General features: G+C 56.9%; 103 protein-coding genes, 2 tRNA genes, 3 other RNA genes, 2 pseudogenes and 1 other annotated feature (1 of these 111 running past the window's edge). Of the genes and pseudogenes, 38 read left to right on the top strand and 72 right to left on the bottom strand.

Translation table 11 applies throughout. The annotated features are described in order from the left end of the window. Both menI and N438_RS00530 read right to left on the bottom strand, forming a co-directional pair. Positions 1-289: the 5' portion of a 1,4-dihydroxy-2-naphthoyl-CoA hydrolase gene (gene menI, locus N438_RS00535; protein ID WP_008804450.1), read on the bottom strand. 122 nt of this gene lie to the left of the window's left edge; 289 of the gene's 411 nt are visible here — the first part of the coding sequence; its start codon is at positions 287-289; its stop codon lies beyond the left edge, outside the window. Beyond that, positions 286-3342: an FAD-binding and (Fe-S)-binding domain-containing protein gene (locus N438_RS00530; protein ID WP_012541378.1), complete on the bottom strand. Its 3057-nt coding sequence runs from the start codon at positions 3340-3342 to the stop codon at positions 286-288. Before N438_RS00530 ends, menI begins: the two co-directional genes overlap by 4 nt. Before the next feature lie 218 nt (positions 3343-3560). On the opposite strand from N438_RS00530, the gene ydiK reads away from it, so the two are divergent. Both ydiK and rprA read left to right on the top strand, forming a co-directional pair. After that, positions 3561-4673 carry an AI-2E family transporter YdiK gene (gene ydiK / locus N438_RS00525; protein WP_023322844.1) on the top strand — a complete coding sequence of 371 codons (1113 nt, stop codon included), beginning with the start codon at positions 3561-3563 and terminating at the stop codon, positions 4671-4673. Between the two features lie 189 nt (positions 4674-4862). After that, positions 4863-4970, top strand: an RNA gene (gene rprA / locus N438_RS00520) — antisense sRNA RprA. Positions 4971-5056: 86 nt separating this feature from the next. Here rprA and ppsA read toward each other — a convergent pair. Continuing rightward, positions 5057-7435, bottom strand: coding sequence for a phosphoenolpyruvate synthase (gene ppsA, locus N438_RS00515; RefSeq protein ID WP_012541376.1), 2379 nt, complete (start codon positions 7433-7435; stop codon positions 5057-5059). 75 nt (positions 7436-7510) lie between these two features. Here ppsA and N438_RS27670 point away from each other — a divergent pair, with 75 nt between their 5' ends. The 4 genes from N438_RS27670 to hemP all read left to right on the top strand — a co-directional run bounded on the left by N438_RS27670 (position 7511) and on the right by hemP (position 10144). After that, positions 7511-7630 (top strand): hypothetical protein, encoded by a 120-nt coding sequence (locus tag N438_RS27670; protein WP_046878723.1) that lies wholly within the window; start codon positions 7511-7513, stop codon positions 7628-7630. Between the two features lie 144 nt (positions 7631-7774). Further along, positions 7775-8608: a pyruvate, water dikinase regulatory protein gene (locus N438_RS00510; RefSeq protein ID WP_002909061.1), complete on the top strand. Its 834-nt coding sequence runs from the start codon at positions 7775-7777 to the stop codon at positions 8606-8608. A 154-nt stretch (positions 8609-8762) separates the two neighbouring features. Continuing rightward, positions 8763-9809, top strand: a complete 1047-nt coding sequence (gene aroH, locus N438_RS00505) for a 3-deoxy-7-phosphoheptulonate synthase AroH (RefSeq protein WP_023322845.1) — start codon at positions 8763-8765, stop codon at positions 9807-9809. Positions 9810-9964: 155 nt separating this feature from the next. After that, on the top strand, positions 9965-10144 hold the full coding sequence (gene hemP, locus N438_RS00500; protein WP_012967843.1) for a hemin uptake protein HemP: 180 nt from the start codon (positions 9965-9967) through the stop codon (positions 10142-10144). A gap of 29 nt (positions 10145-10173) precedes the next feature. Here the strand turns inward: hemP and selO are convergent, their stop codons facing one another. From selO to N438_RS00480, 4 genes are all read right to left on the bottom strand, one after another. Further along, complete coding sequence (gene selO, locus N438_RS00495) at positions 10174-11616, bottom strand: protein adenylyltransferase SelO (RefSeq protein WP_116696012.1); 1443 nt, start codon at positions 11614-11616, stop codon at positions 10174-10176. Positions 11617-11729: 113 nt separating this feature from the next. Then, a complete protein-coding gene (locus N438_RS00490) occupies positions 11730-12194 on the bottom strand; it encodes an NlpC/P60 family protein (protein ID WP_002909082.1) in 465 nt (154 codons plus the stop codon). 81 nt (positions 12195-12275) lie between these two features. After that, a complete protein-coding gene (gene btuD / locus N438_RS00485) occupies positions 12276-13025 on the bottom strand; it encodes a vitamin B12 ABC transporter ATP-binding protein BtuD (RefSeq protein ID WP_116696011.1) in 750 nt (249 codons plus the stop codon). Continuing rightward, positions 13025-13576, bottom strand: coding sequence for a glutathione peroxidase (locus tag N438_RS00480; RefSeq protein ID WP_008804442.1), 552 nt, complete (start codon positions 13574-13576; stop codon positions 13025-13027). The genes btuD and N438_RS00480 overlap by 1 nt, the downstream gene beginning before the upstream one ends. 236 nt (positions 13577-13812) lie before the next feature. Between N438_RS00480 and N438_RS00475 the strand changes: the two genes are divergently transcribed. Beyond that, positions 13813-14613 (top strand): MetQ/NlpA family lipoprotein, encoded by an 801-nt coding sequence (locus N438_RS00475; protein WP_022065338.1) that lies wholly within the window; start codon positions 13813-13815, stop codon positions 14611-14613. 36 nt (positions 14614-14649) lie between these two features. Here N438_RS00475 and btuC read toward each other — a convergent pair whose 3' ends face one another. Beyond that, positions 14650-15636, bottom strand: coding sequence for a vitamin B12 ABC transporter permease BtuC (gene btuC, locus N438_RS00470; protein ID WP_016161309.1), 987 nt, complete (start codon positions 15634-15636; stop codon positions 14650-14652). Positions 15637-15759: 123 nt separating this feature from the next. Then, positions 15760-17193 (bottom strand): gluconate:proton symporter, encoded by a 1434-nt coding sequence (locus tag N438_RS00465; protein WP_008804440.1) that lies wholly within the window; start codon positions 17191-17193, stop codon positions 15760-15762. Between the two features lie 277 nt (positions 17194-17470). Here N438_RS00465 and N438_RS00460 point away from each other — a divergent pair, with 277 nt between their 5' ends. Genes N438_RS00460 through N438_RS00450 form a run of 3 tightly spaced genes read left to right on the top strand, consistent with a single transcriptional unit; the run spans position 17471 to position 20038 of the window. Continuing rightward, a complete protein-coding gene (locus N438_RS00460; RefSeq protein WP_116696010.1) occupies positions 17471-18385 on the top strand; it encodes a LysR family transcriptional regulator in 915 nt (304 codons plus the stop codon). Positions 18386-18434: 49 nt separating this feature from the next. Continuing rightward, positions 18435-19688 (top strand): D-amino acid dehydrogenase, encoded by a 1254-nt coding sequence (locus tag N438_RS00455; protein ID WP_116696009.1) that lies wholly within the window; start codon positions 18435-18437, stop codon positions 19686-19688. Continuing rightward, a complete protein-coding gene (locus N438_RS00450; RefSeq protein ID WP_008804437.1) occupies positions 19685-20038 on the top strand; it encodes a RidA family protein in 354 nt (117 codons plus the stop codon). The genes N438_RS00455 and N438_RS00450 overlap by 4 nt, the downstream gene beginning before the upstream one ends. A gap of 52 nt (positions 20039-20090) precedes the next feature. On the opposite strand, the gene ihfA is transcribed toward N438_RS00450, so the two are convergent. From ihfA to N438_RS00405, 10 genes are all read right to left on the bottom strand, one after another. Beyond that, positions 20091-20390 (bottom strand): integration host factor subunit alpha, encoded by a 300-nt coding sequence (ihfA, locus tag N438_RS00445; RefSeq protein ID WP_002909098.1) that lies wholly within the window; start codon positions 20388-20390, stop codon positions 20091-20093. A 4-nt stretch (positions 20391-20394) separates the two neighbouring features. Beyond that, positions 20395-22782: a phenylalanine--tRNA ligase subunit beta gene (pheT, locus tag N438_RS00440; protein ID WP_012967834.1), complete on the bottom strand. Its 2388-nt coding sequence runs from the start codon at positions 22780-22782 to the stop codon at positions 20395-20397. A 15-nt stretch (positions 22783-22797) separates the two neighbouring features. After that, positions 22798-23781, bottom strand: coding sequence for a phenylalanine--tRNA ligase subunit alpha (gene pheS, locus N438_RS00435; protein ID WP_008804435.1), 984 nt, complete (start codon positions 23779-23781; stop codon positions 22798-22800). Between the two features lie 63 nt (positions 23782-23844). After that, positions 23845-23969 (bottom strand) — a sequence feature (Phe leader region). Beyond that, complete coding sequence (pheM, locus tag N438_RS27665; RefSeq protein ID WP_001386830.1) at positions 23920-23964, bottom strand: pheST operon leader peptide PheM; 45 nt, start codon at positions 23962-23964, stop codon at positions 23920-23922. Its footprint overlaps the feature before it by 45 nt. A 118-nt stretch (positions 23970-24087) precedes the next feature. Then, positions 24088-24444, bottom strand: coding sequence for a 50S ribosomal protein L20 (rplT, locus tag N438_RS00430; RefSeq protein WP_000124850.1), 357 nt, complete (start codon positions 24442-24444; stop codon positions 24088-24090). A gap of 50 nt (positions 24445-24494) precedes the next feature. Then, entirely contained in the window at positions 24495-24692 is a 198-nt protein-coding gene (gene rpmI, locus N438_RS00425) for a 50S ribosomal protein L35 (RefSeq protein ID WP_001124225.1), read from the bottom strand. 96 nt (positions 24693-24788) lie between these two features. Then, positions 24789-25331 carry a translation initiation factor IF-3 gene (gene infC, locus N438_RS00420; protein WP_012967832.1) on the bottom strand — a complete coding sequence of 181 codons (543 nt, stop codon included), beginning with the start codon at positions 25329-25331 and terminating at the stop codon, positions 24789-24791. A 3-nt stretch (positions 25332-25334) separates the two neighbouring features. Continuing rightward, positions 25335-27263 (bottom strand): threonine--tRNA ligase, encoded by a 1929-nt coding sequence (gene thrS / locus N438_RS00415; RefSeq protein WP_008804433.1) that lies wholly within the window; start codon positions 27261-27263, stop codon positions 25335-25337. Between the two features lie 432 nt (positions 27264-27695). Next, the gene (locus N438_RS00410; RefSeq protein ID WP_012541368.1) at positions 27696-27929 is read right to left on the bottom strand and encodes a hypothetical protein; all 234 of its coding nucleotides are present in this window, start codon (positions 27927-27929) and stop codon (positions 27696-27698) included. 270 nt (positions 27930-28199) lie between these two features. Then, positions 28200-28958 carry a YdiY family protein gene (locus N438_RS00405; RefSeq protein WP_008804431.1) on the bottom strand — a complete coding sequence of 253 codons (759 nt, stop codon included), beginning with the start codon at positions 28956-28958 and terminating at the stop codon, positions 28200-28202. A gap of 354 nt (positions 28959-29312) precedes the next feature. On the opposite strand from N438_RS00405, the gene pfkB reads away from it, so the two are divergent. From pfkB to N438_RS00390, 3 genes are all read left to right on the top strand, one after another. Beyond that, positions 29313-30245, top strand: coding sequence for a 6-phosphofructokinase II (gene pfkB, locus N438_RS00400; RefSeq protein ID WP_008804430.1), 933 nt, complete (start codon positions 29313-29315; stop codon positions 30243-30245). Between the two features lie 92 nt (positions 30246-30337). Beyond that, positions 30338-30622, top strand: a complete 285-nt coding sequence (gene ghoS, locus N438_RS00395; RefSeq protein ID WP_008804429.1) for a type V toxin-antitoxin system endoribonuclease antitoxin GhoS — start codon at positions 30338-30340, stop codon at positions 30620-30622. Positions 30623-30727: 105 nt separating this feature from the next. Next, entirely contained in the window at positions 30728-31600 is an 873-nt protein-coding gene (locus N438_RS00390) for a fructosamine kinase family protein (RefSeq protein ID WP_012541366.1), read from the top strand. 42 nt (positions 31601-31642) lie between these two features. Here N438_RS00390 and tonB read toward each other — a convergent pair whose 3' ends face one another. Next, complete coding sequence (tonB, locus tag N438_RS00385; RefSeq protein WP_022065331.1) at positions 31643-32389, bottom strand: TonB system transport protein TonB; 747 nt, start codon at positions 32387-32389, stop codon at positions 31643-31645. A gap of 210 nt (positions 32390-32599) precedes the next feature. Here tonB and N438_RS00380 point away from each other — a divergent pair, with 210 nt between their 5' ends. Further along, positions 32600-32896 (top strand): YciI family protein, encoded by a 297-nt coding sequence (locus N438_RS00380; RefSeq protein WP_008804420.1) that lies wholly within the window; start codon positions 32600-32602, stop codon positions 32894-32896. Positions 32897-33172: 276 nt separating this feature from the next. Here the strand turns inward: N438_RS00380 and N438_RS00375 are convergent, their stop codons facing one another. After that, complete coding sequence (locus N438_RS00375) at positions 33173-35602, bottom strand: glucose/quinate/shikimate family membrane-bound PQQ-dependent dehydrogenase (protein ID WP_116696008.1); 2430 nt, start codon at positions 35600-35602, stop codon at positions 33173-33175. Between the two features lie 781 nt (positions 35603-36383). On the opposite strand from N438_RS00375, the gene N438_RS00370 reads away from it, so the two are divergent. Next, positions 36384-36962 (top strand): YceI family protein, encoded by a 579-nt coding sequence (locus N438_RS00370; RefSeq protein ID WP_016161315.1) that lies wholly within the window; start codon positions 36384-36386, stop codon positions 36960-36962. Between the two features lie 468 nt (positions 36963-37430). Here N438_RS00370 and N438_RS27430 read toward each other — a convergent pair whose 3' ends face one another. Further along, positions 37431-37604 carry a YciY family protein gene (locus N438_RS27430; protein ID WP_023290120.1) on the bottom strand — a complete coding sequence of 58 codons (174 nt, stop codon included), beginning with the start codon at positions 37602-37604 and terminating at the stop codon, positions 37431-37433. A gap of 143 nt (positions 37605-37747) precedes the next feature. On the opposite strand from N438_RS27430, the gene cls reads away from it, so the two are divergent. Continuing rightward, a complete protein-coding gene (gene cls / locus N438_RS00360; protein WP_008804416.1) occupies positions 37748-39208 on the top strand; it encodes a cardiolipin synthase in 1461 nt (486 codons plus the stop codon). A gap of 34 nt (positions 39209-39242) precedes the next feature. Beyond that, positions 39243-39572, top strand: a complete 330-nt coding sequence (locus N438_RS00355; protein WP_002910079.1) for an HI1450 family dsDNA-mimic protein — start codon at positions 39243-39245, stop codon at positions 39570-39572. Positions 39573-39635: 63 nt separating this feature from the next. On the opposite strand, the gene N438_RS00350 is transcribed toward N438_RS00355, so the two are convergent. The 8 genes from N438_RS00350 to N438_RS00315 form a co-directional block, all read right to left on the bottom strand. Next, a complete protein-coding gene (locus N438_RS00350; RefSeq protein ID WP_032730668.1) occupies positions 39636-40463 on the bottom strand; it encodes an ion transporter in 828 nt (275 codons plus the stop codon). A 54-nt stretch (positions 40464-40517) separates the two neighbouring features. Further along, a complete protein-coding gene (gene oppF / locus N438_RS00345; protein WP_008804414.1) occupies positions 40518-41522 on the bottom strand; it encodes a murein tripeptide/oligopeptide ABC transporter ATP-binding protein OppF in 1005 nt (334 codons plus the stop codon). Continuing rightward, a complete protein-coding gene (locus N438_RS00340; protein ID WP_004151853.1) occupies positions 41519-42532 on the bottom strand; it encodes an ABC transporter ATP-binding protein in 1014 nt (337 codons plus the stop codon). Before N438_RS00340 ends, oppF begins: the two co-directional genes overlap by 4 nt. 11 nt (positions 42533-42543) lie before the next feature. Then, on the bottom strand, positions 42544-43452 hold the full coding sequence (gene oppC / locus N438_RS00335) for an oligopeptide ABC transporter permease OppC (protein ID WP_004145396.1): 909 nt from the start codon (positions 43450-43452) through the stop codon (positions 42544-42546). A 14-nt stretch (positions 43453-43466) separates the two neighbouring features. Continuing rightward, the gene (gene oppB, locus N438_RS00330; RefSeq protein WP_002910089.1) at positions 43467-44387 is read right to left on the bottom strand and encodes an oligopeptide ABC transporter permease OppB; all 921 of its coding nucleotides are present in this window, start codon (positions 44385-44387) and stop codon (positions 43467-43469) included. Between the two features lie 85 nt (positions 44388-44472). Beyond that, positions 44473-46107 carry an oligopeptide ABC transporter substrate-binding protein OppA gene (gene oppA / locus N438_RS00325; RefSeq protein ID WP_008804413.1) on the bottom strand — a complete coding sequence of 545 codons (1635 nt, stop codon included), beginning with the start codon at positions 46105-46107 and terminating at the stop codon, positions 44473-44475. Between the two features lie 746 nt (positions 46108-46853). Then, positions 46854-47501, bottom strand: a complete 648-nt coding sequence (locus tag N438_RS00320) for a YchE family NAAT transporter (protein ID WP_008804412.1) — start codon at positions 47499-47501, stop codon at positions 46854-46856. A gap of 183 nt (positions 47502-47684) precedes the next feature. Beyond that, positions 47685-47900, bottom strand: a complete 216-nt coding sequence (locus N438_RS00315) for a hypothetical protein (RefSeq protein ID WP_012541357.1) — start codon at positions 47898-47900, stop codon at positions 47685-47687. A 77-nt stretch (positions 47901-47977) separates the two neighbouring features. Between N438_RS00315 and adhE the strand changes: the two genes are divergently transcribed. Beyond that, a complete protein-coding gene (adhE, locus tag N438_RS00310) occupies positions 47978-50653 on the top strand; it encodes a bifunctional acetaldehyde-CoA/alcohol dehydrogenase (RefSeq protein ID WP_008804411.1) in 2676 nt (891 codons plus the stop codon). Positions 50654-50790: 137 nt separating this feature from the next. Here the strand turns inward: adhE and tdk are convergent, their stop codons facing one another. Beyond that, complete coding sequence (gene tdk, locus N438_RS00305; RefSeq protein WP_008804410.1) at positions 50791-51408, bottom strand: thymidine kinase; 618 nt, start codon at positions 51406-51408, stop codon at positions 50791-50793. A gap of 7 nt (positions 51409-51415) precedes the next feature. Here tdk and N438_RS27660 point away from each other — a divergent pair, with 7 nt between their 5' ends. Then, the gene (locus N438_RS27660) at positions 51416-51547 is read left to right on the top strand and encodes a hypothetical protein (protein WP_048271801.1); all 132 of its coding nucleotides are present in this window, start codon (positions 51416-51418) and stop codon (positions 51545-51547) included. 421 nt (positions 51548-51968) lie between these two features. Further along, entirely contained in the window at positions 51969-52376 is a 408-nt protein-coding gene (gene hns, locus N438_RS00300) for a histone-like nucleoid-structuring protein H-NS (protein WP_002910103.1), read from the top strand. Positions 52377-52498: 122 nt separating this feature from the next. On the opposite strand, the gene galU is transcribed toward hns, so the two are convergent. The 3 genes from galU to rssA all read right to left on the bottom strand — a co-directional run bounded on the left by galU (position 52499) and on the right by rssA (position 55604). Continuing rightward, a complete protein-coding gene (galU, locus tag N438_RS00295; protein ID WP_008804409.1) occupies positions 52499-53401 on the bottom strand; it encodes a UTP--glucose-1-phosphate uridylyltransferase GalU in 903 nt (300 codons plus the stop codon). Positions 53402-53598: 197 nt separating this feature from the next. Beyond that, entirely contained in the window at positions 53599-54612 is a 1014-nt protein-coding gene (rssB, locus tag N438_RS00290; protein WP_008804408.1) for a two-component system response regulator RssB, read from the bottom strand. An 89-nt stretch (positions 54613-54701) separates the two neighbouring features. Further along, positions 54702-55604 carry a patatin-like phospholipase RssA gene (rssA, locus tag N438_RS00285; protein ID WP_012541356.1) on the bottom strand — a complete coding sequence of 301 codons (903 nt, stop codon included), beginning with the start codon at positions 55602-55604 and terminating at the stop codon, positions 54702-54704. A gap of 112 nt (positions 55605-55716) precedes the next feature. Here rssA and N438_RS00280 point away from each other — a divergent pair, with 112 nt between their 5' ends. The 6 genes from N438_RS00280 to N438_RS00255 all read left to right on the top strand — a co-directional run bounded on the left by N438_RS00280 (position 55717) and on the right by N438_RS00255 (position 57780). Further along, a complete protein-coding gene (locus N438_RS00280; protein ID WP_008804406.1) occupies positions 55717-56175 on the top strand; it encodes a YchJ family protein in 459 nt (152 codons plus the stop codon). Between the two features lie 42 nt (positions 56176-56217). Then, positions 56218-57060 (top strand): formyltetrahydrofolate deformylase, encoded by an 843-nt coding sequence (purU, locus tag N438_RS00275; RefSeq protein ID WP_004203178.1) that lies wholly within the window; start codon positions 56218-56220, stop codon positions 57058-57060. 159 nt (positions 57061-57219) lie between these two features. Beyond that, a tRNA-Tyr gene (locus N438_RS00270) sits at positions 57220-57304 on the top strand. Between the two features lie 43 nt (positions 57305-57347). Beyond that, positions 57348-57479: non-coding RNA, RtT sRNA (locus N438_RS00265), on the top strand. A gap of 39 nt (positions 57480-57518) precedes the next feature. Next, a tRNA-Tyr gene (locus N438_RS00260) sits at positions 57519-57603 on the top strand. 44 nt (positions 57604-57647) lie between these two features. Next, positions 57648-57780: non-coding RNA, RtT sRNA (locus N438_RS00255), on the top strand. A gap of 165 nt (positions 57781-57945) precedes the next feature. On the opposite strand, the gene N438_RS00250 is transcribed toward N438_RS00255, so the two are convergent. After that, entirely contained in the window at positions 57946-58389 is a 444-nt protein-coding gene (locus tag N438_RS00250; protein WP_004152249.1) for an Lrp/AsnC family transcriptional regulator, read from the bottom strand. A 107-nt stretch (positions 58390-58496) separates the two neighbouring features. Here N438_RS00250 and N438_RS00245 point away from each other — a divergent pair, with 107 nt between their 5' ends. Then, positions 58497-59393 carry a DMT family transporter gene (locus N438_RS00245; protein ID WP_012541354.1) on the top strand — a complete coding sequence of 299 codons (897 nt, stop codon included), beginning with the start codon at positions 58497-58499 and terminating at the stop codon, positions 59391-59393. On the opposite strand, the gene narI is transcribed toward N438_RS00245, so the two are convergent. From narI to N438_RS00220, 5 genes are all read right to left on the bottom strand, one after another. Beyond that, the gene (gene narI, locus N438_RS00240; RefSeq protein ID WP_116696007.1) at positions 59390-60067 is read right to left on the bottom strand and encodes a respiratory nitrate reductase subunit gamma; all 678 of its coding nucleotides are present in this window, start codon (positions 60065-60067) and stop codon (positions 59390-59392) included. The two genes, N438_RS00245 and narI, sit on opposite strands and share 4 nt — an antisense overlap. Next, complete coding sequence (gene narJ / locus N438_RS00235) at positions 60067-60777, bottom strand: nitrate reductase molybdenum cofactor assembly chaperone (protein ID WP_008804404.1); 711 nt, start codon at positions 60775-60777, stop codon at positions 60067-60069. Before narJ ends, narI begins: the two co-directional genes overlap by 1 nt. Continuing rightward, positions 60774-62309, bottom strand: coding sequence for a nitrate reductase subunit beta (narH, locus tag N438_RS00230; protein ID WP_002910193.1), 1536 nt, complete (start codon positions 62307-62309; stop codon positions 60774-60776). Before narH ends, narJ begins: the two co-directional genes overlap by 4 nt. Further along, the gene (locus tag N438_RS00225) at positions 62306-66049 is read right to left on the bottom strand and encodes a nitrate reductase subunit alpha (protein WP_032733223.1); all 3744 of its coding nucleotides are present in this window, start codon (positions 66047-66049) and stop codon (positions 62306-62308) included. Before N438_RS00225 ends, narH begins: the two co-directional genes overlap by 4 nt. A 405-nt stretch (positions 66050-66454) precedes the next feature. Beyond that, positions 66455-67843, bottom strand: coding sequence for a NarK family nitrate/nitrite MFS transporter (locus tag N438_RS00220; RefSeq protein ID WP_032733224.1), 1389 nt, complete (start codon positions 67841-67843; stop codon positions 66455-66457). Positions 67844-68154: 311 nt separating this feature from the next. Here N438_RS00220 and narX point away from each other — a divergent pair, with 311 nt between their 5' ends. Next, positions 68155-69933 (top strand): nitrate/nitrite two-component system sensor histidine kinase NarX, encoded by a 1779-nt coding sequence (gene narX, locus N438_RS00215; protein WP_032733225.1) that lies wholly within the window; start codon positions 68155-68157, stop codon positions 69931-69933. Between the two features lie 10 nt (positions 69934-69943). Then, a complete protein-coding gene (gene narL, locus N438_RS00210) occupies positions 69944-70594 on the top strand; it encodes a two-component system response regulator NarL (protein ID WP_002910198.1) in 651 nt (216 codons plus the stop codon). Here the strand turns inward: narL and N438_RS00205 are convergent. From N438_RS00205 to nasR, 7 genes are all read right to left on the bottom strand, one after another. Further along, positions 70591-71973 carry a YchO/YchP family invasin gene (locus N438_RS00205; RefSeq protein ID WP_012967816.1) on the bottom strand — a complete coding sequence of 461 codons (1383 nt, stop codon included), beginning with the start codon at positions 71971-71973 and terminating at the stop codon, positions 70591-70593. The genes narL and N438_RS00205 overlap by 4 nt on opposite strands. Before the next feature lie 151 nt (positions 71974-72124). Continuing rightward, positions 72125-74731, bottom strand: coding sequence for a nitrate reductase (locus N438_RS00200; protein ID WP_110242343.1), 2607 nt, complete (start codon positions 74729-74731; stop codon positions 72125-72127). Then, on the bottom strand, positions 74731-78798 hold the full coding sequence (gene nirB, locus N438_RS00195; protein WP_116696006.1) for a nitrite reductase large subunit NirB: 4068 nt from the start codon (positions 78796-78798) through the stop codon (positions 74731-74733). Before nirB ends, N438_RS00200 begins: the two co-directional genes overlap by 1 nt. Positions 78799-78808: 10 nt before the next feature. Next, a complete protein-coding gene (locus tag N438_RS00190; RefSeq protein ID WP_004145418.1) occupies positions 78809-79597 on the bottom strand; it encodes an ABC transporter ATP-binding protein in 789 nt (262 codons plus the stop codon). Positions 79598-79606: 9 nt separating this feature from the next. Continuing rightward, positions 79607-80491 carry a nitrate ABC transporter permease gene (ntrB, locus tag N438_RS00185; protein WP_008804396.1) on the bottom strand — a complete coding sequence of 295 codons (885 nt, stop codon included), beginning with the start codon at positions 80489-80491 and terminating at the stop codon, positions 79607-79609. Between the two features lies 1 nt (position 80492). Further along, on the bottom strand, positions 80493-81749 hold the full coding sequence (locus N438_RS00180; protein WP_032731017.1) for a CmpA/NrtA family ABC transporter substrate-binding protein: 1257 nt from the start codon (positions 81747-81749) through the stop codon (positions 80493-80495). A gap of 242 nt (positions 81750-81991) precedes the next feature. Next, the gene (gene nasR, locus N438_RS00175; protein ID WP_008804394.1) at positions 81992-83173 is read right to left on the bottom strand and encodes a nitrate regulatory protein NasR; all 1182 of its coding nucleotides are present in this window, start codon (positions 83171-83173) and stop codon (positions 81992-81994) included. Positions 83174-83241: 68 nt separating this feature from the next. Between nasR and N438_RS00170 the strand changes: the two genes are divergently transcribed. Continuing rightward, on the top strand, positions 83242-83595 hold the full coding sequence (locus tag N438_RS00170; protein WP_008804393.1) for a DsrE/DsrF/TusD sulfur relay family protein: 354 nt from the start codon (positions 83242-83244) through the stop codon (positions 83593-83595). A 238-nt stretch (positions 83596-83833) separates the two neighbouring features. Continuing rightward, positions 83834-84076 (top strand): DUF1883 domain-containing protein, encoded by a 243-nt coding sequence (locus tag N438_RS00165; protein ID WP_002910387.1) that lies wholly within the window; start codon positions 83834-83836, stop codon positions 84074-84076. A gap of 218 nt (positions 84077-84294) precedes the next feature. Here N438_RS00165 and N438_RS00160 read toward each other — a convergent pair whose 3' ends face one another. Both N438_RS00160 and chaB read right to left on the bottom strand, forming a co-directional pair. Continuing rightward, the gene (locus tag N438_RS00160; protein WP_004203203.1) at positions 84295-84975 is read right to left on the bottom strand and encodes a gamma-glutamylcyclotransferase; all 681 of its coding nucleotides are present in this window, start codon (positions 84973-84975) and stop codon (positions 84295-84297) included. Between the two features lie 136 nt (positions 84976-85111). Beyond that, entirely contained in the window at positions 85112-85342 is a 231-nt protein-coding gene (chaB, locus tag N438_RS00155) for a putative cation transport regulator ChaB (protein ID WP_008804392.1), read from the bottom strand. Positions 85343-85605: 263 nt separating this feature from the next. Here chaB and chaA point away from each other — a divergent pair, with 263 nt between their 5' ends. Then, complete coding sequence (gene chaA, locus N438_RS00150; RefSeq protein WP_008804391.1) at positions 85606-86706, top strand: sodium-potassium/proton antiporter ChaA; 1101 nt, start codon at positions 85606-85608, stop codon at positions 86704-86706. Between the two features lie 87 nt (positions 86707-86793). Here chaA and kdsA read toward each other — a convergent pair whose 3' ends face one another. The 6 genes from kdsA to hemA are packed head-to-tail and all read right to left on the bottom strand — an operon-like array spanning position 86794 to position 92125. Continuing rightward, positions 86794-87648, bottom strand: coding sequence for a 3-deoxy-8-phosphooctulonate synthase (kdsA, locus tag N438_RS00145; protein WP_002910393.1), 855 nt, complete (start codon positions 87646-87648; stop codon positions 86794-86796). A 39-nt stretch (positions 87649-87687) separates the two neighbouring features. Then, complete coding sequence (sirB1, locus tag N438_RS00140) at positions 87688-88500, bottom strand: invasion regulator SirB1 (RefSeq protein ID WP_008804390.1); 813 nt, start codon at positions 88498-88500, stop codon at positions 87688-87690. 3 nt (positions 88501-88503) lie between these two features. Beyond that, positions 88504-88896 (bottom strand): invasion regulator SirB2, encoded by a 393-nt coding sequence (gene sirB2 / locus N438_RS00135; RefSeq protein ID WP_008804389.1) that lies wholly within the window; start codon positions 88894-88896, stop codon positions 88504-88506. Continuing rightward, positions 88896-89744: a peptide chain release factor N(5)-glutamine methyltransferase gene (gene prmC, locus N438_RS00130; RefSeq protein WP_116696005.1), complete on the bottom strand. Its 849-nt coding sequence runs from the start codon at positions 89742-89744 to the stop codon at positions 88896-88898. The genes sirB2 and prmC overlap by 1 nt, the downstream gene beginning before the upstream one ends. After that, positions 89744-90826: a peptide chain release factor 1 gene (gene prfA, locus N438_RS00125; protein WP_008804387.1), complete on the bottom strand. Its 1083-nt coding sequence runs from the start codon at positions 90824-90826 to the stop codon at positions 89744-89746. The genes prmC and prfA overlap by 1 nt, the downstream gene beginning before the upstream one ends. 42 nt (positions 90827-90868) lie before the next feature. Then, complete coding sequence (hemA, locus tag N438_RS00120; protein WP_012541339.1) at positions 90869-92125, bottom strand: glutamyl-tRNA reductase; 1257 nt, start codon at positions 92123-92125, stop codon at positions 90869-90871. A 271-nt stretch (positions 92126-92396) separates the two neighbouring features. Here hemA and lolB point away from each other — a divergent pair, with 271 nt between their 5' ends. From lolB to dauA, 4 genes are all read left to right on the top strand, one after another. After that, on the top strand, positions 92397-93008 hold the full coding sequence (gene lolB, locus N438_RS00115) for a lipoprotein insertase outer membrane protein LolB (protein ID WP_008804385.1): 612 nt from the start codon (positions 92397-92399) through the stop codon (positions 93006-93008). Continuing rightward, positions 93008-93856, top strand: a complete 849-nt coding sequence (gene ispE, locus N438_RS00110; RefSeq protein ID WP_012541338.1) for a 4-(cytidine 5'-diphospho)-2-C-methyl-D-erythritol kinase — start codon at positions 93008-93010, stop codon at positions 93854-93856. Before lolB ends, ispE begins: the two co-directional genes overlap by 1 nt. A 183-nt stretch (positions 93857-94039) precedes the next feature. Further along, entirely contained in the window at positions 94040-94987 is a 948-nt protein-coding gene (gene prs, locus N438_RS00100) for a ribose-phosphate diphosphokinase (RefSeq protein WP_002910407.1), read from the top strand. 250 nt (positions 94988-95237) lie between these two features. Then, positions 95238-96917 (top strand): C4-dicarboxylic acid transporter DauA, encoded by a 1680-nt coding sequence (gene dauA / locus N438_RS00095; RefSeq protein ID WP_071787626.1) that lies wholly within the window; start codon positions 95238-95240, stop codon positions 96915-96917. On the opposite strand, the gene N438_RS00090 is transcribed toward dauA, so the two are convergent. Together N438_RS00090 and ychH are read right to left on the bottom strand one after the other, a co-directional pair. Beyond that, positions 96918-97964: a MerR family transcriptional regulator gene (locus N438_RS00090; RefSeq protein WP_012541336.1), complete on the bottom strand. Its 1047-nt coding sequence runs from the start codon at positions 97962-97964 to the stop codon at positions 96918-96920. 220 nt (positions 97965-98184) lie between these two features. After that, positions 98185-98460, bottom strand: coding sequence for a stress-induced protein YchH (ychH, locus tag N438_RS00085; RefSeq protein WP_002910437.1), 276 nt, complete (start codon positions 98458-98460; stop codon positions 98185-98187). Between the two features lie 272 nt (positions 98461-98732). On the opposite strand from ychH, the gene pth reads away from it, so the two are divergent. Together pth and ychF are read left to right on the top strand one after the other, a co-directional pair. After that, positions 98733-99317, top strand: coding sequence for an aminoacyl-tRNA hydrolase (gene pth, locus N438_RS00080; protein WP_004180389.1), 585 nt, complete (start codon positions 98733-98735; stop codon positions 99315-99317). Between the two features lie 117 nt (positions 99318-99434). Beyond that, positions 99435-100529 (top strand): redox-regulated ATPase YchF, encoded by a 1095-nt coding sequence (gene ychF, locus N438_RS00075; RefSeq protein WP_008804380.1) that lies wholly within the window; start codon positions 99435-99437, stop codon positions 100527-100529. Between the two features lie 81 nt (positions 100530-100610). On the opposite strand, the gene N438_RS00070 is transcribed toward ychF, so the two are convergent. The 15 genes and pseudogenes from N438_RS00070 to N438_RS00005 form a co-directional block, all read right to left on the bottom strand. After that, the gene (locus tag N438_RS00070) at positions 100611-100940 is read right to left on the bottom strand and encodes a DUF1869 domain-containing protein (protein WP_008804379.1); all 330 of its coding nucleotides are present in this window, start codon (positions 100938-100940) and stop codon (positions 100611-100613) included. Positions 100941-101023: 83 nt separating this feature from the next. Continuing rightward, positions 101024-101938 carry a sugar ABC transporter substrate-binding protein gene (locus tag N438_RS00065; protein ID WP_012541334.1) on the bottom strand — a complete coding sequence of 305 codons (915 nt, stop codon included), beginning with the start codon at positions 101936-101938 and terminating at the stop codon, positions 101024-101026. A 131-nt stretch (positions 101939-102069) separates the two neighbouring features. Further along, a pseudogene (locus N438_RS00060) lies at positions 102070-103353 on the bottom strand (VasL domain-containing protein). A gap of 19 nt (positions 103354-103372) precedes the next feature. Continuing rightward, positions 103373-103816 (bottom strand): type VI secretion system baseplate subunit TssE, encoded by a 444-nt coding sequence (gene tssE, locus N438_RS00055; RefSeq protein WP_004152261.1) that lies wholly within the window; start codon positions 103814-103816, stop codon positions 103373-103375. A 2-nt stretch (positions 103817-103818) separates the two neighbouring features. Continuing rightward, entirely contained in the window at positions 103819-104355 is a 537-nt protein-coding gene (gene tssJ, locus N438_RS00050; protein WP_077263621.1) for a type VI secretion system lipoprotein TssJ, read from the bottom strand. Beyond that, positions 104336-105352, bottom strand: coding sequence for a type VI secretion system baseplate subunit TssG (tssG, locus tag N438_RS00045; RefSeq protein ID WP_165818779.1), 1017 nt, complete (start codon positions 105350-105352; stop codon positions 104336-104338). Before tssG ends, tssJ begins: the two co-directional genes overlap by 20 nt. Before the next feature lie 29 nt (positions 105353-105381). Further along, positions 105382-107145, bottom strand: coding sequence for a type VI secretion system baseplate subunit TssF (tssF, locus tag N438_RS00040; RefSeq protein WP_116696004.1), 1764 nt, complete (start codon positions 107143-107145; stop codon positions 105382-105384). A 134-nt stretch (positions 107146-107279) separates the two neighbouring features. Then, a complete protein-coding gene (locus tag N438_RS00035; protein ID WP_116696003.1) occupies positions 107280-110687 on the bottom strand; it encodes an ImcF-related family protein in 3408 nt (1135 codons plus the stop codon). Continuing rightward, entirely contained in the window at positions 110671-111828 is a 1158-nt protein-coding gene (locus N438_RS00030; protein ID WP_060619675.1) for a hypothetical protein, read from the bottom strand. The genes N438_RS00035 and N438_RS00030 overlap by 17 nt, the downstream gene beginning before the upstream one ends. 3 nt (positions 111829-111831) lie before the next feature. Further along, entirely contained in the window at positions 111832-112098 is a 267-nt protein-coding gene (locus tag N438_RS00025; protein ID WP_004175522.1) for a PAAR domain-containing protein, read from the bottom strand. A 296-nt stretch (positions 112099-112394) separates the two neighbouring features. Continuing rightward, positions 112395-112843: pseudogene (locus N438_RS28645) on the bottom strand (DUF6392 family protein). Between the two features lie 114 nt (positions 112844-112957). Continuing rightward, a complete protein-coding gene (locus tag N438_RS00015) occupies positions 112958-113185 on the bottom strand; it encodes a DUF6392 family protein (protein WP_008804367.1) in 228 nt (75 codons plus the stop codon). 132 nt (positions 113186-113317) lie between these two features. Beyond that, positions 113318-114211: an SUMF1/EgtB/PvdO family nonheme iron enzyme gene (locus tag N438_RS00010; protein WP_116696002.1), complete on the bottom strand. Its 894-nt coding sequence runs from the start codon at positions 114209-114211 to the stop codon at positions 113318-113320. A 21-nt stretch (positions 114212-114232) separates the two neighbouring features. Further along, complete coding sequence (locus N438_RS27645) at positions 114233-114334, bottom strand: hypothetical protein (RefSeq protein WP_071787070.1); 102 nt, start codon at positions 114332-114334, stop codon at positions 114233-114235. A 52-nt stretch (positions 114335-114386) separates the two neighbouring features. After that, positions 114387-115280 carry an SUMF1/EgtB/PvdO family nonheme iron enzyme gene (locus N438_RS00005; protein ID WP_116696001.1) on the bottom strand — a complete coding sequence of 298 codons (894 nt, stop codon included), beginning with the start codon at positions 115278-115280 and terminating at the stop codon, positions 114387-114389. Between the last annotated feature and the right edge of the window lie 63 nt (positions 115281-115343).

Below are 115343 nucleotides of genomic sequence, written 5' to 3'. Positions count from 1 at the left end.
GGCCCCCGCGCGCCGAACGAATGTGGTTGGCGTTAACCTCCAGCCCCACCACCTTCTGTTCGCCTTCGCTGCACAGATAACCCGCTACCGACCCCAGGGTCTCCGCCAGCACCACCGAGGCCCCGCCGTGCAGCAGGCCAAACGGCTGCTGCGTACGGCTATCCACCGGCATCGTGGCCTCCAGCGTATCGTCGGTAAAGGTCTCAAAGCGAATATCGAGCAGCCCTACCATGTTTCCCTCACCGAGCCGGTTGAGCTGCTCCAGCGTAGCCTGACGTTTCCAAATCATCCTATTATCTCCAGTAACGCCTGCAGCGGATGGCGAACGCCGCTGCCTTCAATGCGCTTCACCTGACTGCGGCAGGAGTAGCCCGTCACCAGACAGCGGTTACGCGGCAGCCGCTGCATCGCCTGCTGCCAGGAGAGCGCGTAAATGGCCAGCGAGTTGGCATGGTTTTTCACTTCATGGCCATAGGTCCCTGCCATCCCGCAACACCCAACGCTGACGTTTTCCAGTTTCGCGCCAAAGTGGGCAAAAATCTCTGCCCACTGTTTTGTCGCCGCCGGTAGCGCGGTCACTTCCGTACAGTGACCGAACAGGTACCAGGGCTCGCCTCCCTGTTCGGGACGGGCGGCGGTCGTCAACGCCTTCGGCAACCACTCATGGACTAACAGCACCTGGAAATCGCCGCGCTTATCGCCAAGGGTTTGCTTATACTCATCGCGGTAGCAGAGCACCAGCGCCGGATCGACGCCGACCAGCGGCATGCCAAGCTGCGCCACGCGATTGAGGAAGTCAGCCGTCTTCTGCGCGGTGCGAGCAAAGCGGGTGAGGAACCCTTTGATATGCTGCGCTTTGCCGTTCGGCGAGAATGGCAGCAGCACCGGCTGATAGCCTAGCGCTTCGACGAGGCGAATAAAGTCAGCCACCACCTGGGCGTCGTAGTAGCTGGTGAACGGATCCTGCACCACCAGCACCATCTTCGCTTTCTGCTCAGCGCTCAGCGCTTCGAGCTGCTCCAGCGTCATGTTGGCAGAGCGGTGGCCGGCCATCTGCTGCTTCAGCGACGGCGCCGAAAGCAGCGGCAGATCGACCATCCCGATGTGCTTCTCCGACAGCTTTTTCAGCCACGGCTGGTTAATAAAAAAGTTAAAGGTCTTCGGCGCCTGCGCCATCAGCGGCGCATAGGATTCGACCGAGGCCACCAGATGGTCGCGTACCGGGCGCAGGTAGCGGCTGTGATACAGCTGCAGGAAGCGCGAACGGAACTCGGGCACATCGATTTTGATCGGGCACTGGGTCGAACAGGCTTTGCAGGCCAGACAGCCGGACATCGCCTCTTTGACCTCGTGCGAGAAGTCATATTCCCCTTTACGCGCATGCCAGCTGTTCCGCGTGCGCGCCACCAGCGAACGCAGGCTGACGCCCTGCTCCGGCAGCGCCTTCTCCAGCTGGTTGGGATCGACGCCGCGGTCGGCCAGCAGGCGCAGCCATTCACGCACCAGCGTCGCGCGCCCTTTCGGCGAGTGGATGCGCTGGTTGCTGACTTTCATCGACGGACACATCGGACTCTTGACGTCAAAGTTGAAGCACAACCCGTTGCCATTACACTCCATCGCCCCGCGCCAGCTGCTGCGCACCGCGATGGGGATCTGCCGATCCCAGGTGCCGCGCTTCACCGCATCGACTTTCATCATCGGCGCGTCGACCCCTTCCGGAGGACAGATTTTCCCTGGGTTCAGGCGGTTATCGGGATCGAAGACCGCTTTGATCTTCCTGAGTTCGCCGTACAGCGCCTCGCCAAAGAAGGCCGGGCTGTACTCCGCGCGGAAGCCTTTGCCGTGTTCGCCCCACAGCAGGCCGCCATACTTCGCCGTCAGCGCCACCACGTCATCGGAGATCTGCTTCATCAGCACCTCCTGCTGCGGATCGCACATATCCAGCGCCGGGCGCACGTGCAGCACCCCGGCATCAACGTGGCCAAACATGCCGTAGCTCAGGCCGTGGCTGTCGAGCAGCGCGCGGAACTCGACGATGTAATCCGCCAGATGCTCAGGCGGTACGCAAGTGTCTTCAGCGAAAGGAATAGGCTTGGCGGCGCCTTTGGCATTGCCCAACAGGCCGACGGCCTTCTTGCGCATGGCGTAGATCCGCTCTACGCCATCGAGATCGTGACAGACCTGCCAGCCGATGACGCCCGCCTCGCTGCCGGCCATCAGCTCATCCAGCCGCTGGCACAGGGTAGTGACTTGCTGGTCAATCAGCGTAGCGTCATCCCCGGCGAATTCGACGATATTGAGCCCGAGCATCTCTTTATCCGGCACGTCGGTGATCAGTTCGCTTACCGAGTGCCAGACGATATCCTCGCGCGCCAGATTCAGTACCTTGGAGTCGACAGTCTCCACCGACAGCGCTTTCGCCTGCACCATAAAGGGCGCATTACGCAACGCGGAGTCAAAGGAGTCATATTTAACGTTGACCAGACGGCGCACCTTCGGCAGGCGGGTGATATCCAGCCGCGCTTCGGTAATAAACGCCAGCGTGCCTTCCGAACCGGTTAAAATACGGGTCAGATCGAACTCGCTCATCTCATCGTTAAAGACATGGCGCAGATCGTACCCGGTGAGGAAGCGGTTAAGTTTAGGAAACTTATCAATGATCAGTTCACGCTGCGTCTTGCAGCGCTGGTAGACCGTGTTATAGATCCGGCCAATCGTCGATGGGGTGTTGCCCAGCGTCTCCGCCAGCGCTACTGGCACCGCCTGGGTGTCGAGGATATCGCCGCCCATCAGCACCGCTCGCAGACCGAGCACGTGATCCGACGTTTTACCGTACACCAGCGATCCCTGTCCGGACGCGTCGGTGTTTATCATCCCGCCCAGCGTGGCGCGGTTGCTGGTGGAAAGCTCAGGTGCAAAGAAGTAACCATAGGGTTTAAGAAACTGGTTCAGCTGATCTTTGATGACCCCGGCTTCAACGCGCACCCAGCCCTCTTCGGGGTTAATCTCAATGATGCGATTCATATAGCGGGACATATCGACAATAATCCCGCCGTTCAGCGCCTGGCCGTTGGTGCCGGTGCCGCCGCCGCGCGGCGTGAAGACCAGCGATGTAAAGCGCGGTTCGGCGGCGACGCGCGCCAGCAAGGCCACGTCCGCCGTAGAACGCGGGAAAAGGACCGCATCCGGCAGCAGCTGATAGACGCTGTTGTCGGTGGCCATCGTCAGCCTGTCGGCATAGCTGGTGGCGGTATCGCCGGTAAAACCCTGTTGCTCCAGTACCTGCAAAAAATTCAGCACCAGCTGAACTACCCCTGGTGCCTGAGAAATTTGTGGGATCATCACACTTGACCCTGCCTGACTATGTTGTGTTTGAAAATATTGTGTTGGTGCTAACTAAACGTTTGCGTAGCGCATTCAACTTTTTATCACATTTTTTTCATATGCGCCCACGTGTTTTCTGTGCAAAATCAGCCCGGCAATATTATTGATATTATTATCAGTACATGGATTTACGCGGCGCCAGCTTTTTGGCGCGACTGGAAAGGTAAAATTTCTCTATGATAAACCCCCATCAGCCTCGGGACATTCCGCAAATACTGCTGTCGGTGCTGTTCCTGGCCCTGATTATCATATCCTGCCTGTGGGTTGTGCAGCCGTTTATTCTGTCCTTCGCCTGGGCCGGTACGGTGGTGATCGCCACCTGGCCGGTGCTGCTGCGTCTGCAGCGCGTGCTGTTTGGCAAACGACTGCTGGCGGTGCTTGCGATGACCCTGCTGCTGTTTTTGTTATTCGTTATTCCTATCGCTCTGCTGGTCAACAGCCTGGTGGATAACAGCGTCCCGCTGATCAAACTTATCAGCAGTGGAAATGTGACGCTGCCGGATTTCGCCTGGCTGAACAGCGTGCCGCTGGTCGGCGATAAGCTGTATTCCGCCTGGCATGGTCTGCTGGATATGGGCGGCTCGGCGATTATGGCCAAGGTTCGCCCCTATATTGGCACTACCACCAGCTGGTTTGTCGGGCAAGCGGCGCACATCGGCAAGCTGCTGGTCTACTGCGGTCTGATGCTGTTGTTCAGCGCGCTGCTCTACTGGCGCGGCGAGCAGGTGGCCTATGGTTTCCGCTACTTCGCTACACGCCTCGCAGCCAAACGCGGCGATGCGGCGGTGCTGCTGGCCGGCCAGGCCGTGCGCGCCGTGGCGCTGGGCGTGGTGGTGACGGCCCTTACTCAGGCGGTGCTGGGCGGGATCGGCCTTGCCATCTCCGGCGTGCCCTACGCCGCTCTGCTGACCGTGGTGATGATCTTTACCTGTCTGGTCCAGCTCGGCCCTTTGCTGGTTCTGGTGCCGTCGATTATCTGGCTTTACTGGAGCGGGGACACCACCTGGGGCACCGTGCTGCTGGTGTGGAGCTGCGTGGTTGGCACCATGGACAACGTCATTCGTCCGGTGCTTATCCGTATGGGCGCCGACCTGCCGATGATCCTCATCCTTACCGGCGTCATTGGCGGACTGATCGCCTTCGGCATGATCGGTCTGTTTATCGGTCCAGTGCTGCTGGCCGTCTCCTGGCGTCTGTATGACGCCTGGGTACACGAAGTGCCGCCGCCGCCGAAAGACCCCGATGTCGTCCTCGAAGAGCTTAGCGAGCTGGAGGCTGGGCGCAAGTAATGCCCTGGCAGGCGGGGAGACCCGCCTGTTTCCTTGCCCGCCTATTGTTAAGCAAAATTTATTGATCGCCGGCAAAGCGCTGGCCCTGAGCGCCATTCCCCTCGCTTTCCTCCCCCGGTCCTTCACAACAATTTAACTATTGAGAGGAATCTGATCGACGGCAAAGGCCCCGCTGCCTACTATTAGCTCACGGTTATAAATCAACACCTTGATTTATAAGCATGGAAATCCCCTGAGTGAAACAACGAATTGCTGTGTGTAGTCTTTGCCCATCTCCCACGATGGGCTTTTTTTTGTCCTGCGCATCGCCACAGCGGACAGCCTGCAACAGGCAAAAAAAATCCCCGGCATCGCTGCCGGGGATCGGTGCTGTCAGGGCGAACTTATTTTTTCAGTTCCGCCAGACCTAACCAGGTTTGCACCACGGTATCCGGGTTGAGGGACAGACTGTCGATCCCTTCTTCCATCAGCCAGGCGGCAAAATCTTCATGGTCAGACGGCCCCTGGCCGCAGATGCCGACGTATTTGCCCTGTTTTTTCGCTGCGCGGATCGCCATCGACAGCAGGGCTTTCACCGCGTCGTTGCGCTCATCAAACAGCTCAGAGACCACGCCGGAGTCGCGATCCAGACCGAGCGCCAGCTGGGTCATGTCGTTCGAACCGATGGAGAAGCCGTCGAAGTACTCGAGGAACTGCTCGGCCAGCAAGGCGTTCGATGGGATCTCACACATCATAATGATCTTCAGCCCGTTCTCGCCGCGCTTCAGCCCCTGACGCTCCAGCTCTTCGACCACCGCTTTCGCCTGGGCGACGGTACGCACAAACGGCACCATCACTTCAACGTTGGTCAGCCCCATGTCGTTACGCACGCGCTTCATCGCTTCACACTCCAGCGCGAAGCAGTCGCGGAAGCTTTCGGAAACGTAGCGTCCGGCGCCACGGAAGCCGAGCATCGGGTTCTCTTCTTCCGGCTCATAACGCTCGCCGCCCACCAGGTTGGCATATTCGTTCGACTTGAAGTCCGACAAACGCACGATGACGCGTTTCGGGTAGAAGGCGGCGCCAAGGGTAGCGATCCCTTCGGTCAGACGGCCGACGTAGAACTCTCTCGGCGAATCGTAGCCTTTCATCAGCTCGCGGATTTCGTTCTGCAGGCCCGGCTCCTGGTCGTCAAACTCCAGCAGCGCGCGCGGGTGAACGCCAATCATGCGGTTGATGATAAATTCCAGCCGCGCCAGCCCCACACCTTCGTTCGGCAGGCAGGCAAAGTCAAACGCACGATCCGGGTTGCCGACGTTCATCATCACCTTCAGCGGCAGATCCGGCATCTCGCCAACGCTGGAGCTCTTGACGCTGAAGTCCAGCAGCTCGGCGTAAACGTAGCCGGTGTCGCCTTCGGCGCAGGAGACGGTCACGTTCTGGTTTTCCTGAATGCGATCGGTGGCATCGCCGCAACCGACCACCGCCGGGATCCCCAGCTCACGGGCGATAATCGCCGCGTGGCAGGTACGTCCGCCGCGGTTGGTGACGATCGCCGAGGCTTTCTTCATGATCGGTTCCCAGTCCGGGTCGGTCATGTCGGTGACCAGCACGTCGCCAGGTTCGATGCGGTTCATCTCGCTGATATCGTGGATCACCTTCACCGGGCCGGCGCCAATGCGGTGGCCGATGGCGCGCCCTTCGGCGATGATCTGCCCCTGAGCGTGGAGGGTATAACGCTCCATCACCTGGCCGCGGGAACGCACGGTTTCCGGACGCGCCTGGACGATAAACAGCTTACCGGTGTGGCCATCTTTCGCCCACTCGATATCCATCGGACGGCCGTAGTGCTTCTCGATCTGCACCGCCTGCTTCGCCAGCTCCTGCACCTCCTCGTTAGTTAACGAGAAAACATCGCGCTGCGCCTGCGGCACATCTTCGATACGCACCTGCTTGCCGTGCTCCTGAGTCGGCGCGTATACCATGCGGATCTTTTTCGACCCCATGGTGCGGCGCACGATGGCCGGGCGGCCAGCGGCCAGCGTCGGCTTGTGGACGTAGAATTCATCCGGGTTCACCGCGCCCTGCACCACCATCTCGCCGAGGCCCCACGCCGAGGTGATAAACACCACCTGGTCAAAACCGGACTCGGTATCGATAGAGAACATGACGCCGGAGGAGGCCAGATCGGAGCGGACCATCCTCTGCACCCCGGCGGAAAGCGCCACGCCGCGGTGATCGTAACCCTGATGCACGCGATAGGAGATCGCGCGATCGTTAAACAGTGAGGCAAACACGTGCTTCACGGCAACGAGCACGGCGTCAAAGCCCTGCACGTTGAGGAATGTCTCTTGCTGCCCGGCGAAGGAGGCGTCCGGCATATCTTCCGCAGTAGCGGAAGAGCGCACGGCAAATGACGCCTCGGCGTCATCGGCGGACAGCAGGTCATAAGCATCGCGAATCGCGTTTTCCAGTTCGCTCTGGAAAGGGGTGTCGATGATCCACTGACGGATCTGCGCGCCCGCTTTCGCTAATGCGGAAACGTCGTCAATGTCGGTTTCATCCAGCAGTGCATAAATGCGCTGGTTAACACCGCTTTGGTCCAGGAACTGATCAAAAGCATCAGCGGTGGTGGCAAACCCGTTAGGCACGGAAACACCCATACCGGACAGGTTTGTAATCATTTCACCAAGGGAGGCATTTTTGCCCCCAACTCTGTCTACATCATTCATGCCGAGTTGGTTATACCAAAGCACCAGCGGTGACGAGCCATTGTTGGACATCGAGACAATCCTTTTGTGATTTAATACCAGTGAAAAAAATTTCACGATCGACTGCAGGATTATCCTGACATATTTATGGGGCTGAAAAAAACGGTGAATCGTTCAAGCAAATTATTTTTTCAATTTTCGGACTGTTCCCGCGATATAGTTAACTTAATGATTTTTAGGAATTATGCCGAAAAACGCTGGAAATAACGGCAAAAAGAAGAAAATGAACCACCCTTTTCATAAAAAACAAAAATAGCGTTTCAATTTTAACAAGAGACAAATCAAACAGGGATATGCTTAAATTTAATATCCGTATTCAGGCAATTAAACTCATTATACCGGATGGTCAAAATGGAAAGTGCTGTAGATCGCCACGTATTTTATATTTCTGACGGTACCGCCATTACGGCAGAAGTACTGGGGCATGCCGTGATGTCGCAATTCCCGGTTGCCATCAGCAGCGTGACTCTGCCGTTTGTCGAAAACATCAGCCGCGCGCGGGCGGTAAAGGAGCAGATCGACGCCATCTATCAGCAAACGGGTATTCGCCCGCTGGTGTTCTATTCCATCGTCATCCCGGAAATCCGCGACATTATTCTGCAAAGTGAAGGTTTTTGTCAGGACATCGTGCAGGCGCTGGTGGCCCCGCTGCAGCAGGAGCTCAACCTCGACCCGACGCCAGTGGCCCACCGTACTCACGGCCTGAACCCCGGGAACCTGATCAAATACGATGCGCGTATCGCCGCCATCGATTACACCCTCGCCCACGACGATGGCATCTCCCTGCGTAACCTCGATCAGGCCCAGGTGATCCTCCTCGGTGTGTCGCGCTGCGGCAAGACGCCCACCAGTCTGTACCTCGCCATGCAGTACGGCATTCGCGCCGCCAATTATCCGTTTATCGCCGACGATATGGACAATCTGGTGCTGCCGGCGTCGCTGAAGCCCCTGCAACATAAGATGTTCGGCCTGACCATCAACCCCGAACGGCTGGCGGCCATCCGCGAAGAGCGTCGGGAAAACAGCCGCTACGCCTCTCTGCGTCAGTGTCGGATGGAGGTGACCGAAGTGGAGGCCCTGTATCGCAAAAATAAAATCCCGTGCCTGAACAGTACCAATTATTCTGTTGAGGAAATTGCGACAAAAATCATGGACATCATGGGGCTGAATCGCAGAATGTACTAATACACTAGTACATTATTAAAAATTTGTTTATGCTATCACCCGTGGCCTATACAGGATCATGCCCTGCTCTTGCAATAAGCAGGGATTGGTTTATCGTGATGCGCATCACTTCCCGGCATTTTCGCCGCGGAAGAAACAGATTTTTGAGACCCCAATGAATAAAACAGACGAATTGCGTACCGCGCGCATTGAAAGCCTGGTAACGCCCGCGGAACTGGCCCAGCGCCATCCCGTCACGGCCGACGTGGCCGCCCACGTTTCGGCCTCCCGCCGCCGAATTGAAAAAATCCTCAACGGCGAAGACCGCCGCCTGCTGGTGATTATCGGCCCCTGCTCCATTCACGATACCGACGCGGCGCTGGAGTATGCCCGCCTCCTGCAGGGCATGCGCGAGCGCTACCAGCCGCAGCTGGAGATCGTGATGCGCACCTACTTTGAAAAACCGCGTACCGTGGTGGGCTGGAAAGGCTTAATCTCCGATCCGGACCTCAACGGCAGCTACCGGGTCAACCACGGAATTGAGCTGGCGCGGCGCCTGCTGCTGCAGGTTAATGAGCTGGGGGTACCGACGGCCACCGAGTTTCTCGATATGGTGACCGGTCAGTTTATCGCCGATCTCATCAGCTGGGGTGCCATCGGGGCGCGCACCACAGAAAGCCAGATCCACCGTGAGATGGCCTCAGCGCTCTCCTGCCCGGTCGGGTTTAAAAACGGCACCGATGGCAATACGCGCATCGCGGTGGACGCCATCCGCGCCTCCCGCGCCAGCCATATGTTCCTCTCCCCGGACAAGCAGGGGCAGATGACGATTTACCAGACCAGCGGCAACCCGTACGGGCATATCATTATGCGCGGCGGCAAACAGCCAAACTATCATGCCGAGGATATCGCTGCCGCCGGCGAGGCGCTGCGTGAATTCGATCTGCCGGAACAGCTGGTCGTTGATTTCAGCCATGGCAACTGCCAGAAGCAGCACCGCCGTCAGCTGGAGGTGTGCGCCGATATCTGTCAGCAAATTCGCGCGGGCTCCACCGCCATCGCCGGGATTATGGCAGAGAGCTTCCTGCAGGAAGGCACCCAGAAAGTGGTCCCCGGCCAGCCGCTGACCTGGGGCCAGTCGATCACCGACCCCTGCCTGAGCTGGGATGACAGCGAAAGGTTATTGAGCGAGCTGGCCGCCGCCACCGCTACCCGTCTGTAACCGCTCCGCCCGTCGCGCCTGCGGCGGGCTATTTCCTTCGGTGACTCCCCTACCAAATCCGGTAACACGATAAATAACGCTTGCCGTCAAAAACAACATTATTGATAATGATTATCATTGTTGCTTTGATTTTTATTTTGAGAGCTATGACGCGTATGGATAACACTGCCACAGCTGAAAAACCAAAAGACAATGCCCCTTATCCCGTGGCGACGGACAGGCAGATTAGCAGTCGGGTGCTGTTAGGTAGCGAAGGACGGGTAGTCATTGAACATGGCGGCCAGCGCTATCTGCTGCGCCAGACCAACGCCGGGAAGTTAATTCTGACCAAGTAAGCGCCCCGCTGAGCGCGGGGCGAGGCGAGTTAGCTCGAACAGCTGACTTCCAGACGTTTCCCCCAGTCCGGAGGGCGGCGGACGTAGTCGTCCTCGCGATCGGTAAAGGGGTCTGCCAGCGCGGCATGCAGGCGCTCCAGCTCGCCCATATCGCCCGCCTCGGCCTGCTCTATCGCCCGCTGCGCCAGCCAGTTGCGTAACACCAGCGCCGGATTTACGCCCTGCATCCGCTGCTGGCGCTGCGCGTCATCCACCTGTTCATCACGCAGGCGCGCACGATACCCGGCAAACCAGCTGTCGAAAGCCGCCCGATCGATAAACTCGTCGCGCAGCGGCGAGGCGGCGCTGAGCTGTTCGCTGTGGCTCAGCAGGCGGAACGTTCGGGTATAGTCGCTCTTCTCACGGATCATCAGGGCAAACAGCCCGTCCAGCAGGTCGTTATCCCCTTTCTGCTGGCTGAACAGGCCGAGTTTATCGCGCATCCGCTGGCCATAAGCGGTCAGCAAGGCGTGCTGATAATCATCCAGCGCCGCGTTCAGCGCCTCGGCGCTGATAAACGGCGACAGCGACTGGGCCAGACGCTGCAGATTCCACAGCCCCACCGCCGGCTGGTTTTCAAAACTGTAGCGCCCCTGATAATCGGAGTGGTTGCAGATGAAGTCCGGTTGAAAATCGTCAAGGAAGCCATACGGGCCGTAGTCGATGGTCAGACCGAGAATCGACATGTTGTCGGTATTCATCACCCCATGGGCAAAGCCCACGGTTTGCCAGCTGGCGATGGTCTGCGCGGTGCGCGTGACAACGTCACGGAACCATGACAGATACTTGTCTGCCTCATCCTGCAGCTGCGGCCAGTGGTGGCGAATGACATAGTCGGCCAGTTGCTGGACCTTCTGCGGCTCACGGCGATAGTAAAAATGTTCGAAATGGCCGAAGCGGACATGACTCTCGGCCACCCGCATCAGCATCGCGCCAGGCTCCACGTGCTCGCGGTAGATCGGGGTATCGCTGGTCACCATCGCCAGGGCGCGCGTCGTCGGGATCCCCAGGGCGTGCATCGCCTCCGACGCCAGACTTTCCCGGATCGTCGAGCGCAGTACAGCGCGCCCGTCCCCCATCCGCGAATAGGGGGTCAGGCCGGCGCCTTTCAGATGCCAGTCGTAACGGCGACCATCCGCAAGCTGCTGCTCACCGAGCAGGATCCCGCGTCCGTCGCCCAGCTGGCCGGCCCAGGCACCAAACTGATGGCCGCTGTATACTTGCGCCAGCGGCGACATGCCCGGAAGCAGCGCTTCGCCGCCCCAGACACCGGCTCCATTTTCAGGCGCGAACAGGGCGTCGGGCACCCCCAACTGTTGCGCCAGCGGGGCGTTACGCCAGATGAGTCGGGCGTTATCCAGCGGCGTCGGTAACAGGGAAGTGTAAAAATCCGGCAGTTCATCCCGCCAGTGGGTGGTAAAAGAAAGGGTCATGGTTCCTCCTTCCTTCAGTGTAGTGCCTCAAACAGCGGATTAACACGGGCGGAGTGCAGGGTTATCGGCATAAAAAAGGGAAGCGCTCGCTTCCCTCTTGCTTCTGAATGACGTCAGATACGCCGCGCCTGCCAGAACTTTTTGTTCCAGTAGACGTTATCCAGCGAGGAACGGGTGACGCCCTGGCTGGTGGAGGCATGGATAAACTGGTTGTCGGTATCGTAGATGCCAACGTGCAAACCGCTCTCCCCTGAGCCGGTTTTGAAGAACACCAGATCGCCGGGCAGCAGATCGCGCTTATCGATGCGGGTGCCGATTTCCGCCTGCTCGCGGGTTTCACGCGGCAGCTGGAGGGCAAATTTATCGCGAAACGTGCGCACCACGAAGCCGGAGCAGTCGACGCCGCGCGGCGTCATGCCGCCGTAGCGATACGGTGCGCCACGCCAGCTACGCAACTGCTCGTTCAGATTCGCCACCACCGTGATGGAGTCAGCCAGCCGTGGATTCGGCGGCGGTGCCCGATGGCTGCTGCAGCCGGCTAAAATTAACGCCGCCGCCAACATGAACCAGAAGCGCATTTCAGATGATCCCTCTGTCCCTAGTCTCTTTATCGCAATAATTTAGCTTGTTTATCAATATAGTGACAAGATAACTGCGTGCTACTGTGACGCGATGAGCATAATATGACCGGCCACCTCCACGCGCTGGAACGGGATCGCATAGGCAGCGGTTAAATTTTCCTCATTCAGCACCTCGGCGGTCTCTCCGCAGGCGATGGCTTCCCCCTGGCAGAGCAGCCAGCTTTGTCCGGCATGGCGCAGGGTATGGTTGAGATCGTGGCTGCTCATCACCACCGCAATCCCCGCCGCGCTCAGCTCACGTAACAGCCGATCCAGCGCCGCCTGCTGGGCCACATCCAGACTGTTCATCGGCTCATCCAGCAGCAGCAGTTGACCCGTGGGATGACTCAAGGGATCGATCTGCAGGATCACTGCCGCCAGCCGCACGCGCTGCCACTCACCGCCCGAAAGCTGATTAACCTGACGGTCCAGCTTATTGTCAAGACCAAGCCTGGCCGCGATATCGCTCAGACGGCCGCTATCGCCCTGCTGCTGCATATGCAGCGTCAGGTAGTGCCACACCGGCATGGCGAACGGCGGGGTCTGGTGTTGACATAGATATCCGCGACGGCGCGCCAGCTCCGCCGCCGGCCACTCGTCAAGCCGCCGTTCGTTAAAATGAACCGTGCCGGGGCCGTCGGACAGCCCCGCCATGCGGGCCAGCAGCGTGCTCTTCCCTGCGCCGTTCGGCCCCACCAGGTGGACAATCTCCCCGGCGCGAAAGGCCGCAGAAAACGGGGCCAGACGCCCCGCCGCTTCTACATCCTGTAGCTGCATCAGAAACGCCATTATTTCGCCAGCGCTCCTTTAATCGCCGCCACCAGCTGCGGATCGTCCGGCGTCATATCCGGAGAGAAGCGCTCAATGACGTTGCCCTGGCGATCGACGAGGAATTTTTCGAAATTCCACAGAATGTCGTCCACATACAGCGGCGCCCGGCCTTTGCTGGCCATCCGCTCATAAAAACCGCTGCCTTCCGGGGCCACCGCTTTCGGCGCGGCGGCAATCAGTTTTTGATACAGCGGCGCGCGATGTTCACCGTTGACGTCAATTTTGCTGAACAGCGGGAAGGTGACGCCGTAGGTGGTGCTGCAGAAGGTCTTAATCTCTTCTTCACTGCCCGGCTCCTGGCCGAGGAACTGGTTGCAGGGGAACCCCAGCACGCTAAAGCCCTCCCCGGCAAACTGCTTTTGCAGATCCTCGAGTTGCTCATACTGCGGCGTCAGGCCGCATTTCGAGGCCACATTGACGATCAACAGCACCTTGCCGGCAAAGGATGCCAGGGTGGTTTTCTCGCCATCAATGGTCGTCACTTCGGTATTCAGAATGTCATGTTGCATAGCCTGTCCTCAATGGATAAACCGGTTTCCGGTGAAGGTGATCCCTATCTACTGTAGCGGATTCAGCGGCCGCCATTCTACTGCCAATCCCCCCGAGTTGTCGCATGATGTAACAGCGCTTCGCTGGCCGCCAGCAACATGAAATCCTCTCAATTGGGCAGTCGACCATTTCCGTGTACAGTGTCCCGGTAATGTAATATGGTTTCGTTACTTGTTAATTTAAGAGAGTTTTATTGATGAAGAAGTTGTTTAGCCTGGCGTTAATCGCCACCTCTGTCGCCCTGCTGAGCGCCTGCTCTCCGGATGAAGATAATAAAGTGAAAGTCGCTATCAATACCGGGCCGGACGAAGCCATCTGGAAAGTGGTGGAGCAGGTGGCGAAGGATAAATATCATCTCGACGTCGAAGTGGTCTCCTTCAATGATTATGTGCTGCCCAACGAAGCACTGAACAACAAAGATGTGGATGCCAACGCCTTCCAGACCCTGCCGTACCTTGAGGCGCAGTCGAAAGAGCGCGGCTATAAATTTGCGGTGGTCGGTAAAACTTTTGTCTTCCCTATCGCCGCCTATTCTCACCGGATCAAAAACATCAGCGAACTGCCCGAAGGGGCGACGGTGACCATTTCTAATGAAACCACCACCCTGGGCCGCAGCCTGCTGCTGCTCCAGGCGCAGGGGTTACTCAAGCTGAAACCGGGCGTCGGCTATTTACCCACCACGCTGGATATCATCGACAACCCGAAACAGCTGAAAATTGTTGAAGTGGATACCCCACAGCTGACCCGTACCCTTGATGATCCGAACGTTAGCTTGTCAATCATTAACACCAACTTCTCCGCCCAGGCGGGCCTGTCGGCCGCCCGCGACGGTCTGTTTATGGAGGGGCCGGATTCTCCTTACGTGAATGCGATTGTCGCCCGCGATGATAATAAGGACAGCAAGAAAATTCAGGAGCTGAAAGCCGCCTTCCAGACCAGCGAAGTCGCGGAAAAAGCGAAGGAAGTCTACAAAGGCGACGCGATCAAAGGCTGGTAAGCCTGAACCGGCGCCGTCCCTGCCGACGGCGCCGCGCTATCCCCGCCCCCGCGAACGCAGCAGCAACCAGATAAAGACCGGCGCGCCCAGCGTCGCCGTCACCACGCCAATCGGCAGCTCTGCGGCGGAAAGCGCCAGTCGGGCAATGATATCCGCCCCCAGCAAGGCGCTCGCCCCGGCCAGCATGCAGGCAGGGAGCAACACCCGGTGATCGCTTAAACCGCATAGCCGCAGAATGTGCGGGATCACCAGGCCGATAAAGCCAATGGCTCCCGCCAGCGCGACGCTAACGCCGACCAACCAGCCGGTCGCCACCACCAGCAGCTTGCGCCATAGCCACAGCGGCAGCCCAAGCTGACGAGCGGAGACTTCGCCCAGCGCCAGTAAATTCAGGGGTTGCGACTGCAGACAAACCCAGCAAAGCACCGGCAGGAGGGCTAACATCAGCCACAGCTGCTGCCAATCGACGCCGCCAAACCCGCCCATCATCCAGTACATCAGCTGACGCAGGTCAAAAGAGGTGGAGAAGTAGACCGCCCAGGTCATCAGGGCGCTGCAGATGATCCCCAGCGCCACCCCCGCCAGCAGCAGACGGCTGGTAGAGAGATGGCGGCGGGCAAAACGCAGCAAAATAAAGGTGATCAGCAGCGCGCCGAGGATCGCGCACAGCCCGAGCGCCCAGCCGGGCAAGACTCCTTTGCCCAGCAGGACGGCGGCAATCAGCCCGACGCCCGCCCCGTTGGAGACGCCCAGCAGACCCGGCTCCGCCAGCGGATTTTCAAACAGCGCCTGCATAATCGCCCCGGAGAGCGCCAGCGCCGCCCCCACCAGCACCACCGCCAGGGTTCGCGGCAGGCGGATCTGCCAGATGAACAACTGGCCTTTCGCGCTCAGCCATTCCCCAGGCGGGATCCATTGATCGCCCGCGCACAGGCTGACCAGCAGGGTGACCAGGAGCAACAGCGTTAATCCGAAGAGCCAACGCCGGCTGCGGCGCTGTTGAAGATGGGCGAGAGTCAGCATAGATTCCATTACGCAGTGGGAACAAGAGGCTGATTTTACGGTGGGTGTCGCGGTGAGAAAAGGAAAACCTCGCGGCCGTTCGTCGACGCGGAGGAAGACCTCCCCCGCGTCTGCGTTCGTTCGTTACACCAGGATCTGAAACAGTAGCGCAAAGAGAATGATATTCGCCACCACAATTGCCCAGCCGTTATAGAGCATATATTTCAGATGCGTGGACTGCGCCAGCCCCATCTGGCCGAACATGTCCGATGAGGGAAACGGACCGAACCAGTCCACCTGAGAAGAGGCGAGCAGCACCGCGGTGGTCCCCTGCGGCGGCACGCCGGCGGCCATCAGCATCGGGCCAAAGATTTTATGGGTAAACGTCATTTGCGCCACCGCCGCACCGGGCACATGGCCGATAATATTGAACGCGAAGATGCTAAAGCACAGCCAGGCCGGGGAGATCCCCTCGAGCAGCGGTTGGGTATACTCCAGCAGCCCCTGATAGGCATGCAGACCATCCATCAGTTCAAGGATTGGGTTATACAGCCAGTAGAGGATAAACATCCACACCAGACGGCCGCAGCCGTGATACAGCGCCTGCAGGATCTGCGTCGGTCGCAGGCCGCCTACCAGCCCGGTCATCAGCGCCACCAGCAGCATCACGATAATCGCAAAGCTGAAGCCAGCTTTGATCACCACGCCAACGACCGCCATCACAATGATCGTCGCGGCGAAGGCCAGCGCGCTTAATTTACGCCGACGCTGCTGCGCGGCGCTGAGATCGTCTTTTGGCTTCTCCGAAAGATCGACGTCATAGCGCAGTTTGCCTTCAGTCATCTTCTGGATCCGCCCCGCCATTATCCAGCCGGCCAGCAGCGTCACCGCACTCATCGGCAGACCGACGTACAGCAGATAATCCGGATAGCTCAACCCGCCGAGGCTGAGGATTGTCACGGTGCTGGGGGTGAAGGGCCCGGTAAAGAGCCCAACGGAGCCGGCGGTCATCATCAGCGCGGCGACCGTCGGCGGCGTTAAGCGTACCGCTGCCGCCACCGGAATGATCACGGCCACGATAATGGCGTTACCACCGGCCATGGTGCCCAGCGAACCACAAATTAAAATCGATGACACCACAATGCCGAACTTAACCCGCGTCTGGCTCGACAGCCCAATACGATGAACCACGAATTTCACCAGCTCAACCGCTGCGCCGGTGCGGGTGGCCACTTCCCCCACGCCGGCGCCGAGCATAATGATAAGCCCTACGGTGGCGATAAATGACCCGGTGGATTTCGCCAGCATCGTGCCCATTTCCGGCAGGCCGGTCGAGGTCATTATCATGGCGATAATAATCGAGGAGATCACCGCCAGCACAATATCAACGCCGATCAGCGATAATATCGCTAGTGCCACCAGCGGCGTAAATCCCAGCAGGCCAAGCTCACTGCCCGGTCGACCGTGGCACCACAGCGCGATCAACACGAACAGCAGCAATAACAGACCAGTAATAACGTTTTTCCGCGTGATATTTCGTCTGACAGGCGCATTGCCTGTGAGCGTTGAGTCACTCATAACACTCCTTAATGCCAATCAATCCGACCGTAAGGGTCAGGAGGTGTATTGGTACCTGCTCAGAAAACATCCTCCCTCTTTTTCATTATTGGCCGCGAGCCTGAGGGGGCGTTTGGGTACAAAGGAATAGATTCTGAGAGCGTAATATTCCGCCATTAGGCGGGGTCTACAGCACAATATGTAACCGGAGCGCTGATTGGAGATTAAATTTATGTTAACTTTGTGTTAGTGGATAATGACTTTTTATCGGTAGGCTATAACCCTGAGTTAACTGTTCATGAAACTGCGTCATCTGGAAATCTTTCACGCCGTAATGACCTGCGGCTCGCTGTCACGGGCGGCGGAAGCGCTCAATATCTCTCAGCCAGCGGCCAGCAAAGCGCTAAAAAGCGCCGAGATGAAACTGGGTTTTACCCTCTTTCAGCGGGTGCGCGGCAAGCTGCTGCCGACCAGCGAGGCGATCACACTTTTCGAAAAAGCGCAGAGCATTTATCAGGACCTCGATAACCTGCGCCTGTTGGCCGACAATCTGGCCCGCGATCCGCGCGCCAAAATCACCTTAGGCTGCCTGCCGAGCCTGGGGTTAAGCCTGGTGCCAGAGCTGGTGACCGACTTTTATCAGCAAAACAGCAACCTGGTGATGACGCTCACCACCGAGCACACCGAGACGCTGGTCAGGAAACTGGATTTGCGCGAGATAGATTTGGCGCTGACGCTGCAGCCGGTGCAGCAGGGAGAGATCCTGACCACCCTGATTGCCGAAGTACCGCTGGTGTACATCGACCGTCATTATCGTCAGGGGGCGGTGGACATCGGCCAGATCGACCAGCAGCGCTGGATCTCGCCAGGGCCGCACTCGCTCTCTGCCGCCATCGCCACCCGTCGCGACTTTTCCACCACCCGGCTTAACGTCCAGACCTACTATATGGCCACCGAGTTCGTGAAGCGCGGCATGGGCTGCAGCATCACTGATATTTTTTCCGCCCAGCACAACCTGGATCCCGAGATGATCCACCCCATTACGCCGCCGATTGCCATCAACCTCTGCCTGCTGCGCCGGGCCGATGTTTCGCTGAGCCCGATGGCGCAAAAGTTCGTCGATTTTCTCTGCCAGCGTCTGCGCCAGCAACTCAAGGAGATTAACCTGCGGTTATACCCTGACCATAAAAAGTCAATTGCGCCGCTGGGGTAAATGCTTTGACATAACCCGATAAATTGATTAGCGGTGGATATATCGGGTTATGAACAAACGCATTGTCATTATCGGCGGCGGCGTGGTCGGTCTGGCCACAGCCTGGGAACTGATTAAGCGCGGCCATCAGGTGCAATTACTGGAGCGCAATGCTGAACCGGGCAGTGCCACCAGTTTTGCTAACGGCGGACAATTAAGTTATCGCTACGTTGCCCCCCTTGCCGATAGCGGCGTTCCCCTGCAGGGGATTAAATGGATGGGCAAAGCCGATTCGCCGCTGAATATGCGTCTTAAGATGTCTTTCCAGCAGTGGCGCTGGCTGCTGCAGTTCCTGCGTGCCTGTAATAGCCAGACCAATAAAATGAACGGCGATCATATTTTGCGCCTGTCGTTGCTCAGCCGTCAGGTCATGCAGTCGTGGCTGGATGAGGATAATCTTGCCGATTTTCACTGGCGGCGCAGCGGTAAATTAATTATCCATCGCCGCGAATATGATTTTAATAAAGCGGCAAAAGGGATAGATCCTCAGTATCAACAAGCGCTGAATGCTGACGCCTGTCTGCAGCTGGAGCCGGCACTCAGACATATCAGCCCTTCGCTGCAGGGCGGAATTTATTCGCCGGGCGATGAAACGGCAGATTGCCATCAGTTCTGCCTTGCCCTGCTCGACAAGCTCAATGCCAGCAACGACTTTAGCCTGCTGACCCACTGTGAGGTGCAGCGGCTCAATAAGCGCGGCGGACGCATCAGCGCCCTGGAGACCAACCGGGGAACCATCACCGGCGATGATTATGTCGTTGCCGCCGGTAACGGCAGTGGTCCTCTGCTTGGGCATCTGGGCGTTCGCGTGCCGCTGTGCGCCCTGAAGGGGTACAGCCTGACCCTGCCCTATCCTGAAAAAGCAGGTATTGCCCCTGACATCAGCGTCACCGACTACGGGCACAAAATCGTTTATGCCCGCCTTGGCCAACAACTGCGCATCGCGGCGATGGTGGACATCGGCTACGACGGCGACCAACTGCGCGAGAGCCGCATTCAGGCGCTGAAAAACATCGTCGCCCGTAGCTTTCCCGAACTCGAAGGGCTGGACAAGGCCGAAGCCTGGACCGGCATGCGCCCGTCAACACCAGCAGGCCCGCCGATGCTGGGTCGCGCCGGATACCCCAATCTGTGGATGAACCTGGGCCAGGGTAGTCTCGGCTTTACCCTCGCCGCCGGCAGCGCGGTGGTGCTGGGCGCGTTAATCGACAATCAGGCACCCACTATTTCTTTAGAAGGTCTCACATGGAAACAAACCGCATGACCATTATTCGCAATAATCCACAACCTCGCCTTTCCGCCAGCGTTGCGTATGGCAATCTGTTGTTCCTCTCCGGGCAGACGCCAAAAAGCAGCGAAGACGATATCGTTTTACAAACCCGTGAAGTGCTGGAGAAGATCGACGCCCTGCTGGCGGCTGCCGGGAGCGATAAGCGGCAAATTCTCTCCGCGCAGATCTGGCTGAAAGATATCGAACGTGATTTTGTCGCATTCAATGACGTGTGGGTACAGTGGATGCCGGAAGGCCAGAGCCCGGCGCGAGCAGCAGTACAGGCGGAGATGGCGCGACCGGATATCCTGGTGGAGATCATGCTCACCGCCGTCAAAGCGTAAGGACGTGTAGAAAAGAAAAAGGCCGCAATGCGGCCTTTTTAATTAGTTCAGATTATTTGTCTTTCGGCGACGCGTTTTCGACACGGCTTTTCAGCTTCTGACCGGGTCTGAAGGTCACCACGCGCCGGGCTGTAATGGGAATATCCTCCCCCGTCTTCGGGTTACGTCCCGGGCGTTGGTTTTTATCCCGCAAATCGAAGTTGCCGAACCCGGAGAGTTTGACCTGTTCTCCGTTTTCCAGAGCACGACGGATCTCTTCGAAAAACAACTCGACCAGTTCTTTGGCATCCCGCTTGCTAAGCCCAAGCTTATCAAACAGATATTCTGACATTTCAGCTTTTGTAAGCGCCATAGGTTCAATCCCTCAATGATGCCTGGAATCGCTCTTTTAATGCCTCTACACATCTGGCAACGGTAGCGGCAATCTCCTCTTCTTCGAGTGTACGGCTGGTATCCTGCAGGATCAGGCTAATCGCAAGGCTCTTATACCCTTCCGCCACACCTTTACCACGGTACACGTCAAATAAGTTTACGCCAACTACCTGATTTACGCCAACTTTCTTACATTCGGCTAAAACATCGGCAGCAGCCACGTTTTCCGCGACCAGTACCGCGATGTCGCGACGGTTCGCCGGGAAGCGGGAAATATCGCGCGCCTGAGGCACCACGCGGTCTGCGAGCTTGTTCCACTCCAGTTCGAACACCAGAGTGCGACCGTTCAGATCCAGTTTACGTTCCAGTTCCGGATGAACAACCCCAATGAAACCAATGCGTTCACCTTTAAGATAAATCGCTGCGGATTGACCTGGATGCAGCGCGGCGATCGCTTCGCCACGGAACTCGATGTCGGCCAATTTACCGGTTAAATCCAGTACGGATTCCAGATCGCCCTTCAGATCATAGAAATCGACCGTCTCTTTCGCCAGCGTCCAGTGCTCTTCGTAGCGGTTACCGCAGATCGCCCCGGCCAGCATCACATCCTGACGAATGCCCAGCGGTGCCTGAGTATCCGGCACGAAGCGCAGGCCACTCTCAAAGATGCGCACGCGGCTCTGCTGACGGTTCTGGTTGTAGACCACGGTACCCAGCAGGCCGGTCCACAGCGACAGACGCATCGCCGACATTTCGCTGGAGATCGGGCTTGGCAGGATCAGCGCCTCTTCCCCGGCGTGGATCAGCTGCTGGATTTTCGGGTCAACAAAGCTGTAGGTGATCACTTCCTGATAGCCTTTGTCGTTCAGCAGCGTTTTTACGCGCTTCAGCGACAGGTCGGCTTCACGATGGGTACCCATGATCAGACCCGCCTGTACTGGCGCATCAGGAATGTTGTTGTAGCCATAAACGCGAGCCACTTCTTCGACCAGATCTTCTTCGATCTCCATGTCGAAACGCCAGCTCGGGGCGACTGCCTGCCATTCGTCCTGACCCACCGTCACTTCGCAGCCGAGGCGCTGCAGAATGTCGGTGACCTGCGCGTCATCGATATGGTGGCCAATCAGGCGATCCAGTTTGCTACGACGCAGGGTAATGGTGGCGCGTTTTGGCAAGGTCTCTTCGTTTGTCACGTCGATCACCGGGCCAGCTTCACCGCCGCAGAGGTCGATCAGCAGACGCGTGGCACGCTCCAGCGCTTTATACTGCAGCGCCGGATCGACGCCGCGCTCATAGCGATGAGAGGCATCGGTGTGCAGGCCATGACGGCGCGCGCGGCCGGTAATGGACAGCGGGCTGAAGAACGCGCATTCCAGCAGCACGTTCTGGGTTTCGTCGTTAACGCCGGAGTGTTCCCCGCCGAAGATCCCGCCCATCGCCAGCGCTTTGTTATGGTCAGCAATAACCAGGGTGTCACTGTCGAGCTTCGCTTCAGAACCATCGAGCAGCACCAGGGTTTCACCCTCTTTCGCCATGCGCACCACGATCCCGCCTTCGATACGGTCGCGGTCAAAGGCGTGCATCGGCTGGCCCAGCTCAAGCAGGACATAGTTAGTCACGTCAACCACCGCGTCGATGGAGCGGATCCCGCAGCGGCGCAGCTTCTCTTTCATCCACAGTGGGGTCGGCGCTTTGACGTTGATGCCTTTCACCACGCGGCCCAGATAGCGCGGGCACGCCTGCGGCGCGTCAACCTGAATCGGCAGCACGTCGTCAATGGTCGCGGCAACCGGCGTGATTTCCGGCGCGTTCAGCGGCGCTTTGTTCAGCACAGCGACATCGCGCGCCACACCGATGATACCCAGGCAGTCGGCACGGTTTGGCGTGACGCTGATTTCGATAGTGTTATCGTCAAGCTTGAGGTATTCACGAATATCAGTGCCGATCGGCGCATCCGCCGGCAGTTCGATGATACCGCTATGGTCGTCGGAAATACCCAGCTCGGAGAAAGAGCACAGCATCCCTTCTGACGGTTCGCCGCGCAGCTTCGCCGCTTTAATTTTAAAATCGCCTGGCAGCACGGCGCCGATGGTCGCCACGGCGACTTTCAGCCCCTGACGGCAGTTTGGCGCGCCGCAGACGATGTCCAGCAGGCGTTCACCGCCCACGTTGACTTTGGTGACGCGCAGTTTGTCAGCATTTGGATGCTGGCCGCACTCCACCACTTCACCGACCACTACGCCGTTGAAGCTGCCGGCAACCGGCTCAACGCCGTCGACTTCGAGGCCCGCCATGGTGATCTGATCGGAAAGCGCTTCGCTGTCGATCGCCGGGTTAACCCACTCGCGTAACCACAGTTCACTGAATTTCATTGTTCTGTCCTGCCCTTATTTAAACTGTTTGAGGAAACGCAGATCGTTTTCGAAGAACGCGCGCAGATCGGTCACGCCATAACGCAGCATGGTCAGACGCTCCATCCCCATACCGAAGGCGAAGCCGGAGTAAACTTCCGGATCGATACCGACGTTACGCAGCACGTTCGGGTGTACCATCCCGCAGCCGAGCACTTCCAGCCATTTGCCGTTTTTACCCATCACGTCAACTTCTGCGGACGGCTCGGTGAACGGGAAGTAGGACGGACGGAAGCGCACCTGCAGGTCTTCTTCAAAGAAGTTGTTCAGGAAGTCGTGCAGCGTCCCTTTCAGGTTGGTGAAGCTGATGTTTTTATCAACAATCAGACCTTCCATCTGGTGGAACATCGGGGTATGGGTCTGGTCGTAGTCGTTACGATAGACGCGGCCCGGCGCGATAATACGGATAGGCGGCTGCTGGTTTTCCATGGTGCGGATCTGCACGCCGGAGGTCTGCGTACGCAGCAGGCGAGTGGCATCGAACCAGAAAGTGTCGTGGTCAGCGCGCGCCGGATGATGACCCGGAATATTCAGCGCATCGAAGTTGTGGTAATCATCTTCGATTTCCGGGCCAGTCGCCACGGTAAAGCCGAGCTCACCGAAGAAACTTTCAATACGGTCGATGGTGCGAGTGACCGGATGCAGGCCGCCATTTTCAATGCGGCGTCCCGGCAGCGAGACGTCAATGGTCTCTGCGGCCAGACGCGCATTCAGCGCTGCGCCTTCCAGATCAGCTTTGCGCGCGTTCAGCGCCTGCTGCACCTGCTCTTTCGCTTCGTTGATGACCGCGCCGGCTGCCGGACGCTCTTCCGGCGGTAACTCGCGCAGGGTGGTCATTTGCAGGGTCAGATGCCCTTTTTTACCCAGGTATTCCACGCGGACGTTGTCCAGCGCAGCAACATCTGATGCCTCGTTAATGGCTGCCTTGGCACTGGCAACCAGCTCTGCGAGATGTGACATGGTTTTCCTCATTATGTCGGTGCAGACACCGGTTATAGTGAAATTAATATCCCGAATCCATATACGAAAAAAGCCTCCACAGGGGAGGCTTTCTGGCGCTGTTTTCCGTTTCTTCTTTCACGCGCTAGCCTCCTGAGTTCAGGTGCTAAAGTAAAAAAAGAAGCGGAAAATAGCAGCATTCATGCTTGCATTACCTTGTCTGGTAAGAAACGTCAGACCTGTATTGAAAAGCCTGCGCCAATAAAAGTCAATGTATTGATGGTGTTGAAACGAAAAGAGGGAGACAAGCTCCCTCTTTCAACTGGCTTATGCCAGAGCTGCTTTCGCTTTTTCGACCAGAGCGGTGAACGCTACTTTGTCGAATACGGCGATGTCAGCCAGGATCTTACGGTCGATTTCAACAGAGGCTTTTTTCAGGCCATTGATGAATTTGCTGTAAGAAATACCGTTCTGACGTGCTGCTGCGTTGATACGTGCAATCCACAGTTGACGGAACTGACGTTTACGTTGACGACGGTCACGGTAAGCGTACTGACCAGCTTTGATAACAGCCTGGAAGGCAACGCGGTATACGCGAGAACGCGCACCGTAGTAGCCTTTAGCTTGTTTCAAAATTTTCTTGTGACGTGCACGTGCAATTACACCACGTTTTACGCGAGCCATGTGTGCTCTCCTGTATCTATTCTAAGTTAAAAAAGTTAAACGTTAACGACTTATGCGTACGGCAGGCACGCGATAACCAGGCCCAGATCGCCTTTGGAAACCATGGCTTTCGGACGCAGGTGACGTTTACGCTTGGTAGCTTTTTTAGTCAGAATGTGACGCAGGTTAGCGTGCTTATGCTTAAAACCACCTTTACCGGTTTTTTTGAAGCGCTTAGCAGCACCGCGTACGGTCTTAATTTTTGGCATCTTAATAACTTCCACTTCGCATTGTTAATAAACGAAACATAGGCGAACAACATCAGTGAAGCCCTAAGGCTCCACTGACATCGCTACTTGAAGGCCTTACTGTTTCTTCTTAGGAGCGAGCACCATGATCATCTGGCGGCCTTCGATCTTCGTAGGGAAGGATTCGACTACTGCCAGTTCACTCAGATCGTCACGGACGCGCGTAAGCACTTCCATACCGATCTGCTGGTGGGCCATCTCACGACCGCGGAAACGCAGTGTGATCTTAGCCTTATCGCCATCTTCGAGAAAGCGAACCAGGCTGCGGAGTTTTACCTGGTAATCACCATCATCGGTCCCAGGACGGAATTTAATTTCCTTAACCTGGATAACTTTTTGCTTTTTCTTCTGTTCCTTAGAAGACTTACTCTTTTCATAAAGGAACTTGCCGTAGTCCATGATACGACAAACTGGCGGTTCGGCGTTAGGGCTGATTTCAACTAAATCTACTCCGGCCTCTTCAGCCTTTTCGAGAGCTTCTCTCAGACTCACAATACCCAAAGCTTCGCCTTCCAGACCTGTCAAGCGAACTTCCAGGGCGCGAATCTCGCCATTGATACGATTCGGACGTGCCGTTTGAACTCGTTTTCCGCCTTTAATACCTTATTCCTCCAGTTGTTGAAGACTGCGGCTGCGAATCTCTTGTTGCAGCTTCTCAATCACTTCACTTACGTCCATGCTGCCGAGGTCTTTCCCGCGACGGGTGCGCACGGCCACTTTGCCGGCTTCGACTTCTTTGTCGCCACAGACCAACATATACGGGACACGACGTAAAGTGTGCTCGCGGATTTTAAAGCCAATCTTCTCATTTCTCAAGTCTGCTTTTACACGAATGCCCGCATTTTGTAGTTTACGCGTCAATTCGTTAACGTATTCAGCCTGAGAATCGGTAATATTCATGACCACTACCTGCACTGGTGCAATCCAGGTTGGGAAGAAGCCAGCGAACTCTTCGGTCAGGATGCCAATGAAGCGCTCCAGGGAACCGAGAATCGCACGGTGAATCATGACCGGTACCTGACGCTCGTTATTTTCGCCCACATAAGAGGCGCTTAAACGCTGCGGCAGAGAGAAGTCCAGCTGTACCGTTCCGCACTGCCATGCGCGATCGAGGCAGTCATACAGGGTAAATTCAATTTTCGGGCCGTAGAACGCCCCTTCTCCCAGTTGATACTCAAATGGGATGTTATTTTCTTCCAGCGCCACCGCCAGATCCGCTTCCGCGCGATCCCAGGTCTCATCGCTACCGATACGTTTTTCCGGGCGAGTTGACAGTTTGACGACGATCTTCTCGAAGCCAAAGGTGCTGTACATATCGTAGACCATACGAATACAGGCGTTCACTTCATCGCGAACCTGATCTTCAGTACAGAAGATATGCGCATCATCCTGGGTAAAGCCGCGAACGCGCATCAGACCGTGCAGCGCGCCAGACGGTTCGTTACGGTGGCAGCTACCGAATTCCGCCATACGCAGCGGCAGATCGCGGTAGGATTTCAATCCCTGGTTGAAGATCTGCACGTGACCCGGGCAGTTCATCGGCTTGATGCAGTATTCACGGTTCTCGGAAGAGGTGGTGAACATCGCATCTTTGTAGTTGTCCCAGTGGCCGGTTTTTTCCCACAGCACACGGTCCATCATGAACGGACCTTTGACTTCCTGATACTGGTACTCTTTCAGTTTAGAACGAACAAAGGTTTCCAGTTCACGGAAGATAGTCCAGCCGTCGTTGTGCCAGAACACCATCCCCGGCGCCTCTTCCTGCATATGATACAGGTCAAGCTGCTTGCCAATTTTACGGTGGTCACGCTTGGCGGCTTCTTCAAGACGCTGCAGATAGGCATTCAGCGCTTTTTTATCTGCCCACGCGGTACCGTAGATACGCTGCAACATTTTATTGTTGCTGTCGCCGCGCCAGTAGGCACCGGCGGTTTTCATCAGCTTGAAGTGATGACAGAAGCGCATATTCGGTACGTGCGGGCCGCGGCACATATCGATATATTCTTCATGATGATACAGACCCGGCTTATCATCATGAGCAATGTTTTCGTCAAGAATAGAAACTTTATAGGTTTCGCCGCGCTTCACGAAGGTTTCACGCGCTTCGTGCCAGCTGACTTTCTTCTTGATGACATCGTAGTTTTTCTCGGCGAGCTCATGCATACGTTTTTCGAGCGCGTCGATATCTTCCTGAGTCAGGGTGTGGTCGAGGTCTACGTCATAGTAGAAGCCATTATCAACAACCGGACCGATAGCCATTTTGGTGTTGGGCCACAGCTGTTTAATGGCATGGCCTAACAGGTGCGCACAGGAGTGACGAATGATCTCCAGCCCTTCTTCATCTTTCGCAGTGATAATAGAGAGAGTGGAATCGGTTTCGATCGGGTCGCAGGCGTCTACCAGTTCACCGTTTACCCGCCCGGCAATGGTGGCTTTCGCCAGGCCTGGACCGATATCCAGCGCAACATCCATGGGGCTAACAGCGTGGTCAAAATGGCGTTGACTGCCATCAGGAAGCGTAATTACAGGCATTTTATGTCCTTATTTGCAGTGGTGCCCCACACGAAAGAGCACATACAAAACTATATAATCATAATTATCATCAGGTTAAGGCGCAGTTCCCGCTTCACTCTGCGAAAATAGGAGGACGACCGGATAGACCGTTCCCGCCTGCCACCGCCTGCTGATAACACCGGGGAGTAGTTTACACATCATTGGTACGTGATTAAAGCCGCAAGCGTATAAATGATGGCGGAATGTGGAGAAAACAAGAGAGATTGAGATAAAAAGACGAATATCCTGCTACTGCAGGCGAGAATAATCCCCGGCAAAGCCGGATAATATTATTCGGACGTGATAGTAGAGACGCAATGATATTGCATACTTAATCTTTAACACAGCGCGTTAAACCGGTACCGCTCCACCCGGCTTAATTGACGTATGACGAAATAAAGGTCTGGTATATTATGACCACTCGCCGGCCACCAGCGTATGCACATTAAAGGCATCGCTCATGGATTGTCCGGTAGTTCGGGAACCGGGGGCGATATTCGAGCCAGCCTCAACGTCAGTCGCTTTGGCGATGCCAACCTGAGTATGGTCCTGGTTGCCTGATGGCGGAACGGGCGTGGCAGCGGATGCGCCAAAAGAAAGCACGCACAGCGCCAGGGCTGCGATGGTAAATGAAGTGTTTTTCATGATATTCATTCTCTTATTACGGAAGACAGACCGCGCGATTTCTCCGCCCGGACAGTGCATATCATTATAGATCCAGATCACATATTTGTCCGTCGAATATTTAGCTTTTCGTGTCAAATAGAATGAATATTTGTCAACAAACCGGGAATAATGGAGAAAAGATGGAGGGCTATTTCTTTTTATAAAAACTAAAACGAAAGGCCAGAAAAAATAATGGCACTCATTGCTAAATTTAAAACGAACAGGCCGGGGAAACCCGGCCTGAAAATATTACATTTTATACCCAAGGGACAGCGACGTCCGGCGATCGGTATGCTCCGGCGCAGAGGAAGGCGGTGCCGAGTTCCAGGTCACGTTGTAGGCGACCTTCAGCGCGAAATGGGCGTTAATCGCCACGTTTAACGCGCTCTCAGAGTTGACGGTGGTGTCCTCAGCGCCAAACACCGAGACCCCTTGCGTAAATTTGGCGTTATCGGTCATCTGCCAGGCCCAGGTGCCGGAGGCGTAACCCAGCGGCTGAGTATCGGTTTCTCCATCGGTAAACTCGTCATAGCGAACGCCAGGACCGAATTCAAACCGCAGGCTGTGCACCGGACCGTTGAGGATCTGACGACCATAACCCGCCGTCAGGACATCACGCTGCTGATAGCCATTATAGCGGTCGGTCAGCCAGCTGCCCTGACCAAAGATATAGTTCATATCGGTCAGGTTGTAGCGGCTACGCCCACCGACTGCATATTTTTCTGAGGATCGCTCATCGTTGGAAGAGGTGTTGCTGGCATTCCCCCACAGCGACCAGGCGGTGGTATTACCATACCAGGTCAAGGTGGAATCTGCCGTCATCGAGGAGTTTTTGGTGTTGCCGGACTGCGCCAGGTAGCCTGCGTTAACCACACCTTCGAAAGGTTTTTTAGCAGCGGAAGGGTCATCCATGACGGTAAATACAGAATCATCGGCCATTGCGCCAACAGACGCAAAAAGCCCCCCCGCCAGCATAACCGCTGCGGGTACTGTCTTTAAAAGCTTCATTATAACTCTCTAAAATACATTTTTTAGGACAGTACAAATGATGAACAGACACAACCTGCCCGCTCATTGAATTTAGCGTCCGTACAACATAAAAGAGACCTGAGGGTCCCGGAAACTTTCGCGAGGATCGCGGTGTGCAGGTCCTAAGAAAGGTAGCAAATTATAAAAAAGCACGAATAACATAGCAATCACTTACTCTTTCGTTTTTTGAATAAGACAGCTCCGGAAACAATCTTTATTTCATAATGAAAATACAGGCTTCTTTGCAAATCTCTCAGGAACATCACTTTCCCTCCCGGAGCCATCGTGCCATGCTTAAATAAAGCACAGTCGCCGTATTAAGGAGGAGAAGGAATGACCAAAATTTATACGTTAACGCTGGCCCCCTCGCTGGATAGCGCCACGCAGACCCCACAGATTTATCCCGAAGGTAAACTCCGCTGCAGCGCGCCAGTATTTGAGCCCGGCGGCGGCGGGATCAACGTTGCCCGTGCCGTGACCTTTCTTGGCGGCAAAGCCACCGCCATTTTCCCGGTTGGCGGCGCCACCGGCGAGCACTTAGCAGCCCTGCTGGCCGATGAGCAGGTGCCGGTCGAGACCGTCGAAACCCGCGACTGGACGCGGCAAAACCTGCACGTTCACGTGGCCGCCAGCGGCGAACAATATCGTTTTGTCATGCCCGGCGCAGCGCTGACGGATGATGAGTTCCGTCGGCTGGAAGAGAAAGTCCTGACTATCGAACCCGGCTCACTGCTGGTGGTAAGCGGCAGCCTGCCGCCAGGTATCAGCGTCGAAAACCTGATGCAACTGGTGAAAAATGCGCAACAGCAGGGACTGCGCTGCATTATCGACAGCTCCGGCGACGCGCTGGCTGCGGCGCTGGACGTCGGCAATATTGAGCTGGTGAAGCCGAACCAGAAAGAGCTCAGCGCCCTCGTACAGCGCGATCTGAGCCAACCCGATGACGTACGCCTTGCCGCCCAGTCGTTGATCCAGTCCGGTAAAGTACGCCGGGTGGTGGTTTCGCTCGGGCCGCAGGGGGCGTTAGGCGTTGACGCCAGCGGCAGCGTTCAGGTGGTGCCGCCGCCGATGAAAAGCCAGAGCACCGTCGGCGCCGGCGACAGCATGGTGGGCGCCATGACCCTGCGTCTGGCGGAAAACGCCGGGCTGGAAGATATGGTTCGCTTTGGCGTCGCTGCCGGTAGCGCCGCGACAATCAATCAGGGCACCCGTCTCTGCTCGCAGGCCAATACGCAAAAAATCTACGATTATCTCTGCGGTCGCTGATCTTCCCTGCCCCTCCGCGCTGGCGGAGGGAGCCACGATATTGGCTGGATGGTCTATGCTGGAAAGGCTATGGATAACAATGGGGTGTAGAGATGAGCAATGAGATAACCGCCTGGGTCGTCAGCGTCACCTTTCACGAACAGGCGCTGACGGAGATCAACGAGGTCAGCAACCACTTTACCCGCGCCGGGTTCGTACTGACGCTCAATGATGAAGACGGCAATCCCCATGAGCTGGGGACGAACACCTTTGGCCTGCTCAGCGCCCAGGATGCTGATGAAGTTAAGGCCCTCAGCGCAGGGCTGGCGGAATCAGCTCTGGGCCGCCCGGCAGAGATTACGGTCAGCACATTCGCCGAGTGGTTAAAAGCTCAATAAGTGCGTTTAACGCAACGGAAAGCGTCAGTTGTGCGTCAGTTCCAGGTTTACCCGGTAGCAGTGCGCTAACCTTATGATATGGTGGAAAACATGGGGAGAGACAGCATGTGGCAAGCAATCAGTACACTTTTACGCGATTGGCATTCCGAAAACGCTGAAATCGAACTGAAAACCGAGCTGCCCGGTGGGGAAATCCATTCGGCCTGGCATTTACGCTTCGGCGGGAAAGATTACTTCGTGAAATGCGACGAACGTGAGCTTCTGCCCATCTTCACCGCCGAGGCCGATCAGCTGGAACTGCTGTCGCGAAGCAAAACCGTTCGCGTGCCGCAGGTCTATGCGGTCGGCAGCGACCGTGACTACAGTTTTGTGGTCATGGAATACCTCCCTCCCCGTCCGCTGGATGCGCATAATGCCTTCCTGCTCGGCCAGCAGTTAGCGCATCTGCATCAGTGGAGCGATCAGCCGCAGTTTGGTCTGGATTTCGACAACGATCTTTCCACCACGCCGCAGCCCAACGCCTGGCAGCGTCGCTGGTCGGTGTTCTTTGCCGAGCAGCGTATCGGCTGGCAACTGGAGCTGGCGGCGGAGAAAGGGCTGCACTTTGGCGATATCGATACCTTAGTCGATGTGGTTCAGCAGCGGCTGGCCAACCATCAGCCGCAACCTTCACTGCTCCATGGTGACCTGTGGTCCGGTAACTGCGCCTTAGGACCAGATGGCCCCTATATCTTCGATCCGGCCTGCTACTGGGGCGATCGCGAGTGCGATTTAGCCATGCTGCCGATGCACCCGGAACAACCGCCGCAGATCTATGACGGCTACCAGTCCGTTTCACCGCTGCCAGCAGGTTTTCTCGATCGCCAGCCCATCTATCAGCTGTACACCCTGCTGAACCGGGCGATTTTGTTTGGTGGCCAGCACCTGGTGACGGTCCAGCAGGCGCTGGACGATGTATTGACGGAAAAAACGCGTTAGACAAGACTCACGGCGGACCAGGGGGTCCGCCGCAACGCATTATCAGTTGATCTCGACCCCACTCAGACGGAATTTGATAGTCATCGTCACGCCGGTTCCCGGTCTTGCCTGCTCGTAACGCCATCTGCGCATCGCGCTTTTCACTTCGCGCTCAAACATATTGGCCGGCTGGGCAGAGAGGATCTGTAGGTTGTCGATTCGGCCATCTGGCGTCACGTCAAACTTCACCCGTACCGTCCCTTCGATGCGCAGCGCCTGGGCGCGGGCCGGATAGGTCGGCTGGACACGGCTGATCGCCCGCGGGCCGCTCGGGGCAGTAACGGTGGGTTTGGCGGCCGCGGTCGAGGTGCTTGGCGCGGTGCGCGCTGGCGTCGTGTTGTTGTTTTCAAACGGCGAGGCCGGACGCGGCTCTGCTGCCGGCTTCACGTCCCGCTTCGGCTGCTCAACCTTTTTCTCCGGCTTGGGTTTCGGTTTGGGTTTAGGCTTCGGCTTCGGTTCCGGTTTATGGATCACCACCGGCGCCTCTTTCGGCGGTTCAGGCACCACCTCGGGTTCCGGCTCAGGATCAGGTTCGACAACGGGTTCCACGACTGGCTGTGCCGCCGGGGGCGGCTCAAGATCGGCCGGCGCGACCATCGTAATCTCAATCGGCTGCGTCGGAGAAGGCTGTTCAATAACCTGATGTACCGAGGTATAAAGCAGCCCCGCCACAACGGCACCGTGGATAGCCACGGACAGCAGCGTTGGCCACGGGAAGCGGCGAGGTAAATCAAGGGTCATTGCGCTCATAGTCGTTTCTGTTGAAAAATGATGCTCCGATTTTAAATGCAAATAGCAATCATATTCAATAAGGCGTCTTAACCTGAGTCAATTTTTGCCACCATTTGCAGAAAAAAGCCGCGTCGGCAGCGCATTCGACACCGGTATGCATCTTTGCATTGCAGTCCAAGGCGGTTTAACTTAACGTAATTCGCCTGATTATTGATAAGGAGCTTTGCCGTGCTTTACGTTATCTACGCTGAAGATATCGCCGATTCTCTGGAAAAGCGGCTCTCGGTTCGCCCTGCGCATCTCGCGCGTCTGCAACTCTTACACGATGAAGGCCGGCTGCTTACCGCCGGGCCAATGCCGGCCGTTGACAGCAACGAACCGGGCGCAGCAGGGTTCAGCGGCTCAACGGTGATTGCCGAGTTTGAGTCGCTGGAAGCGGCGCAGTCCTGGGCCAATGATGATCCGTATATTGCGGCTGGCGTCTACCGCCAGGTCTCTGTTAAGCCTTATAAGAAAGTGTTTTGATAAATATTCCCTGCTATTTTTCTGGTTAGCCATAAAAAAGACACCAGGCCATCAGATTAAAGGGCGCATTTTGGTACACAACATTAAAATGCCGCCCTTTTCCATCACGCGAAAAGTTTGGCTGTTCTCTCACTGACATGTCCTGTACAGGGTCAGATCCCCTCTCCTGCCTCAACATCGTCGCCTAACACAACGCCACACCATCCATGCATTAATATCAAAAGCCCCCGCTGTCCGGCGGGGGCCTCTGATCGTTATCGCTGATCCAATTATCTGTTACTTATCGAGCGCATAGGCAATCACGTAGTCACCGCGATCCGGCGACTGGCGGGCTCCACCGGCGGAAATCAAAATGTATTGTTTGCCGGTCTTCGGCGAAACATAGCTGATGGGTCCCCCCTGGCTTCCTACCGGAAGACGGGCTTTCCAGACTTCTTCACCCGTAGATGAATCGAAGGCGCGCAGGTAGTAGTCCTGGGTTCCGGCAATGAACACCAGGCCGCCCTGAGTTGCCAGGGTTCCACCCAGCGTCGGCATACCGATCGGCATCTGAGCACGCATTTTTATGCCAAACGGACCGGTATCCTGGACGGTACCGACCGGCACCTGCCAGACGATTTTCTGTGTTTTCAGGTCAATCGCGGACAGCGTACCAAACGGCGGTTTCTGACATGGGATCCCCAGCGGCGACATGAAACGGTTTTTGTTGACCGAGTACGGTGTTCCTTTCATCGGGACCGCCCCCATCCCGGCGTTCACCGCTTCACCACCGGTGTTAGCCACCGCGCTTTGTGGATCCTGCTTAATCAGCTGCACCCACAGACCCAGACGCATATCATTGACGAAGATATAGTGGTTGTTCGGATCGGTAGACAGGCTGCCCCAGTTCATTCCTCCCAAAGAGCCCGGGAAGCTGAGGGAAACATCGGTCCCCGGCATGGTGTACAGCCCGTCATAACGCATCGATTTGAAGCTGATACGACAGACCAGCTGATCAAACGGCGTTGCCCCCCACATATCAGATTCTTTCAGGGTTTCCGCCCCAATCTGCGGCATCCCAACAGAGCGCGGCTGCGTCGCCGGATATTGTTCATTTGGGATATCAGCCGGTTTCACCGGGACCTCTTTCACTTCGGTAAGCGGTTGACCCGTCAGGCGATCAAGTACATAGATTTGACCCGCTTTGGTCCCCACCACCACGGCGGGTTTGTTGCCCTCTTTGGTCGGGAAATCGACCAGGCTTGGCTGCATCGGGACATCGAAGTCCCACAGATCGTTACGCACGGTCTTGTATACCCACTTCTCTTTCCCGGTGGTCGCATCCAGCGCCAGGATTGAAGTGGCGTATTTGTGATCGCCCTGAATACGGTCCGCGCCCCACAGGTCAACAGAGGAGCTCCCCATCGGAATAAAGAGGGTATTCATCGACGCATCCCATGACATGGGCGCCCAGGAGTTAGCGGAACTGCGTTTGTAATGTTCCCCCGGTTGCAGAACATGATTGGGATCCGGATTACGCGGATCAAATGCCCAGCGCTGCTGGCCGGTAATCACGTCATAACCGCGCACCACGCCGCCAGGCATGTCAGTACTGACGTTATCCGCCACGCGGCCTCCAACCACCACCGTGGTGCCAGCCAGCGTCGGGGCTGAAGTCAACACATAGCTTGGATCTGCCGCAGCGCCCATCCCTTCCCGCAGATTCACGCTGCCGTTCGTCCCGAAGTCCGGGCAGAATTGGCCGTTATCTGCGTCTAAGGCGATCAATCTGTCATCAATCGTATTCATCAGGATGCGACGCTGGCATGCTGCACCTGGCGCGACCTGTGCCGGCAGAACCGGGGAGGAGCCTGCCACAGTGGGCTGCGTCAGTGGCTTCGTCGCATCAAAATACGCCAGGCCTCGGCAGCGCATCCAGATGGCGGATTTCGCATTAATTTCCGCTCTCCAGATCTCTTTTCCACTATCGGCATCGACGGCGATCACATTGTTATGCGGGGTACAGAGGAAAACACGATCGCCTACCTGCAGCGGTGTTTGCTGATCTTCTGCGCCATTGCCATCCGGGCTTAACGGGGTGTCGCCAGTATGGAAGGTCCAGACGGGTTTCAGGTTTTTTACATTGTCACGCGTGATCTGGTCCAACGCCACAAAGCGGCTACCGCCGGCAGTATTGCCGTAGTGGTCCCAGTTTTGCTGTTTAGCGTCTTCTTTTACCGGCACCAGCGGTAATTTCTCGCCGCTGAACGCCACTGTGGGATGGGGCTGAAACATCTGAACAAAGGTGACGCCCATGGCGATAACCAGAACAACGCAGACCCCCCATACCCCTTTGGTGCTGTAAGGCTTTCCTTCATGCTTACGTAGCGCAGGCCAGGTGGCCGCCGCCAGCAGCATCAACCCGGCGGGTACCATCAAACGGGAAACGAGCGGCCAGAAGTCGAAGCCGGCATCAAACAGTGCCCAAATCAGGGTACCCACGAATACCAGAGCAAACAGCCACACCGCGGACGACCTGCGGCGGAAAAACTGAATCGCGGCGAGCAGGGTAATAACCCCGGCAATAAGGAAATACCAGCTTCCCCCCAGGGAAACCAGTTTATAACCGCCGATGACAAAGAACAGGCCTGTCGCAAGCAGTATCACGCCGACCAGCAGGCACCACAGGCCTAACCAGCCGGATGAGCGGGGATTCGTATCTGACATAATAACTCTCCTGATAACACCATGAAATAAAACTATTTCTTATTTAACTATCGATGTTTTCCCCGCAGTAAGCCAAACGGCATAAATGAAGCATAATGCCGGGATAGAAAATGGCGATAAAGCATCGATGTCGGGAATTATATTTAATTGTTAATAAATTGTGTAAGTCCGTTATGTAAGATCTTGTATTTTATTTATTTATTGATTGTTTTTTGCTCGACACTATTGTGATAAAGCTAAAAAAACGCCAGGAAGAATTAAAAGGGAATGACTACAAAAAATAAATAACACAGAATAATATATCGACATTTATTCGTTTCACATCGACATTAGATTGGATAAATGCCTAATTTATGGTTATTGCTCTTTTTTACATTGACTGGATAAGCATGTTGATGCGGGTAATTTCTCCCTGCCGATATTAAGCCATGGAATAAACGGGGATTAATGTCCGGTTTTCGCAAGGTACTGAACCGGTCTTAAACAACCTTCCTGCATTCAGGCTCGCGGTGATTTCTCTCCCCAGGGAAAATAGCCCCGCAATGATATAACCACACACAATATCCTGACATGGCCCAATAAAAATCTCACCGTCAGGTTAAAATTGCCGATGATCATTTTTTAACTTCTATTAATTGCCTTGCGTAAAGTTCACGCTGCGTTACGGTAGGGTTATTCGTGCTTGATTAAAAATTTTGAAAGGGAATAACAAATGTTTTCAATAAGACTTCCCTGTTTTTAAGCTACCCTTTGTGTACTTGCTCATTTTGAGGACTTTTTTGTGAACGTTCTGAAAAAAACAGTATTTCTTTCTCTGCTTGCCTTATATATCCCTGTATCACAAGCTGCGGCGACGGAATATAACCTGGATCCGCAGCACACGTCGGTGGTGATTGCCTGGAATCATTTCGGTTTCTCTAACCCTACCGCCTATATCTCTGATGTTTCAGGGAAATTATCTTTTGACAAAGAAAATCCTGAAAAATCTTCTGTTAGCGTTACTCTGCCGGTAAAAACCATTGACACGCATGTCAAAGCGTTAACCGATGAATTTTTAGGCAAAGAATACTTTGATGTCAAAACGTTTCCCGAGGCCACTTTCCGGAGTACCAAAGTGGAAAGCAAGGGCGACAATAAATATGATGTCGAAGGTAACCTGACCATTAAAGGCATCACCAAACCGGTAGTTCTGCATGCAACCCTCAATAAGCAGGACATGCATCCAATGGTGAAAAAAGAGGCGATTGGATTTGATGCAACAGGGGTAATCAAACGTTCAGACTTCAAGCTTGATAAGTATGTGCCCGCGGTAAGTGATAACGTGACCATCACTTTATCCACTGAAGCCTATGCAAAATAAAGTAATGCACGCGTAATAGCGTGCATTTTATTCAGGCGCGTTATCCAAACAACCGTTCTGAAAGGCAAACAAACAGGCGCAGATTATTTAAGACCAGGAGCGGCACGCTTAGCCTCATGCGCCATGATCTGACTGCGCCTGTTTCATCGTTCTTCTCAACTTACTTCAGGCTGCATCTGCTGGCCAGTGTGGGCATGCATTCGACAGCGCCGCTCCTGTCTGGGTAACAATAAATACTGCATGGCAATTAATTCCTGTGGCGGCAGGAATAGGTTCTGCCTGAAACAAACCGCCCGGAATAACGTGACATACCTATTTTAATGAGACGTGAAAGCAAGCCAGGCGCAAACTGTCGTTGCACCGCAGTCGAGCAAAATAATGATGTCAAGATGGCAATGATAACGATAATACAGCGCAGGGCTGAGAAAACGACAACGGCACCGCGTACGGTGCCGTTAGCCTGCTCGCTTAACAGTCGGGGAAAATAAACAGCAGAGCATGACGCTGCCGTTTCACCAGTCCCTTCCTGATAGCAAGGATCCGCATATTGCGGCGCGATTGGGCTTCCAGCCAGCGCGCTTTACGGCGATTCACCTGTCTCAGCATGCGCCAGCGCCCTACTTCCGTTCTACTACGCTTCATTGCAACGACTCTACGAGTGAAAACAGCCTCCATTATAAACCTCTGCCAGCAACTGACTACCGCTTTCGCTGCGTTTTTATTTGCCAGAAAAATACTGATGCGTAAACTCATCACATAACGTCATTCAAAAGGATTTTACATCTATGACAACCTTTTACACGGTGGTGAACTGGCTGGTCATTCTGGGGTACTGGCTGTTGATCGCCGGTGTAACATTACGAATTCTAATGAAACGCCGCGCTGTCCCGTCCGCCATGGCATGGTTGCTGATCATTTATATCCTGCCGCTGGTGGGGATTATCGCCTATCTCTCCTTTGGCGAACTGCATCTCGGCAAACGCCGGGCGGAACGCGCCAGGGCGATGTGGCCCTCGACGGCCAAGTGGTTAAACGACCTCAAAGCCTGCAAACATATCTTCGCGGAAGATAACAGCCCGGTGGCAGAATCCCTGTTCAAGCTGTGTGAACGGCGTCAGGGCATTGGTGGCGTAAAAGGCAACCAGCTGCAGCTGCTGACAGAATCTGACGACGTGATGCAGGCTCTGATCCGCGATATTCAACTGGCCCGCCACAATATCGAGATGGTCTTTTATATCTGGCAGCCAGGCGGTATGGCCGACAGCGTCGCCGAATCGCTGATGGCCGCCGCGCGTCGTGGGGTTCACTGTCGGCTAATGCTCGATTCTGCGGGCAGCGTGGCCTTTTTCCGCAGCCCATGGGCGGCGATGATGCGTAACGCCGGTATTGAAGTCGTCGAGGCCCTCAAAGTTAACCTGATGCGTGTGTTCCTGCGCCGGATGGATTTGCGTCAACATCGCAAGATGGTGATGATCGATAACTATATTGCCTATACCGGCAGCATGAATATGGTCGATCCGCGCTACTTTAAGCAGGACTCGGGGGTCGGCCAGTGGATTGACCTGATGGCGCGGATGGAAGGCCCGGTGGCGACCTCGATGGGCATCGTCTACTCCTGCGACTGGGAAATCGAAACCGGAAAGCGCATTCTGCCGCCGCCACCGGACGTCAATATCATGCCGTTCGAAGAGGCCAGCGGGCATACCATCCACACAATCGCCTCCGGCCCGGGCTTTCCGGAAGATCTGATCCATCAGGCGCTCCTCACCGCCGCCTACGCGGCGAAAGAGCATCTGATCATGACGACACCTTACTTCGTGCCCAGCGACGACCTGCTGCACGCAATCTGTACCGCCGCCCAGCGCGGTGTCGACGTGAGTATTATTTTACCGCGCAAGAACGATTCACTGCTGGTGGGCTGGGCCAGCCGGGCCTTTTTCACCGAGCTGCTGGCGGCCGGGGTCAAAATTTATCAGTTTGAAGGCGGATTGTTGCATACCAAGAGCGTGCTGGTGGATGGCGAACTGAGCCTGGTGGGGACGGTGAATCTGGATATGCGCAGCCTGTGGCTCAATTTTGAGATTACGCTGGTCATTGATGACGCCGGTTTTGGCAGCGATCTGGCGGCGGTCCAGGATGACTATATCTCGCGTTCGCGCCTGCTTGACGCCCGTCGTTGGCTAAAACGACCGCTCTGGCAGCGGATCGTCGAGCGACTGTTTTACTTCTTCAGCCCGTTGCTGTAAAACGTGCCCATCAGATACCGAATGAGTAGCAATCATGGATATGGATTTAAACAACCGCCTGACCGAAGACGAAACGCTTGAGCAGGCTTACGATATCTTCCTCGAGCTGGCGGCCGACAACCTCGACCCGGCGGACATCATTCTGTTTAACCTGCAGTTTGAAGAGCGCGGGGGCGCCGAACTGTTCGACCCGTCCGCAGACTGGGAAGAGCATGTGGATTACGATCTGAATCCAGATTTCTTCGCCGAAGTGGTGATTGGCCTGGCGGATACCGATGGCGGGGAAATTAATGACATTTTCGCCCGTGTTCTGCTGTGCCGCGAAAAAGATCATAAGCTGTGTCATATTTTGTGGCGTGAATAACGCTCACTATCCAGTGAAAAGCCTGCCGCGGTTCACCCGGCAGGCTTTTTTTATGCTGGCAGCTTATTTCGGCAACGCATGGCCGCAGGCGTGACAAAAACGGGCGTTATCGTCATGGTCGCCCTGCTGACACTGCGGACACAGGCGACGCTGACGCCGACGGTTCAGGGCGCTGGTCATATGGGTAGTGATAAGCCCGGTCGGTATCGCAATAATGGAGTAGCCGATCAGGATGAGGATCGACGCCAGAATGCGGCCCAGTGGGGTATGCGGGGTGATATCGCCATAGCCGACGGTGGTGATGGTCACGATGGCCCAATAGACCGAGGCGTTGAGCGTCGTAAAGCCGTACTCCGGCCCCTCGATCAAATACATTAGCGAACCGAAAATCACCATCACAATGGCGATAAACGAATAGAACAGAATCAGCTGGTGACGCGCACTGACGATTGCTCGCCAGAACACGTTGAGCGAAGGCATAAAGCGCAACAGTTTGAGAATACGCAGCGCGCGGATCGCTCGCATTGCTCGCCAGGCAAAGACATAATTCAGGCTAATCTCCGGCCACAGCCACATCACATAGAGCGGCAAAATCGTCGCCAGGTCAATCAGTCCCCAAAAGCTAAAAATATAGTGGAGCGGATTGGGCCAGGTGGCGATACGCAGCAGGTACTCCACGGTAAAAACCGCGGTCACCAGCAGCTCCAGCCAGACGAAAACATGCCATTCATCTAATGTCAGATGATATTGCGTGCCCAGCCCCGACTCGATAAAAATCACCAGCACGCTGAGCAAGGCGAAAAGTCCGCACAGCCCTTCGAAGCGGCGGCCGGAACGTCGGTTCTGATCGAAAAGTAAATGATAAAGCCGCAGACGAGCGGCAGAAAGCATACCCACTTCGTTAACCTCGCAAAAAAAAGGGCTGACCTGCGTCAGCCCCTGAGATTATAACGGGTCTACCTTAAGGCAGGAAACCGCATGGCGGAAACTGCCCTCCAGTACCGGGCGGGTTTTCGCACACTCTGGCCCGGCGAGCGGGCAGCGGGTGCGGAACACGCAGCCCGACGGAGGGTTAATTGGCGAGGGTAATTCGCCCTCCAGCAACTGAATAGTTTTCGCTTTCTCGAGATCAGGATCGGGGATCGGTACCGCCGACATCAGCGCTTTGGTATAGGGATGCAGCGGATTATGATACACCTCGTCGTAGGTGCCCAGCTCCACCGCATGGCCCAGATACATCACCAGGACGCGGTCGGAGATATGTTTAACCACCGCCAGATCGTGGGCGATAAATATCAGCGACAGCCCCATCTCACGCTGCAGCTGCTGCAGCAGATTGACCACCTGAGCCTGAATCGACACGTCAAGCGCAGATACTGGCTCATCGCAGATAATCAGCTTCGGCTCAAGGATCAACGCCCGCGCGATGCCGATACGCTGGCACTGACCGCCGGAGAACTCATGCGGATAGCGGTTGATCAGGTTAGGCAGCAACCCGACCTTCATCATCATCGCTTTGACGCGATCGCGAACTTCCTGACGCGACATCTTCGGATGATAGGTGCGCAGCGGTTCAGCGATAATCTCCCCGATGGTCATGCGCGGATTCAGCGAGGCCAGCGGATCCTGGAAGATCATCTGGATATCGCTGCGCACATCGCGCCACTCTTCCTGCTTCATACCCAGCAGATCTTTCCCAAGCCAGGCCACTTTGCCATCGGTCGCTTTCACCAGGCCAATAATGGCGCGGGCGAAGGTCGATTTGCCGCAGCCTGACTCCCCTACCACACCGAGGGTTTCCCCCTCATAGAGGCGCAACGTCACGCCATCCACTGCTTTCAGCGTTTTCGACGGCTGCCAGAACCACTGCTTGCCATCTTTGATATCGAAGTGCACCTTCAGGTCGGCAATTTCAAGCAGGACTTTTCGTTGTTCAGTTACGGCGTTCATAGCAGATCCCCCACCGGTTTAAAGCAGGCGCGCAGGCGGCCTGGCGCGAACGACTCCAGCGGCGGTGCGCTGCTACACTGCTCCATGGCGTGCGGGCAGCGCGGCTGGAATGGACAGCCTTTCGGCAATCGCAGCAGGTTTGGCGGGTTGCCAGGGATGGTTAACAACGCATCGCCCTCGGCATCCAGACGAGGAACTGCATTCAACAGGCCAATAGAGTATGGATGTGACGGTTGATAGAAGACATCGCGCGCCTGACCGTACTCCATGGTGCGCCCGGCGTACATCACCAGCACTTTATCGCAGATCCCGGCCACCACCCCGAGGTCGTGGGTGATCATGATGATTGCCGTATTGAATTCGCGTTTAAGCTCATTCAACAGCGTCATGATCTGCGCCTGCACGGTGACGTCCAGCGCGGTGGTGGGTTCATCCGCAATCAGCAGCCGCGGCCGACACAGCAGCGCCATGGCAATCATCACGCGCTGGCGCATCCCGCCGGAAAACTCGTGCGGAAACATCTTCATGCGCTTGCGCGCTTCCGGCATTTTTACCGCATCGAGCATCTTCACCGACTCTTCAAACGCTTCGGCTTTGCTCAGTCCTTTATGCAACATCAGGACTTCCATTAACTGCTCGCCCACCCGCATATACGGGTTAAGAGAGGTCATCGGATCCTGGAAAATCATCGAGATTTGCTCGGCGCGCAGTTTGTTCAGTTCACGCTCGGGCAAATTGAGGATCTGCCGACCGTTAAAGGTGGCGGATCCTCCGATGCGGCCGTTGGCCGCCAGCAGCCCCATCAGAGCGAAGGCGGTTTGCGATTTACCGGAGCCAGATTCGCCCACAATGCCGAGCGTCTCGCCCGCCTGCAGGGTGAAGTTCAGGTCATTGACGGCAGTGACATCGCCATCCGGCGTTTTAAAGGTGACGCGGAGATCTTTCACGTCCAGCAGCAGGCCGCTGTGACTCTGCGCTTGCGGCGCCTTTGCCGTTTCAATCATGGTCATGGCAGCGCTCCTTAGCGGTCTTTCGGGTCGAGGGCATCACGCAGACCATCGCCGATAAAGTTGAAACAGAACAGGGTCACCACCAGGAAACCCGCCGGGAACAGCAGCAGCCAGGGCGAGACTTCCATTGAGTTGGCGCCATCGCTGAGCAATGCTCCCCAACTGCTGAGCGGCTCCTGGGTTCCCAGCCCGAGGAAGCTGAGGAAGGATTCGAAGAGGATCATGCTGGGGACCAGCAGCGAGGCGTACACTACCACCACCCCCAGTACGTTGGGGACGATATGGCGCAGCACGATGCTGGCCGTGGAGACCCCACCGACCTGCGCGGCTTCGATAAACTCTTTACGCTTCAGGCTCAAGGTCTGTCCGCGCACGATACGCGCCATATCCAGCCAGGAAACCATGCCGATGGCAACAAAGATCAGCAGGATATTCTGACCAAAAAAGGTCACCAGCAGGATGACGAAGAACATAAACGGGAAGGAGTTGAGGATCTCCAGCAGACGCATCATCACCGAGTCCACTTTGCCGCCGAGATAACCGGAAAGCGAACCGTACAGCGTGCCGAGGATCACCGCCACCAGCGCCGCTGCCACCCCGACCATCAGCGAAATACGCCCGCCGATCGCCACGCGCACCAGCAGGTCGCGCCCGGAGGAGTCGGTTCCGAAGTAGTGGCCTGAAGCCATATCCGGGGCATTGGACATCATGCCCCAGTCGGTATCGAAGTAGGAGAACGACGACACCATCGGCGCAAAGGTGACAAACAGCGCAATAAGCACCAGCATGATCAGGCTGGTCACCGCGGCGCGGTTGTGCATAAAGCGGCGACGCGCATCCTGCCAGAGGCTACGCCCCTCCACTTCCAGCTTCTCACTGAAGTTTTCCAGCGCCTCGCTATTTTTCTTACTTAACATCATGGCGAACTCCGGCTTCAGTAGCGAATCTTCGGATCGATAACGGCGTACAGCACGTCAACGATGGCGTTGAACAGGATAGTCAGGGCGCCAACGAGGATCGTCAGGCTCAGCACCAGCGAGTAGTCGCGGTTAAGCGCCCCGTTAACGAACAGCTGGCCGATCCCCGGCAGGCCGTAAATGGTTTCAATGACCATTGAGCCGGTGATGATGCCCACGAAAGCTGGCCCCATATAGGAGAGCACCGGCAGCAGCGCCGGCTTCAGCGCATGGCGCAAAATAATGCGGCGCATCGGCAGCCCTTTTGCCCGCGCGGTTCGGATAAAGTTAGAGTGCAACACTTCTATCATCGAGCCGCGGGTGATACGGGCGATACTGGCGATATAGGCCAGGGAAAGCGCCACCATCGGCAGGATCATAAATTTCAGCGCTCCGCCGTTCCAGCCGCCGCCCGGCAGCCAGTGCAGGGTAATGGCAAAAATCATCACCAGCAGCGGCGCCACTACAAAGCTCGGAATAACCACGCCGGTCATGGCTACCCCCATCACCGCGTAGTCCCATCGGGTGTTTTGCTTCAGAGCGGCTATCACCCCGGCGGCTACGCCGATCACCACCGCGAGTAAAAAGGCGGCGAAGCCCAGTTTCGCAGAAACCGGGAAGCTGGCGGCCACCAGATCGTTGACCGAATAATCTTTGTATTTAAAGGAGGGACCAAAATCGCCATGCGCCAGTTGCTTCAGATAATTGAAGTACTGCGTCATGATAGGGTCGTTTAAATGGTATTTTGCTTCAATATTCGCCATGACTTCCGGCGGCAGGGTGCGCTCCCCGGTAAAAGGACTTCCCGGTGCCAGACGCATCATGAAGAATGAGATGGTAATAAGAATAAATAGCGTCGGAATCGCTTCCAGACAGCGACGTAAGATAAATTTTAACATTGCCCGTACCTTCTGGCGTGTGCCTTTGCACTGCTCTCAAATAAGACACGATGGAGCGAGCACAGGCCCGCCCCACGTATTGCCATTAATGTTTGATAACGTAAAGATCTTTGGTATAGACGTTATCCATCGGGTCTTTACCGGTATAGCCCCCAACCCACGGTTTCACCAGGCGGGCGTTGACGTAGTAATAGACCGGTACGATCGCGCTGTCTTTGTCCAGCTGCTGTTCCGCTTTCGCATAGGCTGCCGTACGCTGCGCTTCATCAGACGCTTTTACGGATTCAGCCATAATCTTGTCGAACGCCGGGCTCTTATAGTGCGCAGTGTTCATTGAGCTGTCAGAGAGCATGGTATTCAGGAAGGAAGTTGGCTCGTTATAGTCGGCGCACCAGCCTGCGCGTGCCACGTCATAGGTGCCCTGGTGACGGGTATCGAGGAACGTTTTCCACTCCTGGTTAACCAGCTTCACGTCAATGCCCAGGTTTTTACGCCACAGCGAGGCGGCGGCAATCGCCAGCTTCTTGTGCAAATCGGAGGTGTTATACAGCAGGTTAAAGGTCAACGGTTTATCCGCGGTATAGCCGGCTTCGGCCAGCAGTTTTTTCGCTTCTTCGTTGCGTTTTTCCTGCGACCACGTAAACCATTCCGGCTCGCTCAGCTTCGCGCCATCGGTGTACGGCGGCGTGTAGCCGTAGGCCGGCAGATCGCCCTGTCCTTTCACTTTATTAGCAATAATGTCGCGATCCAGACCCAGCTTCAGCGCGGTACGGACGCGTACGTCGGTAAACGGCGCTTTCTGGTTGTTGATTTCGTAATAATAGGTACACAGATACGGGTCGACGTGCAGCTCGTTGGGGATCTCTTTTTTCAGCTTCTGGAAGAGTTCGATCGGCAGCTGGTTATAGGTCATGTCCAGTTCACCGCTGCGATAGCGGTTAACATAGGTCACTTCGGAAGAGGTCGGCAGCCAGGTAACGGTGTTAATGACGGTTTTTGCATTATCCCAGTAGTGCGGGTTGCGCTCCATCACGATACGTTCGTTGACCACCCAGTCTTTCAGAGTATACGCCCCGTTGGTGACGATATTGCCAGGCTGTGTCCATTTCTCGCCAAATTTTTCAATAGCCGGTTTGTAGACAGGAGACATCGCCGGGTTAACCAGCAGCTTATAAAAATAAGGGACTGGCTCGCTGAGGGTTACTTCCAGCGTGTGGTCGTCAATGGCTTTTACGCCTAGTTCGCTCGGCGCTTTCTTGCCATCAATGATGTCGTCGACGTTAACGATATGACCATATTGCGGATAGCTGGCATAAGGAGAAGCGGTTTTCGGATCCACCAGACGCTGCCAGCTGTAGACGAAGTCCTGAGCAGTAACCGGCTCGCCGTTAGACCATTTCGCATCTTTACGCAGATGGAAGGTCCAGACTTTAAAATCTTTATTATCCCAGCTCTCTGCTACGCCAGGGATCGGGTGGCCATCTTTCGGCGAAGTATTCAGCAAGCCTTCGAAGAGGTCGCGGCTAATATTGGCCTCGGGTACCCCTTCAATTTTATTCGGGTCCAGTGATTGCGGCTCAGCGCCGCTATTTCGCACCAGCGTTTGCTTATCCGACAACTGCACACCGGCTGGGACATCCGCTGCCATAGCCATATTGCCGGCAAGCAGTGCGGATAGCACTCCCGCGGCGATCAAACGTTTTTTAGTGATGATGGTCATTGTGTTGTAACTCCAGTCATTATAATTACTGGTTTTTTAACCAGCCTGTTTTTTTCCCGTTTGCGGGGATCTGTCCAACGCAGGAGCGTTTGCGATTGGCAGATTGCTATCACCGACTTATTTATTACGACCGCTCGAACGGCAGCCTTAACGTCGATTCTTTGCCCCCTCGCTGGAGGGCAGTTCCGGCGCAGTGAGATTATTAATAATGATTCTCATTTACGCATATAATTCAGCAGACGATAACGGCGGAAATTACCAAAAGGTAAACACCTCCGCCAATGCAATTTGCAAATATGTTACCGGATTCTCTTTTATCGCCGATATTGCCCGCGATGCTCAAGATCTTCGCGGACTACCGACAAAAAAATATCATTGTTAATCATAGTGATATGATTTTTTAATCGCGTTGAGAATCGAGTATCGGCTAAAAGATGCTTTTTTGTACAAAAATTTAACAACAGGTTACTTTTTAGCACATTCATCTACTGCCTTGTTAAAATTACTAATATCATTTCGATGATCCGACAGCAAGTGCCAGAGAATGATGTGAAGAAAATAACATCGCAGGCAGGAAGAGCGTGAGGGGAAAACAATGAACAAAAACAGATATCTTAATGAAAAATATGGATTTAAAGATATTATCGCAAAACGTTATCTCAACAGCCGATCTCGCGCTGGTTAATAGGTTTTGCTAATAATCGCGCAAGCGCGAAGTGAAGCCTCCACGCTTGCATGGTGTTCCACTAATTAAGCAGTCCGGGGAACAGCGCTTTAATACCGGTTACGATAAACTCGATCCCCAGGGCCATCAGCAGCAACCCCATGATACGGGTGATGACGTTGATTCCCGTCTGTCCCAGCAGACGAACCAGCCACGGCGCCATTCGGAAAATGCCCCAGCAGCAAAGAGCGAATACCGCTATCGCCAGTGAGAACCCGACCAGGTGCACCCAGGAATGATATCGGGTGCCCCAGACAATAGTTGAACTGATTGCCCCCGGTCCGGCCATTAAGGGGAGCGCGAGAGGCACGACGCCGATGCTCTCCCGGACCGCCGTCTCCGACTTCTCCTGCTTGTTCTGCTTATCTTCGCCGAGCTTGCCGCTGATCATCGACATCGCAATGGTCACCACCAGGATGCCGCCGGCAATGCGGAAGGAATCAATCGAGATGCCAAAAATCTGCAGAATGCCATCGCCGAGAAACAACGACGTCAGGAGAATGATCGCCACCGACAGGTTTGCGGTCAGGTTGGTCTTGTTGCGCACCGCTGCCGGTTGGTAGCTGGTCATACTGATAAACACCGGAATGATGCCGACCGGGTTGACCAGGGCAAATAAGCCAATGAAAAACTTGAAATAGGTAGCAAAATCGAACAGTGGTTGAGTCACAATGGGCTCCGCAGCATCATCAAAATTGGCGGTTGACTATTAACAGCATAAAATAACTGCGCGAAACATACGCTTTTTGCATGCAATATTCATTATAAATATGCATAACCCGGTGATATGTATCGAATGTTAGTTATTTGTAGCTTTAATGCTAATCGTTTTTTTAATTTCAAAACCCTTCCATTACACTTGATCGAATCGGTTAAAAAGCAGCCAGCTGAAAGGTATCAGCCACGCCAATACTTGATCTAAATCACGTATTTTGTACTCAGAAGTGAGTAATCTTGATGACACCAACAGAGTGGAAGGCAGCATGACCTGAAAGTTAAAGTAATAGAGCTTTTTTAGTAAATCGGTAAAACAGTGTCCTGATTTTTCTACATAAACATTTACATGCAAGCTGTTAACAGCCTGTCTATAATGTCGAATCGAGCGACTGATTTACTAAAAAAGTTTAACATTATCAGGAGAGCATTATGGCTGTTACTAATATCGCTGAACTGAACGCGCTTGTTGAGCGTGTCAAGAAAGCCCAGCGTGAATATGCCAGTTTCACTCAAGAACAAGTCGATAAAATCTTCCGCGCTGCCGCTCTGGCCGCTGCAGATGCTCGAATCCCTCTCGCTAAAATGGCCGTTGCCGAATCCGGCATGGGCATCGTTGAAGACAAAGTGATCAAAAACCACTTCGCTTCCGAATACATTTACAACGCATATAAAGATGAAAAAACCTGTGGCGTCCTGTCAGAAGACGACACCTTTGGTACCATCACTATCGCTGAACCGATCGGCATCATCTGCGGTATCGTACCGACAACTAACCCGACTTCAACAGCCATCTTCAAATCGCTCATCAGCCTGAAGACACGTAACGCCATCATTTTCTCTCCGCACCCGCGTGCAAAAGAAGCCACCAACAAAGCGGCTGATATCGTACTGCAGGCTGCCATCGCGGCTGGCGCGCCGAAAGACCTGATCGGCTGGATCGATCAGCCGTCCGTAGAACTGTCTAACGCGCTGATGCATCACCCGGACATCAACCTGATCCTTGCGACCGGTGGTCCAGGTATGGTGAAAGCAGCGTACAGCTCCGGTAAACCAGCTATCGGCGTTGGTGCCGGTAACACCCCGGTGGTCATTGATGAAACGGCTGATATCAAACGTGCTGTTGCTTCCGTTCTGATGTCTAAAACCTTCGATAACGGCGTTATCTGTGCTTCTGAGCAGTCTGTTGTCGTCGTTGATTCAGTGTATGACGCGGTTCGCGAACGTTTCGCCAGCCACGGCGGCTATCTGCTGCAGGGTAAAGAGCTGAAAGCGGTTCAGGACATCATCCTGAAAAATGGCGCGCTGAACGCCGCTATCGTTGGTCAGCCAGCGGCAAAAATCGCGGAACTCGCAGGCTTCACCGTTCCGGCTACGACTAAGATCCTGATTGGCGAAGTGACCAACGTTGACGAAAGTGAACCGTTTGCTCACGAAAAACTGTCTCCGACGCTGGCGATGTATCGTGCGAAAGATTTCGAAGACGCGGTCACCAAAGCAGAAAAACTGGTTGCCATGGGCGGTATCGGTCACACCTCTTGCCTGTACACCGACCAGGACAACCAGCCGGCTCGCGTGGCTTACTTCGGCCAGATGATGAAAACCGCACGTATCCTGATCAACACCCCGGCTTCTCAGGGTGGTATCGGTGACCTGTACAACTTCAAACTCGCGCCTTCCCTGACTCTGGGTTGTGGTTCCTGGGGTGGTAACTCCATCTCTGAAAACGTTGGTCCGAAACACCTGATCAACAAGAAAACCGTTGCTAAGCGAGCTGAAAACATGTTGTGGCACAAACTTCCGAAATCTATCTACTTCCGTCGTGGCTCCCTGCCAATCGCACTGGATGAAGTGATTACTGATGGTCACAAACGCGCGCTGATCGTGACTGACCGCTTCCTGTTCAACAACGGCTATGCCGATCAGATCACTTCCGTACTGAAAGCAGCGGGCGTTGAAACCGAAGTCTTCTTTGAAGTTGAAGCTGACCCGACCCTGACCATCGTACGTAAAGGTGCCGATCTGGCGAACTCCTTCAAACCAGACGTCATCATCGCGCTGGGCGGCGGTTCCCCGATGGATGCGGCGAAAATCATGTGGGTCATGTACGAACATCCGGAAACCCACTTCGAAGAACTGGCGCTGCGCTTTATGGATATCCGTAAACGTATCTACAAGTTCCCGAAAATGGGCGTCAAAGCCAAGATGGTCGCCATCACCACCACCTCCGGTACCGGTTCTGAAGTGACGCCGTTCGCCGTAGTGACCGATGACGCAACCGGTCAGAAATATCCGCTGGCAGACTACGCGCTGACCCCAGATATGGCCATCGTCGATGCCAACCTGGTGATGGATATGCCGAAATCGCTGTGTGCGTTCGGTGGTCTGGATGCGGTGACTCACGCCCTGGAAGCTTACGTTTCCGTGCTGGCTTCTGAGTTCTCTGACGGCCAGGCTCTGCAGGCGTTGAAACTGCTGAAAGAGTACCTGCCGGCTTCCTACCACGAAGGTTCCAAGAACCCGGTTGCCCGTGAGCGCGTACACAGTGCTGCGACTATCGCCGGTATCGCGTTTGCGAACGCCTTCCTCGGGGTGTGTCACTCCATGGCGCACAAACTGGGCTCTCAGTTCCATATTCCGCACGGTCTGGCCAACGCCCTGCTGATCTGCAACGTTATTCGCTACAACGCGAATGACAACCCGACCAAGCAGACTGCGTTCAGCCAGTACGACCGTCCGCAGGCTCGTCGTCGCTACGCTGAAATCGCCGATCACCTGGGTCTCTCTGCACCGGGCGACCGCACCGCAGCGAAGATCGAGAAACTGCTGGCATGGCTGGAAAGCATCAAAGCTGAGCTGGGAATTCCGAAATCTATCCGCGAAGCTGGCGTTCAGGAAGCTGACTTCCTGGCTAACGTTGATAAACTGTCTGAAGATGCATTCGATGACCAGTGCACCGGCGCTAACCCGCGCTACCCGCTGATCTCCGAACTGAAACAGATTCTGCTGGATACCTACTACGGCCGCGAGTTCGTCGAAGGCGAAACTGCTGCGAAAACCGACGCGGCTCCGGTGAAAGCTGAGAAAAAAGCGAAGAAATCCGCTTAATCAACAACGGTAAACATACTGCAAGCCCCGTCAGATGACGGGGCTTTTTTATGCCTGCTTGTCAGCCAATCCCGAGCTCCAGCCTTCCAGAGTATAAAAAAGGCGCCCACAGGCGCCTGTATGAGCTTCTGAGCAACTCAGCAGGAATAACGCTGGTTTTGTACCTGGGTTAAAGAACCCACGCTCAGCGCCTCTTTATAATGCTTACGACAGACGGACACATACCGCTCATTGCCGCCGATGACAACCTGCTCGCCTTCATTATAAGGTCGCCCCTCTTGATCGAGACGTAGCACCATGCTCGCCTTACGGCCGCAGAAGCAAATGGTTTTCAGCTCCACCAGCTTATCGGACCATGCCAGCAAATACTGGCTACCGGTAAAGAGCTCGCCGCGAAAATCCGTCCGCAGTCCATAGCACAGCACCGGAATATCCAGTGTATCGACAACTTCGGACAGCTCATGAACCTGTTCGCGCGTCAGAAACTGGCTTTCATCCACCAGCACGCAGTGAATTGGCTTAAGCTTGTGCTCTGCCGCAATATCGTTAAATAGCGACGTCTGCGGATTATACAACCGGGCCGGCGAGGAGAGGCCGATACGCGAGCTGACTTTTCCAGCACCGAAGCGGTCATCTATCTCAGCGGTATAAACGATGGTACGCATCCCCCGCTCCTGGTAATTGTACGAAGATTGCAACAGAGCGGTCGACTTACCTGCATTCATTGCAGAGTAGTAGAAATAAAGTTGTGCCATCGGCTGCGTGACCCCAATCAAAGTGTTTTATCGCGGCGGCGATTGTACCATATTTTATGCGTACAGCCGCCCTTTCCGCAGGGGTATTGTCGCAGCGCTGAAGGGCATGGAAACGGAAAGGGTGACGTGGATGAATTGAATTTACAGGGCCATTATTTGTACGCCCCGTTACGCTATCGGTGAGGTAACCATTGTCTTTTCGTGCTTATAGGACCAGTATCCATGCACTATAAGCGGGCTTGCGGGTTGTTTTATATTAAGGCGCGTAACCAAAAATGCGCTAATACTGACGAGGGTTATTTACCCATGCAAAGGATAATTTTTCTCACTGAACCTCAGAAAAAGCATATGGTCTCAGTGTTTTAGCTGGCCCCCTACTCATGGCTATAAGGAGCAAAGATGTGAAGCGGCACGAGAATTTTAACTTAAATTAATTAATTCCCGCGACAAATAACCAGTAATTTTGAATTCCTTACATTCTCCCCTATTGCACAACGCATTTTATCGCTCTATTATTAGTTCAACAAACCACCCCACAATATAAGTTTGAGATTACTACAATGAGCGAAGCACTTAAAATTTTGAACAACATCCGTACTCTTCGTGCGCAGGCAAGAGAATGCACCCTTGAAACGCTCGAAGAAATGCTGGAAAAATTAGAAGTCGTTGTTAACGAGCGCCGTGAAGAAGAAAACGCCGCCGCAGCAGAAATTGAAGAGCGTACACGTAAGCTGCAGCAATACCGTGAAATGCTGATTGCTGACGGTATTGACCCGAATGAACTGCTGAGCACTATGGCTGCCGTTAAAGCCGGTACCAAAACTAAGCGTGCTGCACGTCCGGCTAAATATAGCTATGTAGACGAAAACGGCGAAACCAAAACCTGGACTGGCCAGGGCCGTACTCCTGCGGTGATCAAAAAAGCAATGGACGAACAAGGTAAATCACTGGACGATTTCCTGATCTAATCTCCGTTGTCGCAATATTAAAAATCCCGCTCCGGCGGGATTTTTTTTGCCCTCAGGCTCGATAAACAAAACCGGGAGTCGCTGACGCGCTCCCGGTTTCTGGCTTTTAATCGCGCTGCGGATTACTTCGTCACCGCGGTTTCCAGCCAGGCTTTAAAATCGTCACCAAGCGTCTTGTGACGAATACCATATTCGACAAACGCCTGCATGTAGCCAAGCTTATTGCCGCAGTCATGGCTCTTGCCCTTCATATGATAAGCTTCAACCGTTTCTTTCTCGATCAGCATATCAATCGCGTCAGTCAGCTGAATTTCATCACCGGCGCCCGGAGGGGTCTTCGCCAGCAGCGGCCAAATATCTGCGCTGAGGACATAGCGCCCCACTACCGCCAGGTTGGACGGCGCAACGTCAGCTTTTGGCTTCTCGACCACGCCCACCATCGGCACACTTTCGCCCGGCTTCAGGGATTCGCCTTTGCAATCGACCACGCCATACGCGGTCACATCCTCGACAGGCTCAACCATAATCTGGCTAGCGCCAGTCTCATCAAAACGAGAGATCATCTCCGCAAGGTTATCACGGCTCAGATCGGACTCAAATTCATCCAGAATAACGTCTGGCAGAATAACCGCTACCGGCTCATCACCCACTACCGGATGTGCGCACAGCACGGCGTGACCAAGGCCTTTCGCCAGGCCCTGACGAACTTGCATAATTGTCACGTGCGGCGGGCAAATAGACTGCACTTCTTCCAGAAGCTGGCGTTTTACACGTTTTTCCAGCATCGCTTCCAGCTCAAAACTGGTATCGAAATGGTTTTCGATAGAGTTTTTCGATGAGTGCGTTACCAGAACAATTTCAGTAATTCCTGCAGCGATACATTCATTAACAACGTACTGAATTAACGGCTTATCTACCAGCGGCAGCATTTCTTTTGGAATTGCTTTGGTGGCAGGCAGCATCCTGGTGCCTAATCCCGCTACCGGGATAACCGCTTTTCTGACTTTAGAATTAAGGGCAGCCATTGAAATCTCCTGGACTGTTTGTTTTTTAAACTTCTCGTTACAAATAACGTGTCGAGTATATCAGTCAACCGCGTATTCACTGGTCTGAAAAGGTTCCGATAGCCTCGAATTAGGACTTTTACGCATAAAACTGCTCGATGGTACCACCAGTATAGGGCTGCAGGTAATGCCGTCTGCTTAGATATAAACGCAATTGCTCATTCCGCAGACAACATTAAGCGTAAACGCCCCCCGGCCCCCCAAATTTGGCACTGCCATGAGGCGCAGCGCTGGCTAATTTGGTTAAGATAGGCATCGCCCAGCGTCCCTAAAGGAACGCCATTACTTATCTGAATTTGATGCTCACCGGTATTCAACGTGCCATTGAGCCCTGCGGACACCAGAATTAAATTTTTCAGTCCACTGTGGTAATAACCCACCAGCAAAGGGAACTGACCGGGAAGATTCGCCTGGCGGAGTAACTGATTGACCTGTTTTAACAGACTCCCCATTTCAGGTAGCCGTTGCCCCTGATGCGCCAGTTGCTCTTGCAGCAGGCTATTGAATAGCGCGCGCAGTAATAAAGCCGCCAGCACGCCATTATCCCCTGCTCGTGTGACATCCAGACAATAGAAAGCCAAATCATTTTCCGAGAGCGGCGCAATATCGAGCACCAGCCCCGGCTTATCCGCCGATACCAGCTGTCGATAATGAATGCGGCAATGTGACATTTCCTGTTGCACCGGAGGCTGTAGCTCCTGCAGCAGTCTCGATGCGGCGGTCGGATTACTGACCAGCGCGTCCCAGTCCTCAAATAAACGCTCTTCCTCTTCCACACGTGAACTAAACATCGCGGGATACAGGCAGGCATAAACGGTCTCACGCAGGCGATCGAAATCTTTCACCGGTTTTAACAGCACATCCTGGACGCCCAGCCGTAACGCTTTGGCTATATCCGCCATGTTTTCGGTGGCGGAAATCATCAGTATCGGTAGCTGCTCGCCGCGGTTACGCAGCGTCTCAACCAGTTCCAGACCGTTCATTCTCGGCATTGAAATGTCGCAAATCATCAGGTCCGGACGTACCTCAGTCATTTTATGCAGGGCATCCATGCCATCTTCCGCCAGCCAGGTCGTTGCTCCCAGCGAGGCCAGCCATCCATGCAAGAGTGAGCGGAAAACGGGTTCGTCTTCAACTATCAGAATCTGTTTTCCCGCCAATGGCTGCGTCATGATATCTCCCCTGGCTGACGATAATTCAATAGTGGCACGCTATTCTCACTATCGCCTGTCAGATTTTACTTAAGTCAGGTACTTGTACGTCAAACCGCTGTACGCACTAAGGGTAATAGTTCATCCATTTTCTTTTCCACGGCCAATTGGCCCGCGGCAATCGCCTCTGCTGCGCGATGGAAGTCGAGCGTCGACACTTGCGGACAGTATGGCTGCAGCAGGATATCCGGCGGGTCACCCGCCATGCGGTTGCGTTTAAGACGGTTCTCCAGAACCTGGATAGACGTGGTCATGATCTCCATCGCCGTCGGCGTCACGGCCGTACGACGGGAGCTCATTTGCGTCAATCGCGCGCGCAGACGAGTATGCCATGGGCCCTCCTTCTCTTCAGCTTCCGGCCGCGGCGTTTCGAGGGAAAATAAATCTTGCTGCATGAGATGGGCATCATGTTGCAGGTCAACGGCAATCACGATATCGGCCCCCATTGCCCGCGTCAGCGACACGGGAACCGGGTTGACCACTGCGCCATCGACCAGCCAGTAACCATTATGCCTCACCGGCGCCATCAGTCCAGGCATGCTGCAGGAGGCTCGAACGGCTAAATGCAGATCGCCCTCAGTAAACCACAGTTCCCGGCCGGTACTTAAATTGGTCGCGACGGCAGCAAACCGACGCTCGCAGCGTTCGATATCGGTCACCGGCATAATACGACGGTAATGATTGAATACCTTTTCACCGCGCAGCAGGCCCCCACGTCGCCAGGAGAGGTCCATCAGCTTCAGGACATCCCAGTTGCTGAATGAGCAGATCCATGACTCGAGCGCCGGGAGCCGGTTGCAGGCATACGCCGCCCCTACCAGCGAACCGATAGAACACCCCGCGACGATATCAATCTCGATACCAGCCCGACGGAGGGCGTTGATGACGCCAATGTGCGACCATCCTCGGGCAGCTCCCGCCCCTAACGCCAGACCAATTTTAAGCTTTCTCATTATTACTGATAACTATCCTTCCACTCTGAGCGTGGCAACATTGTCACGGCTCAGTTAACATAAACACCTTTGGCGTTGAAGCGCCGTAATTCTTTCTTCCATGGAGGCAGTTTTGTCGCAATTATGCCCCTGTGGCAGCGCACTGGAGTATAGCTCATGTTGCCAGCGATATCTGTCCGGCGCAGAGCTTGCGCCAGGCCCGTCACAGCTTATGCGCTCCCGCTATAGCGCGTTCGTCATGAAAGATGCCGACTATCTGATCAAAACCTGGCATCCGTCCTGTCAGGCGCAGACGTTTCGCGCCGAGCTGGAGAAGGGGTTCAGCCAGACCGAGTGGCTGGGTTTAACCCTGTTCGCCAGTGATGAAGGGCGAGTCCCCAATGAAGGCTTTGTCAGCTTTGTCGCCCGCTTTAATGACAATAACCGTCCGGGCGCCATTATTGAACGTTCCAGATTCTTAAAAGAAAATGGACAGTGGTACTATATCGACGGGACACGACCGCTGATTGGTCGTAATGACCCCTGCCCTTGCGGCTCAGGTAAAAAATTTAAAAAATGCTGCGGCCAGTAACGCTGCCGTAGCGCTTGCAAACACTACAGGATTTTCCTCGCGATGCATTCATTACAACGTAAAGTACTACGCACTATTTGCCCTGATCAGAAAGGCCTCATCGCGCGTATCACCAATATCTGCTACAAACACGAACTTAACATTGTGCAGAACAATGAATTTGTTGACCACCGTACCGGTCGTTTCTTTATGCGCACCGAACTGGAGGGCATTTTTAACGACGCTATTCTGCTGGCCGATCTGGATAGCGCCCTACCGGAAGGTTCCATCCGCGAACTGAATCCGGCAGGCCGTCGCCGGGTGGTCATTCTGGTGACCAAAGAGGCGCACTGCCTCGGCGATCTGCTGATGAAAGCCAACTACGGCGGACTGGATGTCGATATCGCCGCGGTTATCGGCAACCATGACACGCTGCGCCCGCTGGTGGAGCGTTTTGGTATTCCGTTTGAGCTGGTCAGCCACGAAGGGTTAAGCCGCGAAGAACACGACAAGCAGATGGGGGATGCCATTGCGGCACATGAGCCGGATTACGTGGTACTGGCCAAGTATATGCGCGTCCTCACCCCGGAGTTTGTCGCCCGCTTCCCGAACAAAATCATCAATATTCACCATTCATTTTTGCCGGCGTTTATCGGCGCCCGTCCTTATCATCAGGCCTATGAGCGCGGCGTAAAGATCATTGGCGCCACCGCCCACTATGTGAATGACAATCTGGATGAAGGCCCAATCATCATGCAGGACGTGATTCATGTCGATCATACCTATACTGCAGAAGATATGATGCGCGCTGGCCGCGATGTCGAAAAAAACGTCTTGAGCCGGGCGCTGTATCAGGTACTGGCGCAGCGCGTCTTCGTTTACGGTAACCGGACGATTATTCTTTAATCGACTGAGAAATGAATTGGTTAGCTTTACGGCGTTACGCGTAAAAATCAGGCAACCAGTTTATTTTTGTCAAACGAATGCTTTACAGGGGCGCATCATTTGGTATGATGCGCCCCGCTTCCCGAGAAGGAAGCAGGCCAGTACCAAGCATTACCCCGTGGTGGGGTTCCCGAGCGGCCAAAGGGAGCAGACTGTAAATCTGCCGTCATCGACTTCGAAGGTTCGAATCCTTCCCCCACCACCATTATTCACTACAGTGATATGGTTTCCCCGACAAGCGTAAACGATGTTTGCACTTAGCGGGAAGGGTAAGAACCTTCGGCTAAGGTTCGACTCGAGCGCCAGCGAGAGAACGTTGCCACAGGCAACGGCCCGAAGGGCGAGGAGCGATAGCGACGAGTTATCCTTCCCCACCACCATTCATTTTGCTGAATAGCCTACAATGTGATTTTACCCCTGGTGGGGTTCCCGAGCGGCCAAAGGGAGCAGACTGTAAATCTGCCGTCATCGACTTCGAAGGTTCGAATCCTTCCCCCACCACCATCCTCTTAAAAAACACCGCAATCCAATTACTCTACGATATTCTATATTCTACCCTACGGGGAAGGATGAGAAGCTTCGACTAAGGTTCGACTCGAGCGCCAGCGAGAGAACGTTGCCGCAGGCAACGGCCCGAAGGGCGAGGAGCGATAGCGACGAGTTATCCTTCCCCCTCTATTCTCGCGCTCTCTGCAACCACCTGTACTGCTACCTCCTCGCTCGCGCTTCGCTTAGCGAGGCTACAAGCACTGTTTTGCTACCTCCTCGCTCGCGCTTCGCTTAGCGAGGCTACAGGTGGCGCCGTCTGGTAGCCCGGACAGGTGCGCAGCACCGCCTCCGGGAAACTCACAGCGGTGGCAAACGCCTTTTTACCGGCGAGCTTTTCACCACCGAGGTGTTACACTGCGCATACTCGGCCAGACCGTCCAGCAGGGTATCCAGCTGGGCAATATCGCGCACCACGAGGCGCATCACGAAACAATCTTCCCCGGTCACTTTGTCACTTTCAATGCATTCCGGCATCGCCTGGATATATTTATCCACCTTCTGCAGCAGCCCAGGCAGCGGCCGGACCCGCACCAGCGCCTGGAGGCTGTAGCCCAGCGCGGCGAGATTCACCCGCGCACCATAGCCCTGAATGACGCCCCGCTCCTCCAGGCGCTTCACCCGCTCGGCCGTGCTCGGCGAGGTCAGCCCTACTCGCGCGCTCAATACCTTTAGCGAGACTCTGGCATCCTGAGTCAGGCAAGTGAGGATGGCCCGGTCAATTTCATCAAGTACGTCATTCATGTTTTTCACCTAATTATAAAAGGCATTCGCGTCTTTCTACCTTAATTCAGCCATATCACCCTGTCAGGGTTTTTCGCACAATAACTGAAAAATGATGGAGGTGAAAAATGCAACTTACCCGCGGCGTCTGGCAAATGAGCCTGGCAATGATAATCTCCGGCTCGATCGGCGCGTTCGTGCTGCTCTCTGGTTTGCCGGTGATGGATGTGGTGTTCTGGCGCTGCCTGATTGGCGCGCTAACCTTACTGGTGTTTATCGTGTTAAGCGGCCAGCCCTTCAGCCGGCTAACGCGTTTCACTCTCGCTCTGGCAGTAATTGGCGGCGCGGCGCTGGTCGTCAACTGGCTGCTGCTGTTTGCCGCCTATTCGCGGATCTCAATCGGTATGGCCACCGTGGTCTATAACACCCAGCCGTTTATGCTGGTACTGATGGGGATGGTGCTGGGGGAACGGGTCAGCGCCGTGAAATGGGGATGGCTACTGCTGGCCTTTGGCGGCGTAGTGATCCTGTTGTCAAGCGAGCTGACGTCTGCGCATGGAGAGGGGCTTACCACCGGCGTTTTGCTGGCGCTGGGCGCGGCATTCTTCTATGCCCTGACCGCCATTATCGCGCGCAAATTGCATCCGCTCCCCGCGCAGCATATCGCCTTTATTCAGGTGCTCGTTGGCGTCGTGATGCTGCTGCCGCTGGTGCATGCCCCCGAATGGACGGCCAGCTTCCCCTGGCGCTATCTGCTGATCCTCGGCATCGTCCATACCGGGATCATGTATCAGCTTTTATATAGCGCGATACAGAAACTGCCGACGCCCATTACCGGTTCGCTCTCCTTTATTTATCCGCTGGTGGCAATGGTGGTCGACTATCTGGTCTTCCACCATGCGTTGACCCCTGTGCAGTTGATTGGCGGGATGCTTATTCTGTTTGCCGCCGCAGGGAATAACCTCGGCTGGGGCGAAAAAAAACCCCGCCGCGGCGGGGTCAGTGAGCAATCGCGGGCCAGTTAGCGACGGGCGCGGACAATCTGGTATTTGCGCGTCAGGTATTCGACCGGCGCGCTCCAGATATGAACCAGACGGGAGAACGGGAACAGCAGGAACAGGGTCATGCCCAGCACCAGATGAACGCGGAAAATAAATGCCACGCCATCCAGATGCTGTGACGCGCCGCCGTGGAACGTCACCACCGACTGCGCCCAGCCAACCAGCTTCATCATTTCACTGCCGTCCATATGCTGGGCTGAGAATGGGATCGTCAGCAGGCCGAGCGCACACTGCACCATCAGCAAGGAGAGGATCAGAATATCCGCTCCGGTGGTGGTGGCGCGAACGCGCGGGCTGAGCAGACGACGCTTGAGCAGCAGTAACCCGCCCGCCAGGGTCATCACGCCGCAGGCGCCGCCGGCGATCATCGCCATCTTCTGCTTGACGTCGATCGGCAGAAAGGACTCATACATCCAGTGCGGGGTCAGCATGCCGAGGAAGTGGCCGGCGAAAATACCCAGGATGCCGATATGGAACAGGTTCGACGCCAGGTTCATCCCCTTACGGTCCAGCATCTGGCTGGAGGCGGCGCGCCAGGTGTACTGGCCATAGTCATAGCGCAGCCAGCTGCCGATCAGAAACACCGAGCCCGCAATGTACGGATAAATGTCAAAGAAGAACATATTCAGGAAGTGCATTATTGCTGTCCTCCGTTAGAGATATTCAGATATTGCGGGGCTACGGCTCCGGCAAAACGACGCTGGTGAGCGGAAATTTCCGACTCGCCGCAGCCCTGGTCGGCAAAGAATTTGACCTGTTCTTCTTCCCAGACCGCGTCCAGCGCCTGCGGCGTATCGTCGCGCGCCTCGTCGGCAATCTTCTCCGCCACCTTCTGGCTGTCGACCTGAGTATTAGCCAGCTTCAGTAACAGCTCGAACAGCACCGCATAGCGACTTTCGCGCTGCTGCAGGCGCGCGCTGAGCAGGCCGAGGATCGGCGCGACGTCCCGCAGGCCGCCGAGCGCTTCCTCTTCCGGCAGTTGCGCCAGATACTCCAGATACAGCGGCAGATGATCCGGCAGCTCATGGCTATCAAGCAGCAGACCGTGGCGCTCATACTGCGCCATCAGATCCACCATCGCCTGCCCGCGATCGCGGGATTCGCCGTGGACATGTTCAAACAGCAGCAGCGAGGTGGCGCGGCCGCGGTCAAACAATTCGCTATAGGCCGACTGGGCGTCCAGCGGATCCTGAGCCACTAAATCGCGCAGGAAAACGCCCAGCGCGTGGGCATCCTCTTTGCTGAGTTTCTCTGATGACGCGAGCGCCTCGAACATCTCCTGCTGATGCTGCCATAAGGCAGCGTCAGGGTATTCGAGCAGACGCGACATAATCACGAGTTCAATCATGCGTGCGGCTCCGTTTTGCTGGTGACGTCGATAGCGTCGATGCGACGGCTGTTGAACAGGTTGAACTGGCTGTCCGAGCCGTGGCAGCCATCGCCAAAGCTGAAGCCGCAGCCGTTTTTCTCCGGAAACGCTTCTCGCGCCTGTTCACGGTGGCTGCTCGGCACCACGAAACGATCTTCGTAGTTAGCGATCGCCAGATAGCGGTACATCTCCTGGGCCTGCGCTTCGCTCAGCCCCACCTCTTCCAGCGCGCGGGTATCGACGACGCCGTCAACGGTTTCCGCACGTTTATAGTGGCGCATCGCCAGCATGCGTTTCAGGGCCAGCAGGACCGGCTGGGTATCGCCCGCGGTCAGCAGGTTCGCCAGGTATTGCACCGGAATACGCAGGCTTTCCACGTCCGGCAGAATACCGTTGCTACCCAATTCGCCAGCGTCCGCAGCCGACTGAATTGGCGACAGAGGCGGCACGTACCAGACCATTGGCAGGGTGCGATATTCCGGGTGCAGCGGCAGGGCCAGCTTCCAGTCCATCGCCATTTTGTAGACCGGCGACTGCTGCGCAGCCTCAATGACCCCCTGCGGTACGCCATCTTTTAACGCCTGTTCAATCACTTTTGGATCGTTTGGATCGAGGAACACATCCAGCTGGCGCTGATACAGATCTTTCTCGTTCTCGGTGCTGGCGGCGTTTTCAATCGCATCTGCGTCATACAGCAGTACGCCAAGGTAGCGGATACGGCCCACGCAGGTTTCGGAGCACACCGTCGGCATTCCGGATTCAATACGCGGGTAGCAGAAGATGCATTTCTCGGATTTCCCGCTCTTCCAGTTGAAATAGATCTTCTTGTACGGACAGCCGGTGATACACATCCGCCAGCCGCGGCACTTGTCCTGGTCGATCAGTACGATGCCGTCTTCTTCACGCTTATAGATAGCGCCGCTCGGGCAGGTCGCGACGCAGGCCGGGTTCAGGCAGTGCTCGCACAAGCGCGGCAGATACATCATGAAGGTGTTTTCGAACTGACCGTACATCGCCTTCTGCATGTTGTCGAAGTTCTGATCTTTGGCGCGTTTTTCGAACTCGCCGCCGAGGATCTCTTCCCAGTTCGGACCGCTGGTGATCTTGTCCATCCGCTGGCCGGTGATCAGCGAGCGCGGGCGGGCGATCGGCTGATGTTTGCTTTCCGGCGCGTTATGCAGATTCTGGTAGTCATAATCAAACGGCTCGTAGTAATCATCGATCCCCGGCAGATGCGGGTTGGCGAAGATTTTACCCAGCAGCATCGCGCGGTTGCCCATGCGCGGCTGCAGTTTACCGTTGATTTTGCGGATCCAGCCGCCCTTCCATTTTTCCTGGTTTTCCCAGTCGTTCGGGAAGCCAACGCCAGGTTTGCTCTCCACGTTGTTGAACCAGGCGTATTCCATCCCTTCCCGGCTGGTCCAGACGTTTTTACAGGTCACCGAACAGGTATGGCAGCCGATGCACTTATCGAGATTCAGCACCATGCCGACTTGTGAACGAATTTTCATTTTACGCTCTCCTGTACCTGGTCGTTGCCTTCGCCGTCTAACCAGTTAATGTTCTTCATCTTACGTACCACTACAAACTCATCGCGGTTGGAGCCGACGGTACCGTAGTAGTTAAAGCCATAGGCCAGGTGGCCGTAGCCGCCGATCATGTGGGTCGGTTTTGGCGTAATACGGGTGACGGAGTTGTGGATCCCCCCGCGCTGACCGGTGATTTCAGATCCCGGCAGGTTCACGATGCGTTCCTGCGCGTGATACATCATGGTCATCCCGGCCGGTACACGCTGGCTCACCACCGCACGCGCCGTCAGGGCGCCGTTGGCGTTAAACACTTCGATCCAGTCGTTATCTTCGATACCCAGATCTTTCGCATCCGCTTCGCTCATCCAGACGATCGGCCCGCCGCGCGACAGGGTCAGCATCAGCAGGTTATCGCTGTAGGTCGAGTGGATACCCCATTTCTGGTGCGGGGTCAGGAAGTTCAGCGCCTTCTCCGGGTTGCCGTTGGACTTCTCGCCCATCACCGCTTTCACCGAACGGGTGTCGATCGGCGGACGATAGACCAGCAGGCTTTCACCAAAGTCGCGCATCCACTGATGATCCTGATACAGCGATTGACGGCCGGACAGCGTCCGCCACGGGATCAGCTCGTGAACGTTGGTATACCCAGCGTTATAGGAGACATGTTCATCTTCCAGGCCAGACCAGGTCGGGCTTGAGATAATCTTCCGCGGCTGCGCCTGAATATCGCGGAAGCGGATCTTCTCGTCTTCTTTGTTCAGCGCCAGGTGCGCGTGCTCGCGACCGGTGATCTCGCTCAGCGCTTTCCACGCCTTCACCGCCACCTGACCGTTGGTCTCCGGCGCCAGGGTGAGGATCATTTCCGCGGCGTCGATGGCCGTTTCCAGCTTCGGCTGGCCTTTCGCCGGGCCTTCCGCCTTGGTGTAGTTGAGCTTACGCAGCAGGTCCATCTCGCTCTGGGTGTTCCAGGCGATGCCTTTTCCGCCGTTGCCGATGGTTTCCAGCAGCGGACCGATCGAGGTGAAACGTTCGTAAGTCGCCGGGTAATCACGCTCAACCGGAATAATATGCGGCGCGGTTTTCCCCGGGATGAGATCGCATTCGCCTTTTTTCCAGTCTTTGACATCCAGCGGCTGCGCCATTTCCGCGGCGGAGTCGTGCTGGATCGGCAGCGTGACGACGTCGGTTTCTTTGCCGAGGTGGCCCACGCAGACTTCAGAGAATTTCTTCGCGATACCTTTATAGATATCCCAGTCGCTCTTCGATTCCCAGGCCGGGTCAACGGCGGCCGACAGCGGGTGAATAAACGGATGCATATCCGAGGTATTCATGTCGTCTTTTTCGTACCAGGTGGCGGTCGGCAGCACGATGTCGGAGTAGAGACAGGTGCTCGACAGACGGAAATCGAGGGTCACCACCAGATCCAGTTTGCCGTCGAGGCCGTTATCCCGCCATTCGACTTCTTCCGGCTTCACGCCGCCCTGCTTGCCGAGGTCTTTGCCCTGAATGCCGTTCTCGGTACCCAGCAGGTACTTGAGCATATACTCATGGCCTTTACCGGAGGAGCCCAGCAGGTTGGAGCGCCAGATAAACAGGTTACGCGGGTGGTTTTTACCATTTTCCGGCTGCTCGGCCGCAAAGCGAATCGAGCCCTCTTTCAACGACTTCACGGTGTAATCCACCGGGGTCATGCCGGCTTTTTTCGCTTCATCAGCGATACGCAGCGGGTTCACCCCTAACTGCGGCGCAGACGGCAGCCAGCCCATGCGCTCTGCGCGCACATTAAAGTCGATCAGGTGGCCGCTGTAACGGGATTTATCCGCCATCGGCGACAGCAGTTCCTGCGCAGTCACGGTTTCATAGCGCCACTGACTGGAGTGGTTATAGAAGTACGAGGTACTGTTCATGTGGCGTGCCGGACGCTGCCAGTCAAGGGCGAATGCCAGCGGCTGCCAGCCGGTCTGCGGACGCAGTTTTTCCTGGCCCACATAGTGCGCCCAACCGCCGCCGCTCTGACCGACGCAGCCGCAGAAGACCAGCATATTGATCAGGCCGCGGTAGTTCATGTCGAGGTGGAACCAGTGGTTGAGGCCCGCCCCGACGATAATCATCGAGCGACCATGGGTCTTATCGGCGTTATCGGCAAATTCGCGTGCAGTGCGGATAATGTGCGCGCGGGAGACGCCGGTGATCTTCTCCGCCCAGGCCGGGGTGTAGGCTTTCATGTCATCGTAGCCGGTGGCGCAGTTTTCATCGTTCAGACCGCGTTCCAGGCCATAGTTGGCCATGGTCAGATCGTAAACGGTGGTCACCAGAGCGATGGAGCCGTCGGCCAACTGCAGGCGTTTGGCCGGCAGTTTGTGCAGCAGAATATTTTCGAGGTCGACTTTGTTGAAGTGCTCAGAACCTTCGCCGCCGAAGTACGGGAAGCCGACGTTCGCCACTTCATCATGGCTGCCCAGCAGGCTCAGACGCAGCTCAATCTCTTCGCCAGTTTTACCGTCGCGCTGTTCGAGGTTCCATTTGCCTTTGTCGCCCCAGCGGAATCCGAGGGAACCGTTCGGTACGGTCATGTCGCCCTTCTCGTCAAAGGCGACGGTTTTCCATTCCGGATTGTTCTCCTGACCAAGGGAATCCACGAGGTCGGAGGCGCGCAGCGTACGGCCAGCGGCATAATAACCGTCGCGCTCCTCGAGCATCACCAGCATCGGCATATCGGTATAGCGGCGCACATAATCGGTGAAGTACTGGCTCGGTTTATCGAGATGGAACTCGCGCAGCATCACATGGCCCATCGCCAGCGCCATCGCGGCATCGGTACCCTGCTTCGGCGCCAGCCACAGATCGCAGAGTTTGGCGATTTCGGCGTAGTCTGGGGTGATCGCCACGGTTTTGGTGCCTTTGTAGCGGACTTCGGTAAAGAAGTGGGCATCCGGGGTACGGGTCTGCGGCACGTTGGAGCCCCAGGCGATAATGTAGCTGGAGTTATACCAGTCCGCCGATTCGGGGACGTCGGTCTGTTCGCCCCAGGTCATCGGCGAAGCTGGCGGCAGGTCGCAGTACCAGTCGTAGAAACTCAGGCAGGTGCCGCCGATCAGCGACAGATAACGGGCGCCGGAGGCGTAGGAAACCATCGACATCGCCGGGATCGGCGAGAAACCGGCCACGCGGTCCGGACCGTAAGTTTTGACGGTATAGACGTTGGAGGCGGCAATCAGCTCATTCACTTCCTGCCAGGAGGAGCGGACAAACCCGCCGCGACCGCGAGCCTGTTTAAAGCTTTTGGCTTTGTCGGCGTCTTCAATAATCGAGGCCCATGCCTCAACCGGATCGCTATGCTGAACTTTCGCTTCCCGCCACATCTTCATCAGACGTTTACGCATCAGCGGGTATTTCAGGCGGTTCGCGCTGTACAAATACCAGGAGTAGCTGGCACCGCGCGGGCAACCGCGTGGTTCGTGGTTCGGCAGGTCCGGACGGGTGCGCGGGTAGTCAGTCTGCTGCGTTTCCCAGGTCACCAGACCGTTTTTCACATAAATCTTCCAGCTGCATGAGCCGGTGCAGTTGACACCGTGAGTGGAACGCACAATTTTGTCATGCTGCCAACGTTGACGGTATCCATCCTCCCAGTCCCGGTTGGTGTTTAGAAGCTGGCCGTGCCCATCGGCAAAGGTTTCACCCTTCTGTTTGAAGTAGCGAAACCGGTCCAGGAATTTACTCATCGGGTTTCTCCTGATATGGAGCCTGACGGCTCTCTGATAAATCGACATTGCTGGATTTGCAGCGAAGGTAACGCTATGAAAGAGGGCGAGAATTGATGGCGATCAATCCGGACTGGCTTGTCAAAGCGGAGGGAAATCGCGATTACCACCAAGGTGGTATGAGATACTATTTTTTAATTTTATGTTTTATAAGCTCTTTTTCCTAAAAAGCCGTCATCATGGAAGGATTTGTTAACAAAGGAGGTATTAAGGGGTAGAGCCGTTTCGCTGGCAAGCCGTCCCTTCCCGGCTCTGGGGCCAATATGAATCAAATCATCCATTAGTATGTTGTAACTAACGAGTAACGTAAAAAAAGGCGCCGCCTTGGGAGCGCGCCTTTTCAAACGTCATGATGAACGCGGCGGATTACTGACGCTTACGGCCGTATACCGCCCAAGTGATGATCACGCAGGCGATATAGAAGATCAGGAAGATTTTCATCGCGCCGGCCGGCGAACCGGTCAGATCCAGCGAGATACCGAACGCTTTCGGGATAAAGAAGCCGCCGATGGCGCCAATGGCGGAGATAAAGCCCAGCGCCGCCGCAGTATCGGTCGCCGCCTCGCGCATCGCCTGCGCTTCGCTGCCGCCCTGGGCCTTCACGCGGTCCATGGTCAGCTTACGGAAAATCACGGAGATCATCTGGAAGGTGGAGGCGCTCCCCAGCCCGGCGGTCAGGAACAGCACCATGAACACCGCGAAGAAGGCGATGAAGTTGCCGCCCTGGCCGTTGGTCGGCAGGGTCAGGAACAGCAGCGCGCAGAAGACAGCCATCACCACGAAGTTGACCAGCGTCACGCGAGTCCCGCCGAGACGATCGGAGATCGCCCCGCCCATCGAACGCGCCAGCGCGCCAATAAAGGGGCCGAAGAAGGCGTAGTGCAGGATCTGCACGTCCGGGAACTGGGTTTTCGACAGCATGGCGAAGCCGGCGGAGAATCCGATGAAGGAGCCGAAGGTGGCCAGATAGAGCAGCGCCATAATCCACAGGTGCAGGCGTTTGAGCACCGGCAGCTGTTCGCTCAGCGAGGCTTTAGAAGCCGACAGGTCGTTCATAAAGAACCACGCCGCCAGGGTGAAAATAATCAGGAAAGGTACCCAGATCCACGCGGCGTTTTCCAGATACAGCATTGAGCCGTCCGGCTGCTCGCTGCCGGTCCCGCCAAAAAAGGCAAACACTGAGACCGACACCACCAGCGGCGCGACCAGCTGCATCACGCTGACGCCCATATTACCAAGGCCGCCATTGACGCCGAGCGCCCCGCCCTGCTTCGCTTTCGGGAAGAAGAAGCTGATGTTAGCCATACTGGAGGCAAAGTTGGCCCCGGCGAAGCCGCACAGCAGCGAGATAATCACGAAGACGCTAAACGGCGTGGAAGTATCCTGGACCGCAAAGCCCAGCCAGACGCACGGAATAATCATGATCCCGGTGCTGAATGCCGTCCAGCGACGGCCGCCGAACAGCGGCACCATGAAAGCGTAAGGCACGCGCAATAAGGCGCCAGACAGCGCCGGCAGCGCGGTCAGCATAAACAGCTGATCGGTCGTAAACTGAAAGCCCACTTTGTTGAGATTAACGGCGACGGCGCTGAACAACATCCATACGCAGAACGCCAGTAACAGACAGGGAACTGAGATCCATAGATTACGGCTCGCCACACGGTGACCGCGCTGTTGCCAGAATTCAGGATCTTCAGGGCGCCAGTCGGTAATGACCGAGCGGTTAGCCTTCTCCGGGAGGGAAGATTGACTCATAGATACCTCTGATTATTCATATTTCCTGCCGCTACCTTAGGGGTTGCCCGGGGCGGTAAGTTGATATAAATCAAAGGAAAAGCGCGCACTAATTTGTGCAAAAATAAACCATGCTCCGAAGTGAGTAGAGAAAGGTGAGGAAAAAAGTGTGGTTTTTCACGCGGCTGCCGGGTTGCGTATAACCCCACCCCCAATAGCGCCTACCACCGACAATTAAGGAGTAACTCTTTAGGGGTATGGGTATACTCCAGGGGATAGCCGAGAATAAGCGCCACTCCCGGAGAGATCACCGGTCAGGAGCCACGCATTCCATGTTAAAACGTCTTTTTACTCCGCTGACGCTGGTCAATCAACTGGCGTTAATCGTGCTGCTCGCCACCATTATTGGCGTCGCCGGCATGGCGATCTCCGCGCGTCTGGTGAACGGCGTCCAGGGCAGCGCCCACGCGATTAACAAGGCCGGTTCATTGCGTATGCAAAGCTACCGGCTGCTGGCGGCGATCCCGCTGAATGAAAACGATCAAAAGCTGGTGGCGGACATGACCGCCACCGTCTTCAGCCCCGAGCTGCAAAATTCCGCCCGCCGCGACGGCCAGGAACAACAGTTAAAAGCGCTGCAGCAATACTGGCAGCAGGCGCTGGCCCCCGGCATGCAGCGTGCGATTAACCAGGCGGAAGTGGCCCAGGATGTCGCCGACTTTGTCGATCGTATCGACCAGCTGGTCACCGCATTCGACCACACCACCGAGCAGCGTATCGAGCGGGTAGTCTGGATCCATCGCATTCTCGCCATTGGTATGGCGCTGCTGCTGATTTTTACCATCATCTGGTTACGCGCCCGCCTGCTGCGGCCGTGGAAACAGCTGCTGGGCATGGCGCGGGCGGTCAGCCAGCGCGATTTCACCCAGCGGGCGCACATCAGCGGGCGTAACGAAATGGCGACCCTCGGCATGGCGCTGAATAACATGTCGGAAGAGCTGGCGGAAAGCTACGCGGTGCTCGAGCGGCGGGTGCAGGAGAAGACCGCCGGGCTGGAACAGAAGAACGAGATCCTTGCTTTCTTATGGCAGGCCAATCGCCGGCTGCATGCCAGCGCCCCGCTCTGCGAGCGGATTTCACCGGTACTGAATGGCCTGCAGGGGCTGACGCTGCTGCGCGATATCGAGGTACGGGTTTACGACCTGGAAGACGAAGATAATCACCAGGAGTTTACCTGCCACTCGGATGATGAGTGTGATGATAAAGGCTGCTACCTCTGTCCACGCAATCTGCCGCCGCTGCCGGATGGCGGAACAACGCTGAAGTGGCGGCTATCGGATGCGCATAATCAGTACGGCATTCTGCTGGCGACGCTGCCGGTTGGCCGCCATCTCAGCCACGACCAGCAGCAGCTGGTGGACACTCTGGTGGAACAACTGACCAGTACCCTGGCGCTGGACCGCCATCAGGAGAAACAGCAGCAGTTGATCGTCATGGAAGAGCGGGCCACTATCGCCCGCGAGCTGCACGACTCCATCGCCCAGTCGCTGTCCTGTATGAAGATGCAGGTCAGCTGTCTGCAGATGCAGGGCGACGCCTTACCGGCGGAGAGCCGCCAGCTGCTGGGGCAGATACGCAACGAGCTGAATACCTCCTGGGCCCAGCTGCGCGAGCTGTTAACCACCTTCCGCCTGCAGCTGACCGAGCCGGGACTGCGCCCGGCGCTGGAGGCCAGCTGTCAGGAGTACAGCGCCCACTTCGGCTTTACGGTACAGCTTGATTATCAGCTTCCGCCGCGCTTTGTACCGTCGCATCAGGCCATTCACCTGCTGCAGATCGCCCGCGAAGCGTTAAGCAACGCCCTGAAGCATGCCAGCGCGACGGAAGTGACCGTGACGGTGTCACAACGCGATAATCAGGTCCGTCTGGTGGTGGCGGATAACGGCCGCGGCGTGCCCGATCACGCCGAGCGGAGTAACCATTACGGTTTAATTATTATGCGGGATCGCGCCCAGAGCTTGCGCGGTGACTGTCAGGTACGACGCCGGGAAACCGGCGGAACCGAAGTGATCGTCACGTTTATCCCGGAAAAAACGTTTTCCATCCAATAAGGAGACCCCCATGAGTCAACAGGAACGGGCAACCATCCTTCTCATTGACGACCATCCGATGCTGCGCACCGGCGTGAAACAGTTGATCAGCATGGCGCCGGACATCCAGGTGATTGGCGAGGCCAGCAATGGCGCGCAAGGTATCGAGCTGGCGGAATCGCTGGATCCGGACCTGATCCTGCTCGACCTCAATATGCCGGGCATGAATGGCCTGGAAACGCTGGACAAACTGCGTGAGAAATCCCTTTCTGGCCGGGTGGTGGTCTTTAGCGTCTCCAACCATGAAGAGGACGTTGTCACCGCCCTGAAGCGCGGCGCCGATGGCTATCTGCTGAAAGATATGGAGCCGGAAGATCTGCTGAAAGCGCTGCAGCAGGCCGCCGCCGGAGAGATGGTATTAAGCGAAGCGTTAACCCCGGTGCTGGCCGCCAGCCTGCGCGCCAACCGCGCCACCTCCGATCGCGACATCAGCCAGTTGACCCCGCGCGAGCGCGACATCCTCAAGCTGATCGCCCAGGGACTACCGAACAAAATGATCGCCCGTCGCCTGGATATCACCGAAAGCACCGTCAAAGTACACGTGAAGCACATGCTGAAGAAAATGAAGCTCAAATCCCGGGTGGAAGCCGCGGTATGGGTCCACCAGGAGCGAATTTTCTAAGGCGAGTCCGTCCAGGAGACGCCAGGCGTGGTGAACTTGACCAGCGGCTCGGTCAGCGCCAGAGCGATCTCATTGGAGGAGACGCGCTGCCCCTGTTTATCCTCCACCACCACCGACAGGCGCCAGCGGTTCGCGGCGCCCGGTTCACTGTTCCACACCGGCATGATCACGCTCCAGCCATCCGCGCTGCTGGCATCCACCGGCGGCGTCAGGCTGAGGGCCTGGGTGTCACCCTGCCAGTGCAGCGCCTTGATGCCATGCAGACTATGGATCTGCAGCTTCAACTGCACCGTCTCCCCGGACTGCAGATCCCAGGGCGGCGTGGCCAGATAGACCGTCAGATTTTTGCGCTGACGATACTCCACCACCGGCAGATTATCCCGCTCCGGACTATCGAAGCGGCTCCCGCGCAGCGAATTGCTGATCGCTACCTCGTCTGCGGCCAGCTGCTGCTTAAGGGGGACGCCAAAGCGATAGTTTAGCTTCAGGCCCACATTGTTCTGGCTGACACCATTTTCCCCCTGCTTATGCTTAGCGGTAACGGTGACCAGCGGGACCGGGGTGTAATTGAGCCCAACGGAGACGGCTACCGGGTTATGGTAGCCGGTACCGGTGTGAAAAAGATCGACGCTATCGCCGAAGTACTGTTCGACGCTGACGCTGGTATTAATGTGCTGGTAGAACGGTAGCTGCGCCTGGGCGGTGACGTCATACCCTGCGGCCATCCGCTGCTCCTGAGTCTGATTATCGCGCAGTTGCCAGTCGCCCAGCGGATGGTAATAGTTTGCCGACAGGCGAAGATATTCTCCCCACGCCTCCGCGCCGACGCTGCCGCGCGCCAGGCTTTCGCTCAACACTTTGTCGTAAAACGAGTTATAGCCCAGCAGCCAGCCACCGACCCGCCAGCGCTGACCAAGCCCGATGTTGCCCACCAGATCGTTCTCGCGCCGGGTCACCGAATACTGGTTCCACGTCAGGTAACGGTCGTTATCCTGCAACGGCACGAACCAGCTCCCTTTACTGCCGGTGAATTTGCCCTCTTTATCGACCAGCAGGTCGACATTGGCGTTGCCCCACGGCGAGAGCCAGCTCTCCAGCTGATGGCTCACTTCATTGCCGATTTTACTGATGGCGAACAGCTGCGCCTGCTCGCCCGCCGTCAGGCCGTTATCGCTCATGCTGGCCTCGCCAAACTTCTTCGCCACCTCAGCAAAGTGCCGGGCGTCGTCATCGACCTGGGGAGCAATCCCCATATCGGGCAGCGGATCTTGCGCTGGCGCGGGGCGAGTGGTGTCGCTGGCGGTCAGCGCCCAGACGGGAACGCCCGGCAGCAGCAGGAGAAAGGTCAACGTTGGCAACAAACGGAAGGACACAGGCATCAACAGATTTTGAGCAGGCTCACAAAAATGGGAAGAAATGTTAGTTTATCGTTTTTTCCCTGCTCCCGCAGCCCTGTGGGCAATTCCAGGAATATACTGAAACCGGTTGGGCAAGGTGTCGCCCAACCGGAGCCGTCGCTGCGCGCCACCGTTACGCCTGGGTTCGGGTTCGTTGCGCCGCCAGCAGCGCGTTGAGTTCCGGCACGCAGGAGCCGCAGTTGGTCCCGCATTTCAGCTTTCCACCCAGCGCCCCGACGCTGGCGCAGCCGCTGGCGATAGCCTCGTTAATTGACCGTTCCCCCACGCCAAAGCAGCTACAGACGATCCGCCCCCGCGGGGCGACGGCGGCGCTCGGTCGGCCGCTAAGCAACGCATGTCGCTGGACGGCATCGGACGGCGGCGCGGCAAAGGCGGCGCTTATCCATACACTATCCACCGCCGGCTCGCGCGCATCGCTCCACCATCCGAGCATCAGACTCCCCTGATGCCAGGCCAGCAGGTTCCATACCGCGCCGCCGTCAGCCACCTGTAGCTGCCAGCCGCGCCGGGCGCACCACGCGCTGATCCACTGTCGGGCAGACGCCTCCCCGGCCAGCGAATAGTGCAGCACGCCAGGCGCTGCCCGCCGCCGCCAGTGCCAGGCCGCTGGAAACGGCAGCGGTTCGCGACAAAGCAGCTCGCTGTGCCAGGCCGGTTGCCAGGCGGCGATGGCCACCGCCGCCTGTTTACTTTCCGGCTGGCCGGAATACGGGTCGGTGACGGCGGCCAGCAGGTTATTCACCCGCCCCTGACGGGCAAACTGATTGTTCCAGTGCATCGGAACAAACAGCGAGCCGGGGCGCTGCCCTTCACTGATCGTCACTTTCGCCACCATCACCCCATGCCGCGACCAGATCCGCGCCAGCCCGTCGGCGGGAAGCTGGTAGCGAACGGCATCCTGCGGCGCCACCTCCACCACCGGCTCCGCGATGTGCTGCATCAGCCGCGGCACCGTGCCGGTACGGGTCATGGTGTGCCACTGATCGCGGATCCGCCCGCTGTTGAGGATCAGCGGATAAAAGACATCGGTTGTCGCCCGGGTCGGTTGAGGCGTCACCGGCACCATCCGCAGCCTGCCATCGCCATGCCAGCCGCGCGCGATATCCCAGGCGGCCTCGCTGCGGCTGACCGGCCAGCGCACCGGCGCCATGGCGTCCCACGCCTCACGGCTGAGATCCGCCAGCGCGCCGATATCAAACGCCCGCTGACCGTCGTTTTCGAAACCGGACAGCGCCGCATGCTCGCGGAAGACGTCATGCGGATGCTGCCAGGCAAACGCCTCGCGATACCCCAGCGCCTGCCCCACTCTGGCGATGATCCACCAGTCCGCTTTCGCCTCCCCCGGCGGCGGCAGGAAGCTGCGCTGACGGGAGATCCGCCGCTCCGAGTTGGTGACCGTGCCATTCTTCTCGCCCCAGGCCAGCGCCGGAAAGCGGATGTGGGCGAAATGTCCGGTATCGGTCTGGGCGGCGACATCCGAGACGATCACCAGCGGACAGGCGGCCAGCGCCTGGCTCACCGCGTGGCTGTCAGGGAGCGACACCACCGGGTTGGTGCCCATGATCCACACCGCTTTGACCTCGCCGCGGCCAATGGCGGCAAACAGCTCCACGGCGGTCAGCCCTGGGGTCTGCGCCAGCCGTTCCGTCCCCCAGAAGCGGGCCAGCCGCTGCAGATCGTCTGGCACAAAATCCATGTGCGCGGCCAGCATCGTCGCCAGCCCGCCGACTTCGCGGCCGCCCATGGCGTTGGGTTGACCGGTCAGCGAAAAGGGGCCGCAGCCGGGGCGGCCATACTTCCCGCTGGCCAGATGGACGTTGATGATGGCGTTACATTTGTCGCTGCCGCTGGCGGATTGATTGATTCCCATGGTGTAGAGGGTGATCGCCCGCCGGGCGGCGATAAACTCGCGATAGAAGGCCGCCACCTCATCGACAGTCAGGCCGCAAAAATCCGCTACCTTCGCCACGTCCCAGCCTCTCGCCTCGGCCAGCGCCTGTGAGCCATCGCGAAAGCCGTCGATGCAGGCTCCGGCCTGCGCCACGGCGTTAAGCAGCCCCACGAACAGCCCACCGTCGCTCCCCGGGGCCAGCGCCAGATGGCGGTCGGCGATCTCGCAGGTGGCGGTGCGCCGGGGGTCGATCACCACGATCCGCAGTCGGGGATTATCCCGCTTCGCCTGCGCCAGCCGCTGGAACAGCACCGGGTGCGCCCAGGCGGCGTTCGAGCCGACCAGCACCACCAGATCGCTGTTTTCCACATCCTCATAGCTACAGGGCACCACATCGGCGCCAAAGGCCCGTTTGTAGCCGGTCACCGCCGACGACATGCACAGCCGCGAATTGGTGTCGATGTTCGCCGCGCCGATAAATCCCTTCATCAGCTTGTTGGCGGCATAGTAATCCTCGGTTAACAGCTGGCCAGAGGCGTAGAAGGCCACCGCCTGCGGGCCGTGCTGGTCGATAACCTGTTGCAGACGCGCAGCGGTCTCCGCCAGCGCCTGCGGCCAGGCTACCTGCTGGCCGTCGACCTCCGGCGCCAGCAGCCGCCCCGCCAGGCCCGTGGTCTCCCCGAGGGCCGCCCCTTTGACGCACAGGCGGCCGAGGTTGGCCGGGTGCTGATCGTCGCCGCGCACGCTCACCTGCCCCGCGTCGTCCACGCTCGCCAGCACCCCGCAGCCTACGCCGCAGTAGGGGCAGGTCGTTCGGATGGTCTGCATCAGGAGGCCTCCGCTCGGGCCAGCAGCTGCTGGCTGCCCACCCACACTTTGCCGTTTTCCACTTTCACCGGCCAGGCGCGTACCGCCTGTTCACTGCCGTCGCACGGCCAGCCGTCACGCAGGCGGATCCGCTGTTTGTACAGCGGGGAGATCACCACCGGCTCGCCGCCGACGTCCCCTAACAGCCCGCGTGACAGCACGTTGGCCGCGCTGCCCGGCTCGCGGTTGTCCAGGGCGTAGACCCGATCGCCAAAGCGGAACAGGGCAATCTGCCGCTCCCCTAAGCGGGCGCCGATCCCCGCCTGCGCCGGGATGGCGTCAAGGTCGCATACCGCCTGCCACGGCCGGGATGGGAGTTCGCCCTCGGGCAACGTCTCAGTCTGTAACAGCTGCGGCTGACCACGCAGCTCGTGGCGCTGCACCGCCTCGTCCGGCTGGTCGCTGTTCACGAAGGAGCGGAACAGCGCCAGACGCTGCGGATCGTTGAGGGTGGTCTGCCACTCGCACTGGTAGCTGTCGACGATCCGGGCCATCTCCTGCTCCAGCTCCTCGCCAATGCCGAGACTATCCTCCAGCACCACCTGCCGCAGATAGGCGACGCCGCCCTCCAGGTTATCCATCCAGGTGCTGGTCCGCTGCAGGCGATCGGCGGTACGGATATAGAACATCAGCAGACGATCGATGCTGCGGATCAGCGTCGCTTCGTCGAGATCGCTGGCAAACAGGTCGGCGTGACGCGGTTTCATCCCGCCGTTGCCGCAGACGTACAGATTCCAGCCTTTATCGGTGGCAATCACTCCGATATCTTTCCCCTGGGCTTCGGCGCATTCGCGGGTGCAGCCGGAGACCGCCATCTTGATTTTGTGCGGGGCGCGCAGCCCTTTATAGCGATGCTCGAGCCGCACGGCGAGCCCGGTGGAGTCCTGCACGCCGTAGCGACACCAGGTTGAGCCGACGCAGGATTTCACCGTGCGCAGCGACTTGCCGTAGGCGTGGCCGGTTTCAAACCCGGCGTCGGCCAGCTCGCGCCAGATAGCCGGCAGCTGTTCCAGCCGCGCGCCAAACAGATCGATACGCTGGCCGCCGGTCACTTTGCTGTAGAGCTGGTAACGTTTGGCGATCTGCCCGATAGCGATCAGCCCGTCCGGCGTCACTTCCCCCGCCGCCATCCGCGGCACCACCGAATAGGTTCCGTCCTTCTGAATGTTGGCGAAATAGCGGTCGTTGGTATCCTGCAGCGGCAGGTGCGCCGGCTTCAGCAGGTACTCGTTCCAGCAGGAAGCCAGCACCGAGGCCACCAGCGGTTTGCAGACATCACAGCCGTGCCCCTGGCCGTAGCGGCTAATCAGCTGCTCGAAGGTATGGATATGATTGACCCGTACCAGGTGGTAGATCTCCTGGCGCGACCACGGGAAATGCTCGCAGACGTCTTTTTTCACTTCGACGCCCTGCTCCGCCAGCTGGTACTCCATCACCTGTTTCACCAGCGCGCTGCAGCCGCCGCAGCCGGTGGCCGCTCTGGTGCAGCTTTTTATCGCCGCCATATCCCCCGCCCCATTGTTCACCGCCTGGCAGATATCGCCTTTGCTGACATTATGGCAGGAGCAGATCGGCGCGCTATCGGGCAGCGCCGCGACGCCGAGCGCCTTCGGCGCGGCGCCCTCCAGCGCGGGCAGGATCAGGCTCTCCGGACGCGGCGGCAGCGCCATGCCGTTCAGCATCATCTGCAGCAGCGTGGCATAGTCGCTGGCCTCCCCCACCAGCACGCCGCCAAGCAGGGTTTTGCCGTCCTGACTGACGACGATTTTTTTGTACACCTGCTGCGGACCATCGGTCCATTGATAGCTCTGGCAGCCCGGCGTGCGCCCCTGCGCATCGCCAAATGAGGCGACGTCCACCCCCAGCAGCTTCAGTTTGGTACTCATGTCGGCGCCGCTAAAGCAGGCGTCTTCTCCCGCGAGGGTGGCCGCGGCGATACGCGCCATCTGATAGCCCGGCGCCACCAGACCGTAAATTTTATTGTCCCACAGGGCGCATTCGCCTATCGCCAGCACGTCCGGGTCAGAGGTGCGGCACTGGCCGTCGATGTGAATGCCCCCGCGTTCGCCCACCTGCAGCATGCAACCGCGGGCCAGCGCGTCCTGCGGACGGATCCCCGCCGAGAAGACCACCATGTCGGTCCGCAGCGCGCCGCCGTCGGCAAAGTTCAGCCGCAGGCCGTCGGCCTCGCGCACGATGGCGGTGGTCGCTTTGCTGGTATGCACCCCCACGCCGAGGGCGACGATCTTCTCCCGCAGCATCGCCGCCCCGCCGTTATCCAGCTGGACGGCCATCAGGTTCGGGGCAAACTCCACTACGTGCGTGTCCAGCCCCAGCTGTTTCAGGGCGTTAGCCGCCTCCAGCCCGAGCAGGCCGCCGCCGATAACCACTCCGGTCTTCGCCGCGGCGGCATGGGCGGCGATACGGTCGAGATCGTCAAGAGTGCGGTAGACAAAGCACCCGTCGAGATCGTTGCCAGGGATCGGCGGAACAAAGGGATAGGAGCCGGTCGCCAGCACCAGTTTATCCCAGTGGGTTTCATGTCCCTCGGCGTCTCGCACCAGCCGCGCGTCGCGGTCGATCGTCGCCACCGCCTCGCCGAGGCGGAGTTCGATGCCGTGCTGGTGAAAGAAATCATCGGCCACCAGCGACAGCGATTGAGCGCTGCGCCCGGCGAAATATTCGGAGAGATGGACCCGGTCGTAGGCGGCGTAACGCTCTTCGCCAAACACCACGATTCGATATTGCTGATGCAGGTTGCGGCTCACGCATTGTTCGAGAAAATGGTGGCCGACCATGCCATGTCCCACCAGCACTAATACAGGTTTCGTCATCGTCATTATTCCTGCAGCCTGCGGCTGCGTTGAAGAGGGGTCAAAAAGCCAGTCCGCGGTGGCGGGCTCGTCGCTTTCCAGGCGCGCGGTGAGCGCGGCGGCGGCGGTGCAGTCGCCCATCAGCAGCACGCCGCGCAGGCGGCCGTCGCGCAGCAGCAGGCGACGGTAGTGGCGATCGATGGGGTCCCAGCTGGTATAGATGTCATCCTGTTCGCCGGCCTGCTGCTCCCCGACGCTAAAGAGTTCAATGCCGGTAACCTTCAGGCGGGTCCCGGCGTCCTGCCAGACAAAGCCCTCACCGGGGGCGCCGCACAGGCGATCCGCCAGTACCTCGGCCTGGCGCAGGCAGGGAGCCACCAGCCCCCAGGTCTGGCCGTCAATTTCGCAACATTCCCCGACGGCGCTGATCCCCGGCAGCGAGGCGGCCATCTGGCGGTCAACCACGATCCCCCGCTGACACAGCACGCCGCTCTGCGCCGCCAGACGGCTGTTAGGCTGCACGCCGGCGGCCAGCACCACTCTGGCAGCACGGAAAGCGCGCCCGTCCGCCAGCCGCACGCCATCCTCTTCGATGGCGGCGATCCGGCATTCCAGCACACAGCGGATGCCGCGCGCTTCAAGCTGCTGCCTGAGCTCATCGGCGGCAAAAGCGTCGGTCAGCGGCGCCATTAATCCGTTGCCGCGATGCAGAAGAGTGACCTCCCCGCCGTGGCGACGCAGCGCCGCCGCTGCTTCCACACCGAGTACTCCGCCGCCAATCACCACCGCCGGCCCGGGTATCGCCAGAATACGTTCCACGTCCGCCAGGGTGCGGAAGGGGATAACCTGCGGACGATCACTGCCCGGCAGCGGCGGGATAAAGGGCCGCGAACCGGTGGCGAACACCAGCTCGTCCCACGGCAGCCAGGTTTCCGCGATGCGCAGCCGCCGTTGCTCAACATCGACTTCATCGACCGCCTCGCCGGACCGCAGGCACACCCCGTGCCGGGTGTACCACTCCGCCGGCAGCAATGGGAGCTGCGCCGCCGTTTTTTCGCCAGCCAGCAGCGGCGAGAGCTGAATGCGGTTATAGGCCGGGTGCGGCTCGTCGCCGACGACAGTAATGGCAAACCGCGCGGGGTCGCGCTCAACCAGTCGCTGCACCAGTCGGGTGGCCGCCATGCCGTTACCGATCACCACCAGTCGCCGCGTCATGACCGCCTCCTTACGCCGCTTTCGGCTGTTTTTCATACAAAAAATGCAGGATCTGCTGGCGCAGATGGTGATACCGGCTGTCGTCCGCCAGCTGAACGCGGTGACGCGGACGCGGCAGATCGACCGCGAGGATCTCACCGACCGTCGCCGCCGGACCGTTGGTCATCATCAGCACCCGATCCGAGAGCAGCACCGCTTCATCAACGTCGTGGGTGATCATGACGATGGTGGTATTAAGCTCCTGCTGGATATGCATCACCGTGTCCTGAAGGTGAGCGCGGGTCAGCGCATCCAGGGCGCCGAAGGGCTCATCAAGCAACAGCACCTTCGGCTTCATCGCCAGCGCCCGGGCGATACCTACCCGCTGCTTCATGCCGCCGGAGATCTCCCCGGGCCGTTTGTGCAGCGCATGCCCCATCTGCACGCGCGCCAGGTTGTGTTCGATCCACTCCCGGCGCTCACTCTTGCTCATGGTGCGACGGAACACCTGATCCACCGCCAGCGCCACATTATCGAAACAGCTCAGCCACGGCAGTAGCGAGTGGTTCTGGAAAACCACCGCCCGCTCCGGCCCGGGCCCGGCGATTTCCCGGTTATCGCACAGCAGTCCGCCCTCGGTGGGCGTCGTGATCCCGGCGATCAGATTCAGCAGGGTCGATTTTCCGCAGCCCGAGTGGCCGATCAGACTGATGGTCTCCCCTTCGACGATATCGAAGGAGACATTCTGCAGCGCCAGGAACTCGCCGCTGGCAGTGTTAAAGCGCTGGCTGACGGCCTGTACCTGAATTAATGGTTTCATGTTGGCTCCTTATTTGTCCTGCCAGCTAAAGCGGCGGGCGAGCAGCATCAGACCCTGCTCCAGCAGCAGGCCGACGACGCCGATAATGACGATGGCGATGATGATGTTTTCCACATTGAGGTTGTTCCACTCGTTCCAGATCCAGAAGCCGATCCCCAGCCCGCCGGTGAGCATTTCCGCCGCCACGATCACCAGCCAGGCAATGCCGATGGAGAGACGCACGCCGGTGAGCACCGCCGGCAGCACCGCCGGAAAGAGAATTTTGCGCATCACCGTCCACTCTGAGAGCTGGAGGACGCGGGCGACGTTGAGATAGTCCTGCGGGATCCGCCGCACGCCTTCCGCGGTGTTGATCACCATCGGCCAGATGGAGCAGATAAAAATGGTCCAGCTGGAGGCCGGCTCCGCCTTCTGGAACAGCAGCAGGCCAATCGGCAGCCAGGCCAGCGGGCTGACCGGGCGCAGCAGGGCAATCAGCGGATTAAACATGCGGGCGAAGAACAGCGAACGGCCGATCAAAAACCCCAGCGGAATGCCCGCCAGCGCCGCCAGGCCGAAGCCCACCGCCACGCGCTGCAGGGAGGCCAGCACGTTCCAGCCGATGCCCATGTCATTGGGCCCGTCCTGATAGAACGGATCGGCAAACAGCGTCAGCGCCGAGTCCAGCGTGCTCAGCGGCGTGGGAAAACCTTTGCTGTGCATCGCCGCCAGCTGCCAGGCCAGCAGCAGCACCCCCAACCCCAACAGCGGGGGCAGCAGGCGCTGAATGAGCTCACGCAGCCAGCGCGTGACGGTTGGCGTGGTGCGCCGGACCTGCACCGGCGGCAGGATAATCACTTCGCCAGGCGCGTTCTCCACGCTGACGACCGGTTGCTTACGTTGTGCCTGCTTCATCTCATGCCCCCTTACGTTGAATGGCAAAATGGCGGGCGTAGCCTTCCGGGTCAGACCCGTTCCAGACCGTACCGTCCATCAGTGTGCTGTTACGCATCGTGGCTGCCGGGGCGCTGATCCCGCCGACCGCCTGGGCGGCAGCCTGCCAGACGTCGATGCGGTTAATGCGCGACGCCACCGCGAGGTAATCCGGAGCCTGCTTCAGCAACCCCCAGCGGCGGAACTGGGTGAGGAACCACATTCCGTCCGACAGCCAGGGGAAACTCACCTCGCCCCCGGCCCAGAAGCGCATCGGATGGGCATCCTGCCAGCGGCGGCCGAGACCGTTGTCATACTCCCCAAGCATCCGGCCGGTGAGGTACTGTTCCTTGGTATTGAGCCAGCCGCGTCTGGCGAGCAGGCGGGCCGTCTCCTGAGTGTTCTCCGGCGAGGCGGCGATCCAGCGCTGCGCCTCCATCAGGGCCGCCACCAGCGCGCGGGCGGTGTTCGGGTTACGTTCCACCCAGTCGCGACGGGTGCCCAGCACCTTTTCCGGATGCTCGGGCCAGATATCCTGGGAAGTGGCCGCGGTGAAGCCAATGCGGTCGTTAATGGCGCGCGCGTTCCACGGCTCGCCGACGCAAAAGCCGCTCATATTGCCGATGCGCATGTTCATCACCATCTGCGGCGGCGGCACCACGACGGTGCGCACATCGTTAAAGGGATCGATGCCGGCGCTCGCCAGCCAGTAGTAGAGCCACATGGCATGGGTGCCGGTGGGAAAGGTATGGGCGAAGGTGTAGCTGCCCGGCGCGCTGCGGTCGATCAGCCGTTTCAGCCCGCCGAGGTCGGTTACCCCTTTCTCCTGCAATTCACCGGAGAGGGTGATGGCCTGACCATTGCGGTTGAGGGTCATCAGATTAGCCATCGCCTGCGGCTTGCTGGCGATCCCCAGTTCAAGACCGTACAGCAGGCCGTAGAGAATATGCGCCGCGTCCAGCTCGCCGGCCACCAGCTTGTCGCGCACCGCCGCCCAGCTGGCTTCCTTACTCGCCACCAGGGTGATGCCATACTTTTTGTCAAACCCCTTCGCCGCGGCGATAGCCAGCGGCGCGCAATCGGTCAGCGGAATAAATCCGACCCGCACGCGGGTTTGCTCCGGTTTGTCCGATCCGCCGGCCCATGCGGCCTGCATCACCCCCGGCAGCAGCATCGCGCCACCCAGCGCGGCCCCTGCCTGCAGCAAGCGCCGCCGGGAAATTGAAAACTTGTCGCTCATATCCGCTCCACCACGCGCAAAAAAAAAGCGTCCGACAGTGCATACGCACTGCAGGACGCCTTTATCCACGGACACCCGAACCGCCATTGGTTCGTTGTCCGGACTTTTATTCACTCAATAAGTAATGCAAACGGGATGCCAGCTTTGGCAATGGCGCACTGGCAGGCTTTTTCCCAACGTTGGCCGGTTTTTCACGTAAAAGTGCACCGCCGACAGGCAGAGAATGCCCATCGATTGTGCATCTACTCCTTTGGTGTTAGCGGCCAAATCGCCTTCACCATCAGCAGCGCGCGGGCTATCTCAACCATGCGCTGATTTTTGTCCATGGCCATCTTGCGCAGCGTCTGCCAGGCCTGCTCCTCCTGCATTCCCTGGTGCGTCATCAGCAGGCTTTTCGCTTTTTCGATCAGCTTGCGTTCTTCGAGCGCGTCTTTCAGCGAGGCCAGCTGGCTGGAGAGCTGCTGCAGCTCATAGGCCTGCTGGCGCACCAGCGGCAGCAGCTGTTTATCCAGATGCGGCGTCAGGGTATCGACTTCCTCGCCGGCCAGCCAGCCAGGCGCGTCGTCCACTAACAGCGCGTCGGTGGCGTTCAGCAGATCGTCGATCAATTGCTCTTCCACTTCGCGCAGGTGTTCAAGCCGCTGGGTTTGCAGGCCAAACCAGCGCAGCGCCGTTTCCCCGCCGTCGGCGGCCGGCTGGCGGGTACAGGCGATCCGCCGCAGTTGCTCAATGTCCAGGCCGGCCTGGCATTGGGTGATAAACAGCTGGACGGTCGCCGGGCTGCCCAGCGCCTGAAAGCTGTCGAAGCAGGGCTGCTGACCGTCAATACGGTCCACCAGCTGCTGGCGCAGGCTGTCGCTGAACTCGCCGCGGGTAAAGCCCAGAGCGCCCAGCGCGCGCTCCTGACCCACCAGCTCTTTACCCTGCATAAAGCTGTACAGCGCGACCATGCGGCCGGCCACCGGCGGATCGTCAATGCTGTCATTGAGCTGCGGGACGATATTCAGCAGATGGCGGATGACACGGCTGAATTGCTCCGTCGCGGCTTCCGCGGCAATCTGCCGGCGGGCGATCTGCTCACGCAGCGCCGGAAGCTGCAGCAGATCGCCAACCGCCCTGGCAATGCGCCAGCACAGCGCGCTGCCGGCGACCGTACGTGCCCGTTCGAGGCTGGCATAGAACAGCGCTAACCGCTCATCAACCAGCGCCCCGCCCGCCCGACACTCCGCCGCATACAGTTGGCCGCCCGAGCAAAGAAAAATATTCGATGCCCCGCGCTCACACTGCAGCATATGCACCAGCGCGCTGAGCTGGCTGGCCAGTTCTCCCAGTTGGCTAAGCTGCTGAAGCTGTTGTTTTTGCAGGCGACGCGCCAGCTGCAGCCAGGCCGTCTCATCGTGCGCGTGACCAGTCGTATTATTCATACCCCTCCTCCGGGTTAACGCTTTATACTGCGGTAAAGCAATAACCGTGCCTTTAAGAAGGAGTTTGTATGCAACGTATTGTGATTATCGCCAACGGCGCCGCCTATGGCAGCGAATCCCTGTTCAACAGCCTGCGCCTGGCCATTGCCCTGCGCGAGCAACAGTCCGACCTCGATCTCAGGCTGTTTCTGATGTCCGACGCCGTCACCGCCGGGCTGCGCGGGCAGAAGCCGGCGGAAGGATACAATGTGCAGCAGATGCTGGAGATCCTCACCGCCCAGCAGGTGCCGGTGAAGTTGTGCAAAACCTGCGCGGACGGCCGCGGCGTCAGCGCGCTACCGCTGATTGACGGCGTGGAGGTCGGTACTCTGGTTGAGCTGGCCCAGTGGACGCTGGCGGCAGATAAAGTGCTGACCTTCTGAAGGTAGGCCGTCGAACGGGATGAAATGTCACGTATTGGCGCTTGAAGAGACAAAAAAAACGTTAGCTGAATGCTTTCAGGAAGAACGTCATTTTTGTTTAATCTTTATCCCTTTTTTTGATCAAAATCAGCATCCCGGCCCGCGCCGTTTGGTGTGATGCACAGAGCAAAGTGTGAACAATATCACGCGAGGACTGGGTGGGCAGGATGCTGTAGCGGGACAGAAACGGGGTACAAAAATGGCGATGGTTAAAGCAAGTTTGACGTTATTTGGTGGTGACACACTGGTGGTGCGGTGTTCAGAGCGCTGCCATATTCATCTAATGAGCGCGAAGGTCCCGGGCGATAGCCATGCGGATATTCTGAGCGTGCAGGATCGGGATAGCGCCTATCTGACGGTGCCCTACAGCGGCACCTGGAACGTGCTTATCGACAGTCACAGCCAGTCACTGGAGCACTCCATCAGCTACGTTCCGGCCTGACAGTTACTATCAGAACACACGCCCGGCCGTGCCGGGCGTGAGATTCATGACAAACCTCATGCAATCATTGTACTTGCAGATTGCACCAGAAAAATAACAAGGAAAATCAATTTATTGATTTTCGGCTGATAACCACCAGTAAGGAAAAACCACGCTTTTTCCTTACTGGTCAGCAATCGGACGCCCGGCCATGCCGGGCGTTTTTCTTTTGCGCGCGCTCAGGCCAGGCCCGGCGTCGGACTCTCGCCCAACAGCGCGCGTACGCTGGCCACCAGGTCATCGAGACTGGCGTCGTGCATCCCCAGCTTGCTTAGCGCCTGCTCGAGCGAAAACAGATACTGGGCGTTGGTGCCGAGCGGCCCGCTGGCCCGGGCGATCAGCGGGGCGATAACCTGGGCGCTGGTATCCGGTTCAAACAGTGGATGGCGCGGATCCATAATAAACACCAGGGCATTCACCGTCCGTCCGTCGTCCAGCTCCAGCTTGCACCAGGTGGGCAGATAGCAGCCGGTGATCATCTCCCGCTTCCACAGCAGGGTCAGTTCTTCTTCCAGCGTGTCGTCAGGCAAACGATAGGCGACGCCGGTGGTTCGGCCGCCCTCTTTGAGAGCCAGCATGCGGCCCGGCTGGCAGGCGCTACCGCGCCCGGCGGTCAACCGCAGGCAAAACGCACGATGCCAGCCCGGCAGCGTACCGGTGCAGGACTCGCGATAATTGAGCGCCGGGTTCCAGATAAGCGAACCGTAGCCAAAGATCCATACTGAGCCATCATCCGGGCGGCAGGCCAGCGTCGCCGCCAGCGAGGCTGCACGTTGTTCTGCCGACCAGAGTAGCGATTCCTCAATAGCGCCAAACGCTGTCTTACAATCCGCATTCATTAAGAAATCACGAGTTAACACTGTTTACTACCTCCGCCACTGCCCGCTTCCCGGCGTTCGTCTCATGCATCCGTCAATATTGCTGAAATATTATCCAGCTTTATCCTTCAATAAGCAATCAGCGGGGCGCTGGCAAGCATAAAAGCGGCGTCAGCAATTATTTTTTCTTATGCCACTTATCATCATCGCCTTTCTCGTAACTGTTCTTCACCGCCGCCCAGGCGACTTTGTGCGCCGTCTCTTCGCGGCTGGCGTCATCGCGCCGCTCATCTTTATCTTTATATTGATCCCAGGCGCTGTTAAACGCTTCTTTATAAATTTCCTGCGCATGAGCAGGCAGAACATGCTGAACGCTGTCGGGGAGTTCTTGTTTATTGCGATAGGGCATACTGACCTCCTGTTTGAGCATTAAATTTAAGTCTGGTACGCAAGCGGCTGGCTATCAAGGTCAAAATGAGTAGAAAAATTATTTTAGTAATTATCTGAATAGTAAGAACTAAATAGTGGTAAACATAAATTATAATAAACTAATCAAGATATCACTCGATACCCGTAAATTTAAGTAAAAAACCAGCGGTAATTTATCAAAATCTGTTACTTTACCGCCCTACGTTTTTATAATTATAACACCTGCATAAATGGAGATGGTTCATGACCCATGCACATGAGGCGGTAAAAACCCGCCATAAGGAGTCTTCCCTCGTCTTTCCGGTGCTGGCGCTGGCGGTGCTGTTTTTCTGGGGCAGCAGCCAGTCACTGCCAGTGGTTATCGCAATTAATATCCTCGCGCTGGTCGGTATTTTAAGCAGCGCCTTCAGCGTGGTCCGCCACGCCGACGTCCTCGCCCACCGCCTGGGCGAACCCTATGGCTCCCTGATTCTCAGTCTGTCGGTGGTTATCCTTGAGGTCAGTCTGATCTCCGCCTTAATGGCCACCGGCGACGCCGCGCCGACCCTGATGCGTGATACGCTCTACTCCATTATTATGATCGTCACCGGCGGTCTGGTCGGTTTCTCTCTGCTGCTGGGCGGGCGTAAATTTGCCACCCAATATATGAATCTGTTCGGCATTAAGCAGTATCTTATCGCCCTGTTTCCGCTGGCGATTATCGTGCTGGTGTTTCCGATGGCGCTGCCGGGCGCAAACTTCAGCACCGGGCAATCGCTGTTGGTGGCGGTGATCTCGGCGGCCATGTACGGCGTTTTCCTGCTGATTCAAACCAAAACCCATCAGAGTCTGTTTGTTTATGAGCATGAAGACGACAGCGACGATGACGACCCGCACCACGGTAAACCGTCTGCCCACAGCAGCGGGTGGCATACCGCCTGGCTGCTGGTGCACCTGGTGGCAGTGATCGCGGTCACCAAAATGAACGCCAATCCGCTGGAAACGCTGTTGACCAGCATGAACGCCCCGGTGGCCTTTACCGGCTTCCTGGTGGCCCTGCTGATCCTGTCGCCGGAAGGCCTTGGCGCCCTCAAAGCGGTGCTCAACAATCAGGTACAGCGGGCGATGAACCTGTTTTTCGGCTCCGTACTGGCCACCATCTCGCTGACGGTCCCGGTGGTCACCCTCATCGCCTTCCTGACCGGCAATGAGCTGCGCTTTGGCCTTGGCGCCCCGGAGATGGTGGTGATGGTCGCCTCGCTGGTGCTGTGCCATATCTCCTTCTCCACCGGGCGCACCAATGTGCTGAACGGCGCGGCCCACCTGGCGCTGTTCGCCGCCTATCTGATGACCATTTTCGCCTGACCCCGCTTACCCGCCCGGCGGAGTCCGGGCGAAAAAAAAGCCTGCCGGTGTTAACACCGGCAGGCTTTTTCTGTGATGCGGTCAGGCTTACTTGCTGGTATCCAGCTCGTCGAAGCTTTTCACCAGATCGTCAATCGCTTTCATCTGCTTGAGGAACGGCTCCAGTTTATCCAGCGGCAGCGCGGACGGGCCGTCGCATTTCGCGTGGTCCGGATCCGGATGCGCTTCGATAAACAGACCGGCGATACCTACCGCCATACCGGCGCGGGCCAGCTCGCTCACCTGCGCGCGGCGACCGCCGGAGGCAGCGCCAAACGGGTCGCGGCACTGCAGCGCGTGGGTGACGTCGAAGATAACCGGCGAGTTGTTGGAGGCTTTCTTCATCACGCCGAAGCCGAGCATATCCACGACCAGGTTGTCGTAACCGAAGTTAGCGCCGCGGTCGCAGAGGATCACTTTGTCGTTACCGCCTTCGATAAACTTATCGACGATATTGCCCATCTGACCCGGGCTGACGAACTGCGGCTTCTTGACGTTGATCACCGCCCCGGTTTTGGCCATCGCTTCCACCAGGTCAGTCTGGCGCGCGAGGAAGGCCGGAAGCTGGATCACGTCCACCACGTCAGCCACCGGCTGCGCCTGGCTGGCTTCATGAACGTCGGTGATGATTTTCACGCCAAAGGTCTGCTTCAGCTCCTGGAAAATCTTCATCCCTTCTTCCAGACCCGGACCACGATAGGAGTGGATGGAGGAACGGTTGGCTTTATCAAAGGAGGCTTTGAAGACGTAGGGGATGCCAAGCTTCTGCGTAACGGTGACGTAATGTTCACAGATGCGCATCGCCAGATCGCGCGACTCCAGCACGTTCATCCCGCCGAACAGCACGAACGGCAGGTCGTTCGCTACGTTGATATCACCAATGCTAACCACTTTTTGTTTCATAAGTTCGCCTTATCAGGGTGTAACCGGAATGGTTCCAGACTAATGCAATGTAATTTGTTTGTGCGAAATCGTGTTGATCTGCGCGCGGATCATCTCACTGATCGGATCCTCCGGGCACTGCTCAACGAAATAGCTCAGATCCAACAGCGCCACGTGATCGCAGTCCAACTGGGCGTATATCAGCCCGCGGTCGCGGATCTCATACGGATCTTCCGGGTTAAACTGCAGCAGCGCTTCGCTGGCGCGCAGAGCCAGCTCCATCTGCCGCTCTTCCATCAGCGCCGACTTCAGGGTGTCCAGCAGCTTGCGGATCACCTCGGCGTTATCCGCTTCGTCGAGATCTTCATTAAACAGTTCCGCCACCGGCCCGATGTTGCCCTTCAGCCATACCTCCAGGGTATGTTCGTCGAGGGTCTCGCCGTTAAACGGATTAATCAGCCACATCTCTTCGCTGGTTTCCGGATCCGCACGCAACAGCATTTGGGTCGGGAAGATCACCGGCACCACCGGCAGCGCCAGGCGCTGGGCGATCCACAGCAGGATCGCGCCTAACGACACCGCGCTCCCCTGACGGTTGACCAGCACTTTATCCAGCCATAACGCGTCGGAAAGACGATAAATGCCCTGCGACGCGCCAAAGCCCCACTCGTCGTAAAACAGCGCCAGCAGGCGTTCTATCTGGCGCTCCTGGTCCCACGACGGCGCAATCTCCTCCTGCGCGAGGCGCAGCAGCCGCTGCAGCTCTTCCTCGACAAAACGCGACGGAAAATCGTCGCGGACCTGTTCAGAAATGAGGACCATGCCATCACACAATGGCGCTTTGTTAAATTCGAAATCCGCTAATGACCCCATGCCCTACCCCAGTATCGGTATTCTTGTGATGGCGAGTTGAATGATAATAAACAACACCACCAGCGCCAGCAGGAACGCGATAAAACGGCTCTGCTGGCTGCGCGGACGACGGCGGCCCAGCGCGATAAAACCTAATGCGATGTAAATGATAACGCCAAACAGCTTTTCAGTCAGCCATGCGCCGTCTTCGGTGAACGGCAGGTAGTGCGTTATCGCCATTAAACCCGCACCGCTGAGAAACAGCAGCGTATCGCTGCAGTGCGGCGCAATTCGCACCCACCGCTGGTTCAGCAGCGGGCTCTGATGATACATCCACCAGTAACGTAAAACGAACAATCCTACCGACACCACCACGCTGGCGATGTGCAGGTAGAGGACAGCCGTGAATAAGTTCATCAGCCAACGTTCTCCATGTCGGGTAAACGTCCGAGAGTCAGACGTTCATTGTCGCCATAGTCGCGACAGGTCGCGACGTCGAGATAGCCCGCTTCGCGGAACAGGGCGCGAACCGCCTCGCCCTGGGTCCAGCCATGCTCCAGCAGCATCCAGCCGCCGGGCAGCAGATACTGCCGTCCCTCGCGGATAATCTGCGCCAGATCCGCCAGCCCCTGATCGGCAGCAACCAGCGCCGTCAACGGCTCAAAGCGCACATCGCCCTCGGCGAGATGCGTGTCGGCGCCGTCGATATAGGGTGGATTACTGACGATCATGGCAAAACGCTGCCCGGCCAGCGCGCTAAACCAGTCGCTTTGCCGTATCGTCACGTTAGCGATGTCCAGATGAGCGGCATTGCGCAATGCCAGCGCCACGGCGTCCGGCATCACATCCACCGCGGTGACCTCGCAATCCGGACGCTCGCTGGCCAGCGCCAGAGCAATGGCGCCGGTCCCGGTGCCGAGGTCGAGAATACGGCACGGCACGGCAGGCAGTCGCGCCAGCGCCTGCTCCACCAGACACTCGGTATCCGGTCGGGGGATCAGCGTCGCCGGGGAGACGAACAGCGGCAGCGACCAGAACTCACGCTGCCCAACCAGGTGGGCAATGGGTTCTCCGCGCTGACGTCGCTGCAGGAGCGCCTCCAGCGTCGTCGCCTCGTCAGCGGACAGCGTCGTTTCGCCGAAGGCCAAAATCCAGGTGCGCGCCCGGCCGGTAACATGTCCCAGCAGGATCTCGGCATCGCGTCGCGGGCTGTCGCTTTCACGCAGTCGGGCGATCGCCTGCTGCAGCCAGGCCTGAAAGGTCATCATTCCTGCTCGGACAGCGCCGCCAGCTGATCGGCCTGATATTCCTGAACAATTGGCTCAATCAGCATATCGAGTTTGCCTTCCATGGTTTCATCCAGACGATAAAGCGTCAGGTTGATGCGGTGGTCGGTCACGCGCCCCTGTGGGAAATTGTAAGTGCGGTTACGGTCGCTACGATCGCCGCTGCCCAGCAGGTTACGGCGCGTGGAGGCTTCCGCCTGCTGACGCTTGGCCACTTCGGCGGCGCGGATACGCGCCCCCAGCACTGACAACGCCTTGGCTTTGTTTTTATGCTGGGAACGTTCGTCCTGACACTCCACCACGATGCCGGTCGGCAGGTGAGTAATACGGATAGCTGAGTCGGTGGTGTTGACGTGCTGACCGCCCGCGCCGGAGGAGCGGAAAGTATCGATGCGCAGATCCGCCGGGTTAATGTCCGGCATTTCGGCTTCCGGCAGCTCCGGCATCACCGCCACGGTGCAGGCGGAGGTATGAATACGCCCCTGCGATTCGGTGGCCGGCACACGCTGCACGCGATGGCCGCCGGATTCAAATTTCAGCCGACCGTAAACGCCGTCGCCGCTGAATTTGGCGATCACCTCTTTGAAACCGCCGTGTTCACCTTCGTTGGCGCTGAGGATCTCCACCTGCCAGCGACGCGATTCCGCATAGCGGCTGTACATGCGGAACAGATCGCCGGCAAACAGCGCCGCTTCGTCACCGCCGGTTCCGGCGCGCACTTCCACGAAAGCGTTACGCTCGTCATCGGGATCTTTCGGCAACAGCAGCACCTGCAGCTGTTGCTCCAGCTGGTCGCCTTTTTCTTTGGCGTCACGCAGCTCTTCCTGCGCCATTTCGCGCATCTCCGGATCGTCGAGCATCATCTGCGCAGTTTCGATATCCTCCTGCACCTGACGCCAGTCGGTATAGCAGCGCGCCACATCGCTCAGTTGAGCATATTCCCGCGACAGCGCGCGGAATTTATCCTGATCGGCAATCGTCGCGGCATCGCCGAGCAGCGCCTGCACTTCTTCATGGCGCTCGTACAACGCTTCCAGTTTGGCAACAATAGAAGACTTCATAGGCGTGAATTCACCCTGTCCTGAAAATAAGAGAAAGGTGCGCTATTCCAGCCCGAGGCTGTTGCGCAGAATATGCAGGCGTTCGTCGTCCCCGTCACGGGCGGCCTGCTGAAGAGATTTGGTTGGCGCGTGGATCAGGCGGTTGGTCAGCTTGCGGGCCAGATCCTGCATAATTTCCTGGGCATCACCGCCCTGCTCCAGCGCGGCCAGCGCCTTCGCGGTCAGCTCCTCACGGACCTGCTCAGACTGAGAACGGTATTCGCGAATCGTCTCGCTGGCGCTCTGCGCGCGCAGCCAGGCCATAAATTCGCTGGTCTCCTGCTCGACGATCGATTCCGCCTGCACCGCCGCGGCTTTACGCTGCGCCAGGTTATGCTGAATGATGTTTTGCAGATCGTCGACGCTGTAAAGGTAGGCGTTGGCCAGTTTGCCGACCTCCGGTTCGACATCGCGCGGAACGGCGATATCCACCAGCAGCATCGGCTGGTTACGCCGCGCCTTAAGCGCGCGCTCCACCATGCCTTTGCCGATGATCGGCAGCGGGCTGGCGGTGGAGCTGATAATAATGTCGGCCTCTTTCAGCCGTTCGTCGATATCGCTGAGGGCAATCACCTCGGCGCCCACTTCGTCCGCCAGCGCCTGGGCGCGTTCGCGGGTGCGGTTGGCAATCACCATTTTGCGCACGTGATGTTCGCGAAGATGGCGCGCCACCAGTTCGATGGTTTCACCGGCGCCGACCAGTAACACGGTGACGCTGGAGAGCGATTCAAAGATTTGCCGCGCCAGGGTACAGGCGGCGAACGCGACGGAAACGGCGCTGGCGCCGATATCGGTTTCGGTACGCACACGCTTTGCCACCGAGAACGATTTCTGGAACATCCGCTCCAGTTCGCTGACGTTCAGATGACCGCGGCTGGAATCAGCAAACGCTTTTTTCACCTGGCCGAGGATCTGCGGCTCGCCCAGCACCAGCGAATCGAGGCCGCTGGCGACGCGCATCAGATGGCTGACGGCGTCATTATCCTGGTGCCAGTAGAGGCTCTTACGCAGGTCTTCTTCGTTGAGGCCGTGATAGTTGCACAGCCAGCGGATCAGCGCTTCCTGCAGATTGTCCTGCTCTTCGACGCTGAGATAGAGTTCCGTGCGGTTGCAGGTCGACAGCACTACCCCCCCCTGCACCATCGGCTGAGCCAGCAAGCTCTCCAGCGCCTGATCGAGCGTTTCCGGCGAAAACGTCACACGTTCTCGCAGGTCGACCGGCGCTGTTTTGTGATTGATGCCAAGAGCTAAAAGGGTCATTGTGAGGGAGTAGTACCAGCGTTGCTAAGGTTAGTCTGAGTGCATCATACAGGATGCGCGTAATCAATAAAAGAGAGGCTCCCCTTTTGGAGTAATAGCCAAAGCAAGACCGCCATTAACGTTAATTTTTTGATTTCAGACAACTTGAACGTAGACGCTATCGCCCGGCGACGCTAGCATTAAGGGTTATAAATGTAACCTGCTACACAAATCGGCCCGCTGTTCCCCTGCCGCCGTTTTTCCCTGTAGACATCAAGGATTTGTCATCATTATGAATCGACTGTTCCGCTTGCTGCCGCTGGCCAGCCTCGTCCTCACCGCCTGTTCTCTTCATACGCCGCAAGGGCCTGGCAAAAGCCCGGATTCGCCGCAGTGGCGTCAGCACCAGCAGGCTGTTCGCAGCCTCAACCAGTTCCAGACTCGCGGGGCGTTTGCCTATCTTTCCGATGAGCAAAAAGTCTATGCTCGCTTCTTCTGGCAACAGACCGGCCAGGACCGCTATCGCCTGCTGCTGACCAACCCGCTGGGCAGCACCGAGCTGTCGCTGACCGCGCAGCCAGGCAGCGTGCAGCTGATCGATAACAAAGGCCAGACCTACACCGCCACCGATGCCGAAGAGATGATCGGCCGCCTGACCGGGATGCCGATCCCGCTGAACAGCCTGCGCCAGTGGATCATCGGCCTGCCGGGCGACGCCACCGACTATTCGCTGGACGATCAGTACCGTCTGCGTGAACTTAACTACACGCAAAATGGCAAAACCTGGCACGTCACCTACGGCGGCTACACCAGCGATACCCAGCCAGCCCTGCCGTCTAATGTCGAGCTGAACAATGGCGCTCAGCGCATCAAGCTGAAGATGGATAACTGGATCGTGAAATGATGAGCCGCTGGCCCTCTCCTGCAAAACTGAATCTGTTTTTATATATCACCGGCCAGCGGGCCGATGGCTACCATACCCTGCAGACGCTGTTTCAGTTTCTCGACTATGGCGACACCTTGACAATCGAACCGCGAACTGACGGTCAACTGCGCCTGCTGACGCCGGTGGCCGGCGTGCCGGACGAGGAGAACCTGATCGTTCGCGCTGCGCGTCTGCTGATGCGTGCCGCCAGCGAAAGCGACCGCCTGCCGGCGGGTAGCGGCGCCGATATCAGTGTCGACAAGCGCCTGCCGATGGGCGGCGGCCTGGGCGGCGGCTCATCCAATGCCGCCACCGTGCTGGTGGCGCTCAACCATCTCTGGGGCTGCGGTCTCTCGGAAGAGGAGCTGGCGACCCTGGGCCTTCAGCTGGGGGCCGATGTGCCGGTCTTCGTGCGCGGTCATGCCGCCTTTGCCGAAGGAGTCGGCGAAATTCTGACGCCGGTGGAGCCCGAGGAAAAATGGTACCTGGTGGCGCACCCGGGGGTCAGTATTCCGACGCCAGTCATTTTTCGCGATCCGGAGCTACCACGAAATACCCCGCGCCGGTCAATTAATACGTTATTAAATTGTGAATTCAGCAACGATTGCGAGCTTATCGCAAGAAAACGTTTTCGCGAGGTTGATGCAGCGCTTTCCTGGCTGTTAGAATATGCGCCGTCACGCCTGACCGGCACAGGGGCCTGTGTGTTTGCTGAATTTAACACCGAATCCGCTGCCCGTCAGGTGCTGGACACTGCCCCGGCATGGCTAAATGGCTTTGTAGCGCGCGGAGTTAACCTCTCGCCGCTCAAGCAGGCCCTGCTCTGAATCCTGCGCCGTGATGGCGCAACGATAACGAGTCAACCGGGGAAATTGAGTTACGGTGACAACGTCACCCTGTTCCAGACGTTGCATCGTGCTCTTTAAATACACCGACTGGATCGAATGGCGCCAGCCCGCACATTATTGGCCCACTCATCCACCACTGGACGCATGCCTGAGGTTCTTCTCGTGCCTGATATGAAGCTTTTTGCTGGTAACGCCACCCCGGAACTAGCACAACGTATTGCCAACCGCCTGTACACTTCTCTTGGCGACGCCGCTGTAGGTCGTTTTAGCGACGGCGAAGTCAGCGTACAAATCAATGAAAACGTACGCGGTGGTGATATTTTCATCATCCAGTCCACTTGTGCTCCCACCAATGACAACCTGATGGAACTGGTTGTTATGGTTGATGCTCTGCGTCGTGCTTCGGCAGGTCGTATCACCGCCGTTATCCCTTACTTCGGTTATGCTCGCCAGGACCGTCGTGTTCGTTCTGCTCGTGTGCCAATCACCGCGAAAGTGGTGGCGGATTTCCTGTCCAGCGTCGGCGTTGACCGCGTGCTGACCGTTGACCTGCACGCAGAACAGATCCAGGGCTTCTTCGATGTGCCAGTTGATAACGTGTTCGGCAGCCCAATCCTGCTGGAAGATATGCTGCAGCTGAACCTGGACAACCCGATTGTGGTTTCTCCGGACATCGGCGGCGTCGTGCGTGCCCGCGCTATCGCTAAACTGCTGAATGATACCGATATGGCTATCATCGACAAGCGCCGTCCGCGCGCCAACGTCTCCCAGGTGATGCATATCATCGGCGACGTGGCTGGTCGTGACTGCGTGATGGTCGACGATATGATCGACACCGGCGGCACCCTGTGTAAAGCGGCAGAAGCGCTGAAAGAGCGTGGCGCGAAACGCGTATTCGCTTACGCCACGCACCCGATCTTCTCCGGTAACGCTATCCAGAACATCAAAAACTCTGTGATTGATGAATTTGTCGTTTGCGATACCATTCCGCTGGCACCCGAAATTAAAGCGCTGGATAAAGTGCGTACTCTGACGCTCTCCGGTATGCTGGCTGAAGCTATTCGCCGTATCAGCAATGAAGAATCTATCTCTGCTATGTTCGAACATTAATCGAGCCGAGCATAAAAACCCGCTGCGGCGGGTTTTTTTGTCTCTGAATTTTTAATTCTTCCACAAAATCATTTGGCATGCGTCAAGGCGGCAAGTGAATGAATCCCCGGGAGCGTACAGGCAGTACGTGACCGGGGTAAATGAACGCAGCCAACACAGAGGCATCCCGAAGGATGACGTGGAAATGACCAATGCCTCCTTCACCTGCCATTTAGTTGACAGATGATGCGCTCATGGATGAAACATTATTGTGAACAGATTATTTTCCTCACATGTGATGCCTTTCCGCGCCCTCATCGACGCTTGTTGGAAAGAAAAGTACACCACCGCCCGCTTTACCCGCGACCTGATCGCCGGGATCACCGTCGGGATCATTGCGATTCCGCTGGCGATGGCGCTGGCGATTGGCAGCGGTGTGCCGCCGCAGTACGGCCTCTATACTTCAGCGGTGGCAGGGATTGTGATCGCCTTAACCGGCGGGTCGCGCTTTAGCGTTTCCGGTCCGACCGCCGCCTTTGTGGTGATCCTCTATCCGGTTTCCCAGCAGTTTGGTCTGGCGGGGCTACTGGTGGCGACGCTGATGTCGGGGATCTTTTTAATTCTCTTTGGTCTGGCGCGCTTTGGCCGTCTGATCGAATATATCCCGCTGTCGGTGACTCTCGGTTTCACCTCCGGGATCGGTATCACCATCGGTACCATGCAGATTAAAGACTTCCTCGGCCTGCAGATGCCCCATGTGCCGGAGCATTACCTGCAGAAAGTGGCGGCGCTGGCGATGGCCCTGCCAACGATTAACCCCGGCGATGCAGCCATCGGCGTCGTCACCCTTGGCACCTTGATCCTCTGGCCGCGGCTGGGTATCCGTCTGCCGGGCCACCTTCCGGCGCTGCTGGCCGGCTGCGCGGTGATGCTGGTGGTTAATTTGCTCGGCGGCGATGTCGCCACAATTGGCTCGCAGTTCCACTATCAGCTGGCAGACGGCACTCAGGGCAACGGTATTCCGCAACTTTTGCCGCAGCTGGTATTGCCCTGGGATATGCCGGGTTCAAACTTTACCCTGAGCTGGGCCTCGCTGCAGGCTCTGCTGCCTGCCGCGTTCTCCATGGCGATGCTCGGCGCCATTGAATCTCTGCTGTGCGCGGTGGTGCTTGATGGCATGACCGGTACCAAGCATAAAGCCAACAGCGAGCTGATTGGCCAGGGGCTGGGCAACATCGTTGCGCCGTTCTTCGGCGGGATCACTGCCACCGCGGCGATTGCCCGCTCGGCGGCAAACGTCCGCGCCGGCGCCACATCGCCGGTGGCCGCCGTGATCCACGCCCTGCTGGTGATCCTGGCGCTGCTGATCCTCGCCCCGCTGCTCTCCTGGCTGCCGCTGTCGGCGATGGCCGCCCTGCTGCTGATGGTGGCATGGAATATGAGCGAGGCGCATAAAGTGATCAACCTGCTGCGCCACGCACCGAAAGACGACATCGTGGTGATGCTGATGTGCATGTCGCTGACGGTGCTGTTTGATATGGTGATTGCCATCAGCGTCGGGATCGTGCTGGCCTCGCTGCTGTTTATGCGCCGTATCGCGCGCATGACCCATCTGGCGCCGGTCAACGTCGAGGTGCCAGACGATGTGCTGGTGCTGCGGGTGATTGGGCCGCTGTTCTTTGCCGCCGCCGAAGGCTTGTTCAACGACCTGGAGACCCGGATCGCCGGCAAGCGCATCGTGGTGCTGAAATGGGACGCGGTGCCGGTTCTCGACGCCGGTGGTCTGGATGCCTTCCAGCGCTTTGTGAACAAACTGCCGGAAGGCTGTGAATTGCGCGTATCTAACCTCGAGTTTCAGCCGCTGCGCACGTTAGCGCGCGCCGGCGTCAAGCCGCTGCCCGGACGCCTGAGCTTCTACCCCGATCGTCAGGCCGCGCTGGCTGACCTGTGATCACCCGGCGGCAGGCCCCTGCGCCTGCCGCATCAAGGCTCCGGTCGCCTGCTGCAGCCAGCTCAGCACCGCCGGCGTCATCCAGGTGCCCTTCATCAAATGCGGCTCCTGCTCCATTGCCCGACGAAACTTCTGCAACGTCTGCGGCCGGGTACCGGCGTAGGACTGAAACAGTTCAAGCCACGCCCGGGCCAGCGCCTGACCCGACGCCGAGTCCGGCGCTACGCCCTCCCGGCACGCCTGATGCAGCTTCGCCACCAGCGCAGGCCACTCCTGTAGCCGGTCGAAATAGTGTCGGCGGGTGAACGCCATCTCCTCGTCGTCGAGGTAACGAGCCCAGATGGCCAGTTTGCTTTCGGCAAAGGCCTCGGTGATAAAGGCGATGATGGCCGGGGTGACGCCGGTCTGTTCAACCATTTGCGGCTCGGCGGCATGCATCTCGTTCAGGCGGGTCAGAAACTCCGGGCGCCCTGCCGTATCCTGCTCCAGGCGCTCCATCCAGCGCGTCGCCAGACTCATCGCCTGCGGACTGTCCGTCGGGCAGCCGCTCGCCATCAGCGTCTGCACCTCCTCTGTTAGCTCGCGCCACGCCTGCGCGCGCTGTTCATCCTGTGCCGCAAACGGCAGCGCGGCTAACTCCTGTTGACTAAACCAACGATCGTACATTTTCATTAACTCCAGCGTCTGTAGCCAGGACTCCAGATCGGGTTCATTGCCGCCCGCCAGCGCCTCGCGCAGCACCAACAGCCGGTCGCGCAGCCTGCCGACATCGCGCAATTGGGCGTTGAGCGTCTCTATCTGCTGCGTCAGCAGCTCGGGTAGCGACAGCGTTTGCCGATCGAGATAGTCCTTGATGGTGGCGAGCGTCAGCCCGGCCTGCGCCAGCGCCTTTATCATATGCAGGCGCTGAACCGCGGACAGGTTATAGAGCCGATAGCCCGCCTCGCTTCTGGCCGAAGGCGTTAACAGCCCCGTCTGTTCATAATGATGCAGCGTACGCACCGTCATTCCGGCGCGCTTCGCCAGCTCTCCCACCTGAATTAACATGACTGCTCCTCTCTGTGGCCAGGTCCGCTACTCTGCTGCCTGACGTAACGTCAGGGTCAAGCGAAAACCTCATTTGCTATTCATTGTGGCGGCAACCTTAGCAGCACGGAGGTCAGGACGGAATGGGGTCGTATGGTGATGGGGAAAAGAGGAGGAAATAACGAGAGTCACAGGAAAACGCATCGGCCTTCAGGGGCCGATGCGGGAAATCATGCTACGGTTAGCTGTGGCGATGCTGATTACGACGGCAGCGTTTATCATAGTGGCGCACCCACCAGTAGCGGTCGCTGACCTGCTCGTGGCCGCCAATACGGGCACCGGCCAGCCAGAGCACGGCGCCAACGAAGATGCTTAAGATTGCGCCATGTGCAAAGAATTGCGGCAGGTTAAGCTGCGGAAGCTGGTTCAGAATGGAGTAACCTACCCCCACAACCATCACCACCAACCCTAACCCCATGAGTACGTTACCGAGTAACGAAGCGTTTTTGCGTTTCATGTGTCACCTCCGGACTTTGGGTTGCCAGGGAATATCCCCAAATCTTATAGGTGTAGTATAGACAGGGTCCCTGCCCTGGAGTGCGCCCACGATCACATTAGTGAACACCGATTAGACAAATATTTACAAATAAGCCTCTGAACAATATCAAATTCTAATGATTCAGGTGGGTAATCATCAATGCTGGTATTGTCTCATGGGCAGAACTTTGTCAAGCGCGCCCGCAGACAGTACACTACGCGGCAGAGAATGCCCCATGCAGGAAAGAAAACGTGACCATTAAACTGATTGTCGGCCTGGCCAACCCCGGTGCGGAATATGCCGCCACCCGGCACAACGCTGGCGCCTGGTATGTAGATTTACTGGCGGATCGCCATCGTGCGCCGCTGCGCGAAGAGAGCAAGTTCTTCGGCTACACCTCGCGCATCAATCTGGCGGGCGAAGACGTTCGCCTGCTGGTTCCTACGACGTTTATGAACCTCAGCGGTAAAGCAGTGGCTGCAATGGCGACCTTTTATCGCATTAACCCGGATGAAATTCTGGTCGCCCATGATGAGCTGGATTTGCCGCCCGGGGTGGCGAAATTCAAGCTTGGCGGTGGCCATGGCGGCCACAACGGCCTAAAGGACATCATCAGTAAGCTCGGCAATAACCCGAACTTTCACCGCTTACGCGTCGGGATCGGCCATCCGGGTGACAAAAACAAGGTTGTCGGCTTTGTACTCGGCAAACCGCCGGCCAGCGAGCAGAAACTGATTGATGATGCTGTCGACGAAGCGGCGCGCTGCACCGAAATCTGGTTAAAGGACGGGCTGACCAAAGCCACCAACCGCTTACATGCCTTTAAGGCGCAATAAGCCGTTGTCGTGCGGCATTTTTGCCGCGCACCGTGTATAATAGGCAAAGCTATTCAATTTTCTGCAATCTGTTGCTTATAACAGATTGATTATCCAAAGATTAAGGTGATTTAAATCATGGGATTCAAATGCGGTATCGTCGGTTTGCCCAACGTCGGCAAATCCACCCTGTTCAATGCGCTCACCAAAGCGGGTATTGAAGCGGCCAACTTCCCCTTCTGTACCATTGAGCCGAACACCGGTGTCGTACCGATGCCCGATCCGCGTCTGGACAAGCTGGCTGAAATCGTCAAACCGCAGCGCATCCTGCCGACGACGATGGAATTCGTTGATATCGCGGGCCTGGTGAAAGGCGCGTCCAAAGGCGAAGGTCTTGGCAACCAGTTTCTGACCAACATCCGTGAAACCGAAGCCATCGGTCACGTGGTTCGCTGCTTTGAAAACGACAACATTATCCACGTTAACAACAAAGTGGATCCGGCTGACGACATCGACGTTATCAACACCGAGCTGGCACTCTCCGATCTGGACACCTGCGAGCGCGCTATCCACCGTGTGCAGAAGAAAGCTAAAGGCGGCGATAAAGACGCTAAAGCTGAGCTGGCGGCGCTGGAAAAATGCCTGCCGCAGCTGGAAAATGCCGGCATGCTGCGTTCACTGAAAAACCTGACCGACGAAGACAAAGCAGCGATTAAATACCTCAGCTTCCTGACGCTGAAGCCGACCATGTATATCGCCAACGTCAATGAAGACGGCTTTGAGAATAACCCTTATCTCGATAAAGTCCGTGAAATTGCCGCCGCCGAAGGTTCTGTGGTCGTCGCCGTTTGCGCCGCCGTTGAGTCCGATATTGCCGAGCTGGACGACGCTGACCGCGACGAGTTTATGGCCGAGCTGGGTCTCGAAGAGCCAGGCCTCAACCGCGTGATCCGCGCCGGTTACGAGCTGCTGAATCTGCAGACCTACTTCACCGCTGGGGTGAAGGAAGTTCGCGCATGGACCATCCCGGTCGGGGCAACCGCGCCGCAGGCAGCCGGTAAGATCCACACTGACTTCGAAAAAGGTTTTATCCGCGCGCAGACCATCGCCTATGAAGACTTTATTACCTACAAAGGCGAACAGGGTGCAAAAGAAGCCGGTAAAATGCGTGCTGAAGGTAAAGACTACATCGTGAAAGATGGCGATGTGATGAACTTCCTGTTCAACGTCTGATCCCGCTGGCTGGCGTTTTCGCCACCACCGCGTCATAAAAATCCACGCAGCGGCGTGGATTTTTTTTTCCCGGACGACACGCTACTCCACAATATGGGTCTCTTCAGCCGCCTCATAGCCATCAACGATCTGCACAATTTTCTTTAACTCGCCCTCGATGAAAGCCGGGGTGGCGCTTTCCCCTGAGGCCGGGTGATGAAGCTCGACCGAGATGCCGCTGGCGGCATTGGTCAGTGACAGACTGATCTCCTGCTGGCTCGCTGCGGACGATGGTCGCCCGATTTGCTGCACGATGGCCGCCGCCGCCGCGCGCGTATCAACGTCTGCGAGATGCCCCCACCTCATTTCAACATGTCCCTGCTGCCCTGCCTTTATCACCTGCAGCGTATAGCCGCTTCTTGCCGTTGCCATGTCTTTTCCTCCGGTTTCGTTGCCCGGGCGTCACATTATCAGCCCGGTTTTATCAGCAAAGTTCGTTCACGTGCGCCTTGCCGTTAATGACTCTTTTCCACATAGGTCTGCATGTTTTCTTTGGTCACTAACTCAAACGGGATCCAGACATGAGACTCGACCTTTTCTCCTTTAATCAGCTTCAGCGCTACCGCTAAGGCCGTTTTGCCCTGACCGACGGCGTCCTGGAAGACCGTCACCTGGATCTTATCGCTGGCCAGGGCTTTCAGCCCGTCCGGCGTGGCGTCGATCCCACCGATCAACAGCTTCTTCTGGCTCTTCTCCAGCGCCATCGCCGCGCCAATCGCCATCTCATCGTTGTTCGCCGCCACAATATCAATCGCTTCCCCGTTGCCTGTCCAGTTCTGCATCAGATCCATTCCCTCGCTGCGGGAATAGTTGGCCGGCTGTTTCTGCACCACTTTCATTGCCGGATATTTGGCCACCACCTGCTCGACGTCTTTGGTGCGCTGCAGCGCGCCGGCGTCAGTGAGATTGCCGATCATGATGGCGACATTGCCTTTGTAGTTCGCCAGCTTCGCCAGCGCCTCCATCTGCAATGTGCCGGACTCCCGCTCGTCCGAACCGACAAACACCACGCCAGGCGGTAACGTTTTATCCCCCGGCGTCCGGTTCACATACACCAGCGGCATTTTGGCCTGCTGTGCCATCTTCGTCAGCTGCGGGGTGCTGGCGGAGTCCACCGGGTCGACGATGATCGCGTCCACGCCAGAGGCGATAAAGCTCTGCACCTGATCGGCCTGACGTCCGGTGTCGCCGCGGGCGTCTTCAAACTGCACGTCGACGTGGCGGGCTTGAGCTTCTTTCTCAATGGACTGGCGGATAATGGTGAGAAAGTTTTGATCGAAGTAGGCCATTGAGACGCCGATCTTCTCCGCCAAAGCCGAGGCGGAACAGGCAAGTAACCCCACTAACAGGATGATTTTACAGTGCTTCATAGCATGCCCTCAGAGGTCGAAATGAAATTTTCAATATAAACACAAATGGTATATTTAAATCATTTTCAGACTACGAAGGGCGTTCGGTTCTTGCAATCATGATGTAAAGAAAATGTTGCCATGCGCACACTTTATTTCACCGCCTCACTCACTGAGGACTTACCGGTAGGGGGATCTCAGCGGGCGGCGCCTGCTTTCGCTTCAGCAGGGCATACTCCACGATCAGCTGTTGCAGATGCAGCTCCGCGAGGCTTCCCCGGGCGGCAGGCCAGGGTTGATCAACGGGAAGCGCGGCCAGCTGGCGTAGCTCCTCCTCCAGCGGAACGGCGCGGTTAAACGACTGCATGATGGCAAACACTGCGGTTTTCAGTTCGCTCACCGTGAGGTATCTCCCCTTCTGCTCGTCGAGGGTATTGAGCTGGCCGGCGACTCAGGGCCTGCCGGACCAGCTGGTCGCCGTAGCTTACCGCCCAGTCCGGCGCCAGGCGGGCGAGCTCGCCAAGCTGGCGCTGCGTCTGAGGCAGATCCACCGGCATCAGGGGAGATGCCCCCGGCAGGCCCGGTATCACATTTTGGGTCACCGAAATGGGCGGTAAATCGGACTGACGCAACGCCAGCCATCCACCGACGGCGATGCCCGTCACCGCCAGCATGGTGACCATCCCGGCGACAAACGGCTTCCAGCGCGGCGCGGTTGCCGGAGAAGACGCCACCACTGGCGCGGGCCGCTTTGCAGGTAAAGGCGGCGCAAGCGGCTCAGCCTTTGGTCTACGTTTTAGTTCTGGCACTGGTTCAACCTTCGCCGCATCCTCTTCGCTGACCAGAGCGCCGGGAAGTTCCGCGTCAGACACCGCCACCGGCGGCGCGGTGGGGAGCGCTGGCGCAGGGTCGAGATTCTCGAAGCGGCTTACCGTGCTGTGCAACAGCGCCCGCAGGTCGCTCAGCGAGTTTTCAGGCGCGATCTCAAGGCGCTGGAGCACTGCGTCGAAGCTTTGCAGCGAACGTTCAGCCTGACCAAGCGACTCGAGATCCGCCGGGGCGAGACTGAGAGTGCGGAGCACCTGCCGCAGCCGCTTGCTCAGGGTGCGGAAGATCTCTGTCTGGGCCGGGAGCGCCTGCGGCCACAGGTTTTTCCCCTGGTGGGCCAGCAGCGACTCCATTAGCGACAGCCCCTCGTGGATCCCTGCCAGCCCGCCCAGCCTGGCGCGGGCCAGCGTATACCAGGCGACAGTCTGCAGATCCGCGCCGTGATGCTCCAGCAGCGAGCGGGCAAGCTGCTCGGCATACGGCCAGTTAATATCCGGCCGCGCCGGGTGGCTGAGCTTGTTCATTTCCGCACGCAGGGCAATAAAATCAGCCAGCGTGCGCGGGTCGCCACCGGTTTTATAGTGGCGTTCGTCGTGTGTTGTCATCATGATGTCTTTCAGCGAGAGATTAGAGGGCGGAGCGGGCGTCAAGATACTGCTGGCGTTTGAGGTGGCGGATCAACACCCTGCCCTCGGGCATAAACTCTGTGCCGTAACGCACCAGGCCAATATCCTTCAGCTCCGCATCAATGGCATAGCGCAGTTCGCCGGGCGCATGCTGATCGAGCATCACCACCGCGATCCGCTGCAGGCGCGGTTCGTACTTCAGCAATACCGCCGACAACGTGCTCATCAGCTGATGCGCCGACGCCGGCATGCCCTGGAGGATAGCGGTCATATCCGGCAGGCCGTAGTCCGGCAGATGCGCCAGCGTTCCGGCCCGACAGTTAAGGATGCGCTGCATGTTATCGAGCACCGACAGGATGACCTGATCCGTTTCGCTGACAGTATTCAGGTCAAGCCCGCCGGCGAAGTTGCCGTACAGGATGTCATACAGGGAGGGACGAGGCATTTTCACTTCTCCTTAAGCGGGTGCAGCGTCAGTTGATTTTGGCTGGCTTCGATAATGCGCGGCCTCGCCGGGTCAAGATCGTCCCGGGTGAGTACCAGCCGCCAGCTGTTTTGCGTCAGGTCTGGATCGATAAACATGGCCGCCACCGCCACAAACTGCGCGCTGGTTTCCATAGGCATATCGACGGTCACCGATTCGCCCGGACGCAGGCGAACATCTTTTTCCGCCACCCGGTCCGCCTGCAGCGCCTGGCCATCGCCAGCAAACAGCGACGGGTAGTCAGTATTGTCGAACGCCTGCCGGTCCTTAAGCTGGTAAATACGCACTACCGTCGCCAGGGAGGCTCCTTTGGCGTTGTTATTCACCCCTTCCCGGGCGCGAAGATCCAGATGCAGGGTTTTCACCTGGGGGTAAAAAATGGACTGGGTCACGGAAACGGCGCCGTCTTTCACGGTCTGCGTCAGGCCGCAGCCGGTTAAGACGGTAACCATAAGGAATGCCAGCAACCTGGCGGAGGGTTTATCTGCGGTAATCGCCATCTTCATCGCTCTCCCTGCGGTGGATATTTTCCCGGACGCGCTGATAGCGCCCCAGATAAATCGTGATCCTGTCGTCAGCCTGTTTCTGCGCATCCAGCGGACGCAGCACAGCGGTACGGCCAAGCTGGACGGCATGCGCCTGCTGGCAGCAAAGTTGCGCATCCGGCAGTAAATGGCGGGCGACGCAAAGCTGCAGCCGCACGTCGAGATGAGATCCGAGCCAGACGTGCAGGAGCGCCATCAGGTCGCTGAACAGTTCGCCGCCGGGCAGCCAGCCGCGAACCTCATCAGGATTCTCCGTGGCTAGCTGCAGCAACACCTGACTGTTCACATCCGTGGCGTGAGTTCCCATCACTGGCCTGTGTTGCAGGCTAACCGGCTGGCGGATGCTCATCGTTAACGGCTGCGACAAGGGGATCCGGCAGGGATCGTGGTGGTACACCGTCGCCCGGGTCCCCGGGGCCAGGAGCGCCACCAGCGCCTCCATGCCTTCCCCGGATCTCCCCGGCAGCATCATCACCGGCAGCAGCGCCAGAAATCGCGACAGCGGCGCTGCGGCAACGGCGGCACATCCCGGTATGCCAAGCCCCGCCAGGCCCAGCAGATACTGCGAGGTGTTGTCCGTGCCACCCGCCCGAAAGGTTGCCGGGTAGGAATATTTGCGCCAGATACGGTAATACTGGGCGATCAGCCGATGGTTAAAGATATCGAGAAAATCCTCGGTTGCCTCGACGCCTTCCCGCCGTTGCGCAATGTCATCGCTATAGTGGGTCGGCAGCGGGGATTCCACGCCGTAGAGCCCCATAAAAGCAACGCGAACCGCCGGCGGTCGGGGCGGTTCAGGATCGTCCATTCCACGGATTTCGCCGGCCGGGAAACCCATCCCCGGATGCGGGCGAAAGCGTATGGGCTCATCACCCAACTGCCAGTCGCTGCCGATGACCGGCGCCTTCGGCTGGATCTTCTCCAGCAACTGGCAGAAGCGGTAAAAATTCATGTATGGCAACTGAGGCCGGAGCTGCGCCATCAGCCGGGCAGCCGCAGACTGTGATTCTCTTTCCACCGGATACATTTCCCTTCAGGTTGAACGATGAGCGTTAGCTGGTTGAACTGATTCATATCGGCATACAGCGCGAAAAAGCGGTTGAGCATGTTGCCAAACAGGTGGACATCGCCCGCACCGGTAAATCCGCTACCGTCGAGCGTCACTTCGATATCCAGCCCACGCAGCAGGAATCCCTGTTCGAAACGCTGAATTCGGTGATGGCTGACCGCCAGAATAGCGTCCAGACGACGGTTATTGAGCTCATCCTCCCGCCAGTTGTAGAGCGACAGCGTACCGCGCAGTACCTCGGCGCTGCTCATCATGTTGAGAAAACGGGTGCCCAGATGGCTCATGACCCGCCAGTGGTAGCGGTCTTCCGCCGGGGGATATACCGGCAATGTGGGCTTACAGAGATTGCGGACGGTAAGCGGCGTGGCTGATATCGACTCACAGCGATCCAGCAGTGTGCTCTGTAGCGCCCGGCGCGGCAGCTGGCCGTTAGTGCCGGTGATGCGCAAGGAGACCGTTTCCCGCGCCAGCGCCCGGTCGGCCTCCCATTGCTGTCCGCCGAGGATAAGCCAGGTGTCGTGCATACCGGTAACGCCCCGCTTGACGCGGGTGTGGTAGTAGCGCTCCGGCGCATGGCGACGCATCATTCCCCCCTGGTGACGAAAGCGGGTGAAAGGCACATAGCGTGCCTCCCCGGTGCGCCCGGAGCCGGTCACGCTGTCGACAGAATAGATTTCGGTATGCCCGTCCTGCAGGCGCTTCGGACGCAGGAGGTATTCGCTCTCCAGCCCGCTGATGGTCAACGGATCGGCCTCGAGGGTAAACAGGTTAATCACCGGCACACAGTGCAGGCGCAGGCTGCTTGCGCTGACGGGTAAATCGCTTTGCCAGACCTCGCTGAACACCACCTCAAGCGTGAAATGCGATATCCCCGCCGGCAGGGTGATGTTTTCCAGGCCATTTAGCTGCACGAACATAAATTTTTCGCGAAAGGTGAAATACTCGAGCAGCAACTGATAGCCGCTGAAAGCGCTCTCCCCCTTCGGCCATAAACGATCCTCCTCGCTGAATCCCCCCGGGGAAAAATAGCCGTCGAGGCTTATCCGCTCTGTCTGACCCGGCAGGCGCAGGTACAGCGCGGCCTGGCGTCGGGTCAGCCACAGATGGAGGGCGCTGCCGGTAACGGCGTCTTCTCCCAGGTACAGCGACAGGCGGCGGAGATCGGTCTGCGACCAATCAGCCAGCTCGCTACAGGCGAAGCGTAGCCGCAGGACCGAACGTCCGTCCGGCTCCGCCGTCATCACCGCCTCCTCTATCGCCAGCGGATTAAGCGTCAGATCGCGGGTGGTTCGGTACCGGCACACGGTATTTTTCGGCCCCAGTGGGCGGGAGCTAATCTCAAACCCGGGGGTCACCGTTTCCGCCATCTTCATCGCCGGCAGCGTTGGGGTCAGCGCCACGATCGATAGCGATGGAATGGTGCGCAAATAGTGCGGCCACAGCATGCTGACCAGCCCCTCGGTCAGCTCCGGCAGATCATCATCAATTTTTTCGCGCAAGCGACCTACGGAAAAGGCAAAGCCTTCAAACAGGCGCTCAACGTAAGGGTCCGGCGTACCGGCTTTATCGAGATCCAGCATCGCCGCCCGATCGGGGTGAGCCTGCGCGAACGCTTTTGCCGCCTCGCGCAGGTAGCGCATTTCAGCGTCAAAATATCGCAGGGTTAAATCGTCCATTATGAATATTCCATTATTCGTCTACAGGGAGACACGCAGCATGGCTGCGCGGTCAGATTAGTTGGCCGTCGGGCGGCCATGAGCGAAGGAGGCCTGGCGTTGCAGGTCAACGCCAATCAGTCTGGGAGGCGGTTTCAGTATCCCTCTTCTCCGGGTATATCGTCGGTCAGCGGAACACGCTCAGCAGGCGCGCGCACGCTGAATATCGTCTCCGGTAGCGTAAAGTTTCGCAGAGACAGCAGCGCCAGCGGTCCTTCCCCCGCCTCGGTACGCAGCGTGTAGTTCAGCAACAGACCATCCGGCGCTTTCCAGCTCAGGCTCCAGCTGCTGCTCGTTCCGGGATAAGCGCTGACTACCGCCTTATCCAGCAGTCGGATCCACCCCCAGGCGCCCGGGAAATCGCCATACTGGCGGGTGCCCGCCCGGGTACTGATCCAGCTCAGACTAGCGCCCGGCGCTTCGGTGTCGGCGGGCCAGCTGAACCGCCGCCAGGCCGGCATCTGGTTCATATAGACAAGTTTCTGACTGTCGATGACCAGCTCCGTCTGCATCACACCGTCCGCCGTGCCGGGGCGTAGCGCAAAATGCAATCCCGCTTCGCCGTTAGCGAACGCGACGTCGGAGAGATGGCTCAGGGTATTCATCGCCTGCAGAAAGGCCGGGTTAAATGTCAGTCCCTGAGCATTGATACTGTCCGCCATCCAGCGGCTCCCCTCTTTATGCAGCACACCGTTCAGCCGGGTCTGCAGAAAGCGGGCGATGCGCCCGGTCTCGTTAAGATATTTTGCCAGCAGCGGCAGAGAGACTTCACTGCTGGTATTTTTAAAGGGGTAGCGACCGCCAAAAGCGCTATTCCAGTCCTCCACCACCGCGCTGCGCCACTGGGCGTTGAGACTTTCCGCCGCCGGGGTCAATACCTGCTGCCAGGCCTGCTCCATCGGGTGAACAAACAGCGTCTGCCCAAAACCACTCCACTCCTGGCCCAGTCCCGCCGCCACCAGGCTGCCGTAATCGCGCGTTTCGGTTAGATCCACAGCCTTGCCCTGGAACACCGTCTGCGCAAGCAGGCGCGTCATCGCCTGCGGGTCGGTGGCGTTGGTGACCTGCTGCAGGCGCAGACGCACCTGAGTGACGCGGGTCAGGAAGGTCTGCAGGCTGAGGCGGCTGGTGGGCGTCCCGCCGTCGCGATTGTCCAGCAGCGCCAGCACGGGCCCGAAGGTGGCATCCAGAGGACCGCGCGCGCCGGACCGTTGATCGATGGCGGGCGGGTTATCACGGTTAAACAGCTGCCTGGCCGATTTGACCAGCGAATCGGCGATGGCTTCCCCGGTCTGGCCGGTTCGCCCCTGCACGCTCAGGGTGTTCATCAGCGCCACCAGCGGCGACTGGCGCACATCGGCCATCAGTGTCAGCTGGTCGATAGCATCGGAGAGGGTCGCCGCGCGCTGCCAGCGCAGACTGTTGAGGAAATCCAGCCAGGCGCCGCTAAAATCAGCGAAATAACGCTCCGCCAGCCTGGCTCGCAGAGCTTCCGGCGACGTCGACTGCGCGGCAGTCTGCTTCGTATCACTCAGCACCCAGTCCATTTCATCGCGGCGTTCCGCGACCACTTTCTCAATGGCCGGCTGCACGGCCTGCTCCCAGGCCTGACGGGTAAACATTCCCGGCACCACCTCATCAGTGCTGAACAGACGCGAAGCATCGGTGTCGGCAGTCATATCCGCCAGGCGCATATCGGCATACTGATTCGCCACCTGCGCGAGCATCTTCTGGTAAAGCGTGGACTCACTGTTGCGCTGGCCCATCTGTCGAATTAACCGTGTGCGCACCTGGCTGACCAAACCGTCATCGACAGGCAGACGCCACTGCGGATGCGACGCCAGACTGGCGGCATAAAATGCCAGCAGCGAAGGGCCGCTACCCTGCCAGACGCCGTCCGCCACGCCGGAACGCTGCGGCCACTCGCGCATCAACGCTCCCGCAAACCACGCAGCATCCATTCTCTCCGGGCGGGCCAGCATCAGGTACAGTTTCAACTGGTCGTAAGCGGTCTTCGTCATCGTCTCACGCAGCGGGCTGTCCGGCGGCAGCTGTACGAAGGCGGTGAGCTGCTCTTCCAGATGACGCGCCGCCGCATCGCGCAGCAGCGGCTGCGCCCTCTCTCCGTAGCGCGGAAACAGCGCCGCCAGCAGGTCATCGTTCTGACTGAGGCCAGCGCGGGCATACCACGGCGCGCCGTGCTGCGAGCGGTATTCCAGTTGAGAAAGCGTTTTCTGTAACGCGGAGAGCGCATGCAGGCGTACGGCCAGCGGCTGTTTTCCCGCCGAGGCCTGCTGCACCTGCTGCTGTGCGGTCGTAACCAGCTCGCGGTTGGCGATAAAAGAGACTGTCATTGAGGCGGCCCAGAGTAACATCAGGGCGGCAGTTGCCACGCTCATCCCACGCATCCAGTTGACTCCCTGTTTGCGCGGACGTAGACCGGCTGGCAACCACAGCACTGAGTCTGGTATCGTTTCCCAGCGGTTATCCCGTCCCCAGTGATGACGGACACTGCGACCAGCCTCTACTGACGCCTCACTAAATACCACTCCGGCCAGCGGCTGCGGGCGGTAAGGATTAAGCAGTACCGATAACGGCTCCGTCACCGTTTCCGGTTTACGGGTCAACTGATCGGCCAGCGCGAGTAAAAAATTGTGCTGTGGTTGCCCGCATATCTGCTGGATGCCCTGCTCTATCAGTAACGGCGCCAGGGCAGTGAACTGTTCGGCAACTATTTGCGGCGTACTACCTGCAGGTAACAGGCAGCCTACAGGCTGAGTGATACGTCCATTTTTTTCGTTGCCCCCCTCATACAGCGACCAGACGTATAGGGGTAGTTTCCAGCCAAGAGCTTCGTAGCGTAGCTTTAGAGAGTGAGACACACTGTCCATTTCATCTGGCGTGAGCCTGGGCTTCGTTCTGTTCATCGTTGTCAAAACGCCGTCAAAGCCCGATGTTACCCACACCATACCATCAGCCGGGCGATAACGCAGTTTACGCAGCGCTGTGAACCAGGCGTTATCTACCGCTGCCCCAGGGTCTCCACCCCACAGCAATAATGTACCCTGATCTTCCTGCCAGAGTTCCTGCGTGAGCTTTGGGGTCAGTTGTTCTACGTCTCTGACTGAGCCAATTATCAGCAGAATACGGACTTTGCGGGACCAGGCGCGTCCATACTGATAGCGTAGAGTCTGGCGAATTTCCCCCACCGTAATATGATGGGGAGGTGTCAGCGCCACGCGCCCTTCTTCGCCGGGTAAGACGCTGGCCTGCTGCGACTGCCGGCGATATAAACTCTCCTTCACACGGCGGGACATTGCAGGAAGGTAAAAAACAAATACCAACGCCAGACAGACCAGGACAAACGCCAGTACCTGCTCGCCCCGCGTATTGATATTCAGCATGCCGCCATAGCGGGTGATCCCCCACCATATTGCAGCCATCCCGGCCAACGTAAGCCCGGCCAGGCCAAACCGGCCCAGGCCATTACCCGGTATATTCATCTTCACTCCCTGGGGTGATGGTACTGATAAAATGTTCCTGTTCGCTGGAAAATAACGCCAGCAGGGGCTGTTTACGGAGGCTGACCAGATCGGCTGCCAGGGCGGCCAGGAGCCAGGGCGCTGCGGGTCCCGGAATACCGCACCATTTTTCCAGCAGCGCGATATCTTCAGCTTTCCATGGGGTATGCATTTTGCCGCCCTGCGTGATAAGCGCGGCGCTTCTTTCCGTCCATTTTTTTGCGTCCCCGATAACGGAGGGCGTCTGGCAGGCGACAGTCTGGGTTTCCAGAAACAGGGTGATATCGTCTTCAAAGTTCGTCATATCTAAGGGCATAGGACGTAACAGCCGTGATGAGTGCGGCAGATGGTATTTTTGCGCCACATCATCGCTGGTCAGCAGCAGCACGGCCAGCCCGTCGGAGTATGCTGTACCACCGTTGAGCTGGATGACCAGGAGTAAATTGACCGTCAGTACAGGCTGCTTCAGGCGCTCCTCCACTTCCGACAGTGAGAATGAGCCGGTAACGGTAATATCATCAGGCACGGCGCGGCCAGGAATGTGTTCTTTCCAGAGATTACTGAAACTGCTGGTCAGCTCAGGCGAGGGATTATCCGTGATCAGGGTGACATACAGCGGTAGCTCTTCCGGCAGGCACTGCACGCGCTCTTCTATACTGGTCAGCAGCGCATGCATCGCACTCAACTGCACCGGCTCTTCTACCGGAAGGTAATTAATCCTGCGGGTAAGTCCGTATTGCTGAGGCCGCTCACTTCCCCAATGCGCCGCAGAAATATGATCCGGCAACAGCACTGCACTGCCCAGAACGGCCAGCCAGCGCCCGGCCCAGTCTTCCCACCTCTGCTGTCCGTATTCCGCCTCTTTCAGCAAGAACTGATGCGCTTTCAGATCCCTGTCCCACAGGTAGCAACGCAGACAAAAAATCAGCAACCAGCATCCTGCAGGCATCAGGGATACCCACCAGATATTTATCACTGAGAGAATTTTTACGGTGCCGGAAGCATGGAGGATAAAGAGCAGGACACCGATAATCGCCATCAGTACACCGGCAAACAGCCATCGGGTCAGTGAAGGAGCCGATGGCTGCTCCATGGTCAATGCTTTTGTTCGTACCCAGCCCATTTTTTATCCTATCGCGCATTCCGGCGCGCCGGAAATCACCTGGCAACCGCACTGACATTTGCAGCCATCGACCACGATGGCTTTACCATCGGAAGACCATTCCGGCGCTCCCTCAATAATGGCATTAGTGCCATGTCCCGGAATCGGGCAGCTGACTTTATCCCCCACCAGCGCTACAGGCTTTCCATTTACAATCATGGTGGAGGATGCGGAAATAACAGCACCGCCGTGCGTAGTTTTATCGCCGAGTAATACAAAACCTTTGGACATTGAATTTCCTTTTATATATCAGCGATACAGTAGTTATTAATTAGAATACTCAATCGCATCTATTTCAACCTAAAGAGTGAGGCAATAACATTTAATAACAGACAAAAACCGGCTACTCCTATCAAACAAAGAATAATAAACATAAAATAATATCTGGAATAGCTGCACACCTCTCTTTACTTAATATATACTTCTTCCCCAGGTGATATCCCCTACATTAATAACTTTTCACTTCGAACGCCAATTGCCAGACGACCTTATACTCGCGAGATCCGCCTTAATTTCTATTGCATGCTCTATACAATAAAAAATACACTAACAACAAAATAATCAGAATTATAAGCAAATAAAACAGACATTTTCTGATTAGGTGGCAACAGTGGGTATACCTCGCTAATACGACGACTATAGCTCTCTATCGTTTTGCGTTCGCCATAACCTATGGGAAATCCAAAGCGTTCGCGCATCCATCGCTGCGTCATTACTGATTCAAGACTAAATGGCAGCGGATTAGGAAATAACCAAGCCGTTTTTTTTCATCTTCTAACCGCAAAGTTACTTCCTCAAGATTTTTTCTGGTTATTTATAAAAGATGAAAATATTCCTTCTCGCCTCATATCCAGCCTGGAAATATCATCACTAACAGTAATCGTTGGTTTTGTTTTGTAGGGAATTAAACCCTGTTCATAAATATCCTGATAAGGTTTACCTAATTGCTTCACAAGTGTTCGATATCAATATTCATTTGCCACCAAGTCGCTTTTTCTCCAGCGCAATATGAATCCCCTTTGCTCTCTCCAGTGGATTAAAAATCACGGTTTCTGCAAATAAATCCTTGTTATAGGTAAATCCGACAGAACTATTTTGATGAGGAACAGGTAAGGTATATATCTCTTCCCCCCCTATAAGCAGTCATAACAATTTTTGCTTCAACATAAACCATCGGAAATCCTAGATAAGCCCGCACCCACTGCTGAGTCATAACTCGTTCCAGACCAAACGGCATAGGATTAGGAAACAGCCAGTCAGTTTTGGCTTCATCTTCAAACCTTAACATCTCTTCTTTCAGATTTTTAATGAGCACCACTTTTTTCCGTTGACAATCATCGTTGATGACGATGAAATAATTTCACTACTGTACATGATTTTACCATCCATTATAAAAAACCTTATATGTTGAACGCCACCGATTTTTTAAAATAAGATATAGCATCACACATTATTTATTAACGACACAACGAAATACATACTGCGGACCAACACCATATTTTTCATAGTCATCGTTTTTATCGATCTTCGGAACTGGCAATTTTGATTGCCTGAACATGGTTAAAGCGTACTGTCTGTCGCCGCCAATATATCCACGCAGGACTTTTTTAGTACCCTGCGCAGGCCCCTGAGGATCGTTTACCGGAGAATGAGAGTAATAATCTGCTGCATACCAGTCATTAGTCCATTCAGAGCCACTGAGCCCCATATCATACAGACCCAGGGGGTTTGGGGGATATTTGCCTACTGGGTAAAATGGGAAACCAAAACCATCTGTATATTTATCTAATTCATCTTTACCCGGAACATTTTTTCCAGGTAAATAGTCACCATTATTTGTTGGAAACTGAAAATATTGACCTCTGGATCTTGCTGCATATTCCCATTGCGCCTCTGTTGGTAAATCAATCTTTTTACCAGACTCCTTACCTAACCACTGACAATAGTCTTTTGCCTGTTGCCAGGTAACACCAACAGAATAATATCCTTTTTGCAAGGATGGATAATTTTTTAAAAAAATATGGATGGGTGCTTTTTTTACCCCTGTTATCTGCAAATATTTATTATAATCATCATTGGTGATTTTGTATTTTGATATCGAAAAATCGCTTAATACAACCTTATGTAATACCTTATCATCCTGGTTTATGCTGAAAGGCAGTTTTTCACCGACTAACGGCCCAAAATCCCCCATTAAGAACTCGCCGCCCTTAACGGGAACCATGTTAGAGAGTGACTTAGCAACAAGCGCTTCAGACAAGGTTTCACGCTTGCCAGTACTCTTCTGGTCGCACCCGAGCAGTAAACTGGCAGCAACAGAAGCAACTACGATTAATTTTCTCATCTTATCACCTAAGCCTTTGCATCAGGCAGTCATTGTCCCCGTCGGGTGCTGGTCGTCGATCATGGCCAGATATTCTGACATCAGGCTATCCGGGACAGGTTTAAACAGGCTGTCCAGCGGAATATTATATTCATTGAGCGTTCAGACTATAATATAGTATTACAGTCAAACGATATTATTTATTAATAACGCAACGAAATACAAAAAGAGGACTAACTCCAAACTTTTGATAATCATCACGCCCAGCAAATTTTGGCACAGGTTGTGACGATTGCCTGAATATAGTCAAGGCATACTGACGATCTCCGCCAACATACCCCCTTAAAACTTTTTCATTACCTTTAACTGGACCTTGAGGATCATAAATAGGGGAGTGGGAATAATAATCAGTTGAATACCAATCATTACTCCATTCGGCTCCACTTAGCCCCATATCGTATAAACCTAGCGGATTCGGAGGATATTTCCCAATTGGATAAATAGGAAAACCATAACCATCTGTGTATTCATCTAATTTCTTTTGTTCAGGTATATTAGAACCAAGCTCGAAATTTCCATTATTAGTCGCAAAAGGAAGATACTGCCCTCTTGACCTTGCCGCATATTCCCATTGTGCTTCTGTCGGTAAATCAATATTTTTATCGGACTCCTTACCTAGCCACTGACAATAATCTTTTGCCTGTTGCCAGGTCACACCAACAGAGTAATCACCTTTTTGCAAGGATGGGTACTCTTTTACCAGAATATTAATGGGAGGTTTTTTTATTCCTGTTATCTGCAGATATTTATTATAATCATCGTTGGTAACTTTAAACTTTGATATCGAAAAATCGCTTAATACAACCTTATGTAATACCTTATCATCCTGGTTTATGCTGAAAGGCAGTTTTTCACCGACTAATGGGCCAAAATCCCCCATTAAGAACTCGCCGCCCTTAACGGGAACCATGTTAGAAAGCGACTTAGCAACAAGCGCTTCAGACAAGGTTTCACGCTTGCCAATACTCTTCTGGTCGCACCCGAGCAGTAAACTGGCGGCAACAGAAGCAACTACGATTAATTTTCTCATCTTATCACCTAAGCCTTTGCATCAGGCAGTCATTGTCCCCGTCGGGTGCTGGTCGTCGATCAT

Source organism: Klebsiella sp. GL120222-02 (assembly GCF_003097195.1).
GTDB lineage: Bacteria > Pseudomonadota > Gammaproteobacteria > Enterobacterales > Enterobacteriaceae > Klebsiella > Klebsiella variicola.
This window is presented reverse-complemented; position numbering and strand designations above follow the sequence as displayed.

Coding starts and splice junctions, on each gene's coding strand:
- N438_RS00530 (WP_012541378.1), bottom strand. CDS start 3,342: ATGATCCCACAAATTTCTCAGGCACCAGGGGTAGTTCAGCTGGTGCTG.
- ydiK (WP_023322844.1), top strand. CDS start 3,561: ATGATAAACCCCCATCAGCCTCGGGACATTCCGCAAATACTGCTGTCG.
- ppsA (WP_012541376.1), bottom strand. CDS start 7,435: ATGTCCAACAATGGCTCGTCACCGCTGGTGCTTTGGTATAACCAACTC.
- N438_RS27670 (WP_046878723.1), top strand. CDS start 7,511: ATGGGGCTGAAAAAAACGGTGAATCGTTCAAGCAAATTATTTTTTCAA.
- N438_RS00510 (WP_002909061.1), top strand. CDS start 7,775: ATGGAAAGTGCTGTAGATCGCCACGTATTTTATATTTCTGACGGTACC.
- aroH (WP_023322845.1), top strand. CDS start 8,763: ATGAATAAAACAGACGAATTGCGTACCGCGCGCATTGAAAGCCTGGTA.
- hemP (WP_012967843.1), top strand. CDS start 9,965: ATGGATAACACTGCCACAGCTGAAAAACCAAAAGACAATGCCCCTTAT.
- selO (WP_116696012.1), bottom strand. CDS start 11,616: ATGACCCTTTCTTTTACCACCCACTGGCGGGATGAACTGCCGGATTTT.
- N438_RS00490 (WP_002909082.1), bottom strand. CDS start 12,194: ATGCGCTTCTGGTTCATGTTGGCGGCGGCGTTAATTTTAGCCGGCTGC.
- btuD (WP_116696011.1), bottom strand. CDS start 13,025: ATGGCGTTTCTGATGCAGCTACAGGATGTAGAAGCGGCGGGGCGTCTG.
- N438_RS00480 (WP_008804442.1), bottom strand. CDS start 13,576: ATGCAACATGACATTCTGAATACCGAAGTGACGACCATTGATGGCGAG.
- N438_RS00475 (WP_022065338.1), top strand. CDS start 13,813: ATGAAGAAGTTGTTTAGCCTGGCGTTAATCGCCACCTCTGTCGCCCTG.
- btuC (WP_016161309.1), bottom strand. CDS start 15,636: ATGCTGACTCTCGCCCATCTTCAACAGCGCCGCAGCCGGCGTTGGCTC.
- N438_RS00465 (WP_008804440.1), bottom strand. CDS start 17,193: ATGAGTGACTCAACGCTCACAGGCAATGCGCCTGTCAGACGAAATATC.
- N438_RS00460 (WP_116696010.1), top strand. CDS start 17,471: ATGAAACTGCGTCATCTGGAAATCTTTCACGCCGTAATGACCTGCGGC.
- N438_RS00455 (WP_116696009.1), top strand. CDS start 18,435: ATGAACAAACGCATTGTCATTATCGGCGGCGGCGTGGTCGGTCTGGCC.
- N438_RS00450 (WP_008804437.1), top strand. CDS start 19,685: ATGACCATTATTCGCAATAATCCACAACCTCGCCTTTCCGCCAGCGTT.
- ihfA (WP_002909098.1), bottom strand. CDS start 20,390: ATGGCGCTTACAAAAGCTGAAATGTCAGAATATCTGTTTGATAAGCTT.
- pheT (WP_012967834.1), bottom strand. CDS start 22,782: ATGAAATTCAGTGAACTGTGGTTACGCGAGTGGGTTAACCCGGCGATC.
- pheS (WP_008804435.1), bottom strand. CDS start 23,781: ATGTCACATCTCGCAGAGCTGGTTGCCAGTGCCAAGGCAGCCATTAAC.
- rplT (WP_000124850.1), bottom strand. CDS start 24,444: ATGGCTCGCGTAAAACGTGGTGTAATTGCACGTGCACGTCACAAGAAA.
- rpmI (WP_001124225.1), bottom strand. CDS start 24,692: ATGCCAAAAATTAAGACCGTACGCGGTGCTGCTAAGCGCTTCAAAAAA.
- thrS (WP_008804433.1), bottom strand. CDS start 27,263: ATGCCTGTAATTACGCTTCCTGATGGCAGTCAACGCCATTTTGACCAC.
- N438_RS00410 (WP_012541368.1), bottom strand. CDS start 27,929: ATGAAAAACACTTCATTTACCATCGCAGCCCTGGCGCTGTGCGTGCTT.
- N438_RS00405 (WP_008804431.1), bottom strand. CDS start 28,958: ATGAAGCTTTTAAAGACAGTACCCGCAGCGGTTATGCTGGCGGGGGGG.
- pfkB (WP_008804430.1), top strand. CDS start 29,313: ATGACCAAAATTTATACGTTAACGCTGGCCCCCTCGCTGGATAGCGCC.
- ghoS (WP_008804429.1), top strand. CDS start 30,338: ATGAGCAATGAGATAACCGCCTGGGTCGTCAGCGTCACCTTTCACGAA.
- N438_RS00390 (WP_012541366.1), top strand. CDS start 30,728: ATGTGGCAAGCAATCAGTACACTTTTACGCGATTGGCATTCCGAAAAC.
- tonB (WP_022065331.1), bottom strand. CDS start 32,389: ATGAGCGCAATGACCCTTGATTTACCTCGCCGCTTCCCGTGGCCAACG.
- N438_RS00375 (WP_116696008.1), bottom strand. CDS start 35,602: ATGTCAGATACGAATCCCCGCTCATCCGGCTGGTTAGGCCTGTGGTGC.
- N438_RS27430 (WP_023290120.1), bottom strand. CDS start 37,604: ATGAAGCGTAGTAGAACGGAAGTAGGGCGCTGGCGCATGCTGAGACAG.
- cls (WP_008804416.1), top strand. CDS start 37,748: ATGACAACCTTTTACACGGTGGTGAACTGGCTGGTCATTCTGGGGTAC.
- N438_RS00355 (WP_002910079.1), top strand. CDS start 39,243: ATGGATATGGATTTAAACAACCGCCTGACCGAAGACGAAACGCTTGAG.
- N438_RS00350 (WP_032730668.1), bottom strand. CDS start 40,463: ATGCTTTCTGCCGCTCGTCTGCGGCTTTATCATTTACTTTTCGATCAG.
- oppF (WP_008804414.1), bottom strand. CDS start 41,522: ATGAACGCCGTAACTGAACAACGAAAAGTCCTGCTTGAAATTGCCGAC.
- N438_RS00340 (WP_004151853.1), bottom strand. CDS start 42,532: ATGACCATGATTGAAACGGCAAAGGCGCCGCAAGCGCAGAGTCACAGC.
- oppC (WP_004145396.1), bottom strand. CDS start 43,452: ATGATGTTAAGTAAGAAAAATAGCGAGGCGCTGGAAAACTTCAGTGAG.
- oppB (WP_002910089.1), bottom strand. CDS start 44,387: ATGTTAAAATTTATCTTACGTCGCTGTCTGGAAGCGATTCCGACGCTA.
- oppA (WP_008804413.1), bottom strand. CDS start 46,107: ATGACCATCATCACTAAAAAACGTTTGATCGCCGCGGGAGTGCTATCC.
- adhE (WP_008804411.1), top strand. CDS start 47,978: ATGGCTGTTACTAATATCGCTGAACTGAACGCGCTTGTTGAGCGTGTC.
- tdk (WP_008804410.1), bottom strand. CDS start 51,408: ATGGCACAACTTTATTTCTACTACTCTGCAATGAATGCAGGTAAGTCG.
- hns (WP_002910103.1), top strand. CDS start 51,969: ATGAGCGAAGCACTTAAAATTTTGAACAACATCCGTACTCTTCGTGCG.
- galU (WP_008804409.1), bottom strand. CDS start 53,401: ATGGCTGCCCTTAATTCTAAAGTCAGAAAAGCGGTTATCCCGGTAGCG.
- rssB (WP_008804408.1), bottom strand. CDS start 54,612: ATGACGCAGCCATTGGCGGGAAAACAGATTCTGATAGTTGAAGACGAA.
- rssA (WP_012541356.1), bottom strand. CDS start 55,604: ATGAGAAAGCTTAAAATTGGTCTGGCGTTAGGGGCGGGAGCTGCCCGA.
- purU (WP_004203178.1), top strand. CDS start 56,218: ATGCATTCATTACAACGTAAAGTACTACGCACTATTTGCCCTGATCAG.
- N438_RS00250 (WP_004152249.1), bottom strand. CDS start 58,389: ATGAATGACGTACTTGATGAAATTGACCGGGCCATCCTCACTTGCCTG.
- N438_RS00245 (WP_012541354.1), top strand. CDS start 58,497: ATGCAACTTACCCGCGGCGTCTGGCAAATGAGCCTGGCAATGATAATC.
- narI (WP_116696007.1), bottom strand. CDS start 60,067: ATGCACTTCCTGAATATGTTCTTCTTTGACATTTATCCGTACATTGCG.
- narJ (WP_008804404.1), bottom strand. CDS start 60,777: ATGATTGAACTCGTGATTATGTCGCGTCTGCTCGAATACCCTGACGCT.
- narH (WP_002910193.1), bottom strand. CDS start 62,309: ATGAAAATTCGTTCACAAGTCGGCATGGTGCTGAATCTCGATAAGTGC.
- N438_RS00225 (WP_032733223.1), bottom strand. CDS start 66,049: ATGAGTAAATTCCTGGACCGGTTTCGCTACTTCAAACAGAAGGGTGAA.
- N438_RS00220 (WP_032733224.1), bottom strand. CDS start 67,843: ATGAGTCAATCTTCCCTCCCGGAGAAGGCTAACCGCTCGGTCATTACC.
- narX (WP_032733225.1), top strand. CDS start 68,155: ATGTTAAAACGTCTTTTTACTCCGCTGACGCTGGTCAATCAACTGGCG.
- narL (WP_002910198.1), top strand. CDS start 69,944: ATGAGTCAACAGGAACGGGCAACCATCCTTCTCATTGACGACCATCCG.
- N438_RS00205 (WP_012967816.1), bottom strand. CDS start 71,973: ATGCCTGTGTCCTTCCGTTTGTTGCCAACGTTGACCTTTCTCCTGCTG.
- N438_RS00200 (WP_110242343.1), bottom strand. CDS start 74,731: ATGCAGACCATCCGAACGACCTGCCCCTACTGCGGCGTAGGCTGCGGG.
- nirB (WP_116696006.1), bottom strand. CDS start 78,798: ATGACGCGGCGACTGGTGGTGATCGGTAACGGCATGGCGGCCACCCGA.
- N438_RS00190 (WP_004145418.1), bottom strand. CDS start 79,597: ATGAAACCATTAATTCAGGTACAGGCCGTCAGCCAGCGCTTTAACACT.
- ntrB (WP_008804396.1), bottom strand. CDS start 80,491: ATGAAGCAGGCACAACGTAAGCAACCGGTCGTCAGCGTGGAGAACGCG.
- N438_RS00180 (WP_032731017.1), bottom strand. CDS start 81,749: ATGAGCGACAAGTTTTCAATTTCCCGGCGGCGCTTGCTGCAGGCAGGG.
- nasR (WP_008804394.1), bottom strand. CDS start 83,173: ATGAATAATACGACTGGTCACGCGCACGATGAGACGGCCTGGCTGCAG.
- N438_RS00170 (WP_008804393.1), top strand. CDS start 83,242: ATGCAACGTATTGTGATTATCGCCAACGGCGCCGCCTATGGCAGCGAA.
- N438_RS00165 (WP_002910387.1), top strand. CDS start 83,834: ATGGCGATGGTTAAAGCAAGTTTGACGTTATTTGGTGGTGACACACTG.
- chaB (WP_008804392.1), bottom strand. CDS start 85,342: ATGCCCTATCGCAATAAACAAGAACTCCCCGACAGCGTTCAGCATGTT.
- chaA (WP_008804391.1), top strand. CDS start 85,606: ATGACCCATGCACATGAGGCGGTAAAAACCCGCCATAAGGAGTCTTCC.
- kdsA (WP_002910393.1), bottom strand. CDS start 87,648: ATGAAACAAAAAGTGGTTAGCATTGGTGATATCAACGTAGCGAACGAC.
- sirB1 (WP_008804390.1), bottom strand. CDS start 88,500: ATGGGGTCATTAGCGGATTTCGAATTTAACAAAGCGCCATTGTGTGAT.
- sirB2 (WP_008804389.1), bottom strand. CDS start 88,896: ATGAACTTATTCACGGCTGTCCTCTACCTGCACATCGCCAGCGTGGTG.
- prmC (WP_116696005.1), bottom strand. CDS start 89,744: ATGACCTTTCAGGCCTGGCTGCAGCAGGCGATCGCCCGACTGCGTGAA.
- prfA (WP_008804387.1), bottom strand. CDS start 90,826: ATGAAGTCTTCTATTGTTGCCAAACTGGAAGCGTTGTACGAGCGCCAT.
- hemA (WP_012541339.1), bottom strand. CDS start 92,125: ATGACCCTTTTAGCTCTTGGCATCAATCACAAAACAGCGCCGGTCGAC.
- lolB (WP_008804385.1), top strand. CDS start 92,397: ATGAATCGACTGTTCCGCTTGCTGCCGCTGGCCAGCCTCGTCCTCACC.
- ispE (WP_012541338.1), top strand. CDS start 93,008: ATGAGCCGCTGGCCCTCTCCTGCAAAACTGAATCTGTTTTTATATATC.
- N438_RS00090 (WP_012541336.1), bottom strand. CDS start 97,964: ATGTTAATTCAGGTGGGAGAGCTGGCGAAGCGCGCCGGAATGACGGTG.
- ychH (WP_002910437.1), bottom strand. CDS start 98,460: ATGAAACGCAAAAACGCTTCGTTACTCGGTAACGTACTCATGGGGTTA.
- ychF (WP_008804380.1), top strand. CDS start 99,435: ATGGGATTCAAATGCGGTATCGTCGGTTTGCCCAACGTCGGCAAATCC.
- N438_RS00070 (WP_008804379.1), bottom strand. CDS start 100,940: ATGGCAACGGCAAGAAGCGGCTATACGCTGCAGGTGATAAAGGCAGGG.
- N438_RS00065 (WP_012541334.1), bottom strand. CDS start 101,938: ATGAAGCACTGTAAAATCATCCTGTTAGTGGGGTTACTTGCCTGTTCC.
- tssE (WP_004152261.1), bottom strand. CDS start 103,816: ATGCCTCGTCCCTCCCTGTATGACATCCTGTACGGCAACTTCGCCGGC.
- tssJ (WP_077263621.1), bottom strand. CDS start 104,355: ATGGCGATTACCGCAGATAAACCCTCCGCCAGGTTGCTGGCATTCCTT.
- tssG (WP_165818779.1), bottom strand. CDS start 105,352: ATGAATTTTTACCGCTTCTGCCAGTTGCTGGAGAAGATCCAGCCGAAG.
- tssF (WP_116696004.1), bottom strand. CDS start 107,145: ATGGACGATTTAACCCTGCGATATTTTGACGCTGAAATGCGCTACCTG.
- N438_RS00035 (WP_116696003.1), bottom strand. CDS start 110,687: ATGAATATACCGGGTAATGGCCTGGGCCGGTTTGGCCTGGCCGGGCTT.
- N438_RS00030 (WP_060619675.1), bottom strand. CDS start 111,828: ATGGGCTGGGTACGAACAAAAGCATTGACCATGGAGCAGCCATCGGCT.
- N438_RS00025 (WP_004175522.1), bottom strand. CDS start 112,098: ATGTCCAAAGGTTTTGTATTACTCGGCGATAAAACTACGCACGGCGGT.
- N438_RS00010 (WP_116696002.1), bottom strand. CDS start 114,211: ATGAGAAAATTAATCGTAGTTGCTTCTGTTGCTGCCAGTTTACTGCTC.
- N438_RS00005 (WP_116696001.1), bottom strand. CDS start 115,280: ATGAGAAAATTAATCGTAGTTGCTTCTGTTGCCGCCAGTTTACTGCTC.